General features: G+C 50.3%; 109 protein-coding genes, 1 pseudogene and 1 other annotated feature (1 of these 111 running past the window's edge). Of the genes and pseudogenes, 17 read left to right on the top strand and 93 right to left on the bottom strand.

What is annotated here, in order from left to right; all coding sequences use genetic code 11:
• Positions 1 to 113: 113 nt before the first annotated feature.
• The 15 genes from ABEA66_RS17695 to ABEA66_RS17765 all read right to left on the bottom strand — a co-directional run bounded on the left by ABEA66_RS17695 (position 114) and on the right by ABEA66_RS17765 (position 14,708).
• Positions 114 to 680, bottom strand: a complete 567-nt coding sequence (locus ABEA66_RS17695; RefSeq protein WP_345589428.1) for a hypothetical protein — start codon at positions 678 to 680, stop codon at positions 114 to 116.
• Positions 681 to 797: 117 nt separating this feature from the next.
• On the bottom strand, positions 798 to 1,616 hold the full coding sequence (locus ABEA66_RS17700) for an inositol monophosphatase family protein (protein WP_345589430.1): 819 nt from the start codon (positions 1,614 to 1,616) through the stop codon (positions 798 to 800).
• A 39-nt stretch (positions 1,617 to 1,655) separates the two neighbouring features.
• Complete coding sequence (gene murA, locus ABEA66_RS17705; RefSeq protein WP_345589432.1) at positions 1,656 to 2,951, bottom strand: UDP-N-acetylglucosamine 1-carboxyvinyltransferase; 1,296 nt, start codon at positions 2,949 to 2,951, stop codon at positions 1,656 to 1,658.
• Positions 2,952 to 3,007: 56 nt separating this feature from the next.
• Positions 3,008 to 3,715: an FHA domain-containing protein gene (locus ABEA66_RS17710; RefSeq protein WP_225948177.1), complete on the bottom strand. Its 708-nt coding sequence runs from the start codon at positions 3,713 to 3,715 to the stop codon at positions 3,008 to 3,010.
• Positions 3,716 to 4,136: 421 nt separating this feature from the next.
• Positions 4,137 to 5,015 (bottom strand): aldo/keto reductase, encoded by an 879-nt coding sequence (locus ABEA66_RS17715; protein WP_345589435.1) that lies wholly within the window; start codon positions 5,013 to 5,015, stop codon positions 4,137 to 4,139.
• Between the two features lie 52 nt (positions 5,016 to 5,067).
• Positions 5,068 to 7,083 (bottom strand): GTP-binding protein, encoded by a 2,016-nt coding sequence (locus ABEA66_RS17720; RefSeq protein WP_345589437.1) that lies wholly within the window; start codon positions 7,081 to 7,083, stop codon positions 5,068 to 5,070.
• A 26-nt stretch (positions 7,084 to 7,109) separates the two neighbouring features.
• Positions 7,110 to 8,078, bottom strand: a complete 969-nt coding sequence (locus ABEA66_RS17725) for an aldo/keto reductase (protein WP_345589439.1) — start codon at positions 8,076 to 8,078, stop codon at positions 7,110 to 7,112.
• A gap of 24 nt (positions 8,079 to 8,102) precedes the next feature.
• The gene (locus tag ABEA66_RS17730) at positions 8,103 to 8,534 is read right to left on the bottom strand and encodes a VOC family protein (RefSeq protein WP_345589441.1); all 432 of its coding nucleotides are present in this window, start codon (positions 8,532 to 8,534) and stop codon (positions 8,103 to 8,105) included.
• A 213-nt stretch (positions 8,535 to 8,747) separates the two neighbouring features.
• Positions 8,748 to 9,242, bottom strand: coding sequence for a hypothetical protein (locus ABEA66_RS17735; protein WP_345589442.1), 495 nt, complete (start codon positions 9,240 to 9,242; stop codon positions 8,748 to 8,750).
• Positions 9,243 to 9,587: 345 nt separating this feature from the next.
• Positions 9,588 to 9,770: a hypothetical protein gene (locus ABEA66_RS17740; RefSeq protein ID WP_345589443.1), complete on the bottom strand. Its 183-nt coding sequence runs from the start codon at positions 9,768 to 9,770 to the stop codon at positions 9,588 to 9,590.
• 196 nt (positions 9,771 to 9,966) lie between these two features.
• Positions 9,967 to 10,896: a DUF4367 domain-containing protein gene (locus ABEA66_RS17745; protein WP_345589444.1), complete on the bottom strand. Its 930-nt coding sequence runs from the start codon at positions 10,894 to 10,896 to the stop codon at positions 9,967 to 9,969.
• Between the two features lie 16 nt (positions 10,897 to 10,912).
• Entirely contained in the window at positions 10,913 to 11,698 is a 786-nt protein-coding gene (locus ABEA66_RS17750; RefSeq protein ID WP_192702787.1) for a hypothetical protein, read from the bottom strand.
• Complete coding sequence (locus ABEA66_RS17755; RefSeq protein ID WP_345589446.1) at positions 11,695 to 12,276, bottom strand: RNA polymerase sigma factor; 582 nt, start codon at positions 12,274 to 12,276, stop codon at positions 11,695 to 11,697. Before ABEA66_RS17755 ends, ABEA66_RS17750 begins: the two co-directional genes overlap by 4 nt.
• 328 nt (positions 12,277 to 12,604) lie before the next feature.
• Complete coding sequence (msrA, locus tag ABEA66_RS17760) at positions 12,605 to 13,594, bottom strand: peptide-methionine (S)-S-oxide reductase MsrA (RefSeq protein ID WP_345589448.1); 990 nt, start codon at positions 13,592 to 13,594, stop codon at positions 12,605 to 12,607.
• Positions 13,595 to 13,685: 91 nt separating this feature from the next.
• A complete protein-coding gene (locus ABEA66_RS17765) occupies positions 13,686 to 14,708 on the bottom strand; it encodes a ketoacyl-ACP synthase III (protein WP_345589450.1) in 1,023 nt (340 codons plus the stop codon).
• Between the two features lie 168 nt (positions 14,709 to 14,876).
• Between ABEA66_RS17765 and ABEA66_RS17770 the strand changes: the two genes are divergently transcribed.
• Entirely contained in the window at positions 14,877 to 16,148 is a 1,272-nt protein-coding gene (locus tag ABEA66_RS17770; protein WP_345589452.1) for a translocation protein TolB, read from the top strand.
• 11 nt (positions 16,149 to 16,159) lie between these two features.
• Here ABEA66_RS17770 and ABEA66_RS17775 read toward each other — a convergent pair whose 3' ends face one another.
• Complete coding sequence (locus ABEA66_RS17775; RefSeq protein WP_345589454.1) at positions 16,160 to 16,735, bottom strand: helix-turn-helix domain-containing protein; 576 nt, start codon at positions 16,733 to 16,735, stop codon at positions 16,160 to 16,162.
• Between the two features lie 151 nt (positions 16,736 to 16,886).
• Between ABEA66_RS17775 and ABEA66_RS17780 the strand changes: the two genes are divergently transcribed.
• The gene (locus ABEA66_RS17780) at positions 16,887 to 18,122 is read left to right on the top strand and encodes a CynX/NimT family MFS transporter (protein ID WP_345589456.1); all 1,236 of its coding nucleotides are present in this window, start codon (positions 16,887 to 16,889) and stop codon (positions 18,120 to 18,122) included.
• Between the two features lie 63 nt (positions 18,123 to 18,185).
• Here the strand turns inward: ABEA66_RS17780 and thrC are convergent, their stop codons facing one another.
• Positions 18,186 to 19,577 carry a threonine synthase gene (thrC, locus tag ABEA66_RS17785; RefSeq protein ID WP_345589458.1) on the bottom strand — a complete coding sequence of 464 codons (1,392 nt, stop codon included), beginning with the start codon at positions 19,575 to 19,577 and terminating at the stop codon, positions 18,186 to 18,188.
• 192 nt (positions 19,578 to 19,769) lie between these two features.
• On the opposite strand from thrC, the gene ABEA66_RS17790 reads away from it, so the two are divergent.
• Positions 19,770 to 20,522: a 3'-5' exonuclease gene (locus ABEA66_RS17790; RefSeq protein WP_179135969.1), complete on the top strand. Its 753-nt coding sequence runs from the start codon at positions 19,770 to 19,772 to the stop codon at positions 20,520 to 20,522.
• A gap of 65 nt (positions 20,523 to 20,587) precedes the next feature.
• Here ABEA66_RS17790 and ABEA66_RS17795 read toward each other — a convergent pair whose 3' ends face one another.
• The 4 genes from ABEA66_RS17795 to ABEA66_RS17810 form a co-directional block, all read right to left on the bottom strand.
• Entirely contained in the window at positions 20,588 to 21,310 is a 723-nt protein-coding gene (locus ABEA66_RS17795) for a DsbA family oxidoreductase (RefSeq protein WP_345589461.1), read from the bottom strand.
• Between the two features lie 63 nt (positions 21,311 to 21,373).
• Positions 21,374 to 22,738, bottom strand: coding sequence for a multi antimicrobial extrusion protein MatE (locus tag ABEA66_RS17800; RefSeq protein ID WP_345589463.1), 1,365 nt, complete (start codon positions 22,736 to 22,738; stop codon positions 21,374 to 21,376).
• 166 nt (positions 22,739 to 22,904) lie between these two features.
• Complete coding sequence (gene uxaC / locus ABEA66_RS17805) at positions 22,905 to 24,314, bottom strand: glucuronate isomerase (RefSeq protein WP_079910116.1); 1,410 nt, start codon at positions 24,312 to 24,314, stop codon at positions 22,905 to 22,907.
• An 83-nt stretch (positions 24,315 to 24,397) separates the two neighbouring features.
• Complete coding sequence (locus ABEA66_RS17810) at positions 24,398 to 25,894, bottom strand: tagaturonate epimerase family protein (protein ID WP_079910115.1); 1,497 nt, start codon at positions 25,892 to 25,894, stop codon at positions 24,398 to 24,400.
• A 289-nt stretch (positions 25,895 to 26,183) separates the two neighbouring features.
• On the opposite strand from ABEA66_RS17810, the gene ABEA66_RS17815 reads away from it, so the two are divergent.
• Positions 26,184 to 27,032: a helix-turn-helix domain-containing protein gene (locus tag ABEA66_RS17815; RefSeq protein WP_079910114.1), complete on the top strand. Its 849-nt coding sequence runs from the start codon at positions 26,184 to 26,186 to the stop codon at positions 27,030 to 27,032.
• Here the strand turns inward: ABEA66_RS17815 and ABEA66_RS17820 are convergent.
• From ABEA66_RS17820 to ABEA66_RS17835, 4 genes are all read right to left on the bottom strand, one after another.
• The gene (locus tag ABEA66_RS17820; RefSeq protein ID WP_345589469.1) at positions 27,029 to 28,147 is read right to left on the bottom strand and encodes an AbrB family transcriptional regulator; all 1,119 of its coding nucleotides are present in this window, start codon (positions 28,145 to 28,147) and stop codon (positions 27,029 to 27,031) included. The two genes, ABEA66_RS17815 and ABEA66_RS17820, sit on opposite strands and share 4 nt — an antisense overlap.
• A 287-nt stretch (positions 28,148 to 28,434) precedes the next feature.
• Complete coding sequence (locus tag ABEA66_RS17825) at positions 28,435 to 28,656, bottom strand: hypothetical protein (RefSeq protein WP_079910179.1); 222 nt, start codon at positions 28,654 to 28,656, stop codon at positions 28,435 to 28,437.
• Between the two features lie 26 nt (positions 28,657 to 28,682).
• Positions 28,683 to 29,384, bottom strand: a complete 702-nt coding sequence (locus tag ABEA66_RS17830) for a peptidylprolyl isomerase (RefSeq protein ID WP_079910112.1) — start codon at positions 29,382 to 29,384, stop codon at positions 28,683 to 28,685.
• A 125-nt stretch (positions 29,385 to 29,509) separates the two neighbouring features.
• Positions 29,510 to 30,796: a Gfo/Idh/MocA family oxidoreductase gene (locus ABEA66_RS17835; protein WP_192702799.1), complete on the bottom strand. Its 1,287-nt coding sequence runs from the start codon at positions 30,794 to 30,796 to the stop codon at positions 29,510 to 29,512.
• A gap of 139 nt (positions 30,797 to 30,935) precedes the next feature.
• Here ABEA66_RS17835 and ABEA66_RS17840 point away from each other — a divergent pair, with 139 nt between their 5' ends.
• Positions 30,936 to 31,823 carry an AraC family transcriptional regulator gene (locus ABEA66_RS17840; protein ID WP_079910110.1) on the top strand — a complete coding sequence of 296 codons (888 nt, stop codon included), beginning with the start codon at positions 30,936 to 30,938 and terminating at the stop codon, positions 31,821 to 31,823.
• 264 nt (positions 31,824 to 32,087) lie between these two features.
• Here the strand turns inward: ABEA66_RS17840 and ABEA66_RS17845 are convergent, their stop codons facing one another.
• The 4 genes from ABEA66_RS17845 to ABEA66_RS17860 form a co-directional block, all read right to left on the bottom strand.
• Positions 32,088 to 33,203, bottom strand: coding sequence for an aminopeptidase (locus ABEA66_RS17845; RefSeq protein ID WP_079910108.1), 1,116 nt, complete (start codon positions 33,201 to 33,203; stop codon positions 32,088 to 32,090).
• 228 nt (positions 33,204 to 33,431) lie between these two features.
• On the bottom strand, positions 33,432 to 33,875 hold the full coding sequence (gene ndk / locus ABEA66_RS17850) for a nucleoside-diphosphate kinase (RefSeq protein ID WP_079910107.1): 444 nt from the start codon (positions 33,873 to 33,875) through the stop codon (positions 33,432 to 33,434).
• A gap of 94 nt (positions 33,876 to 33,969) precedes the next feature.
• The gene (gene ppdK / locus ABEA66_RS17855; protein ID WP_345589480.1) at positions 33,970 to 36,663 is read right to left on the bottom strand and encodes a pyruvate, phosphate dikinase; all 2,694 of its coding nucleotides are present in this window, start codon (positions 36,661 to 36,663) and stop codon (positions 33,970 to 33,972) included.
• A 337-nt stretch (positions 36,664 to 37,000) separates the two neighbouring features.
• A complete protein-coding gene (locus ABEA66_RS17860) occupies positions 37,001 to 38,815 on the bottom strand; it encodes an ABC transporter substrate-binding protein (RefSeq protein ID WP_079910105.1) in 1,815 nt (604 codons plus the stop codon).
• A gap of 103 nt (positions 38,816 to 38,918) precedes the next feature.
• Here ABEA66_RS17860 and ABEA66_RS17865 point away from each other — a divergent pair, with 103 nt between their 5' ends.
• On the top strand, positions 38,919 to 39,074 hold the full coding sequence (locus ABEA66_RS17865) for a hypothetical protein (protein ID WP_179135968.1): 156 nt from the start codon (positions 38,919 to 38,921) through the stop codon (positions 39,072 to 39,074).
• A 77-nt stretch (positions 39,075 to 39,151) separates the two neighbouring features.
• Here the strand turns inward: ABEA66_RS17865 and ABEA66_RS17870 are convergent, their stop codons facing one another.
• Complete coding sequence (locus tag ABEA66_RS17870) at positions 39,152 to 39,706, bottom strand: DJ-1/PfpI family protein (protein ID WP_079910104.1); 555 nt, start codon at positions 39,704 to 39,706, stop codon at positions 39,152 to 39,154.
• 274 nt (positions 39,707 to 39,980) lie between these two features.
• Here ABEA66_RS17870 and ABEA66_RS17875 point away from each other — a divergent pair, with 274 nt between their 5' ends.
• A complete protein-coding gene (locus tag ABEA66_RS17875) occupies positions 39,981 to 40,181 on the top strand; it encodes a hypothetical protein (protein ID WP_144027821.1) in 201 nt (66 codons plus the stop codon).
• 56 nt (positions 40,182 to 40,237) lie between these two features.
• Here the strand turns inward: ABEA66_RS17875 and ABEA66_RS17880 are convergent, their stop codons facing one another.
• From ABEA66_RS17880 to ytaF, 7 genes are all read right to left on the bottom strand, one after another.
• A complete protein-coding gene (locus ABEA66_RS17880) occupies positions 40,238 to 41,494 on the bottom strand; it encodes an ATP-binding protein (protein WP_079910102.1) in 1,257 nt (418 codons plus the stop codon).
• 88 nt (positions 41,495 to 41,582) lie between these two features.
• Positions 41,583 to 41,975, bottom strand: coding sequence for an MmcQ/YjbR family DNA-binding protein (locus ABEA66_RS17885; RefSeq protein WP_079910101.1), 393 nt, complete (start codon positions 41,973 to 41,975; stop codon positions 41,583 to 41,585).
• Entirely contained in the window at positions 41,972 to 42,460 is a 489-nt protein-coding gene (locus tag ABEA66_RS17890) for a DinB family protein (RefSeq protein WP_345589485.1), read from the bottom strand. The genes ABEA66_RS17885 and ABEA66_RS17890 overlap by 4 nt, the downstream gene beginning before the upstream one ends.
• A 42-nt stretch (positions 42,461 to 42,502) precedes the next feature.
• Positions 42,503 to 42,976 (bottom strand): NUDIX domain-containing protein, encoded by a 474-nt coding sequence (locus tag ABEA66_RS17895; protein WP_345589487.1) that lies wholly within the window; start codon positions 42,974 to 42,976, stop codon positions 42,503 to 42,505.
• A 78-nt stretch (positions 42,977 to 43,054) separates the two neighbouring features.
• Positions 43,055 to 43,822 carry a DUF3891 family protein gene (locus ABEA66_RS17900; RefSeq protein ID WP_345589489.1) on the bottom strand — a complete coding sequence of 256 codons (768 nt, stop codon included), beginning with the start codon at positions 43,820 to 43,822 and terminating at the stop codon, positions 43,055 to 43,057.
• Positions 43,819 to 44,286: an NUDIX hydrolase gene (locus ABEA66_RS17905; protein ID WP_345589491.1), complete on the bottom strand. Its 468-nt coding sequence runs from the start codon at positions 44,284 to 44,286 to the stop codon at positions 43,819 to 43,821. The genes ABEA66_RS17900 and ABEA66_RS17905 overlap by 4 nt, the downstream gene beginning before the upstream one ends.
• Before the next feature lie 295 nt (positions 44,287 to 44,581).
• On the bottom strand, positions 44,582 to 45,217 hold the full coding sequence (gene ytaF, locus ABEA66_RS17910; protein ID WP_377740766.1) for a sporulation membrane protein YtaF: 636 nt from the start codon (positions 45,215 to 45,217) through the stop codon (positions 44,582 to 44,584).
• Positions 45,218 to 45,349: 132 nt separating this feature from the next.
• Between ytaF and ABEA66_RS17915 the strand changes: the two genes are divergently transcribed.
• Positions 45,350 to 46,006, top strand: coding sequence for a DUF1232 domain-containing protein (locus ABEA66_RS17915; protein ID WP_345589495.1), 657 nt, complete (start codon positions 45,350 to 45,352; stop codon positions 46,004 to 46,006).
• Between the two features lie 44 nt (positions 46,007 to 46,050).
• On the opposite strand, the gene modB is transcribed toward ABEA66_RS17915, so the two are convergent.
• Both modB and modA read right to left on the bottom strand, forming a co-directional pair.
• Positions 46,051 to 46,710, bottom strand: coding sequence for a molybdate ABC transporter permease subunit (gene modB, locus ABEA66_RS17920; protein WP_345589497.1), 660 nt, complete (start codon positions 46,708 to 46,710; stop codon positions 46,051 to 46,053).
• Entirely contained in the window at positions 46,710 to 47,561 is an 852-nt protein-coding gene (gene modA / locus ABEA66_RS17925; RefSeq protein WP_345589499.1) for a molybdate ABC transporter substrate-binding protein, read from the bottom strand. The genes modB and modA overlap by 1 nt, the downstream gene beginning before the upstream one ends.
• Positions 47,562 to 47,679: 118 nt before the next feature.
• Here modA and ABEA66_RS17930 point away from each other — a divergent pair, with 118 nt between their 5' ends.
• Positions 47,680 to 48,630, top strand: a complete 951-nt coding sequence (locus ABEA66_RS17930; protein ID WP_345589501.1) for a substrate-binding domain-containing protein — start codon at positions 47,680 to 47,682, stop codon at positions 48,628 to 48,630.
• A gap of 85 nt (positions 48,631 to 48,715) precedes the next feature.
• On the opposite strand, the gene ABEA66_RS17935 is transcribed toward ABEA66_RS17930, so the two are convergent.
• From ABEA66_RS17935 to ABEA66_RS17995, 13 genes are all read right to left on the bottom strand, one after another.
• Complete coding sequence (locus ABEA66_RS17935; protein ID WP_345589503.1) at positions 48,716 to 49,261, bottom strand: ribonuclease FAU-1 family protein; 546 nt, start codon at positions 49,259 to 49,261, stop codon at positions 48,716 to 48,718.
• The gene (locus tag ABEA66_RS17940) at positions 49,258 to 50,052 is read right to left on the bottom strand and encodes a phosphotransferase family protein (protein ID WP_345589506.1); all 795 of its coding nucleotides are present in this window, start codon (positions 50,050 to 50,052) and stop codon (positions 49,258 to 49,260) included. Before ABEA66_RS17940 ends, ABEA66_RS17935 begins: the two co-directional genes overlap by 4 nt.
• Positions 50,053 to 50,080: 28 nt before the next feature.
• Positions 50,081 to 50,539: an NUDIX domain-containing protein gene (locus tag ABEA66_RS17945; protein WP_345589508.1), complete on the bottom strand. Its 459-nt coding sequence runs from the start codon at positions 50,537 to 50,539 to the stop codon at positions 50,081 to 50,083.
• A 34-nt stretch (positions 50,540 to 50,573) separates the two neighbouring features.
• Positions 50,574 to 51,134: a CDP-diacylglycerol--glycerol-3-phosphate 3-phosphatidyltransferase gene (gene pgsA / locus ABEA66_RS17950; protein WP_345589510.1), complete on the bottom strand. Its 561-nt coding sequence runs from the start codon at positions 51,132 to 51,134 to the stop codon at positions 50,574 to 50,576.
• A 37-nt stretch (positions 51,135 to 51,171) separates the two neighbouring features.
• Complete coding sequence (coaD, locus tag ABEA66_RS17955) at positions 51,172 to 51,660, bottom strand: pantetheine-phosphate adenylyltransferase (protein ID WP_179135967.1); 489 nt, start codon at positions 51,658 to 51,660, stop codon at positions 51,172 to 51,174.
• Positions 51,661 to 51,967: 307 nt separating this feature from the next.
• Positions 51,968 to 52,447: a GNAT family N-acetyltransferase gene (locus tag ABEA66_RS17960; protein WP_079910086.1), complete on the bottom strand. Its 480-nt coding sequence runs from the start codon at positions 52,445 to 52,447 to the stop codon at positions 51,968 to 51,970.
• 66 nt (positions 52,448 to 52,513) lie between these two features.
• Positions 52,514 to 52,693 (bottom strand): hypothetical protein, encoded by a 180-nt coding sequence (locus ABEA66_RS17965; protein WP_192702820.1) that lies wholly within the window; start codon positions 52,691 to 52,693, stop codon positions 52,514 to 52,516.
• A gap of 104 nt (positions 52,694 to 52,797) precedes the next feature.
• Positions 52,798 to 53,556: a hypothetical protein gene (locus tag ABEA66_RS17970; protein WP_345589515.1), complete on the bottom strand. Its 759-nt coding sequence runs from the start codon at positions 53,554 to 53,556 to the stop codon at positions 52,798 to 52,800.
• Between the two features lie 112 nt (positions 53,557 to 53,668).
• A complete protein-coding gene (locus ABEA66_RS17975) occupies positions 53,669 to 53,989 on the bottom strand; it encodes a GNAT family N-acetyltransferase (RefSeq protein WP_345589517.1) in 321 nt (106 codons plus the stop codon).
• A gap of 54 nt (positions 53,990 to 54,043) precedes the next feature.
• Positions 54,044 to 55,498, bottom strand: a complete 1,455-nt coding sequence (locus tag ABEA66_RS17980) for an amidase (protein ID WP_345589519.1) — start codon at positions 55,496 to 55,498, stop codon at positions 54,044 to 54,046.
• Between the two features lie 185 nt (positions 55,499 to 55,683).
• A complete protein-coding gene (locus ABEA66_RS17985; protein WP_192702824.1) occupies positions 55,684 to 56,442 on the bottom strand; it encodes a DeoR/GlpR family DNA-binding transcription regulator in 759 nt (252 codons plus the stop codon).
• Between the two features lie 361 nt (positions 56,443 to 56,803).
• Positions 56,804 to 57,703: a pectinesterase family protein gene (locus ABEA66_RS17990; RefSeq protein WP_345589522.1), complete on the bottom strand. Its 900-nt coding sequence runs from the start codon at positions 57,701 to 57,703 to the stop codon at positions 56,804 to 56,806.
• Positions 57,704 to 57,983: 280 nt separating this feature from the next.
• Positions 57,984 to 59,990 carry a heparinase II/III domain-containing protein gene (locus ABEA66_RS17995; RefSeq protein WP_345589524.1) on the bottom strand — a complete coding sequence of 669 codons (2,007 nt, stop codon included), beginning with the start codon at positions 59,988 to 59,990 and terminating at the stop codon, positions 57,984 to 57,986.
• A 329-nt stretch (positions 59,991 to 60,319) separates the two neighbouring features.
• Between ABEA66_RS17995 and ABEA66_RS18000 the strand changes: the two genes are divergently transcribed.
• Complete coding sequence (locus ABEA66_RS18000; RefSeq protein ID WP_192702827.1) at positions 60,320 to 60,844, top strand: MmyB family transcriptional regulator; 525 nt, start codon at positions 60,320 to 60,322, stop codon at positions 60,842 to 60,844.
• Positions 60,845 to 60,847: 3 nt separating this feature from the next.
• Here the strand turns inward: ABEA66_RS18000 and ABEA66_RS18005 are convergent, their stop codons facing one another.
• The 3 genes from ABEA66_RS18005 to ABEA66_RS18015 form a co-directional block, all read right to left on the bottom strand.
• Positions 60,848 to 61,912 (bottom strand): Gfo/Idh/MocA family protein, encoded by a 1,065-nt coding sequence (locus ABEA66_RS18005; protein WP_345589527.1) that lies wholly within the window; start codon positions 61,910 to 61,912, stop codon positions 60,848 to 60,850.
• A gap of 354 nt (positions 61,913 to 62,266) precedes the next feature.
• Positions 62,267 to 64,051 carry an ABC transporter ATP-binding protein gene (locus ABEA66_RS18010; protein ID WP_345589529.1) on the bottom strand — a complete coding sequence of 595 codons (1,785 nt, stop codon included), beginning with the start codon at positions 64,049 to 64,051 and terminating at the stop codon, positions 62,267 to 62,269.
• Positions 64,048 to 65,814 carry an ABC transporter ATP-binding protein gene (locus ABEA66_RS18015; protein WP_345589531.1) on the bottom strand — a complete coding sequence of 589 codons (1,767 nt, stop codon included), beginning with the start codon at positions 65,812 to 65,814 and terminating at the stop codon, positions 64,048 to 64,050. The genes ABEA66_RS18010 and ABEA66_RS18015 overlap by 4 nt, the downstream gene beginning before the upstream one ends.
• Positions 65,815 to 66,162: 348 nt before the next feature.
• Between ABEA66_RS18015 and ABEA66_RS18020 the strand changes: the two genes are divergently transcribed.
• Positions 66,163 to 67,746 (top strand): LTA synthase family protein, encoded by a 1,584-nt coding sequence (locus ABEA66_RS18020; protein WP_345589533.1) that lies wholly within the window; start codon positions 66,163 to 66,165, stop codon positions 67,744 to 67,746.
• Positions 67,747 to 67,906: 160 nt separating this feature from the next.
• Here ABEA66_RS18020 and ABEA66_RS18025 read toward each other — a convergent pair whose 3' ends face one another.
• Positions 67,907 to 68,794 (bottom strand): AraC family transcriptional regulator, encoded by an 888-nt coding sequence (locus ABEA66_RS18025; RefSeq protein ID WP_179135965.1) that lies wholly within the window; start codon positions 68,792 to 68,794, stop codon positions 67,907 to 67,909.
• Between the two features lie 177 nt (positions 68,795 to 68,971).
• Here ABEA66_RS18025 and ABEA66_RS18030 point away from each other — a divergent pair, with 177 nt between their 5' ends.
• Both ABEA66_RS18030 and ABEA66_RS18035 read left to right on the top strand, forming a co-directional pair.
• Positions 68,972 to 70,045, top strand: a complete 1,074-nt coding sequence (locus ABEA66_RS18030) for a Gfo/Idh/MocA family protein (RefSeq protein WP_345589536.1) — start codon at positions 68,972 to 68,974, stop codon at positions 70,043 to 70,045.
• Between the two features lie 26 nt (positions 70,046 to 70,071).
• A complete protein-coding gene (locus tag ABEA66_RS18035) occupies positions 70,072 to 70,920 on the top strand; it encodes a sugar phosphate isomerase/epimerase family protein (RefSeq protein ID WP_345589538.1) in 849 nt (282 codons plus the stop codon).
• A 72-nt stretch (positions 70,921 to 70,992) separates the two neighbouring features.
• Here the strand turns inward: ABEA66_RS18035 and ABEA66_RS18040 are convergent, their stop codons facing one another.
• The 5 genes from ABEA66_RS18040 to ABEA66_RS18060 all read right to left on the bottom strand — a co-directional run bounded on the left by ABEA66_RS18040 (position 70,993) and on the right by ABEA66_RS18060 (position 77,584).
• A complete protein-coding gene (locus ABEA66_RS18040; RefSeq protein WP_345589540.1) occupies positions 70,993 to 71,622 on the bottom strand; it encodes an SGNH/GDSL hydrolase family protein in 630 nt (209 codons plus the stop codon).
• Between the two features lie 68 nt (positions 71,623 to 71,690).
• Positions 71,691 to 73,793 carry a glycoside hydrolase family 31 protein gene (locus tag ABEA66_RS18045; RefSeq protein WP_345589542.1) on the bottom strand — a complete coding sequence of 701 codons (2,103 nt, stop codon included), beginning with the start codon at positions 73,791 to 73,793 and terminating at the stop codon, positions 71,691 to 71,693.
• A gap of 123 nt (positions 73,794 to 73,916) precedes the next feature.
• Complete coding sequence (locus tag ABEA66_RS18050; RefSeq protein ID WP_345589544.1) at positions 73,917 to 74,939, bottom strand: response regulator transcription factor; 1,023 nt, start codon at positions 74,937 to 74,939, stop codon at positions 73,917 to 73,919.
• 280 nt (positions 74,940 to 75,219) lie between these two features.
• Positions 75,220 to 76,473, bottom strand: coding sequence for a DUF445 domain-containing protein (locus ABEA66_RS18055; protein WP_345589546.1), 1,254 nt, complete (start codon positions 76,471 to 76,473; stop codon positions 75,220 to 75,222).
• Between the two features lie 148 nt (positions 76,474 to 76,621).
• Entirely contained in the window at positions 76,622 to 77,584 is a 963-nt protein-coding gene (locus tag ABEA66_RS18060; protein WP_345589548.1) for a bile acid:sodium symporter family protein, read from the bottom strand.
• A gap of 310 nt (positions 77,585 to 77,894) precedes the next feature.
• Between ABEA66_RS18060 and mraY the strand changes: the two genes are divergently transcribed.
• Positions 77,895 to 78,848 (top strand): phospho-N-acetylmuramoyl-pentapeptide-transferase, encoded by a 954-nt coding sequence (gene mraY / locus ABEA66_RS18065; RefSeq protein ID WP_345589550.1) that lies wholly within the window; start codon positions 77,895 to 77,897, stop codon positions 78,846 to 78,848.
• 119 nt (positions 78,849 to 78,967) lie between these two features.
• Here mraY and ABEA66_RS18070 read toward each other — a convergent pair whose 3' ends face one another.
• The 6 genes from ABEA66_RS18070 to ABEA66_RS18095 all read right to left on the bottom strand — a co-directional run bounded on the left by ABEA66_RS18070 (position 78,968) and on the right by ABEA66_RS18095 (position 85,778).
• Positions 78,968 to 79,480 (bottom strand): adenine phosphoribosyltransferase, encoded by a 513-nt coding sequence (locus ABEA66_RS18070; RefSeq protein WP_345589552.1) that lies wholly within the window; start codon positions 79,478 to 79,480, stop codon positions 78,968 to 78,970.
• Entirely contained in the window at positions 79,477 to 81,921 is a 2,445-nt protein-coding gene (gene recJ, locus ABEA66_RS18075; RefSeq protein ID WP_345589554.1) for a single-stranded-DNA-specific exonuclease RecJ, read from the bottom strand. The genes ABEA66_RS18070 and recJ overlap by 4 nt, the downstream gene beginning before the upstream one ends.
• A gap of 165 nt (positions 81,922 to 82,086) precedes the next feature.
• Positions 82,087 to 83,034 carry a cation diffusion facilitator family transporter gene (locus ABEA66_RS18080; RefSeq protein WP_345589556.1) on the bottom strand — a complete coding sequence of 316 codons (948 nt, stop codon included), beginning with the start codon at positions 83,032 to 83,034 and terminating at the stop codon, positions 82,087 to 82,089.
• A 65-nt stretch (positions 83,035 to 83,099) separates the two neighbouring features.
• The gene (secF, locus tag ABEA66_RS18085; RefSeq protein ID WP_079910060.1) at positions 83,100 to 84,014 is read right to left on the bottom strand and encodes a protein translocase subunit SecF; all 915 of its coding nucleotides are present in this window, start codon (positions 84,012 to 84,014) and stop codon (positions 83,100 to 83,102) included.
• The gene (gene secD, locus ABEA66_RS18090) at positions 84,004 to 85,230 is read right to left on the bottom strand and encodes a protein translocase subunit SecD (protein WP_192702842.1); all 1,227 of its coding nucleotides are present in this window, start codon (positions 85,228 to 85,230) and stop codon (positions 84,004 to 84,006) included. The genes secF and secD overlap by 11 nt, the downstream gene beginning before the upstream one ends.
• Positions 85,231 to 85,346: 116 nt before the next feature.
• Positions 85,347 to 85,778, bottom strand: a complete 432-nt coding sequence (locus tag ABEA66_RS18095) for a post-transcriptional regulator (protein ID WP_345589560.1) — start codon at positions 85,776 to 85,778, stop codon at positions 85,347 to 85,349.
• A gap of 201 nt (positions 85,779 to 85,979) precedes the next feature.
• On the opposite strand from ABEA66_RS18095, the gene spoVB reads away from it, so the two are divergent.
• On the top strand, positions 85,980 to 87,545 hold the full coding sequence (spoVB, locus tag ABEA66_RS18100) for a stage V sporulation protein B (protein ID WP_345589563.1): 1,566 nt from the start codon (positions 85,980 to 85,982) through the stop codon (positions 87,543 to 87,545).
• A gap of 1 nt (position 87,546) precedes the next feature.
• Here spoVB and ABEA66_RS18105 read toward each other — a convergent pair whose 3' ends face one another.
• Together ABEA66_RS18105 and ABEA66_RS18110 are read right to left on the bottom strand one after the other, a co-directional pair.
• Positions 87,547 to 88,224, bottom strand: coding sequence for a DUF421 domain-containing protein (locus tag ABEA66_RS18105; protein WP_079910058.1), 678 nt, complete (start codon positions 88,222 to 88,224; stop codon positions 87,547 to 87,549).
• Positions 88,225 to 88,361: 137 nt separating this feature from the next.
• A complete protein-coding gene (locus tag ABEA66_RS18110; protein WP_345589565.1) occupies positions 88,362 to 89,684 on the bottom strand; it encodes an ArsB/NhaD family transporter in 1,323 nt (440 codons plus the stop codon).
• Between the two features lie 180 nt (positions 89,685 to 89,864).
• On the opposite strand from ABEA66_RS18110, the gene ABEA66_RS18115 reads away from it, so the two are divergent.
• Positions 89,865 to 90,224: a TIGR04086 family membrane protein gene (locus ABEA66_RS18115; RefSeq protein WP_079910056.1), complete on the top strand. Its 360-nt coding sequence runs from the start codon at positions 89,865 to 89,867 to the stop codon at positions 90,222 to 90,224.
• Positions 90,225 to 90,296: 72 nt separating this feature from the next.
• Here the strand turns inward: ABEA66_RS18115 and yajC are convergent, their stop codons facing one another.
• From yajC to ABEA66_RS18180, 14 genes and pseudogenes are all read right to left on the bottom strand, one after another.
• The gene (gene yajC, locus ABEA66_RS18120; protein ID WP_079910055.1) at positions 90,297 to 90,617 is read right to left on the bottom strand and encodes a preprotein translocase subunit YajC; all 321 of its coding nucleotides are present in this window, start codon (positions 90,615 to 90,617) and stop codon (positions 90,297 to 90,299) included.
• Between the two features lie 31 nt (positions 90,618 to 90,648).
• Positions 90,649 to 91,785, bottom strand: coding sequence for a tRNA guanosine(34) transglycosylase Tgt (tgt, locus tag ABEA66_RS18125; RefSeq protein WP_425571481.1), 1,137 nt, complete (start codon positions 91,783 to 91,785; stop codon positions 90,649 to 90,651).
• A 29-nt stretch (positions 91,786 to 91,814) separates the two neighbouring features.
• Positions 91,815 to 92,885, bottom strand: a complete 1,071-nt coding sequence (gene queA, locus ABEA66_RS18130; protein ID WP_345589571.1) for a tRNA preQ1(34) S-adenosylmethionine ribosyltransferase-isomerase QueA — start codon at positions 92,883 to 92,885, stop codon at positions 91,815 to 91,817.
• 6 nt (positions 92,886 to 92,891) lie between these two features.
• Entirely contained in the window at positions 92,892 to 94,253 is a 1,362-nt protein-coding gene (locus tag ABEA66_RS36360; protein WP_425571482.1) for a SpoIID/LytB domain-containing protein, read from the bottom strand.
• A 285-nt stretch (positions 94,254 to 94,538) separates the two neighbouring features.
• Positions 94,539 to 94,994, bottom strand: a pseudogene (locus tag ABEA66_RS36365) (SPOR domain-containing protein); the annotation flags it as partial.
• Between the two features lie 111 nt (positions 94,995 to 95,105).
• On the bottom strand, positions 95,106 to 96,110 hold the full coding sequence (gene ruvB / locus ABEA66_RS18140; protein ID WP_079910052.1) for a Holliday junction branch migration DNA helicase RuvB: 1,005 nt from the start codon (positions 96,108 to 96,110) through the stop codon (positions 95,106 to 95,108).
• Positions 96,111 to 96,260: 150 nt separating this feature from the next.
• Positions 96,261 to 96,893 carry a Holliday junction branch migration protein RuvA gene (gene ruvA, locus ABEA66_RS18145; protein WP_079910051.1) on the bottom strand — a complete coding sequence of 211 codons (633 nt, stop codon included), beginning with the start codon at positions 96,891 to 96,893 and terminating at the stop codon, positions 96,261 to 96,263.
• Positions 96,890 to 97,393: a crossover junction endodeoxyribonuclease RuvC gene (gene ruvC, locus ABEA66_RS18150; RefSeq protein WP_079910050.1), complete on the bottom strand. Its 504-nt coding sequence runs from the start codon at positions 97,391 to 97,393 to the stop codon at positions 96,890 to 96,892. The genes ruvA and ruvC overlap by 4 nt, the downstream gene beginning before the upstream one ends.
• Before the next feature lie 258 nt (positions 97,394 to 97,651).
• On the bottom strand, positions 97,652 to 98,326 hold the full coding sequence (locus ABEA66_RS18155) for a BofC C-terminal domain-containing protein (RefSeq protein WP_079910049.1): 675 nt from the start codon (positions 98,324 to 98,326) through the stop codon (positions 97,652 to 97,654).
• A gap of 135 nt (positions 98,327 to 98,461) precedes the next feature.
• Positions 98,462 to 100,273, bottom strand: coding sequence for a LysM peptidoglycan-binding domain-containing protein (locus tag ABEA66_RS18160; protein WP_345589578.1), 1,812 nt, complete (start codon positions 100,271 to 100,273; stop codon positions 98,462 to 98,464).
• Between the two features lie 367 nt (positions 100,274 to 100,640).
• Positions 100,641 to 101,519, bottom strand: a complete 879-nt coding sequence (gene pheA, locus ABEA66_RS18165) for a prephenate dehydratase (protein WP_079910047.1) — start codon at positions 101,517 to 101,519, stop codon at positions 100,641 to 100,643.
• On the bottom strand, positions 101,516 to 102,490 hold the full coding sequence (gene thrB, locus ABEA66_RS18170) for a homoserine kinase (protein ID WP_345589581.1): 975 nt from the start codon (positions 102,488 to 102,490) through the stop codon (positions 101,516 to 101,518). Before thrB ends, pheA begins: the two co-directional genes overlap by 4 nt.
• 70 nt (positions 102,491 to 102,560) lie before the next feature.
• The gene (locus ABEA66_RS18175; RefSeq protein ID WP_079910045.1) at positions 102,561 to 103,847 is read right to left on the bottom strand and encodes a homoserine dehydrogenase; all 1,287 of its coding nucleotides are present in this window, start codon (positions 103,845 to 103,847) and stop codon (positions 102,561 to 102,563) included.
• Between the two features lie 77 nt (positions 103,848 to 103,924).
• Complete coding sequence (locus tag ABEA66_RS18180; protein WP_079910044.1) at positions 103,925 to 104,398, bottom strand: ACT domain-containing protein; 474 nt, start codon at positions 104,396 to 104,398, stop codon at positions 103,925 to 103,927.
• A gap of 230 nt (positions 104,399 to 104,628) precedes the next feature.
• Here ABEA66_RS18180 and ABEA66_RS18185 point away from each other — a divergent pair, with 230 nt between their 5' ends.
• Positions 104,629 to 105,132, top strand: coding sequence for an NUDIX domain-containing protein (locus tag ABEA66_RS18185; RefSeq protein WP_345589585.1), 504 nt, complete (start codon positions 104,629 to 104,631; stop codon positions 105,130 to 105,132).
• Positions 105,133 to 105,256: 124 nt separating this feature from the next.
• Here ABEA66_RS18185 and ABEA66_RS18190 read toward each other — a convergent pair whose 3' ends face one another.
• The 10 genes from ABEA66_RS18190 to ABEA66_RS18235 form a co-directional block, all read right to left on the bottom strand.
• Positions 105,257 to 106,306, bottom strand: coding sequence for an anthranilate phosphoribosyltransferase (locus ABEA66_RS18190; RefSeq protein WP_345589587.1), 1,050 nt, complete (start codon positions 106,304 to 106,306; stop codon positions 105,257 to 105,259).
• A 107-nt stretch (positions 106,307 to 106,413) separates the two neighbouring features.
• Positions 106,414 to 108,549, bottom strand: coding sequence for an assimilatory nitrate reductase catalytic subunit NasC (nasC, locus tag ABEA66_RS18195; protein ID WP_345589589.1), 2,136 nt, complete (start codon positions 108,547 to 108,549; stop codon positions 106,414 to 106,416).
• Positions 108,550 to 108,567: 18 nt separating this feature from the next.
• Entirely contained in the window at positions 108,568 to 109,800 is a 1,233-nt protein-coding gene (locus ABEA66_RS18200) for an MFS transporter (RefSeq protein WP_345589591.1), read from the bottom strand.
• A 318-nt stretch (positions 109,801 to 110,118) separates the two neighbouring features.
• Positions 110,119 to 111,423, bottom strand: coding sequence for a GTPase ObgE (gene obgE / locus ABEA66_RS18205; protein WP_345589593.1), 1,305 nt, complete (start codon positions 111,421 to 111,423; stop codon positions 110,119 to 110,121).
• 12 nt (positions 111,424 to 111,435) lie between these two features.
• Positions 111,436 to 112,080: a Spo0B domain-containing protein gene (locus ABEA66_RS18210; protein ID WP_345589595.1), complete on the bottom strand. Its 645-nt coding sequence runs from the start codon at positions 112,078 to 112,080 to the stop codon at positions 111,436 to 111,438.
• Between the two features lie 136 nt (positions 112,081 to 112,216).
• Positions 112,217 to 112,528: a 50S ribosomal protein L27 gene (rpmA, locus tag ABEA66_RS18215; RefSeq protein ID WP_028547689.1), complete on the bottom strand. Its 312-nt coding sequence runs from the start codon at positions 112,526 to 112,528 to the stop codon at positions 112,217 to 112,219.
• 22 nt (positions 112,529 to 112,550) lie between these two features.
• Entirely contained in the window at positions 112,551 to 112,880 is a 330-nt protein-coding gene (locus ABEA66_RS18220; RefSeq protein WP_345589600.1) for a ribosomal-processing cysteine protease Prp, read from the bottom strand.
• A gap of 14 nt (positions 112,881 to 112,894) precedes the next feature.
• Complete coding sequence (gene rplU / locus ABEA66_RS18225; protein ID WP_079910036.1) at positions 112,895 to 113,206, bottom strand: 50S ribosomal protein L21; 312 nt, start codon at positions 113,204 to 113,206, stop codon at positions 112,895 to 112,897.
• Positions 113,207 to 113,220: 14 nt separating this feature from the next.
• Positions 113,221 to 113,305: a sequence feature (ribosomal protein L21 leader region), on the bottom strand.
• An 85-nt stretch (positions 113,306 to 113,390) separates the two neighbouring features.
• Positions 113,391 to 114,632: an Rne/Rng family ribonuclease gene (locus ABEA66_RS18230; protein ID WP_079910035.1), complete on the bottom strand. Its 1,242-nt coding sequence runs from the start codon at positions 114,630 to 114,632 to the stop codon at positions 113,391 to 113,393.
• 23 nt (positions 114,633 to 114,655) lie between these two features.
• A protein-coding gene (locus ABEA66_RS18235) for a M50 family metallopeptidase (RefSeq protein ID WP_256865314.1) crosses the window boundary here: on the bottom strand, positions 114,656 to 115,343 show its 3' portion. It continues 197 nt past the right edge of the window; the window shows 688 of its 885 coding nt (coding positions 198-885); its start codon lies beyond the right edge, outside the window — the gene reads right to left on this strand; the stop codon is at positions 114,656 to 114,658.

The following is a 115,343-nucleotide window of genomic DNA, read 5'->3' on the forward strand; positions in this document are numbered from 1 at the left end:
ACATTAACGCGGTGTCGTGATAAAAAAATGAGCATAAAGAATGGCTGTCGAGACTTTTTCGACAGCCTGACGGCAGAGCTAGGCTCTGCCGTTCCTTTATGTATACCCGCCGATTATTGCACCGACGCTTTTTTCTTCTTGTCGGCATGCTTTTGCGCCGCCAATTCCTTGTGCTTCGCTTTGATGGCTTGTCCAAGCTCCTTTGCCGTCTTACCGGCAGGGTCGATTCCAAGCTTTCCTGCTTCATGCTGCAGCTTCTCTAGCAGCGCTTGACGCTTTTGCTCCCTGTTTTGCTTTTGTTTCTCGTGGATTTCCGCCGACAGCTCCTTGGCCGATTTTTGCCCCGGCTCAATTCCAAGCTTGGCCGCTTCCTCCTGGAGCTTCTTTAACCGCTCCTCCTGCTTCTGCTTTGCCAGCTCGGCAGCTTTTTGCTTGATTAGCTCCTGTACTTCCTTGTCCGTCTTGCCCTCCGTGCTGATACCAAGCTTCTCCGCCTTGGCTGCAATCAGCTGCTTCCACTCTTCTGCCGAAAGCTTTTTCTTCGTATGAGCGCTCTTTTGGACACTGTCTGCTGAAGGCTGTACAGCCTGTGTCTCCGCCGATTCAGCCGCACTCGCCAATCCGCAGCTCAGCAGTAAGCTCCCTGCAATACTGATCGCCGCTATTTTTCTCATGAACATTGTTATTCCCTCCGCCTGCTTCTAATTGGATGAAATCCAGGTGACGGGACCATTGTAACGAGAAATTATGACATATTTATGAAGAAGAGCGGATCATTCAGCCGGCATACGGCAAAATTAACGTATGCTCCCCGCAGCCGAGACCATTCCTTCTCTAACCAGCTGCAGCATCGCCTCTTTTCTATCCGGAGGGCAGGCTATGATACAAGGCTCCGGCTTCATGCCATGGAACGGTTGACCGTCAAAGTCCATGACAAGCCCGCCTGCTTCGCGAACCAGCAGCAGCCCGGAATACAAATCGTCCCCCTCCGATTGATACAGGACAACGCCGTCGATTTGACCGCGTGCCAGCATCGCCCACTGCAGGGTAGGCGCCCAGAGCCGCAGCATTCGTTTCGTATGGGACTCTATATGTCCCCTTAAACGGAGGGCAGGCTCATCCCGCTGCACCTGATGGCCTTGAATCCAGCCGACGGTCAGCCGTTTGGGCTCCGGCTTCCATGGCATTCGAAGCTCTTCTGCATTGCAGGTCGCTCCCGATCCCTGCTTGGCAATGTAGACCTTATCCTGCATCGTGTCATATATAACTCCAAGCACCGGTACGGATCGATGAATCAATGTAATAGACACGCCAAACAAAGGCAGTCCTATGGCGAAATTATTCGTACCGTCCAGCGGATCGACCATCCAGAGCCAATCTCCTTCGCTCCCGGACAAACCCGCTTCTTCGCTATGTATTTGATGATCCGGGAATACGGTTCTAATGCTGTGCAAAATAATTTGTTCCGCCAATAAGTCGGCTTCCGTCAGCAAATCCCCGTTATCGTCCTTCTCCTCGACCGTAAAGCCCTGCTGGAAAAGGTTTCTTGCGACCGCTCCCGCCGCTTTCGCGGCTTGAACCGCAATCTCCTCCGCTAGTGTAATAACAGACTCCATTCACAACCGTCCTCCCTCCGGATTAGCATGCTTTCTTGTCTAGACTCGTCCCCACTCGGCATGGGAATCTCTGGGATCCGACATCTCCTTCAGCGAAATACGCGCACCGAGCGAGCTAAATAACCCGATGGCGTCCTCATAGCCTCGTTCAATGTGCTCGATGCCGGTAATGTTCGTGCTTCCTTCCGCAGCCAATCCCGCTAAGATGAGGCAGGTTCCGGCACGTACATCCGTGGCATGCACCCAATCCCCCTTCAATGGGACGCCGCCTCGAATATAGGCGCTTTCCTTACGGATCGACACGTCCGCGCCCATTCGTTTCAGCTGCATAATATGATTAAATCGTTGAGTGAACACTCTTTCCGTAATGATGCTTTTTCCTGGCGCCTGCGTCAGCAAAGCGGTCAATGGCTGCTGAAGATCGGTTGCAAACGCTGGATACATGCCGGTCCTCACGCGCGTGGCGCGCAGCCGCCCGTAGGAATGGGCCGTTACGCTTTGGTCCCTGATCTCAAGCTCCATTCCGATTTCCTTCAGCTTGGAAAGACAAGCCCCCATATGCTCGGGGATTACATTGTTCACGGTTATGCTTCCGCCCCGCATCCCTGCCGCCATCAGAAACGAGCCTGCAATGAGACGATCCGGGATAACCGAATATTTTCCTCCGCCCAAATAAGGCACACCTTCGATGCGGATCTGATCTGTGCCTGCTCCGACAATTCTCGCTCCCAGCTGGTTCAGGAAATTGGCGGTATCGACGACCTCCGGATCCATTGCCGCATTGAACAGACGGGTGCGGCCTTCGGCGCGAACCGCCGCCAGCATGCAATTAATCGTAGCCCCGGAGGTGATCATATCGAAATAAATGTCGGCCCCATGAAGCTTCTTCGCTTCCACGACATAATGATCATCATAAGTCGTAATATGCGCCCCCATGGCTCTCAGTCCCTTGAGATGCTGATCGATCGGCCTGGAGACAAAATCATCGCCGCCAGGGAAGCCTACCGTCACCTTGCCGAACTTGGCCAGGAGCGACCCTACAAAATAATACGATGCCCGATATGCGGATGATTTGCCGGGATCGATAAAGGCGCTGTGAATAAAACGGGGATCGATATGCATCTCTCCGTTGGACTGACGCTCAATCTTGAGGCCGATATCCTTGCCGATTTGGCGAATGGTCTTAAAGTCATTGTTATTGGGTATCCCCTCAAGCACGACTGCGGCATCCGCCAAGCAGGTTGCGGCGAGTAAAGCCTGAGAGCTGTTCTTGGAGCCTTGAATCGTTACCGAGCCATGAAGCGGTCCCGACGTTTGCACTTGAATATATCTCACAGTCGTTCCTTCTTTCCTTATACGATGCTCGCGGATAGCAGGCAGAGGATTGCGGATCAATCCTTCTCCAGAACATAGCCGCTTCCGCGGACGGCACTGATGGTAAAAGTGTCTTTTCCGTATTTTTTGCGAATCCGGTAGATCAAAGCATTCAATTCATCCATGCTGACATCCGGAACGCCGTCGGCGCCGGACGTCCTCTCCGGCCATACCGTCTTCTTGATTTCGTCGAACGGGACGAGCTGATTGGCCCGGTCATAGAGCAGCTTGATTAGGCCGTATTCTTTCTCCGACATGACGATGCGCTGTCCTTCCACCGTACATTCCCGCTTCTCCCAGTTGATCGAAAAGCCCAGCTCCTGAAAGTTAAATTGCTGAGTATAGCTAATGGGCTCGAACTCTAACGTTTGATCGGCGAACAAGTAGGAGAAGTGAATGACAACCATCCCTTTGGCAAGCTTGATAATATCGAAGGATTGCAGGGGATGCGGGGTATGGGGCTCAATACGCACTCCGTTGACTTCTGTGCCGTGCCTGCTGCCCATATCGTACAGAACCGCTTTCTCCCCTTCCTTACGAATCATCAAATGCTTACGTGAAATAAAGGCAGTAGAAAAAGAGAGGTCCGGAACCTCATCATTGGACGCACGGCCGACAACCCATTCATCCGCGCTTAAGTTGATGCAGGTTCCTGCCCGGTGGGGCTCCCCCCGGATAATATAAAGACAAGCGTAAGTGTCCAGCTTGATTCCCTCCGATGCCATGCTGTCAATCTAGCAATACTTGATAATGTCTATTATTATTCGATGATACCCATTATAGTAGGGAGCTTCATAGGGAACCATCGAAGTACCCGCAATGATGCGTACTATGTCATTGTACCTTATTTTCAATTCTTATGGTAATCCTCGCATACTGACAAATCCCTTATGTTTTGCTGATATGTTAGATTTACCAGAAAGCAAACAGAAAGATGGGTCCCTCCTCAAAGTCGGGCGATTCTGTTTTGTAGACTCCGGTTTTTGCGGGGGGACACGAAATTTATGAAGCACTATAAGGGTTCTAAAAAAGCCCCATAACTCCCGCTGATAACGGAAGCCTGGGGCTACATTGACTGTTTGCTTAAATAGAACACTCTATTAGGAAATAACTGTTAATCCGATTAGATCCCAAACCGGCTTCAGCTTATGCTATGGATGTGGGTGCCCCAAAGGGCGATTGGTATCCGCTGATTGCGCTCAGAATGCGGACCGTCTCTTCATCGCTCATGGAACCGTAACGCTCGACCGCATCGACAATTTTAGGGAATAAGTGGATGTCTCCGGCGCTGGCGAAGCCGGCAACCCCTTGGAACGACAATACAAAATGGACACAGGCATCGATAATTTCCTGGCGGTCGAACGGCTCGTACCACGTTGCATAATTGCGCTCCTGCTGTTCGCCCCAAGGCCCCTTCGCAATAGCCTTGATCACCCTCACCGCTGTGTTCTGCCTTCCGGCCTCCTCCAGCAGTGCATCAAACGCCGTGCGGTACTCCGGAAGGGAATACAGATAATAATTTAACGGCAGCAGCACCGTATCGAATGGAAATCGGTTAAGCGCCTCCAGATGGGTTGACGGAGCCAAATGCCCATGGCCTGTAATGCCGATAGCCCTCACGACACCTTCCTCCTTGGCCTCAAGCAGCGCTTCCAGCGCACCACCCTTCGCTGTGCACTTATTCAGCTCCTCGATCGTTCCAACCGCATGCAGCTGCAGCAAATCGAGATGATCGGTTTGGAGCCGTTCCAGGGAACGATAAATTTGTGCTTTCGCTTGTTCTTTCTTTCGTTCCCCGGTTTTGGTCGCCAGAAAAATATCGCTGCGGATTTTGGGCATCCACGGCCCCATTCTAAGCTCCGCATCACCGTAGCTGGCAGCGGTATCAAAATGGTTGATACTGTGCTGCAAAGCGAACGAGATCGATTCATCTGCTTCACCCTGCGTCACATTGCCCAAGCTTGCTGCCCCAAACATCACGACGGAGCTCTGGTGTCCCAATCGGCCGACTTGACGAGTCAACATATCTTTAAGCCTCCTCTTCATTAATTTTATTTCCTTGATCACTAACCTTTATCTAGGATCGCTGAGCGCCTAATGCATTTCGCATACTAAGAATATATTTCGCCGTATCGAGCGGATTGACTCCCCGGCGCGGTCTTGTGATCTCCGTACCCGCCGGACATTCTCTATAGCCGTCAAAGCGTGTCGTGAAGGTTCCCCTGCCGCCTGTTAACGTACTTAGCTTAACAGGAAAATCAAGCGATGTAGCTGCCGGAATCGTGCCTTCTACCGTAAACCGCTCGCCATGAATGACCGGATAGTCGAATACGGCACGCATCAGTACGAGCTCGTGCATAATTTTGCCGTTCGCTTCCTCCGGTGCGGTAATTCGAAAATGCAGATACGGCTCCATCAGGGTTGTCCCCGTGTTAGCCAAACCATCCATGATCCCCATCGGGGCCGCTAGTACGAAATCAAGCGGATGCGTATGCCAGACGTGATGTTCTCCATCGACCAGCGTCACTTTCAGATCGGTTACCTCCCACCCCCGAAGTCCCTGCTGCAGCGCTTCCGGAACTCTCCGGGCCACCTCGTTCTGGTAGCCGGGCAGCAGCCTCTCCGGCTTCACCATCGACCGGTACGCAAGCCCGCTTCCTCTCGGTCCAGGCTCGATGTGAAACTTCAATATAGCCCAGCAAGGCTTAGGCATGGTATAAGCGACGAAGCCGAAGCCGGAGCGCGACGGCGTTTCCTTGTATATGATGGTCGGCTGTCCGAAAGCCGCCTGCAAACCGAATCGGGTCTGCAAGGCATGAGTCAGCACCTCCAGCTGGATCGGGCCCATAATTTTGATATGCAGCTCCCGTTCCTCCTGATGCCATTGCAGGTCCAGCAGCGGGTCCTCGTCGGAAAGCTCCTGCAAAGCAGCTACAAGCTGAGGATAGTCCGATAATTGAACAGGACTTACCTGCACCGTCAGCAGCGGCGTAGTGAGCCTGTGGGCCGGAGGAACAGCGCCGGGATCCCCAATGACATCCCCGATCCGGACACGGCTTAGCCCGCATACGCCCGCAATGTCCCCGGCTTCGAGAATCCCTACATCCTCATGATGCCCTGCATGAACTTTGCGGATTTGGGTTACCTTCTCGTCCATCTCTTGGGTCGTATTGCGAACAACGTCCCGATTTTGAATACGTCCCCCGTACAAACGGACCATCGCAATTTTTCCCATCGCCTTATCCCGTTCCAGACGGAATACGACTCCCGAGAGCGGATTCTCCGGTTTCCCCGCAGGCGGGGGCAAGTAGTCGACAATGGCATTCATCAGCTCCCGTATGCCTAACCCTTTGCTGGCCGCACCGAACAGAACCGGATAAACAACCGCTTGGCGGGTAAGACCGGTTAATCGCTCGAATAATACCGATTCCGGCACCGCTTCTCCGCTAATATAGGAATGCAGCAGCGACTCGTCGTGTTCGGCCAATCGCTCCAGCACGCCTTCAAAAAGCTCCTGCATCGCCTTCCTTCGATGAGGCTCTTCGGTTTCTAGACCTTCCTTCAGTCCCCGTACGCCATGAAAGGACTCCTCGACTCCATCGTACAGCTGTACGGGAATAAGATCCGGCGATAAATATTGGTTCATTTCTTTCAAGACGCGTTGTGCGTCGGCGCCAATTCGATCCATTTTATTGATCAGGATTATCGTCGGGATTCGCAGCGTGCGAAGCGCATTCCACAGCGTTTCCGTATGGGCTTGAACGCCCTCGACCGCCGAAACGATAAGAATGGCACCGTCCAGCACCCGCAGCGACCGCTCCACCTCCGATGAAAAATCGACGTGTCCCGGAGTATCGATCAAATTCACCGTGCATCCGTTCCATTGAAATACGGTGGTCGCTGCACGAACGGATATGCCCCGTTCCCGTTCCACATCCAGCCAGTCGGTTTGAGCCGTTCCGGCGTCTACCCTGCCAAGGGAACGAATCCGTCCGCTCTCGAACAGCATATGTTCGGTCGTTGTTGTCTTCCCGGCGTCGACGTGAGCAACAATGCCGATATTTCTAATGCCAATTGAATTAGGTAAGCTCATGCTGCCGCTTCTTTAAGCGGTTCACCTCATCTTTCTTCGCTTCGGTCTGTAGCCGGAGGAGGAGCCACGGACAACGCTGATATCTCCTCCCGCCATTCCTGTGTCATCGGGATATTCAGTGCTGCCAGCGACGGCTCCAGCTGCTCCACATTCCGCGCTCCGATGATGGGAGCCGTAACGGCGGGATGGCTCATAACCCATGCTACAGCCAACGACGCCGGATGCACGTCATGCTCCAGCGCATAATCCGTAAACTTATCGGCAATAGCATAATAAACTTCATCCCGGTAACGCTCGGTATAATTTTTCTGATCGACCAAGCGCCCTTGGGCGGGCTTCCTGTCCTTCCCGTATTTTCCTGTCAGCAATCCCCCGCCAAGAGGGCTGTATGAAATGACGCCGATTTGCTCCGAAGCGGCCAATGGCAGAATTTCAACCTCCGCCTGGCGCTTGGCCAGGTTATACATCGGCTGGATGCATTCGAACCGGGCAAGCCCCTCTTTCGCTGAAATCCCCTGTGCCTTCGCTATCTGCCAGGCCGCCCAGTTGCTGACAGCGGGATATAGGATTTTCCCCTGCCTTTGAAGGTCGTCCAGCGCCCGCAGCGTCTCCTCCATCGGGGTCTTGGGATCAAAGTGATGAACAAAATATAAATCGAGCCGGTCCGTACCAAGCCGCTTCAAGCTTTGCTCCACCGCAAGCATAATATGACGGCGAGACAGTCCTTTGGCATTCACATCCTGTCCCATCGCGAAGTTCACTTTGGACGTCAGCACAATCTCATCACGGCAATCTGCGATGCATCTTCCCAATATTTCTTCCGATAGCCCCCGGTTATACACGTTGGCCGTATCGAAGAAATTAATGCCTGCTTCTCTGCAGCGGCGAAACATGGCCCTGGACTCTTCTTCATCCGCCGGACCCCCGAATGACATCGTACCGAAGCAAAGGCTGGATACTTGAATTCCTGTTTTTCCTAATGTCCGATATTCCATTCTTCCTACCTCCTGGTTATTTGATCATTGCTCAATCTCACTCTGATGCCCTCTCATTTGCGGCGAGCCAGGCATCAGCTGCATAAATTCGATCCGGTTTCCGTCCGGGTCTCTTGCCCAGCATTGGTAGTTCGTATCCTTCCCTTGCTTGGGCTCAACGTCCAAAGGGATCCCGTGCTTTTTTAAATGACCGGCAATCACATCAATATTCTCTACTTCCAAACAAAGATGATTAAATCCAATAGGCCGATGAACGGGCTCCGGCTTGTTCAAGCCGCCGTAAAACAGCTCAAGAAACTGCCCCTCACACACCCGCAAGTAAACGATCCAAGGCTTGTCCTCTGCATCATGCAGCTCAAAGGCTTTGGCAAAGCCAAGCACATCGCAATAAAAATGAAGCGATTTCACCATATCCTCCACCGTAAGCGCCAAATGTCCGATCCGTTTGATTAGCATCCTTACTACCTCCCGTTATCTGAATCCGTCTCCTGCAGGTGTTGTATGAAACTATGGCTGCCTCTTATCATCATATAAAATATTTCGAAGAAATATAAGGACTGACGATGACTTCATTTAGTTACTTCAAGGTAAGGATGCCTGGCGCTATCTGCTTGCTTCCTCCGCAGCAGGTTAAAACAAAAAACCCGGTCATTGACCGGGCTGCTTCACTTATCGTTTCCCTTTTATCGGGTATGCCGTTTTTCGGCCTCTTCTCGGCCTGACGCTTGCTGTTGAAGCCTTCGCGCCGCCGAATGAGCTGATCAATTTAAAAATCGGGCCCATTTGTTGAAACAGCTTGAACATTTGCTGCGCCTTGGTCATCATCGATATGATGCCGTCAATGCCTCCAAAGCCGCTCAAAAAAGATCCTAAGCCTCTTGTATTTCCGGCTTCTGCGGCAGCCGTTTCCTGGGCTGCAGGCAGGGCGCCGGCAGCTCCGCCTCCTCCATCAAAAAAGCCGTTGATGCCTGCTGATCTTGAAGACATAATGTCACTGTCGGTAAACGTATCTCTAGATATGCTGTTTCTTGCTGGTCTGGTCCTCGATGATGGTGCTTTGCGAGGGCTCGCCGTTCTCTTCGGTCCGCGGGCCGACGTCCTTGCCGAAGGTTTGGAGGCATGCATAGATGGCCTCGTCGTTCTGGACACCATGGTCTTTTTCATACGAATCCCTTTCCTTTGCAGTATCCTCATTTTGTACGGGAGTGGAATGCCGCCTGATACTCTCCCACTTGGTTCTGTACTGTACACTATGCGGTAATGGCCGCGATAGCTTGGGTACATGAACCGCCTGCCGATAATTGTGTGTCTGTCCATCGAATGAGGAAGGAGCAATAACTGTTCTGCATCTCCTTGTCAAAGCCTTAACGCTTGAGCAAGGGCGGGGAACTGGATATGGAAGGATTCGCTTGAAATACCTCTTGTTCAAAGGTACATGCTCCCTGAGGTCAAAAAAAGATAACCGGAATTCCGGCGATCTCTCAATGTCTCTCCAGAGGATAGAAGCCGCTAGCTCTGCGAAGGAACGGTAACCCAGCCCTGGTAGATAGAATAATAGAACATGAATGTGGAGATGGCTCCCAAAACCAGCATAAGGAAGCCGAGCTTTGTTCTTTTCTGGAAAAACAACACGACCGCACCGCTAAAAAAGGACCCCATAATTAAAATAAACAAGATGAACAATACTATCATTCCTGCGAATCTCCTTTTTCGAACCGTTTCTCATTTCTTGCATCAACCCTACTTTACCATTTTTTTCGCTAAAAGCCAAAAAAGCCAGGATACATAAGCTTTCCCTGCATCCTAGACTCGGTTATCCTGAATAAGCTTAAACAGTCCGGAACGCTGCTCCGAACGGTTCTCCTCCACATGCAGGCCCCACAGCTGGTTATTGAAGACTCTCAGCCATGCTTACCAGCTGCTTGTCGTCAATATCTCTTCCCGAGATACTGGTATAGGTATCTCCTTCCAGCCAATCGAGCCGGGAATAATTGTCCTTCGTTTTGACGAGAAGCGCCTTGCTGCCTCTTAAAAAGATCTCCTCCATGCTCTCGGGCAGCGTAACGCCTGTAGACAGCGCACTGCGGGGAGCCAGCTTATTGTACAAAACCCTCAGCAAATAGTTCTCTTCATTGGTATATACCAAAACAATGTTCCTGGATTTGGTTTCCTGCCCGCTCAAGAATACCAAAGCCTCTTCAAAACGGTAGCCATCCGGCAATATCTGCGGAATCCCCAGCTGAAAATCCGCATACTGCCGCGCCTCCTCAGCTGTCACCTTCAAAGGCTGTAGAATGCCGCTAACGGGCTGCGTTAGCTCCGATCCATCCGATTCTTTATTCGGCGGTGCAGCGACTTTGGCTGATTTTTGCGCCGGAGTCGTCGTACCAAACGCAAAGCCGCCAATGATCAAAATGACCGCAAACGAGCATACGGACAGCATCAGCCTGAAACGTCTGCGGCGCAGCACCTTCCTTTGGAGAACAGGTGCTATATCGTTCCATGCCTCCATCAGCTGTTCCGCTTGAACTCCGGCATCAGACTTACAGCCAGCAGCCGTTTGATGCTTCAAGACCGCTCCTTCAATCATTCGCATTAAATGCTCTTTGATCTGAATTTCATTCTTGTCTGCAAACCGTCTTGACGCCGCCTGCAGAAAGACCGCCTTGACGACAAGCCTCGCGTTCGTCTCGTTCAGCCCCAAGAGCAGACCCGATGCAGCAGCCAGTCGGACATACTCCTCGAACAAAGCGTACTGGACGGAAGACTTGAGAGCAGTGATATCCTCCTTAAATAACAGCAGCCATCCCGTATTCATAAGACCTCCCCAAAGCTTATTCGCTCAAATTCATGCCATCGATAATCCGGTTCAGCACGCCTGCCTCGAGCGCGCCCTTAACAATGACATTGATTTCCCCAACATTAAGCTCCAGCTCATTGACAGCTGCAGCGGGTTTTGTTAATTCCCGTTTGCCGTCCGGCAAATCCGCATGATCACTATAGGAGCGTTTACGGACCAGGATCGAGAGCTGCTCAGGCACGTTCTCCTTAACATAGACCAGCTTGGCAGCGCTGGCCTTGGGCTGGCCGATGGTTATATGGATCGTGACCTCTTGTAATGTATAGCCATCGGGAATATATTTCGGCTCAGGCAGCGCGAACTGCGTCCTGGCGGCCGCTTCCTCCATCGTCACCTTTTCCCGCCGAAAGGCGTTTTCTTCCGGCAAATCCCGATTATCCTTCACTGGTTGAACAGGAAGCTCGTCATCTGGCGGCGGAGGAGCCGTCTTGGCTCCGGCTGTTGATTGGTCCGTACTAGCCACGTTCAGGCTCACCGAGCCGCCTTTTACTTTATAGACCATCTCAAACATCGGACGAAATGCTTCCGTAGGCTGCAGGGATTGAAATAAAAAGGTGCCCAAACCTAAAGATGCAGCGGCAAGCCCGCTCCATTTGGCTGCGCGAAGAAATCGGACCCTCTGCCGTTCCTTGCGAAGCTTGGAGCGAATTCGCTGCCACGAGGAATCGGCGTCAGGCACAGCAATCTCGTCAAGCTCACTCCTGCGGACAGCTTCTTCAAACATACGATCAAATTCAGCCTCAAAATCGGATCTGTTCAAGGCTCGTTCACCTTCCAATCACGCTGCAGTTTTTTCTTGATAGCTTCCCTGGAGCGGTGCAGCGTTTGACGGATCTTCTCCTCCGTGACGCCTAACCGATCCGCCATTTCCTTGTAGGATAAACATTCGGTCCAACGCATTTGGATCACCTGACGATAAATCGGCTTTAGCTGATGAATATAATAAATGATAGCCTCCTCGAGCAGCTTGGCCTCCACTTCGGATTCGGTAGAGAAAGCCGGATGATGCGGCAGAGGAACGGCATTTTCAATATAGACGTCATCAGAAAGAAGTTCGTCACGCCTTTTTTTATTTTTTCTTAAATAACTTATGGTTGCGTTGCGGGCAACAGCCCGAATCCAGGCGTGAAGCCGGACTTCTTCAATATCATGGGGGCTTTTTCGAATAATGGTCAAAAAGGTATCCTGAATAATATCTTCCGTAGTCGGATGATCCTTCACAATATAGAGGATTAACGGGTAGACGAGCCTGTAAAACTCTTTATATACTTGCTCCTGCAGCATCGGGTCAATAGACCTGATATCGCCGGTCAATAGCAACAATATCGATTTTGACATGATTCCTCCGAAATAAGTACGGTTTACAATTCTGCTCCATCATATAATGCATCGATGGTGAATTGCAGTACTTTTTCAAACTTTTTCCATATCCGAAATCGATCCGTTCACAATTCGGACAAAATTTTCCATATTACCAACTCAATGAAAATTCCACTTTTATGTATAATCATGCACGACTCCCTGCAAAAAAGGCTGCCGAGATGATCTCAACAGCCTGATACAGCAGGAACAACACACTTCCTAACATGGAGCTATGCTTGAACGGCTTGCCGCAAAGAGATTTTGCCTTAGGAGAACAAAGACGCCTCCGCGTGCACCTTTCATTTTATTCCCCTGTTTCATCAAACCATTTGGCGTAAGCGCCGTAGCCTTCCTTCTCCAGCTGATCCTTCGGTATAAACCGAAGCGCGGCGGAATTGATGCAGTAGCGCAGTCCCCCCGCTTCCTTCGGCCCATCCGTAAATACGTGGCCCAAATGGGAGTCGGCCTCCCGGCTCCGAACTTCGGTACGAATCATAAAATGGCTGTAGTCCTGCTTTTCCTTAACGTTAGCTGATATCAGCGGTTTGGTAAAGCTCGGCCAGCCGCAGCCGGAATCGAACTTATCCCTGGAGCTGAACAGAGGCTCTCCCGATACGATATCTACATAAATTCCTTCTTCGTGATGGTCCCAGAACTCGTTTTGAAACGGGGGCTCGGTGGCGTTGTTTTGTGTGACCTCGTATTGCAGCGGGGTCAATTGGCCTTTGCGCTCCTCTTTATCCCGGGTCGTGTTCCAATGCTGTTCGATAAAAGCATCCCGCCCCGAGCCTTTTCTGTACATTTTGTAGCGAAGCGGATTTTTCACATAGTAATCCTGATGATATTCCTCCGCCTCGTAAAATTCAGTGGCAGGCACAATCTCCGTCACAACCGGACGATCAAACCGGCCGCTCTGTTCGAGTGCAGCCTTCGATGCTTCCGCCTTCTGCCGCTGCTCCTCGGTATGGTAGAAAATGGCTGTACGGTAAGACGGCCCTCTATCATGGAACTGGCCGCCGGTATCGGTCGGATCGATCTGGCGCCAGAACGTATCCAGCAGCTTTTCATATGGAAATATTCGCGGGTCAAACGTAATTTGAACCGCTTCAGCATGCCCTGTCGTCTCGGAGCATACCTCCTGGTAGGTCGGGTTCGGTTTATGTCCCCCCGTATACCCTGACACAACCTTCACGATGCCCGGCAGCTGGTCGAAAGGGGTGACCATGCACCAGAAGCATCCTCCCGCAAATGTAGCCAATTCCAGCCCGCTTTCCTGATTTGTATTGGTTTCCACAGCTACTCACTCCTCTGTCTTAGGTACTTATCCATATACATACCATCATACCAAGAATTCGGCAAGCAACCAAATAAAATGCCGGCGCCTTTTACAAAGGTGCAGGATCAGCTTCCTGACGGTCCAAATGAAGACGGATCAGCATTCCTGCTTGGACAAGTCCGGCCCCAAACCCGTATAAAAGGGCGTTGTCCCCATTATGCACCCTGCCTTCTCTGAGTCCCAAATCCAGCGCAAGCGGGATAGTAGCTGCCGATGTATTGCCGAAATGCACCAGACTGTACAACGCTTTCTCCATAGGAATACCGCTCCGTTCGCAGAGAGGCTCTATCATTCTCAGGTTCGCGCTGTGAGGGATGAACCAATCGACCTGTTCCAAATCCATATGCGCCTTCCGGAGCACTTCCTTCATTCCATCCGGCACCGTCCTTACAACCCATTTGAATACTTCCCTGCCGTTCTGAACTAGCAGCTGCTTATCGATTAATTCAATCCCGTTCCACTGGTTAGCAATCCGGGTTTGATAAATATGTGTGCCGCCGCTGCCGTCCGTAGACAAATGGGCAGACAGGAAGCTGGACGGAAGGTCTCCATCCTCCCGTTCCACGAGCACGGCACCTGCACCGTCCCCGAACAATACGCATGTCGTCCGGTCTGTGTAATCCGTAATTTTAGTCAGCGTCTCCGCTCCTATGACCAATATTTTGCGATGCAATCCCGATGCGATCAGTCCGTTCGCCATATGTAGACCGTAGACGAATCCGGCGCAGGCGGCACTAACATCGATAGCCCCAGTGGAAGCCGAAATGCCAAGACGGTCCTGCAAAATCGAAGCGGTGCTCGGAAAAGGAAAATCGGGAGTGCTGGTAGCCACGATAATAAAATCGACGTCGGATACGGACTTTCCGTACCGGTGCATCATATCTTTTACGGCAGCCTCGCACAAATCGCTTGTATATTGTTTGGGTTCACTGATTCTTCGCTCACGGATGCCTGTACGCTGAACGATCCATTCATCGCTGGTCTCCACCATGCCCTCCAAATCGTGATTCGTCAATCGTTTTTCAGGCACGTAGGTGCCAATTGCGGTTATTCTGGCTTTTTGGATTTCCACAGCCCATCATCCTTTTTATTATCAAGTATTAGTACCTAGTACTAATTTAAATATAACCTCCGCCACCTAATGTGTCAATGGACAATAACTTATGGAATGAAGCGGTAACCCGAGGAGCAAATTAAGGAAGATTCAAGTTCAATTGATTTTATAAGGAGGGGACATCTATTGAGATGGTTGGGTCTGATTGCCATCGTGTGGTTCGGAATATCCGGTCTCCTGCCTGCAGCGGATGCGTCACCGGAAACTCCCGTAAAAGCGGCGTTTATTCGAGGCGGCAATCTATGGGTAAAGGAAGGGGATACCGAGAAGCAGCTGACAAGAGACGGCGGGGCCTCCCATCCGAGATGGTCTTATAACGGGCAATGGATCGCCTATATGAAGGCATCCGGAGAACAAAACAACGAAATATGGCTCTATCACATCAACACCGGTCGTCATGAGCAAGCTTATGGAGGCCGCGGAAGCAACCTCCAGTGGTCGCCAACTTCTAATATTCTGGCCTTTCAGGATGAACTGATTTTGAATATTACCGACGCCGAGAAGGTAACCGGCAATCGCTTCGACAATGTTGCACTTGGGGTCAATAATTACTCTTGGCTGCCGGATGGAACAGGCTTCCTGGCTTCTTCTACCGCGGCTCGTCTGCCGGACGGCTGGACCCGGCCTATTCTGTACAAAATACCGGTCGACGCCAAGCTCGACGAAAAGAAGATCAAGCCCTTTTTCACCATCCCTTCTCAACTGACCCAAGGGAACGTCACGGTGCTCTCTATCGGCACAACCCTCTTCAAGTGGTCCTACGATCGGAAATGGATTGCTTTCGTCGTTCATCCTACGGCTTCGTGGTCGGCGGACAGCGACATGCTCTGCCTGCTTTCTTCCAATGGCAAAATATTTCTTCCCCTCGATGAAATGCTGGCGAATACCGGCTGGTTTCAGTGGGCTCCCGTCAAAACACGGCTGGCCTATATTCAAGGCGGAGGAAGAATGGCATTGGAGAATAAGCATTTGAAAATCAAGGTGCTCCCTGCCTTGCACTCTCCGACGTTAACACCTGAAGGCTTTGCCGACGGCAATTTTGCATGGCTGAATGAGGATACGATAGTGGTATCCCGTGCTACAGAGAGCAAATGGTCGACCGATCCTGCGGCACGTCCGGTCCCCGTCCTGGTTCGTTTAATGCTTCAGAGCGCCGTGCAGCGTCCTATTACCGCGCCTCCTGCCGGGTTCGGAGACTATTCGCCTGCCTATATTCCTGCAGCGAACAAGCTCGGATGGGTCCGTTCTGACCGTAACCTGGCATCCGTCATGCTGGGACAGCCGGACGGGTCTGGGGCAATTACATGGATCAGCTCCATTGATCTAGGCTCCAACTATTACGAGCAATGGGACTGGAGTGAGGTTCTAAGCTGGTACATAGCCGGTTTTCAAAACTAATTAGGTGACTGCTACCCCTGCCTTTCAAGTGAAATATGGATGACGGCCGTGGAATCTGAGGTATTGATGTAGGAATGGCTGTAATCGCCGCGAAAGCGAATGGAGTCGTACAGCCCCATCTCATAAGACGTATCGCATACATTGATCCGGACCGAGCCCGACATGACGGTCGCTGTCTCAATGAGACCGGCCGGATGGTACTCGGAGGAATAGGAGCTGTCAGGCTGCAAAAATACACGGTAGCTGTCGGCTAATCCATTCGAGGAACGAGTAAAAATCGGCTCCACCCGAAAAGGGCCGTCTGTAAAATGAATGCCTTCCCCCGAGCGTGACAGTTGAACGAATGTCTCATTCTCGAATAAAGAGGACATGGGAATGGATAATCCGTCGGCAATACGCCAAATGACAGCCAAGCTCGGATTCGTCTCCCCCCGCTCTATCTTCCCCAGTGTCAGTTTGCTGACGCCGGTGAGATCCGCAAGATCATCGAGGCTCAGCTTCCGCTCCTTGCGCATGTGCCTAAGCTGATGTCCAATTCTCCGCACCATCTCCATCATGTCCTGCTCCGTATCTTTCGGTAAATCCAATCCAGTCCACCTCACAAAAAATAAATTATAGTTTACTTTTCTGTAATATAAGTATATTATAGTTTACTGTCAGAAGCAATCGTGATGCAGACCTAGGAGACCATTTTTCTTTCGCTGCAGACTTATATTTTCTTAAGAAGGAGTCTTAATCATGAGCAATAATGCATCGTCCTCTTCCTTACAAGCCCAGGCAACTGGAACAGCTCGCAGCGGCAGCCTGCTGCTTATGCTCGGCGTCGTGCTGATAGCTTCGAATTTACGCGCATCCATCACGGTCGTAGGCCCTCTCACTTCGACCATTCGAGCGGAGACCGGCTTATCGAATGTGCTGGCCAGCTTACTGACGGCATTCCCGCTGCTCGCATTTGCCCTGCTGTCGCCATTGGCACCCGGAATAGCCAGGAGGATCGGAACGGAGAAAACTTTATTCGCAAGCCTTATCGCACTGACCTTAGGGATCCTGCTGCGCTCCGTTCCGGGCGTCGCCCCACTATTTATCGGCACAGCCGTCATGGGCGCGGGTATCGCAGTAGGCAATGTTCTGCTTCCCAGCCTCATTAAACGTGATTTTCCAGGCAAAGTCGGACTGCTGACCGGACTCTACTCCATGTCCATGAGCACTTGGGCCGCCCTGGCTTCGGGTATCAGCGTTCCTATTTCCAGCGGGCTCGGTCTTGGCTGGCGAGGGTCGCTCGGCTGCTGGGCGGTACTTTCCATAGCGGGACTTATCGTTTGGCTGCCGCAGCTTCGTTCCGCGCAGTCCAAGAGCACGGTGGCAGCCGCACAGACTGCTTCCATCAGCTTGTGGCGTTCTCGCCTCGCTTGGCAGGTAACTCTGTTCATGGGGCTGCAGTCTCTGGCATTTTATGTAACGATCGCTTGGCTGCCTGCCATCCTGCATGACAGAGGGATGAGCCCGACCACGGCTGGCTGGATGTTATCCCTGATGCAAGCTGTGAGCTTGCCGTTCTCCTTTATCATGCCGACGTTAGCCGGCAGAAGGGCCAGTCAACGCGGATTGGTAGCCTTCAGCGCCTGCTCCGCTTTACTGGGCTATGCCGGACTGCTGCTCACAAGCTCTCCATCCATTGCTCCTCTCTGGATCGTTCTGATCGGAATCGGGCAGGGAGGCAGCATCAGCTTGGCGCTTGCCTTCTTCGCGCTCAGGTCGGCAACTCCTGCTCAAGCTGCCGTGCTCTCGGGGATGGCCCAATCTTTGGGTTATCTGCTGGCCGCAGTAGGGCCGATCTTGATCGGTTGGCTGCATGACTTGACCGGCGCTTGGTCCGCTCCGCTGCTCGTGCTTATCATCGCAACCGCACTGTACTTGATGTTCGGGATTGGGGCCGGCCGCAATATCCAGATTGGCTCCTCCGCTAAACGATAATTTTATGGAATGAAAAAAGACATCGCCCTCAAACTCCAAAGCGATGTCTTTTTTACATTCCATTTATGCGAAGAAGGTTTCCAATTGCTTCACCAGCTGCTGCTTTTCGTTATCAACAACGGTCTGGTACTGTGTTTTATCGAACAGCCCTTGGATTTCCAGTGGGAACGTCTGTTCGATATGAACCAGCTCGATGGACTCGTTGAATTTGGCCGGATGAGCGGTAGCGAATACGACACACACTTCGTCGTCGCCGCTGCAAGCTTCGTATGCGGAGACACCGCAGGCCGTATGCGGATCGAACAAGTAGCTGTATTGCTTGTAATACTTTTCGATAACCTGAAGACAATCTTTGCCTTGAACCCCTTTGGATTCAAAATCAGCTTGAACCTTTAGAAGCTCCTCGCCGGCTATCTCAATTTTGCCTTCGGAACGGAACTGGTTCATAAGAGAAGCTACCTTTTCCGAATTTTTCCCGGTCAAGTAGTACAAATACCGTTCGAAATTGCTGGCAATTTGAATATCCATGGAAGGGCTGTAGGTGCTGTGGAATTCTCCAGGCATATACACGCCTTCTTTAACGAAACGCTCCAGGATATTATTCTCATTGGTAGCCAAGATTAGCTTGCCAACCGGAAGACCCATTTGCTTCGCCAAGTAACCCGAGAAAATATTCCCGAAGTTGCCTGTAGGCACGCTGAAGTTGACCTTGCCTACCGGTTTGGTTTTGGAAATCTGGAAATAAGCATAGAAGTAGTACACGGTTTGCGCCAATATCCGCACAAAGTTGATGGAATTGATGGCACGCAAATGATATTTATGCTTGAAATCCACATCGGCGAACAGCTCTTTAATGAACTGCTGACAATCGTCGAAGTTGCCTTTGACCGATAAGTTCAGCACATTTTCATCCTGTACCGTCGTCATCTGAAGCTCTTGAACCTTGCTTACCTTTTGATGAGGGTGGAGAATGCAAATCCGGATTCCTTCTTTGCCCCGAACGCCCTGAATGGCTGCCGCTCCGGTATCCCCTGAGGTTGCACCGAGAATATTAATGATTTCATTTCTTTTGGTCGCTACATAAGAATACAGATTGCCCATGAACTGAAGCGCGACGTCTTTGAATGCAAAGGTCGGCCCATGGAACAGCTCCAGCACATACAGCGAATCATTGATTGGTTTCAGAGGCGTTACGTTCTCATCCCTGAAGGTAGAGTAGCTGTCATAGATCAGCTTTCTCAGATCCTCATAAGGAATTTCGTCATTTGTAAAATAAGAGAATATTTCAAGCATCAGATCCTGGTAGGACAGGCTTTCCCATTCCTTCAGCTTCTGCTCCGAGATCACCGGAATTTCACTGGGAATGACCAGACCGCCGTCGTTGGCAAGCCCCATCAGGAAGGCGTCGATGAATCCACATTTCTCTACTTTTCCTCGCGTGCTAATATAGTCCATACTAATCCCCTTCGCGTACGAAAATTCACTTCATTATACCAAAAAGTCGGCTTATTATGAACAAGAAAAGCGTTAAAGTGCGAAATGTTTACAAATTCGGCTGTTTATCGACTTTTTTCGTCAACTCTGGTAACGAAAAACATTACAAAAATAGGCCCTAATCGTGGTATGCTTGTACCAGGGGGTGAAAGAATGAATTATATCGTGATAGACCTCGAATTTAACGGAAGAAAGCATTACGATATTTATCCCATGGAAATCATCGAGATTGGAGCCGTCAAGCTGAATGAGCGGCTGGAGGTCATCGATACATTTCAAAGCTATATTAATCCTAATTTCTATATTAATAGATTTGCCCTGCAATTTTGCGGAATTTCCAAAGAAACGCTGCACCGGAGCAAACGCTTTGCCGAAGTGGTACAAGCCTTCCGGAAATTCTGCGGCGAGGAGTATACGATGCTGGCTTGGGGCGGAGGCGACTTTTTCCACCTGTTCCTGGATTGCAAGGTGAATCAGCTGAGTGATGAATGGCTCGTCAACCTGCTGGATGTGACCGCCTATTTCGAAGGCGGCCTGCAGCAAGCGCTGGCAGACCATCATCTCGAACCAATCGGGCAGCATCACTCGGCATTGGATGATGCGTTAAATACGGCCCAGCTGCTTCAATTGAAGCCTGAGGTGGTTGCTTCTACCGATTATTTTGTCCCTAATCAATTTAAGCTATGTACCGGGGGCATTAAAAAATGGATCACTCTATCGTTGGATAATGCGTTGGAAAAAGAGCAGACGTTAACCTGGAATCAGTTCATCAAGGATGAAAAGACCCGCAAATATGTGGAAGTGATGAAGCTGAGCGCTGAGGAAATCGAGATGGTGAAAGAGCTGTTCACCAAATTTTTCCACGCCAAATACGGCAGAAAAGCCAGAAAGCAGCAGCTCGCCTAAGCTCAAACAGGCTCTTTACGACAAAAACCGTCCTTATCAAGGACGGTTTTGCCGTTTATGGACACTTATTTACGATCCTGATCCGGATCGCCGGGGCTGCACACCCCATCGCTGCAAGCCTGGCCAGATTCACCTTGAATCATTTGAAGCGGCTGCTCTTCTTCCCATACCTGCTGCAGTACTTGAAGGAACGTCTCGCTTGGCTGAGCGCCCGACACGCCGTATTTGCGGTTAATGACGTAGAACGGCACCCCGTTCACTCCCAATCGGCGAGCCTCCTCTTCGTCCGCCCGCACTTCGTCGGAATATTGGTTGCTAGCCAGCATGGCTGCCGCTTCTTCCCGGGAAAGTCCGGCCTGACCCGCAATTTCAATTAATGTCTCATGCTCGCCTACATGAAGCGAATCGGTGAAGTATGCTTTAAATAGCAGCTCTGCTGCCTCTTTACCTTTGCCGTGCTCCGCGGCGAATTGGATTAGACGATGGGCGTCAAACGTATTCGTCAAGATCATGGTGTCGAATGCAAAGTCGAGACCCACTGCCTTGGCTTGTTTTCCTACATCCGCATTCATTCCCTTGGCCTGTTCCACGCTCATTCCGTATTTGGAAGCCAGCATCTCATGGACGTTCTGGCTGGAATGCCTTGGCGAGCTCGGATCAAGCTCGAAGCTGCGATAGACGATCTCCACTTCCTCTTTATGGGCAAACTGCTCCAGCCCGGCTTCAAACCGTCTTTTACCGATATAACAGAACGGACACATGATGTCCGACCAAACTTCCACTTTCATCCCGATTACCTCCCCAATTTGCTTTAACGAGTCACAGCTTATTATATAGCTTTCCTCCCCCGTCTACAATGAACGGGCAAAAGCAGGTCCGAGCCGGGTACGGTTCGTCATTCGTAAAATACATAGCACAATCAAAATTTCTCCGGTTAGTCCAAGCGATTGCGCCAAAGCCCCGATAGATCCGCTCCAGCCCGGAACAAGCTTAACTAGAACGTATAGGGTGACCAGCGTCACGATAACGTTAAACGCCTGCGACCATACCATGATTCGGGTCTGCCCCCTAAGCATCACGATGCCATGACAGTAGTCCAGCCACGGAAATACCAGATTCATAATCATAAAAAAACGGAGAGCTCTCAAGCTTTCGTTCATTAACGGGCTTCCCGCCTGCAGCCCCAGTCCATGCTCCATGAACCAGGGGCCGATTGACGTATACGCAAGCATGGATAACAGCCCAGCGGGCAGCAGACTCATCAGCAGGGCGAAGCGGAATACCTGCCTGGCGCTCACATGGTAAAAGTTCAGAACGATCTGATGCATATACGAAAAGAAGCTCTGCATCAAATGCGCCAGATTCAACGCGATGGCAAAGGAAGCAATAGCGAGCTCCATATTCCACGTCTGGCCAAGAAACGCATTGATAGACGGATCAATGATCACCGCCAGGAAGGAGGAATACATTAAGGGCCGATAAAACCGGAATATAGGGCGCTTGCTTGTGATCGGATGTCCCTCGAGCTTTTCCGGAATCGAATGCTTCAGCAGAGACCGGCCTTCGATAACGCTAATAATACATTCTATCGCCATCCCGATGAGAAAAATAAGCGCACCTACGGCTCCGCTCGTCACCCTGTCAAAGGCTACAAAATAAGCCGCCACAAGGAACATCCCTGCCAACCGGATAGCCATCCCGATCGTGAGCCATTTGGTCCGCAGGTTGTATATAATGATGCCATGGTACAAGCATCGGATACCGGAAAATAGAATGACGAAAATGAGCAGCTTGAATACGCTCATAATTTCGGGAAGCTGTTCGCTGCTTGCCCCGAAACCATGCAGAAAGACCCAATCTCCAAGCGGAGTATAACTGATGGCCAAACCGATCACGAAGCTGCACAGCAATAGATACATCGCGATATGCGACATTGCTCGAAACGATACCCGGTCACGCACCAAAGCGGAACAAGTCTGTCTCAGCAAAACCGCAGGCCTTTCAATGACGTCCATCAGGCTCATGGCTATGCTGTAGCTGGCAATCATAAGCTCCGGATGATCGGCTCTGGCCAAGGTTCCGTTAATAATGATATGGGAGATCATGACCAGACTGGCCGAGGCACCCAGCGGAATGAAGAAGGCCAGCAGCTTTCTATAGGATAATCGTTGTTCTTCTAATTCATCCGGATGCGTCGTTGCATTGCGGCTGTCCATGTATCGAGGTCCTCCATCGTTTAGTCGCTTCCTGTGCCTCTCCATCATACGTATTCCATGCCGTCTAACCATATCCTTCCTTTTATCCAATGAATAAGCTCCGCAATGCAAAAAAAGCCCGGCATATCGCGTGGATATACCGGACTTGTCGAGATTCGCCTGCCGCTTAGGAGAAATTGAAATACTCTTTGGCGTTGTTATAACAAATATTTTGAACGATGGTGCCGAGCAGCTCAAGGTCGTTAGGAGCCTCTCCGTTCTCGACCCATTCGCCGATCAAATTACATACGATTCTTCTGAAGTACTCATGTCTTGTGTAGGACAGGAAGCTTCTGGAATCCGTCAGCATACCAACAAAGCGGCTGAACAAGCCCAGGTTCGATAGAGCTTTCATTTGCTCGATCATGCCGTCCTTAGTATCAAGGAACCACCAAGCGGAGCCCAACTGAATTTTGCCTGGAACGCCTCCACCCTGGAAGCTGCCCATAATCGTGCCCAGCACGTAATGGTCTTTAGGGTTCAAGGAGTACAGAATCGTCTTAGGCAATGCATCTTCGGTATCCAATGCGTCAAGCAGCTTGGCAAGAGGATATGCAAGAGAGCTGTCGTTGATGGAGTCGTAACCGGTATCCGGACCGAGATTGCCGAACATACGGCTGTTGTTGTTGCGTGCAGCGTTAATATGGAACTGCATAGCCCAGCCCAATTCCGCGTACAGCTTGCCCATAAAGACAAGAGTATACGTTTTGTACTGCTTTTCTTCCTCAAGGCTTACCGCTTCGCCCTTCAAAGCTTTGGCAAAAATCGCAGCCGCCTGCTCTTTCGTTGTTTCAGCGTAAGCAACATAATCCAACGCATGGTCAGACACGCGGCCGCCGACTGAATGGAAGAAACGAATTCTTGATTCCAGCGCCGCCAGCAATTGATCGTAGTTGTCGATTGCTTGACCGGCAACTTGCCCCAGCTTCTCTACCCATGGCAGGAAGGTTGCGCGGTTGATTTCAAGTCCTTTATCCGGACGGAATGAAGGAAGCACCAAGACGTCGAAATCTTTGATGTCTTTGATTTTAATGTGGTATTCCAAGGAATCCGTAGGATCGTCTGTCGTACATACGACTTTGACGTTCGATTTCTTGATGAAATCTCTAGCGCCGAAGCCTTCGCCGGTCAGTTGAGCGTTTACTTTTTCCCAAATGGCAGGGGCATTCTTCTCGTTAAGCAGATCATAAATGCCAAAATAGCGCTGCAGCTCCAAGTGGGACCAGTGATAAAGCGGGTTGCCGATCGTTTGCGGAACGGTTTTGGCCCATGCAAGGAAACGGTCATAATCGGAAGCGCCTTCGCCGCCGGTAACGAATTTCTCTTCCACTCCATTGGATCTCATTGCTCTCCATTTGTAATGGTCTCCGTACAGCCAAGCTTCCGTAATGTTTTTGAATGTTTTGTTCTCGTAAATTTCTTGCGGGCTCAAATGGCAGTGGTAGTCGATAATCGGCATATCCTTAGCGAAATCATGATATAAACGTACTGCCGTTTCGTTAGACAACAAAAAGTTCTCGTCGAGAAATTGCTTCATACAGGAATCATCCCTTCTCCCATGATTGTTAATTATGACCAAGCCGAAACGTGCTGTAAGCACCTTTCGGCCCGGATGATATATTACTTGCCCAACAGATCCAAATGCTTGCCGATATGAGAAATCAGCGATTGCTCGAATGCTTCCTCTTGGTCGCTCAACGTGCTGTAGAACTCGTCTTTAAACAACGATTTGCCTTCCGCATCCTTCGCTTGAAGCAGAATACCATAAGTGATATGGATCACTTGACGGGCATTGTTCTCGTTCATGTACGTATCGGCCAGATCCGCGTCAGCCACTTGGTCCAATGGAACGATTTTGCTCAGATCGGTCGTTACATGGTAATAAGCTGTCGCTTCTTCAAAGTGCTCCAAGGCATATTGATGCATTCTGCGGTACAAGCCTGGGTTAACTTTCGCTACCGTTCTAACAGCCTCCAGCCAGTTGGTTCCCGCTGTTTTCACATGGAAACGACCTTTGGTGTATTTTCCGATAATCGGGAATACGCTGAACTTGTCACTGCCGGAGTGGATACTGAGCTTGTACCCAAAATCGTCAGCAATACCTGCATGGATGATCAGTTCTTTCTCGAATTGCGCGATGTCGCCGATGTAGTCGATCCCTTTTTGGAACTCACCGATGAAACGAGGCGCCATGCTGTAGATCGTCAAGCCGCGGGCATACAATTCTTTGGCTACCAGGAAGTGAGACTCGGGAGCCGTAGGAGTTGCCGTTTCGTCGATCGAGATTTCGAAGTCGATTTCGCGGGCAGCTGTTTTGATATATTTGTTGAAAATATGCTCCATGAAGTCGATAGCAGGTCCGTAGATGAGCACGTTTTTGATCAATGTTTCTTTGTCAAACGTGATGGAAGTTCCAGCTACTTCGAAGGTTTGGTTCAGGTAGCGGGACTCGTAATGCTTGCGGATTTCTTCGGACAAAGCATTGTATTTAGCTGCTTGATCTGCCGCGGAGGAACCTTCGATAGAGTTATCGATGTACTCGGAGCAGTCCAGAGTCAGCATAGTGAAGCCAAGGCCAAGCGCCAATTCAATGTCGGCCTCTACCTTCAAGTGGTCGCCGTCGGCGCCGAAGCCGTCTTTGTAGCCTTCCTGGAATGCAGCGAAGCAAGCAGCATCAACAACTTGCTTATAATCGCGGCCCGTCAGGTTCAGCTCACGGATACTTTGCTGCGCCAAGATAGGGCGAACATTTCTGCCGCGTACGGTTTTGATATGACCAGGAGAAGCGATGCCAAGACGGTCGCCAAGACCGATCGTCGCCACTTGCGTACCGAATGCGCGAGGCACGGTATAATCAAAATATTTATTAATAACCAGACGGTTTTCATGTGTTAACGGGCAGGCTTTAATACCGCCTTCTACAGTTCCTTGAAGCTCGTCGAACAATGGACCCTCGCCGACAGCCAAAATCAATTTGGTCTGACCATCCTTCACCATAACCAGCTTCACGTTTCCGGACTCAGACAATGAATGCGGATACACTTTGATGCCATTAGCGTCGATTTGGTTCACGTTACCCTCTTTTACTGCTTGGGCGATCGCCTGAAACTTGCTCATGAATAAAGCCTCCTTGAATAATAAGATAATTCGATCATAGCGCAAAATCATACCACTTTCTTCGCCTATTTTGTCTAATTTAGATAAACCTATGCGCATCTTGCTATGAAAAAGTATCATTCTCTGCTACAATGAAAAAAATCCCCTGCAATGTGGGTGAGACTGTCCCCGCAAATTGGGGTCTTGGCTTCGAAGCTGCTTCAGCATCTTTGCTTGGAGCCCATTAAATCTATATTAAATCAAATTCCCGTTAGCGGGATAAACCTAGCATGGAAGTGATGTGAACCCTATGAGCGAAACGGTATCCTTCACCTATGGTGCGGAAGAAGGCGATTTCTATATTCAGCATATCAAGCGTACGGAACCTTTCGAGCGGACCAACCATTTTCACGGTACCTACGAAATCTATTACTTGTTATCCGGGCAGCGGACCTACTTTATTAAAGACCGCTCTTATTTGATTTCTCCGGGTGACCTCGTGTTTATCAACAAGCATGATGTCCATAAAACGTCGGATGTCGGACAGCCCGGGCATGAAAGAATTGTTATCAATTTCAGCGACGATTTTATCGGTACGGACCATCCTTTCTACCATCCGTCGTTATTGGGCGTCTATCAGCAGTCGGCTCATGTGCTGAGTCTCAATCTGCAGGATCAAATCTTTGTACAGACAATTATGAACAAGCTCACCAAGGAGCTTAAGGAGAAGCAGACCGGCTATGAAACCTACATCAAGCTTCTGCTGGTAGAACTGCTGCTGTTCTCCAGCCGTTATGCGGAGCGTCACGAAGCCGTACCCTTCGAGCATGCGAGCCCGCTGCACAAAAAAATATCCGAAATCGTCCAGCACATTAACGCCCATTATCAGGAGCCCATGACCCTATCCGGTATCTCGGAGCTGTTCTATATGAGCCCCTATTATATGAGCCGGGCCTTCAAAGAGATTACAGGCTTCACCTTCATCGAATATGTCAATATGACACGAATACGGGAGGCGCAAAAGCTGCTTAGGGAATCGAACCGCAAAATCATAGATATTGCCGACAGCGTCGGATTCGAGAACATCGCTCACTTTGGCCGCATGTTTAAAAAGCTGACGAAGCTTACTCCGCACGAATACCGCAAGCAGCAGCGCTAACCGCGGCCTTCTGCTGATTTGGAGCCGTTGAAACGGCGGAAGCCCCAACGAAGGGCATAAGGCACGATGAATAATATAAACAAAATGCGGAACATTTGATAAGCAACGACCATGGATACATCAGCCCCGATCAGGGAGGCCGTGACCCCCATCTCGGTCATCCCGCCTGGCGAAGTACTGAGAAACCCGGTTATCACGGATATCGGGTGAACAAGGCTTAGCGCATACGATAGGCCTAGCGAAAATGCTACAACCGCTATGCTGCCTGCTATTGAGTATGGAAGCAGCTTCCTCCAATTGGACAGGCTGCTTAATTTGATCCCGAGGCCCATATAAATGCCAAGGCTCCATTGCGCCAACAGCGTGAATAAGGACGGCAAATGAGGCAGATCATACCCTGTTACGGTTAGGATCCCTGCTGCTATAATTGGCCCCAGAAAAAAAGGGGTCGGAAATTTCAGCTTAAGAGCAAGCCAAGCCGAAGCAGCCACGACGGCGACAACGAGAACAAACCACATCGGTCTTGCAGCGGCATCTTGCATCCAATGCAGGAGCGAGTCGATAATACCGCTGTTCCCGCCCCCTTGCCTGCTCAATCCTGACGCAGCGTCTGATTGAATTCCGTCAGCCAGTCCGTGTACTGCGAGAAATGGAACGGTAAAAATCACCGTCAACAGCCGTATCGTCTGCATAAACGCTACGGCCGTCGTCTCTGCCCCATCAATCTCTTCGCTTAACACAACCATTTGCGACAAGCCTCCCGGGATACTGCCGATCGCGCTGCTTGCCATACTGATCCCGGTATGCCTCGACGTAATATAGGCAGCGGCCAGGCTAAAAGCAATGGTTAATGCGGTTGCCATCAGCATCGTAGGCAGCTGCGACGAAATTTGTTTGGCACTCTCTAACGTGAAGGTAAGTCCCATGCCGTACCCTAGCACCGCCAGGCCCGCATTTCGGAGTCCGGCAGGCCACGTCATCCTGCGGCGGGTGAATGCCGTCCACAGAAGAACAGCTGTCAGCGGGCCAAGCATCCAGCTTAGCGGGACGTGAAGCAGTGTAAACAGCAGTCCCCCGATAAATGTGACAAGGAGTGTTTCCACTATCCGATTCATGATGATGTCCTCTTTTCCTAGTGTGGCAAAGAAAAACGACCTGTTGAGGTCGTGAGTCTGCTGAAAAACCTATAAAGCTTGAACTATTACCAATATACTCCGATGGGATATGCCCCTCCAGCCGCTATTGAAACCCGTGAAATGTCATTATATTTAGCGGTATTTTCACGGGTTTCAAAGGCGGACGTAAACTCCTCCGAGGCATACCCCACCTCCATATGTAACATAGTTCACGCAACCCTAGGTTCCTCAACAGCCTGACGAGCTGTTAGGTCGTGTTTCCTTTCTTAATCTTTAATACCGGGCATTCGTTCCTCCAAGCGCTGTATCAATTCACCGTATACATCGCGAAGCTCAGCAAGAGTAAGAAGCTCCGGTGTATTTGAACGCTCTTCCTCGGAATGCTGGTTCAAGACACTGTCCATCCCGTTATAATTAAATTTCAAGTCCTTATACGTCTGCTCCAGCTTCTCCAAAATGACGCCAATTAACGTTGAGTACTGTTCCATATCCTTCACCAGCTCTACCTGTTATTTTACTCGGCATCCCGCTCGATAATGTCCACCTTTTGAATCTTGACGGACTTAATAGGATGGCTTCTTTCGCCATAGCCCGATGCCTCCACAGGAGTTCCAGCTATGGTCCGCACGGTCTCCATCCCATCCGTAATTTTTCCGAAAATCGTATAGTTCGGGTACCGATTCAAGCTTTTGCTGTCTTCTCCCGTACAAATAAAGAACTGGCTGCCGTTCGTGTTAGGGCCTGCGTTGGCCATAGCAACGATGCCTGGCTCGTACTTGTACGGAGTGTTCAGCTCGTCGGCAAACTTGTAGCCTGGACCGCCCGTTCCAGTGCCCGTAGGGTCACCTGTTTGAATCATGAACGATTCAATAACACGGTGAAACTCAACATCCTCATAAAAGCCGTCTCTCGCCAAAAATACGAAGTTATTGACCGTCAAAGGCGCCGTTTTCGGAAACAGCTCCATCGTAAAATCGCCTTTGCTCGTATGGATGACAGCCTCATAGGTTTTGTTCACATCGATGGACATTTCCGGAGCTTTATCGTATGTCTTGTGATTTTCCTGTTCATCTGCTTTAGTTTCGTTAGGTACAGCGTTTTGCTCAACGGCCTTGGTCTCTTCAGGCACAGCTGTTACAATACCCGCATCACCAACACTTACAAAATGAACAATGCCGGCAATGATCATGAAAATTGCTAAAAAGCCTTGACCCATTCTCGCATTCTCCTTACTAGAATAAATTTCATAGATATACAAAGTATATACGATTTATTTTCACAAAAAAAGCGCAGGGCCGCTTATTCAAGCAGATCCCCGCACTCTTTTGAAAAAGGAAACAATTAGAACTGAACCAAGTTAGCTACTTGAACCGGAAGTCCGGTTTTGATGGAATGATTGCCGGCAATACCGGTCAGGATGGACATCGCGCCATCTACGTGCGAAGCCGCACGGTTGAAACGGTCTGGTGCTTTTTCACCGAACAAGTCGTTCAACAGCACAGGGTCTCCGCCGCCATGTCCGCCTTTCGTTTCTTCCACTTTCACTTCGTAAGGAGCGTCAAACATCGGGAATACCGTAATTTTCTTCCCTTTAACCGCACCTTCCAACGCCTGCTCGCCGCCGGAATTGACATACGATGCTTCAACCACGTTCATTTCGATACGGCCTTTGCTGCCGTTGAAGCACACGCGGAAGCCTTCCCATGGAGCATAAGCATACAAGGAATAAGTCAGAATCGCGTTGTTGCGGTATTTCACCATAACGCCCATAGTATCCTCAATGTTGATTCCGTCTCCAAACACGCTTTGATCGCGGTAGTAGCCGTCTTCCTTCTCGGCATCCAGGTACATGGCTTTCAAATTCTCATTTTGCTCCAGGTGCAGCGCGAACGGATCGTTCTTGGCGTATTCGCTGCCGTGTGCACGGGAATAAAACTCGGTTACGCCGCGTTTCTCGGCATTTTCACGTCCGTAGAACATGAGGTCGCCCAACGCAAAGACAGTCTTAGGCTGTGTGCCCAGCCAGAAGTTAACCAGATCGAAGTGATGCGTCGATTTGTGAACGAGCAAGCCGCCGCTGTTGCGTTTATCACGGTGCCAACGACGGAAATAATCGGCGCCATGCTTCGTATTAAGCAGCCATTCAAAGTGTACGGAGTGAACATCACCGATCGTGCCGTCCATAATGAGCTCACGGATTTTTGTGTTGTGCGGAGAATAACGGTAATTAAATGTTACACGCAGGTTACGGCCGGTTCTTTTCACCGCATCCAGGATCTCCTGGCATTTCACTTCATCCACTGTCATCGGCTTTTCAGTAATCACATCACAGCCGAGCTCCATGGCGCGGATAATATAAGTATGGTGCGTCCGGTCAACCGTGGTAACGATGACAATATCCGGTTTGGTCTCTTCGATCATGCGGTCGAAATCTTGCGATTTATAAGTAGGAATCGGACCTACGCCGAACGGCTCCAATTTTTGGTTGGCAACATTCATCCGGGTCTGGTTGATGTCGCAGAAAGCAACGAGCTCTGATGTTTCTTTAAAATCGCGGGCAATGGATGTGTAGAAAAATCCTGCTCTACCTCCGGTTCCCACGAGTGCATAACGTTTACGACTTGACATCTATATTTCCTCCCTTGTCTGTGTTATTGTGAGTATAGCGCAATAAATATTCGAAAACAGCACAAAAATTGCTTACATTAAATATTTTTCAACTTATATTGCACAATCTCCAAAACATCGCGGCAGGGAGGCCTTTTCTATGAAACATCCCTTACTTCCGAACACGCCGAAGCCGGCGCCCAAGCCGTTTTCCTTCGTAGCCGAGAAGGACGGCTTTCATCTGGATCATTCCATTCGTACGGATACGTTCAACATGCATCAGAACCATTCCCATGATTCATACGAAATCTATTATATGCGGGCGGGCGAACGGTATTATTTCATCAAAGACCGGTCTTATCATGTGAAAAAGGGGGATCTGGTCCTTATTCAGCCCAATGTGCTCCATAAAACGATGGTAGCCAATTCCCCCCATCATGAGCGGATCTTGATCAATTTCAAATCCTATTTTATGGAGCCGATGTACCGTTCGGTTCTGGAGGATTTGTTCGACGTGTTCGGAGAGGGGCCGGTTCTACACCCCGATGCAAGAGAGCTCATTATGATCGAATCCATCATGGAAAAATTGCTGAGGGAGCGAAGACAAACCGATTACGGCACGGAAGGCTACGTCCGGCTCTTGTTAAGCGAGCTGCTGCTGTTGATCTACCGGCATATCCAGCATTCGGACAGCAAAGCCAGAACCTCGGAGCATCCGACCACGCTTCATCGTAAGGTATCTGATATCGTGAAATATATCAATGAGCATTTCCGGGAGCCGATGTCATTGAAGGCGTTGTCCGGCCATTTTCACATCAGCCCTTATTATTTGTGCCGCATCTATAAAGAAGTAACCGGATTCGGCGTCATCGAATACGTTAACAGCCTGCGCGTTCAGGAAGCCCAGAAGCTGCTCAAATCGACCAGGCTGTCCGTTACGGACATTACCGAGCAGGTCGGCTTTGACAGCAGCACGCATTTCGGGCGGATCTTCAAATCGGCCTGCGGCATGTCGCCTTTGCAGTACCGCAAGTGGGCGGGGAAGTAAGAGGACCAGCCCTTGGGATATGATTTTTGAGAAACAAGTGAGCTTGAAATATTGCCAAGAGGTTACAGTGGGGTATGCCCCTCCAGCCGCTGTTGAAACCCATGAAATTTCGATTCTATTTTTTTGTATTTTCACGGGTTTCAAAGGCGGACGTAAACTCCTCCGAGTCATACCCCACTTCCCTTTTAGCCTATTTCTTAAAAACAAGTTTCTCAAAAATCAAAGGACGCAGCTGCGTGGGGCTGCGTCCTCTTATGGAGTAGATTAAATAAGATGCTCCGGATTTAAAGCTTCCAGCTCCGGAATAACGAATTTGCCGTCCTTGCGGATCAGCACGTCGTCGAAATAAATGTCCCCGCCGCCGAATTCCGGCCGCTGGATCAGCACCATGTCCCAATGAACGGAGGAGCGGTTGCCGTTATCCGCCTCCTCGTAAGCGTTCCCCGGCGTGAAGTGAATGCTTCCGTCGATTTTTTCATCGAACAAAATATCCTTCATCGGATGCTTAATGTACGGATTGACTCCAATGGCGAATTCGCCTATGTACCTTGCCCCTTCATCGGTATCCAAAATTTCGTTCAGCTTCTTCGTATTGTTGCTTGTCGCTTCCACGATTTTACCGTTCTCGAAGCGAAGCACCACATTTTCGAAGGAGGTTCCCTGATAAATCGTCGGGGTGTTGTAAGACAACGTGCCGTTCACAGAATCTTTCACAGGCGCAGTGAACACCTCGCCGTCCGGAATATTGTTTTTGCCTGCGCAGGGAATAGCCGGTATGTCCTTGATAGAGAAGGTCAGGTCCGTCCCTTGAGCAACCAGTCTTACTTTGTCCGTCCGGTTCATCAGACTCACCAGAGACTCCATCGCTTTCCCCATTTTGCTGTAATCCAAATTACATACCTCAAAATAAAAATCCTCGAACGCCTCGGTGCTCGTGTTCGCCAGCTGAGCCATAGACGGATTAGGGTAGCGCATGACTGTCCATTTGGTATGATTCACGCGCTGATCCGTTACCGGGCGCTGGTATTCCGTCACGTACAGCTTCATTTGCGCATCCGGCACGTCGGAGGTTTCCGTAATATTGTCTCCGCTGCGGACGCCAATGTAAGCCTGCATCTGCTTCATTCGGTTCAGCTCCAGCTCCTTCAGCGTTTCAAACTGCGCCTTTGTGCCGTGAAGCATCAGGCTGCGAGTAACCGCCGGGTCGCGAAGCTCTATAAACGGATGCCCGCCGACAGCATGGACTTCCTCAATCAAGCATTTGGTCAATTCCTGATCCTTGATTCCTATCATCTCAATCAAAATATTTTCACCCGGCTGAAGGTTCACGGAATATCGAATTAAGTTGCTTGCCAGCACTTTTAATCTAGGGTCTCTCATTGCTTATTCTCTCTCCTTATCGGTTCATCGGACAATGGGGCAAACCATGCGGAAAACGTACAGCTCTTACTGATTTTATGGCAGCCCTCCCTTATCAATGTAACCAATTTTGATTGAAACATCAAACGATTATCGGACATCACGGTAATATAAAAAAAAGCCCACTCCCGATGACCACATCGGAAAGTGAGCTTGGAACCAAGACACTGCATCCATGTCCTTGTGAGATTAGATCCAATGCTGAATTGCGTGCTCATAGCTCAGCAGCTCTTCAGGCTTAAAGAACACGGCGATTTCCCGCTCCGCGCTTTCCGGCGAATCGGAGCCATGAATAACATTGCTTTCCGTGCGGACCGCATAATCTCCACGGATGGTTCCAGGGGCCGCCTCCATCGGTCTAGTCTTACCCATCATGGCTCTGGACAGAGCAACGATCTGCTCTCCCTGCCACACCATAGCGAACACAGGGCCTGATGTAATGAAGTCTACCAGCTCTCCATAAAAAGGCTTACTGGCATGCTCCTCATAATGAACCTGAGCCTGCTCCTTGCTTATATGCATCAGCTTGGCTCCAATTAGCTGGAACCCTTTGTCCTCAAAGCGTTGAACAATTGCACCGATCAAGCCGCGCTGTACCCCATCGGGTTTGACCATTAAAAATGTTTTTTCCAACTGGCTGCACCTCATCCCGCCGTCATCGTTACTAAGTGGATTATCCATTATTACCCATTTACCCCTTTATTATAATGACGATCTCTTAAAAAGGTTATGATGCGGTTTGATCAAGCTGTGAGGAGGTTCTATCCGAAGGGTTCCCCAAGGCAATAGCCGCCTGCGCGGCCGCAATACGGGCAAGCGGTACCCGATATGGAGAACAGCTGACGTAATCAAGCCCCTCCGCATGGCAGAAGAAGATCGATTCCTTGTCGCCCCCATGCTCGCCGCAAATGCCGGTTTTCATCTGTGATTTAACGGATTTGCCCTGGGTAACAGCCCAGCGGATCAGCGTTCCGACGCCTTCCTGATCGAGTACCTGGAACGGGTTGTTAGGCAAAAGCTTGCTTTCCACATAATGCGTAAGGAACTTGCCTTCCGCATCGTCCCTGCTGTATCCAAGCGTCATCTGGGTCAGATCGTTCGTACCGAAGGAGAAGAAGTCTGCATGCCTGGCAATCGACCCGGCAGTAATGGCCGCCCGCGGCACCTCGATCATCGTGCCTACTCTATACTTTATCGCGCTCCATCTGGTGCCCAGTACCTCGGCCGCCTTGCGATCCACCAGCTCGCGCATGATTTTCAGCTCACTGTCATGCCCTACCAGCGGAATCATAATGTCAGGCTGAACATCGACGTTATCGTCCAGACACTGGATGGCTGCACGAAAAATCGCTTCGGCCTGCATCTCGTAGATTTCGGGATAAAGGAGCCCCAGCCGGCAGCCGCGGGTTCCCAGCATCGGGTTCATTTCATGCAGGCTCCTGACCTTCCTCAGCATTCGTTCCACCCGCTTCAGCTCCTCACCATCACCGGTTGGCTGCTGTGATAATAGAGAATGCCGGATGGCGAGCTCCTCCAAATTAGGTAAAAATTCGTGCAGCGGCGGATCCAGCAGGCGAATCGTGACCGGCAATCCGTCCATCGCGCGGAAAATGCCTTCGAAATCGCTTTGCTGCATAGGCAGCAGCTCACGAAGGGCGGCAGCCCGTTCCTCCGGCTGCTCAGCCAGGATCATGCCGCGGACCACAGGTATCCGCTCCGGCGACATGAACATATGCTCCGTGCGGCATAGGCCGATGCCCTCCGCACCGAAGCCGCGAGCCTTGCCGGCATCCTCCGGCGTGTCCGCGTTCGTGTAGACCCGCAGGCGACGGATCTCATCCGCCCACACCAGCAGCTCTTCAAGCTCCGCGGTCAGCTCCGGCTCGCGCAGCTGCACCACCCCGCGAATGACGCGCCCTGTGGCGCCGTCAATCGAGATCCACTCGCCTTCGGCTATCGTCGCCGTCACCTTGTCGGCGGCGGCAACATCGAAGGCGCGATCGCGCAGCCGGATGGGCTCGCAGCCGCATACGCACGGCTTGCCCATCCCGCGGGCTACGACCGCCGCGTGACTGGTCATCCCGCCGCGGCTCGTAAGCACGCCCTCGGCAGCGAGCACGCCGTGGATATCCTCGGGCGTCGTCTCCGAACGCACGAGGATCACTCTCTTCCCGGCGCGCGACCAGGCTTCCGCCGTATCGGCGTCGAAGACGGCTTGCCCTGCAGCCGCTCCGGGGGATGCCGGAAGGCCTGAAGCCAGCACCTCCATGGGCGATGAGGAATCAATAGCGCGGTGCAGCAATTGATCCAGATGGAACGGTTCGATCCGTTGCAGGGCTTCTTCTTTGGAAATGGTGCCTTCCTTCACAAACCCGACCGCGAGCTTTACGGCCGCCTGGGCGGTTCGTTTGCCGTTCCGGGTTTGCAGGAAAAACAGCTTGCCTTTTTCTACCGTAAATTCAATGTCCTGCATGTCACGGTAATGCTGCTCCAGCTTCCTTGCCGCCGATACAAGCTGTTCGTAAGCCTGCGGCAGCTCCTCCTCCAGCTTGCTGATCGGCATCGGTGTCCGGACTCCAGCCACAACGTCCTCTCCCTGGGCATTCATCAGGAACTCCCCATACAGCTCATGCCCGCCTGTAGAAGGATTGCGTGTAAATACAACCCCTGTACCGCAGTCCGTTCCCCTATTGCCAAATACCATGGATTGCACATTGACCGCTGTTCCCTGCTCATCGGGAATTTGGTGAAGACGGCGGTAGATTTGCGCGCGCTGATTGTTCCACGAACGAAATACCGCTTCTACAGCCAACTGGAGCTGCTCCTTCACTTGCTGGGGAAAGGAGCGTCCCGCATGCTTCACCATAACGGATTTATATTCATCGATCAGCGCTTTCCAGCCATCAGCCGTCACTTGGTGATCTTGTTCGAAGCCTTGCTGCTGCTTCATGCGCTCCAGAAGAAAATCGAAATGATAGCCTTCCATGTCGAATACCACATTACCGAACATCTGAATCAGCCGTCGATAGCAATCATAGGCGAATCGCGCATCACCGGTAGAGCGGGCAAGTCCTTCCACCGTATCGTCGTTCAAGCCGAGATTCAAAATGGTGTCCATCATCCCCGGCATGGAGGTGACGGAGCCCGAACGGACGGATACTAGCAGCGGCCGCGATGGATCACCGAAGCGCTCTCCCTTGGCATCCTCCAGCTCCTTCATAGCCGAAAGCACTTCCTCAAACAGACCTTCCGGAAGTCTGAGGCCGGCTGCATAATAAGCCCGGCAAACATCGGTCGTGATTGTAAAGCCTGGAGGCACTGGCAATCCGACCCGCGTCATCTCGGCCAGATTAGCTCCTTTACCGCCTAATAAATGCTTCATACTTGCATCCCCTTGCCCAAAAGACATCACTCTTGCCATTGGCAGTTCCCCCTGTCCTAATATGTAAAGCCGAATGTGGAATGAAGTGGAATAATTCCAATGAGATTACGATATCATACACACTATTCAAAAACAATAGTGCGTTATAATTCGATTTTTTGCCCGATTTAAAAGGCAATTTATTGACCATTAGTTCATTCTACTTCGTTTTTATCCACCAATAGCAAACTTTGAGCAATTCTTTCCGATGAGGATGAGTTGAATCAACGTTTTGAACAGGAACAAAAAAAGGACCCCCATGGACTCCCATAAGTCCATCAAGATCCCTTGCCCTTTGCGCTCATTACCAGCAGCGCAGCAAGCTCGTCCCTGCCCATTATTTCCCGGCTACCGGTTCAAACCATACATCGCGAAACGATACCCAGCCAAGTGCATTCAAAGCTACGCCTCTTAAAGAGGGATGATAATAAGTTCTTTGCCGCCAATGGTACATGAAATAAACGGCGGCGTTTTTTTTCACCAATTGCTCCAGCTGGTTAATCCACTCCATATGCCCCTCGGACCCGCACTCCGATTCATGGCTGTATAGCTGATGGATGATCTGCTTCAGCTCTCCGAACAGCTCATCGCTAAGATGTCTTCGGACAAAGCTGTTTTCGGCAAGAAACAGCTCCAGTATGGAGAGGACTAAATCGTCATCGAGAATAATGACATAGAAGCATAAATGACTTTTCTCTACGGCCTCTATTCGCTGTCGGTAATTATCGCCGAAGATGTTCAGCTCCACGCGGATGCCCATTGTTCCCAGCATCCTTTGAATTGCCTCCGCCTCACCAAGGTTCGCCTTTGAGACGGCCAGACGGATCATTTCCCCTTGATAACCGCTTTCCTGGAGAAGCCGCTTTGCAAGCTCCGGGTTGTACAGCGTATCCTGCCGAGATACATGCTCCCGAGGAACAAACCAGTCCGCCAAATAAGCGTCTTCAGGTGAGGGTAACAGCTCACTCCTGCTGCGGTCTATTCCATGCATAACGGCTTGGCGGAAGCTGAGTTGCTGCTGGGGTCCCTTCAGCTTCAGATTAAAGGTCAGCATTTTACTGCAGCCATCGGATCTTATCTCCACATTGGTCTTCTGCTCTTGCGATTCCTCTCCGGACTGGGTGCGGATGCGATACATTGTCCGTTCTATCCAGTTCGCCTTGCACTCCACTTCCGGCGTGTACCATATTTCAATCCGGTCGAGATGGGCTCTTTTATCAAAATAACGCGCGAAGGCTTCACACACCAGCATATTGTTATCATGCTGCACCACCTGGAACGGACCCGTACCGACAGGTGTGCGTTGAAATGCATCCCCCAGGGAGAGGACCAAATCTTCCGGAACGACGGAAGCCCTATCAAAGCTTAGGCAGTGCAGGAACAGCGCATTTGGCCGCGACAAACGGATTCTGACGGCATATCGGGCACACACTTCAATCTTGTCAACGCACTCAAACATCCAACGATAAGGACTGTCAATCTCTTCACAGCGGATTCGGTCCAATGTGAATTTCACGTCATGCGCCGTCATTTCCCTTCCATGGTGGAACAGCACGCCTTTGCGCAGGTAGAACATCCAATCCGTTCCCGTCTCATTGCGGGTCCAATAATGCGCCAGATGCGGCTCAATGGTTTTCGTCTGCCGGTTATAACGAACCAGGTTATCAAAAATTTGTTTGGCCATATGCGATTCTACAACGAAGGTGATAAACGGCGGATCCAGACATTGAATCGGTTTATTATAAGGAATGCGAAGCGTATCCGTCCTATCCTCATCATTCCCCTCCGGACGATAACCGAAGTGGCTGTCCAGCCAGAATACGAACTGATCTCTCAGTGTCGGCAAGTAGCCGTGCTCGTCAATACAAGCGAAAGCCTTCTGCAAATCGCCTTTTCTTACATGATCCTGTGCCATCTGCAGAACTAGCGACTCACAGGTCATCCGGAATACGATTCTCGACCGATGCCCTCTCCCTCTCCCCGGAAGCCACTGTATCCAGTTATGCTCTTCCATTTTTTTCAATATTAAATTCACATTCCGGCTCGAGCAATGCAGCCATTCTGTCAATTGGGGCAGCGTGATCTCGATTTCTTCCTTATCCTGCGCACTCGGGAGATGCTTTCGAAGAGTCAGGTAGTAGTACTCCAGCATAGAACATCCTCCTGAAATAAAAGATGAAGAATACAATCGACATTCTACACTTTTTATTCATCTTTATCCAGCTATAATCATTAACAAAAGGAGTGAAGAAAACATGATGAATGTATTCGAGCTTGAATGGCAGATGAAAGAACGTCAGGGAGAAATGGAAAGAACCAGCCGGACCCGCTATCGTTGGCGGGCGCAGGTTTCCATGATGGAGTGGCTGATAAGCACAGCTGTTATAAGTTTGGCGGCAGGATTGCTATAAGGAGGGAAAACGATGAACATGGAAAACGCCGGTATTCGAGGCATATCCCGGTTTACCGGCGCATGGTTTATCATCGTTTAAGACAGCAGCTTCAAAAACTCCCGCATAAATCCCGGCAAATCAGGCCATGCGTGACCAGAGACCAGATTCCTGTCCACATGCAGCGTCTCGGAAGCATAGGTCGCTCCCAGCTGCTCCACATCGAAGCGGCATGCTGTATAGGCCGTCATTGTGCGTCCTTCGAATACAGATTTGTCCTTTAACGCCCCGAACACCAATGCCGCATGGCATATCGCTCCGACAGGCTTATTCGTCTCCAGGAAATGAGTCAGAATGCGAGGTACATGCTCGTCCAGACGAATATATTCGGGCGCTCTTCCGCCAGGAATAATTAAGCCGTCAAACTGGGATGGGTCCACTTCCGAGAAGGAGATGTGGGAATCAAGCTGATAGCCCGGCTTCTCCGTATACGTATCCCAGCCTTCAAAATCATGCACAACGGTACGCAGCGTCTTCTTCGTCGGAGAGGCGATGACGGCTTCATAGCCAGCCTCCACCACGCGATAATACGGATAATACACTTCAAGCGCTTCTACGGCATCGCCGGTGATGATAAGAATTTTTTTGGACAACGGAATCCCTCCCGTATTGGTTTGTACTCCATTTCATTGTGAAGCATGTCCCAACAATTGTAAACGGGTGGAAAATAGCGAAAGATGTAGAAACCTTGTCACAACGTATCAAGAAATTGTTTTATACCCTACCCATACCGATCTCTTGAAATCCCCTCCACTTTATTATCATGAATTTCGCAATCTGTGATATTTGAAACAGAATCTTTCTAAAGGACATGCTAGAATTATGTGTATACAAATGATGTATACATTATTAAAAAAGGAAGATATAATGATGCCGAAGAAAGTCCTAAGAAGTCAATCAGCACATTATCCGTTTCAAGTTTTGTTGAACAAAACCAAGGTGTTAACAAGAGAAGGCAGAGGGACGGTCGTGGACAAGCAGACCGAGTGGATTTACGTAAAACTCGATAAAAATGGAACGGTTATTAAAACAAGCATTTATTTAACCGAGCTTATAGAAACCGCCTAACCGGTTCGGATTGGACAGAAACCCTGTGGACACAGGGTTTCTGTCTTTAATGAGGTCTAAACCCGGGGAAAGACGACCGTATATACCGTCCCCTTCCCCAGCTCGCTTCTCAATTCGATTTTTCCGTTCATCTTTCTAATAATCCCGAAGGAAACCATCGTCCCGAGCCCCGTTCCCTTCTCCTTCGTCGAAAAGTACGGTGTTCCCAGCCGGCGCACCTGCTCCTCCGTCATCCCTACTCCGGAATCACTGACGATTATGGAGACGTGATTCTCCTGGCTTTTTACCGTAAATGCCAAGAGTCCTCCATTCGCCATGGCTTCGATTGCATTTTTCCCGATATTGATAAACGCCTGTCTGAATTTATACTTGTCCCCCAATATGTAGAGAGCTTCGTCCTGGTCCACGTTTCCGTCAATCTGAATGTTGTAGTAGTTGGCATAAGTAAGAAGTACGTTCGATAAATAACGCACTTCCTCATTGACATTGATCTTTTCAATTACTTCCGGGTCAGGCTTAGCCAAGGACAAATAATCGGTAATGATGACTTGGGCCCGGTCCAATTCCTCCAGACACAGCTTTTGATAGTACTGCTTCTTCTCTTGGTCCAGGCTTGCCGAGCCCAGCAGTTGAATAAATCCCCTCACGGTGGTTAACGGGTTCCGTATTTCGTGAGCTACGGAAGCCGCCATATCGCTTACAATTTTCACCTTTTCACTATTAACGACTTCTTCCTGCATATAAAAATAGTTGTTCAAAAACTCGATTAAGTACACGCACAAGCCGGCAATAAGCCCCTGCAGCAGATACGTTTCCAGCTTCGTTATCGGCTCAATCCACAGCAGCTCTAAATGATCAGTCAAAGCAAGATATAGCGTAAAGGTCGTCAGCTTAATGAAACTGCACAGCCATACAGCACTCCACACCTTCTGATGGAGCTTATAAGTAGGGTACTTTTTGATGTAGTACAAAAGAATCAGAAAGCTTGGCGCCAGCGAGATCGCATAGACAAAGTTGTTGGGGTAACCCATAATCAGGCGATATCCCATCAGTGTGATATATAAGAAGGCCGACACCGCGTTCCCGCCATAAAACGACCCCAAGGTTAAAGGTATCGAACGAAAATCAAATAGCAGCCCATCCAGATGAGTAGGGAAAGACATGGTCACGATCAGTGCGCAGGCAAATAGGGTGTAGATCAAGAAGCGGTACAGCAAAGGCCTTTTTTTGGTTTTGTAGATATAGGGGTAAAGCACGAATGGAGAAAAGATAAAAAATAAATTTAGCAAATAATCTTTAAAATAGATCAACATACATTCTCCCGATTCTTCGTTTGGCCTAGTTCATCAAATTCCATTACGACCCCAAAATAGAACCCTTCTTCTTGCTATTAGAAGGATTCTATCTGTTCTCTGTCTGCTGGAGCCATTTTGCGTATTTTTTGGGAGCAGTCCGGACATAGGCTTCGGCTATCAGCTCTTCGATCTCTTTCCAATCCGCTCTGGCAAGGTCAATAATCGTGACCCACCCGTGATGCCCGATATATCGGGTTTTCGCGTAGTTTGTATCCTCTTGCTGAAGAAGAAACTCCTGGGTATCTCTATCCGCCTTGATCGACATGGAGACGGCTTCCCCTTCACCCAGCATGACAAACGGTTTATCGCTGACGCGAAACGAGGTATGACCGAATTGATCGATCTTCTCCGTCACCTCGGGGAAAGCCTGGCAGAACCTCCTGATTCGCTCAACCAGCTTCAAGCCTTCTTTTGACGCTATAGGTTTGTGGAAGGTCATACCGTGCTCCTCCTTGCAGCCTCCAAGCATTGTTCAATCTGTTGCATGTGATGGTTGTCATGAGGAACGAAACCTATAAGGTACTCATATACAGTGAACCCATTGCCATCCCGGTCGACGTATGGAACATGATAGTCTTCTTCCGTCAACTGGCCTATACGATCCACAATTCGCTGCCGATATTCCATTGCAAGTCTGACTATGTCCTCTTTGCCATGTTGGTGGCTGAAGACTACAGCCTGCTTATTGAACTCGTCGAAATCCAGATGCTTAAGAGGCAAGGAAGCTCCTGTACCCAGATACCGAATAGCCTGCTCGTAAAAATATTGATCCCATAGCAGGATATGGGCGATAATTTGTTGGACCGTCCATTTGCCTTCTTGCAGCGGCCTGTCCCACAACTCATTTCCGTAACGGGCTAGCGCTTCTACATAGGGAATGAACTCTGCAAATTGCTTCAATAATTGGACGGGGCTCGGCTTCATTAGTACCTCCTGACATCGTTTTCTGGGAGCATCCCAATGGGTTTAATAGCATTCCAGGCTATGGTCTTCTATAAGCTCGATATTTTTGCGCCTGCTCACATATTCCCGGATATGACTTTTGATATTGGGATACAACACAATAGAATCCAGACTCGGTATAGGAACCCACTTCACAGCAGTTTGATGCAGGTCCGGCCGGTCCGGTAATCTCGGGATCTCATCCTCCTTTAAAAAGCATTCAAAAATGACAGACAAGGTGTGCGGTGCGTTCGGATAATCGCCGGATTGCTTATGCGGAGCCATTTCATATACGAAGGCTATCGGGCCAACCTCTACAGCAGCGCAGGTTTCTTCCTGCACTTCTCTCGCTGCACCCTCCACCAAAGTCTCTCCCGGCTCGGCCCCTCCTCCCGGCAAATTGTAATGAACGCCGTCACTGTCTTTATATTCGACCATTAAAATACAGTTGGACTGTATGATTAATGCACTGGGTCTTACGCGAATATGGTAGGTCATCTAATCATCTCCTCGCTGATGACAAAATGAATGCACGGCGTTAAGGAAGGAGGGCTCATCCTTCAGCCCCCATTCCGTTTAGCTTACAATCGATACCTCCTGTTCCTGCGCAATCGCCTGAGTATACGCTGTGTTTAAGCCCTTTGACCGGATCATGTCCTTGGAGACATGCTTGACAGGAATGCTCGTCTGAAACTCTTTCTTGAATAGGAACGGTGTCATCTTGATTTCCTTCTCATTCACCCACTCTGCAAGCAGCCGGGGGCTGCCTTCTGGAAGCAGGGGCTCGGAACGCTTGAAGCCGTCACGGTACCAGGGATGCTCCTGCTCCTTCGGCGAGCCCGGACGATTCAAGCAAATATATAACGATAAGTCGTCGCACAGCTGCAGAAGCTGGAAATGCCTGCTTACGACCTCTTGTGAAAGCTTAAGCTTCCTATGCAAGCGCTCCTGCCTGTCGGCCTCTCTGCTGCAAAAAGCAATGCAATCCGGATGCGAAGAGCTCCGTATGTGCTGGAATGAAGCATAATGCAGGCTGCAAAGCAAAGCAGCGTACTCGTTTCTTTGTTCCACTTCATCGATTCCTAACGTATACAGAACAAGCTTGGGCAGCATCGGGTAGTCGTTAAAGGAGAACGGCACCTGGTCCCGGTCGTTCCAGATTGGCGTATGATCCAGACGGATCCATCCACGGTCATGCTCTTGAATAGCCAGCAATACATCCGGAATACAGCCGGCCTCTAGAAACAAATCGTCACATAATTGAGCAGCAAGGTGCCCGGACAAGCAAGCATGGTCATGCTGCGTGATCATCACAAATTCCCGATCCGTTTCACGAATGATCATATGATTCCTCCTTGTTCCTGTTCGCAGGCAAGAAACGGCTCCAAGTGCTGTTCCGCCATTGCAATTAGGTCCATCCGTAAGCCAGGCCCTTCTATTGCGTTAATCATTTGAGCCGCGGTGCGAAAGCTCATAATGACATAGCCTGTTTTTTCAAAGCCTTCCGGCATTCGGTGAAAGCTTCCGACTCTGGTTAGAAAAAATACGGTATAAGTATCCGTCTCCTTCCAATACCAGCAGGCGAAGGGATACCGCTCACCGGCTAACACGATCCCTGCTTCCTCCATTGCCTCTCTATGTAAACCCTCTTCTATTGTTTCGTTACCCTCGAGTCTTCCGCCGATAGTCGTTAACGTCTGTTCCTCTTGATCCCATACCATGACCATGTCGCCGTTAGCCAGCACCGGTATGCAGTGAACCCCGGCGATCCGTTTGTCAGTGGGAAGCTCCGTAATCCGTGTAAGCAAGGGGATGCCTCCTTTGCTGTTGGCTAGAAATTCCAACCCCCTATATGCTACCACAAAATGACATATTGTTGCAGTAAATTCTTTCCTTTCCATCCAATAGGCCTATACTCATGAAAAAACCCCACAAAGTGGGGCTAAGGCTTCAAAGCGGCTTCCACTACTTGGCCATGAAACTCGAAATCCATAAAGTATAGTAAAAAAGGCCTGTATCCAATGGACATCCAACTTCTGTCATATTAGCCTCTTGCGAACCGTAAAATAAATAGACAAGTTTGGTACCATGGCATTCCTGACCTTATCCGAACAAAGCATTGCAAGCAATCACGAGCAGAACTACACCGCTTATCAGCGTACCCATTTGACCCAAATGGAAAGAACCGATTCGAATCGTTGAAGCTTTCCGCCCGACGGCGGTCCCTGCCCATACGGTAATAAAGCTGCCGATGGCTGCCGTTACGGCTATAGCGAGCGGCGACAAACCGAGGAGCCCCGCCCCCAAACCGTTCGTAACCGCGTTAGCCGATAACGCCAAACCGAGTACAATCGCTTCCAGATACCCGATCTCACCCGATCGATCAAGATCCGCTTTCTCCGGATTTTTTAGCAGCTCCTTTAAAGAATCGCCATTTGACAAGGGCTCGGCCGGAGATTCCGATAATTGCTTCTTGCGCGGTAACGCCAGCAGTACAATGCGAATGCCGATAATGATCAGTACAAAGGCTCCGACAAGTGTAGGGAAGATGCCGGGCAAAATCCTGGATATCCACTGGCCGCCCACAATCCCCGCTTCGCTCAATATAAAGCAAATGGCAGCCATGATGAGGTTAGAGACAAGACCGATTCGAATCCCGCGAATTCCGTAAGAGATCCCGACTCCCAAATTATCCAGACTTGATGATACAGCAAATCCGAGAATAAATAACCATGCCATACGATTCCACTCCTCTTCTCTGTTTACTTCATCGTATTGAGATTGTTGAGGAAAAGTGCCTGTCCTTCGCAACATTTGTTGAGAAAAATCAACACTGGAGTCGAAATGGCTTTGCCGGAAAGGAGAAACCTAATGAACGCAAATCAACAGGGCCCGTATGTAGGTGAAATATTAAAAGCGCTGCTGAAAGAAAGATCCATGTCCATGCGGAAATTGAGTGCTCTTACCGGAATTGATACCGCCATTATTTCACGCATCATTAACGGCAAGCAAAAAGCGAAGATGGACCACCTCCATCTGTTTGCCGTACATCTGGGCATCCCTTCCGAACGGCTTTTTCAAGCCGCAGGACTCGAAACGGTCTCCCCATCCGCTGCGGATAATTCGGAACTTCATGCCTCCGTCGATAGTATTAAAGAGGTGCTGTTAAGCTACAATTTGTTTGATTCCAAGTTCACCACCGAGCAGGTACGCAAGGAGCTTACCAAGTATGAGCAATATGCGTTGACGGAGGAAGGACGGCGCATCATCATTGAGGATTTTCAGGCGAAGGTCGACAGCGTGAACAGCGCCGGTCCTTTTATCGATGAGCTTAGGCAAATGTACGATCTCTTTGGCAAGGACGACCTGTCAACAGAAAAAAGAGCGATCCTGGGGAGCGCTCTGCTTTACTTTATCTTATCTACGGATATAATCCCTGATTACGTGTTCCCTATCGGCTATCTGGATGATGCCATTGCCGTTCAGATTGTATTGGAACGGTTGTCCCAACAGGATACCAAGACCTGACCTGACCCGATCCGTTCAGCATTCCTGCAACTATAAAAGGACGGCTAGCTTCTCTTCCTTCCAGTAAGCAGCAGCATAACGAAGGAAATAAGGATCATCATCCCGGTCCAGGCCCAAGCCAGATGCATATTCCCGGAATCCACGGCTACATAGATGGCGGTCGGAATCGTTTGGGTTTTACCGGGAATATTGCCTGCTATCATCAGCGTTGCTCCGAACTCCCCCAATGCGCGCGCGAAGCCAAGTATAAAAGCAGTGATGAGCGAATGAGCAGCCAGGGGTAGCGTAACATACCGGAACAGCTGCCACTCATTCGCCCCCATGGATCGGCCGGCATCCTCCAAGCTTTGATCTATCGATGCAAAACCGACCTTCATCGTCTGATATACCAGAGGAAACGCAACGACGACCGAGGCAATAACGGCGGCCCACCATGTAAATATGATCGGCGCCGTAAAGATCCACTCGATCAGGCGCCCCAGCCCGCTTTTTCTTCCAAGCAGCACAAGCAGCAGGAAGCCGACCACCGTCGGGGGCAGCACGAGCGGAAGCATGAAGGCCGTCTCCACGAGAATTTTCCCCCTGAACGATCTCCTTGACATCCACCATGCCAACCCTACCCCAACGATAGTTACCGCCACACTGGACAATAGCGCTACTTGCAGCGATAATTGGACTGGTGACCAGAACGATATTCCGTTCATCAGGAGCCTTTAGGCGCGGAGAAGCCGTATTTGACGAACACATCCAGCGCTTCCTTCGACTGCAAATAATCGTATACTTTCGCCGCTTCCTTGCCGTGCTTTGTCGCCTTCACGATCCCGATGGGGTATTCCACAGGCGTATACCAGGACGGATTAACGGAGAAGGCCACCCGGACTTTCTTCGATGTCAGGGCATCCGTTTTATAAACGAAGCCTGCATCGGAATTCCCGGTCTCTACATACTGAAGCACCTGACGGACATCCTTGCCTTGTACGGTTTTGGGCTGGAGGCTCTCCCACAGCTTCGCATGGGTCAGCGCTTCCTTGGCATAGTTTCCTGCCGGAACGCTTTCCGGGATGCCGATAGCAATGCTCTTCACGGTCGAAAGTGTCAAATCCTCTTCCTTGCCGATCGATGCATTGGCATCAGCCGGAACGACTACGACAAGCTCGTTCGTCAGCAGGTTCTTTTGGTTATCTTTATCGACCAGCTGCCTATCGACTAGCGCCTGCATGTTTTTGGTCGCGGCCGAGAGAAACAAGTCCGCCGGCGCTCCTTGTTCTATCTGCTGCTGCAGCGAGCCGGAGGCTCCGAAGTTAAAGTTCAGCTTCACATTGCTGTGCTTGGCTTCGTAAGATGCTTGAATCTCCTTCAATGCATCCGTTAAGCTGGCGGCGGCTGAAATGGTCAGCTCTACCTTGGCGGCCGGGGCCGGGCTTGAGGCTGCTAGTGATGGGTTTGAGTCGCTGGAGCCTGCACCCGCTTGCGGCTGTGTGCCGCATCCGGAGAATAGGACGGCCAGCCCTACAAGCAGGGACATGGCCAAGCTTTTTTTACAGTATGTAAACATTTCATTCTCCTTAGTTATAATTAGATATAATTAGTTATAATTAAATATAATTAGATCTATTATAGCGACACCACCATACAAAAGTAAATCCTAATTTATATCGTCCGGGAGGATTGTCATGACCAGCGAGATGTCCTACACGACAGAAGAAATCGCCAAGCTGTTAAAAATATCCAAGCTCACAGTCTATGATCTTATTAAAAAAGGGGAGCTCCCCTCCTATAGGGTAGGCAAGCAAATGCGGGTAGACGCCGAGGATTTGAACCGTTACAAGCAAAGGGCCAAGCAAGTCCAGGCCATTGAGCATACTGTTGCCATCAATCAGCCCGCTGCGTCAGCTCCTGTGCGTTCCGGCTTGGAAGCTCGTTCCGTTGTGATCACGGGCCAGGATATCAGCCTCGATTTGCTGGCGAAGCATATGGAGAAGCAGCTTCCCGGCATCCGCCCCCTACGTTCCTATGTCGGCAGCCTTGACAGCCTGATCGCTATGTACCGCGGAGAATCCGACATCGTGAGCACCCACCTGCTGGACGGAGACACGGGAGAATACAACCTCCCCTACATCCGCAAGCTGCTCGTAGGATTTTCCTACACGGTGGTCAACATGCTGTCCCGAAAGGCCGGTCTTTATGTGCAGAAGGGGAATCCGCTAAAGATCAAGAGCTGGCCCGATTTGAGCCGGCCGGGCTTGCGTTTGGTCAACCGGGAAATAGGCTCGGGAGCCCGCGTGCTGCTGGATGAGCAGCTGCGTCTTCACGGGATTCTCCCCGAGCAGCTCGATGGGTACGAGAGAGAAGAGACGAACCATATGGCGGTTGCGGGTAAAGTCGCCTCCGGCGAAGCCGATGTGGGCGTCGGTATTGAGAAGGCTGCGGCTATCGTCGGTCAAGTCGATTTTATCCCTTTGATAGAGGAACGCTACGATCTTGTCATGCTTCGTAAGCCGGAAAATCAGATATGGATAGACACGGTCATTCGTATATTGCAATCGGAATCCTTCCAAAATGAGCTTCGAGCGATCCAAGGCTACGATTTATCGCTGACCGGCCAACGGTTATACGAAAGCTAGCGCTTCGTAAATAGCAAAAAGCCGTATTTTCCTCTCCATTAGCGGGAAAGAAACACGGCTTTTTTTAAACAAAAGGATAAAAGCTTTATATGGAACGGCACTCTCGCAGCAGCTCCACATATTTCTGTACATGAAGAACGTAGGGGTTGTTCCCGTTTTCGATGCTTTGCCGGACGGACTCCAGTTCTTGCACCGCCATTTCATAGTCTTCCGTCCCAATGGTGCCGTTATCAAGAGCTGCTTGCAGCTCTTCTTCATCCAGGATATGATAGCTTCCTCTAGGCAGCAAAACCAAATCCAAATAAAGATCATGAATGACAGGTACTCCTTCGTCGTTCAGCTCCATGTGCTTGATGATATCGAAATACCATTGAAGCACTTGATCTTGAGTATCCAGCATGACGGTGATGCTATGATGACGGTTCGCCGGAAACAGCATCAGCCAGGTATAGCCATCAGCAGCGATACAGATTCTTTCCTCAGCATACTGGACAAAAAGAGGCTCCCGTACTTTATCCAAGCACAGAAAGCTTACATATCCCTCGAACACATCGTCGTTCACATTCCGCTGATAATATCTTTTTTGCACAATTCTGCTCCAGTGCGGACGGTTCGCAATCTTTTGCTTCATAGGCGGCTTAAGGACCTCCGAATGATTTTGAGCAAACGGTAGTGCTCCGACCCAATTCCTTGCTCCAGCCGGAAGATCGCCGCAAGCGGGATCCACGGAATAACCTCCTCCTTAGAGAGGGGCAGCTCTTTTAGGTAGGATTGGGTATAGGATTTGTACAGCGATGCTCTTGCCAGATGGAACTGCCCGGCATTCGGAATATGATCGGGAAGCTCGGCTATTTTCAGCATGAGGGCGCTTAAGACGAAATCTGCGGCCCGATGTCCACTTTTGGCATTAATCCAATCAATAACGTAGGCTCCTTGCGCCGTAAGCAGCACATTATCCGGATGAAAGTCCCCGTGGCATACCTCCTGAGAGTCGGGCAGCTGCTCCAGCAGCCGAAGCGCCTTATCTTTCAAGCCGGAATCCAGCTTCACGGCCCTTATTTTCTTCTCATAAGCTTCTTTCTGTGAAGGAAGATGTTCCTTGCGGCATCGGTGAACCCTCGCGTGCAGCCGGGCACTTATCTCCCCTATCCATGCGGCTTTGGAGTGGTCCTCCAAGAGCACGTGCAGCAATGTCGGTCCTTCAAGCAGCTCATATACTATCCCGCCTCTGCCATTCACTTGTACGGTTGCATATGCCTTAGCCATCGGCAATTCAGAATCCTGAATCGTGGACGCCATTTTAAATTCATGTTCAATAACATTGAGCGGCGTATGAGCAAAAAACAGCTTCACAACCTGACCTTCCCCGTACCTGTATACCTCTGCTTCCCTACCTTGGCCGAGCTTCGCTCCCAGCTCCATTCAAGCTCCCCCTTTTTACCAGTTGGCCTTACGTCCGAAGCAGCTTACGTTCCCCGTTCTTCAAGTCCTCAAATAACGGCCGCTGTACAGTGCGTATCTCCTCTAGCTCCACTTCCGACAAATGCTTAAATTCCAGCACTAAAGATTCGTGATGACAATCTCGAAACAGGAGCGTGGTTCCGTCGGCTGCAAGCTTCTTCTCCCAGTCTGCTCCCGCTTCAAATATAAACATGACGAAGACGACTTCGTTGCCGTCCGGATACCGGTACTGCATTCTCGGACCGCTATAGACTGCGTAGAGCTCGCAATCATCAACGATAAGTCCCGTTTCTTCATAAACTTCTCTTCTCATCGTCTCTTCGACGGATTCCCCGGCCTCCATCCCGCCTCCGGGAAGCCCCCAATGGCCGTAGTCCGATCTTTTTTGCATCAGGATTCTGCCATCCCGATCCTTAATGACAGCTCCGCCAGTTACGATAATGCGCATTGCTCTTCCTCTCCCTTAGAAACCTAGGCTGAAGCTACCCATGGAGTTCCAACCGCTTCCTGTTGTTTTTCCAATAATGATACCCAGAGTAAACTGTCAGCACTGCCGCCGCATACATCAGGATCTGATCGAATTCTATTCCGCCGAACCAGAAGGCCAGCTCTTGATTCAGGATGACAGCCGTAACGGCTGCAACCTGCGCAGCGAGCTTGATTTTGCCCCAATGATCCGCTGCTAGCGCTATCTTTTTGCGAGCAGCGACGATCCGTATCGCTGTTATCAGCATCTCGCGAGCGATCACAATAGCGGCTATCCAGGAAGGAAGCTTATGGCTCTCGACCAAAACAATCAAGGCTGCGCTAATCAGCAGCTTATCCGCCAGCGGGTCAAGCAGCATGCCCAGTCGAGTAACCTGATTGCAGGTTCTTGCTACGTATCCGTCCAATCGATCAGTCGCCGCTGCAAGCAGGAATATTCCTGCTGCAACGATTTCCCCATAAGGCTCCATAGCCTTATTCGGGTAGGGATATAGAAACAGTACTACTAATGGAATCATGCAAATCCGGACTAACGTAATTTTGTTGGCCAGATTCATGACAGGCCTCCCTATGGATTGGATTTCACCAGTTCTGCTAGCTGCGGCGCCCCAGGACGTCTTGAATATATCTCATCGCGTTCTCGGTCAAATACTCGTGAGCTAGCTCGATTCTTTGAGTCTGTAAAAACATTTTGACCAAAGTGCTGCTCGTATTCAAATGCTGGGTCGTCGGCGTCAAATAGACCGTTTCGGCAAAGCACGCTTTTTGATTGTACTGCTCCAGCTTGATTTCATAGTCCAGATCTGTAGAACCTCTAATCCCTCTGATGATGACATCCATGTGGTTCTCTTTAATGTAATCGGCAATAATGCCGGCATAATGGACGACACGAACCGCCTGATCGAGATGAAGCGTGGATAACCTAGCAATCTGGTATCGTTCCTCCGGTGAAAACATCGCCGTCTTGGATTTGTTGATGGCTATGACCACATCGATTTGATCGAACAGCCTTGTAGCCCGCTCCAAAATATTCAAGTGCCCCAGCGTAAACGGGTCGAACGACCCAGGGTAAATGGCTTTCATACATTTTCCTCTCTTTCCGGAAACATAGAACAATAGGTTTGTTATGCCCACCCAATTTGGAAGTAATCCCCATTCCTCTATACTAGCCGAACAGATCCCTGTTTGTAAAATGGACGATGCCTTGCCGCCAATGGACCCCTGTGAACTTATTAGAGCTTGTCCCTTTCTGGTTCTAACTCGCCGGAATACAAAATCCCCCACAAAGCGGATATCCAGAGACTTTGCAGGGAGTACCATTACAAAATCTATAAAATATCAAGAAAACCGGTACGAGACTGCTGTTCGTACCGGCTTCATTCATCTGTTCTTATGTAGATAATAGCAGCTTCAGCTTTTCTCCGCCCGTTACCGCGAAGCCCTCCCTTTGATAAAAGGCAAGACTTCTCACGAATGCAGGCAAAGGAGGCGTGCTTACTTCCAATCTTGTCCATTCCATAGCATTGGCATAAGCAACGGCTGCAGCCATCAACTGCCTGCCCACTCCTTGAGATCGATATTCACTGCAAATATACAGCTCCTGAATGATGCCGAAGGAACCGTTGGCGTACAGGGAGCTGCTTGGGGACATAGACAAAAATCCGACAAGCTCCCCCTTATCCTGATGTTCCGCCTTAATAACGATATAGGTGCCGGAGGAAAGAAGCCTTTTGCAGCATTCCGGCGCATCACTCGGATCAAAGGCCGTAAGGTCTCCGCCCGAAGAACCGATAATTTCTTTCATCAGCTCTATGTATAAATCGGTTATCCTTCGATAGTCCTGGACATCGCATTGGCTAATCTGAATCATACACCTCCGCCCCTTTCCCCTTTCTAATCCCCCGAAATAGCCAACTGCATGTTCAGGCGTCCACCGTTATTCTTGAGTTATCTCGTCGAATTTCCCCTGCTCCAGCTGTTCCTTGATTAATTCCAGGGTTTTCAGGCTGCCTAACAAATAGTGCTGCTTTTCCTTCGTATCTACAACGCTGACCGGCGTATCCTTGATCTGTTGAATTTTTTCTTCCAGCCATAAAATCATTATCTCTTTTTTCATGCCTTTTCCTCCGCTTACTGTTCATTAACTCGTTAACTACCCTACCTATTTTAACATGAAATCACTAGTTTGCGCTTCAAGCCAATCATCCGGGCAAAAGGACATTATTTCCGCAGGGACGAATGTAGATTTAACGCTTTGAGTACGATCTCCGGACTCATACCGGTCCGCTCATGAATTCTTGCAGCCCACTCTTCGTTGGTATCCAGCTGCGGCTCCTTGGTTAAGCCCTCGCTGCTGCTTATGAAGCTGCTCCAGCTATCAAATTCCCAGTGAATGACTTCGCGGGATGCTGGCAGTCTCATCTCGACTAACGGATGTCTTAACAAAGACTGGGAATAGCACGCTGCCGCCATCCATTCATCGCTCCCGATCGGGGTTAAATCAAACGATTGATAGCTTACTTTTCCATTTGGCCGAATATAGGAGAATCTGACCCCGGGGCTCGTTGCTTCTACCTTTACTTTCCCCCCAGTAACGAAGCCCGCGAGCTCTGCTTGGCTAAAATCCTCATTATCCGGGTCAATCAACACAGGTTCGATCCATTGATCTCCCAGATCACAAAAATATCGATATCCTTGATGATTTACGGCCACCACCGCAACATGAGCCTTCGGCGTACACAGGCCATGGCCCACTCCATAGGCTTCCATTCCCTCGGCCTTGTATTTATGAATAAGCCACGCAGCAAGATCAAAGCAATTACCCGATAATCCATACTGCTGGCGATGCTCCTCCATGACCTCTACGGTTCTCTGCCTGCCGCTGCCTGAAACCGAAGCAATCCAAGCTTTCGATAATGTTTCCATAGGAAACGTATCGAATTGCTTCCATATATCCAGCACGTCTTGAGTAGCTCTCATAGCATCCTCCTGAGAGAGACGAATTTTCCACATTGTACCATACTTTACATAGTGGTGTGTGTGCAGTGGGAATATGCATAGAAAAAAACAGATGCCCGCGGCACCTGTTTACCTATAAAGTATCGAATTCAACAGGCATGGAACCAATGCCTTGCTGCCGAAAGTCGGGATGCACCGCCAATGGAGCCAGGATCACGGCCTGAAGCACACAATCTTTCACCATAATAGATTGAGGGGTGAATAATACATGCCCCACCACACGTCCCCTGCTTTCTGCAACGATCGATAACTCCGGGTCATATGTTCTGCGTTTTCGGAGCAGGCTAGTCAAGGTGCTTTCCCCGATACCGAATCCATGGGTGAAGCTATGGGCATGCAGTTCGGCAATGGACCCATAATCGTCCGGTGTTTCCGTCCGCAGCATGATCTCCATGGGTTGATTCCCCCCCTTATTAACATTGGACACTACTGCACAACCATAGGAGTCTTATTCTGCATCGAGCCTGGGCGGCTTCCTGGAATTGCTCAGCTGCTCGAACGCATAAGCCAGCTTGATAAGAACAGGTTCGGTAAAAGCTGTTCCGACGAACATAATGCCGTAGGGTCTCCCGTCCTTCAAATATCCTGCCGGTACGGCAAGGGAAGGATATCCGGCTTTGGCGGCAATCGTATCCCCTAACGTCTCGGGAAATAAAAGAGCGTCAAGATGATGCTCCCGCATCGTTCGGTCTATGCCTTCCGTTCGAGATAACCGGATATCGTTCAGCCGATCTCTAATATATTGGGGCTCCTTCAGAGAACCGGAAGTTTTCTCCGAGGCAATGAGAATTTTTTGACCATATTTCAAGGCTTGCTCCGCATGGGCTTCATTAAAGGCTATAAGCTCTTTCAGTGAATGCACGGGAAGATGCGGGGGGAGCTTGCTCAAATAAGCGTTAATGTCCGCTTTGAAATCATGCAGGAACACGCTGGATCGAAACTGGGAAAGCTCCTCCGCCGAGTGAATATTGGCCGGGTCAATCAATTGCGCGCCTGCTTCCTCTAATTGAAGAAGGATTTGGGTAAAAAGCTGCCTTTCCTCTTCCGTCATATCCTCATGAAACCCTTGACGCGGTACACCGATACGGGCTCCTTTCAGCCCGTTTTTATCGAGGAATAAGGTATAGTCAGTGACTCTGACTCCCAGTGAACAACGTGTTACCGGATCCTGCGGATCCAATCCGCACAGCACGCCGAGAAGAATGGCCGCATCCTCAACGGTACGGGCAAGCGGACCTGCCGTATCCTGGCTGTGGGATAGCGGAATAATCCCGCTGCGGCTAACCAGCCCCAACGTAGGCTTGATGCCGACGACGGAGTTCTGCACTGCCGGACTGATGATGGATCCTGATGTTTCCGTACCTACAGCTGCGGTCGTCAAGTTGGCGGCCACGGCTGCGGCAGAGCCGGTACTTGAGCCCCCGGCAAATAAGTTCCTCCCATAAGGATTTAGAACTTGCCCTCCTCTGGAGCTATAACCGGCAATCATCCCTTCGGTCATGAAGTTGGCCCACTCCGTCATATTCGCTTTGCCCAGAATAATAGCCCCCGCTTCCCTGAGGCGGGAAACGATAAACGCATCTTCGTTGGCATAATGATCCGCGAGCGCTATAGAACCGGCGCTAGTATGCATTTTATCCCCCGTCTGGATATTATCTTTCACTAGCACTGGAACCCCATGCAGCGGCCCGCGGACTTGACCTGCACGCCTCTCGGCATCAGCTGCTTCCGCCGCATGCAGCGCATCCGGATTCAGCTCTAATACGGCGTTGATACACGGGCCTTGCTGGTCATAGGCGGCTATCCGTTCCATGTACTGCTGTACGAGGTCGAAGGACGAGCATTCCCCCCGCTCCATTGCCTTCTGAAGCCTGGCTATTGTCGCTTCTTCTATATTTAACACAGGAAGACCTCCTTTTTCTTAACACCCTTCATTATTTCTAAATGGTACCATACACCTTCTAATTTCACTTGGGAAAGAATGACTCTAATGGAATAAATCCTGTCTCCTACAAAAAGAAAAAAGCTTGATTGCTCAAGCTTGCTTGATTGCTCAAGCTTTTCAATTCCGCATCGTAATAAGCCAGCCTATATCTGTATTACGTGGATAGACCGTTCCTTCAGCTGCTCAAGCATCGTCGGGTCTGTTTTCCCGTCCGTTATGACATAGTGGATATCATCCCAAGCAGCGACTTGAGCCAGCGACTGCTGCCCGAATTTGCTGTAATCAGCCAATACGAAGGTCCTATCGGCGATACCGATCATTTTCTGCTTAATCAGTGCCTGAAGCTCGTTAAATTCACTAAGTCCCCGTTGAAGATGGAGACCTTTGCAGGAAATGAACGCTTTATCCACATAGTACGTGCTTAACGAACGTTCTGCGAGCGGACCGACATAAGAGAGCGATCTGGAAGAAAGCAGACCGCCGGTAGATATGACCTTGATTCGTTCCTTCGCGCTTAATTCCATTGCGACTTTGATTGAATTGGTCAATACGGTTAAAGTGACGTCCGGCAGCAGCTGTGCCATATACCAGGCCGTTGAGCTGGCGTCCAGAATAATCCGGTCATGCTCGTTGACATGACGAACCGCCTCCTGGGCGATTCGACGCTTTTCCTCCGCATTCGTTGTCTCCCGCTCCATATATGGAGTCTCCGATTGTGAGGAAGGAATGCTGATCGCCCCGCCATGACTGCGCAGCAGCTTGCCCTCGCTTTCGAGCTTATCCAAATCCCGGCGGATCGTTTCTTCCGTCACTTCACAAATTGCACTGAGCTCCGATACACGGATACTTCCTCTTTCGTTGACGAGCTGTACGATTTTTTGCCATCTTTGGGCAACCAACATCCTAATCCCTCATTCGTTTCTATAATTAGTCAAACCACAATAACGCTTGCTGCTTCCAAGCTTCGAATTCCTGACTTTGGCAGGCAGCGCTATTCTGGATTGTATCTATAGCTTGTAGATATGGTGCAACTGATCCCAGCGCCATATATTGTACAACAAGATGGACGATTGCACTAGCATTCCGCTCCAACTCAGCCGATAACATAGGTCTTTGTCTTACTCATACCCGCCCTCTGCAACAAATCAAAAAATCCATGCAACCACAACTCGTTGTGACATGCATGGATTTTAGAAACATTCGGAATATTTGTTCTAGTAATAAATTGTTATGAATTGTTATGATTAGCAGCATAGCGGATATTTACCGGCGTTCCGGGTTCCAACCGTCTGCTCCGCCCAAAATATTACTTACCGTATAAACTGCCGCCTCTTCAGGAGCCAGCTGTCTTGACCAGGGCACTCTCGCCTCCGGATTCGCCCCGTCCCCGCGGCTTGCGTATTCGTAATACCGGCTTGTTGCTTCCCGCTCAGGGTCGTTCCAGTTGTGCCAGCCTTCCGGTTTGACCGACGCATCCATCTCCGTACGGATCCAGGCCACATGGGCAAAGGGTCTCCAAGGCCTGCCTAGGTACACATCCGTCATCCCTTCATCCGCGGTTACCTTGCAATCCAAAAATACATAGCCGTACAGCTGCTGCTCCGGAGTAGACGCCGCTGTCAAATAGCCGCCTTTTCGCTTGCTATGGATCTCGCATCGTTGGAACACCGCACAGGCCGGACCGAAAATAAAGTCAACGTCCCCTTCAATACGGCATTCGTCATAATACTGCCTGCTTTCCCCGGTGTATAGCGTATCCTGAAAGCCGAGCATCGTGACATGGCGAAACACAGCCCGGTCACCGGTTACAAACACCGCAACCGCCTGCCCTGTTCCTTGGCCCGACGCATTGCGGATCGTTAACTGCTCCGCCGTGAAATCGTCTCCATGAAAATATGTGCTGGAGCTTCGGAACGTTCCGAGCGGCTCTCCATCTTCACCTAACGTTTTGGCATTATCGGAATAAGTCAAAATAACGCCTTCGCGTGATTCCCCGATCAAATGCAAATTGCGTTTTTCCTTCGGGACGATAAGCTTCTCCTCATACACTCCGTTTTTTATGTAAATGGTGATTGTTTGGTCGCTTCCATCCGGGGAAGCATCCACAGCCGCCTGTACAGTACGGAAATCACCGCCGCCTTGCTGATCTACTATCCATTTCATAGCCCGCATGCTCCCTTGTATAATAGATTTAAGATCCTTGCGCTAATTGCACTGCATCAATGGCTGAACCTTGTACTTCCCGGTCCGCCCCGACGCATTCACGCTTCACAACGCATCCATGTTATCACAAGCAGTCCTGCGTTTCTTTACTGATTTATGCTTCATTTGGAAGCAATTTCAGTTTTTTTGTCATTCGTGGCAGTATTTCCGGTTCACTTAAATAAGCCGGCAATTCGCCCTAAAGCGACTTGCCGGCTCAGCCTTACCATTTGTTATTCTCTCAATCGATTCGGGTTGAAAGTGTCACCGGGAGCCGGCCGGGAATATGGACAACAACTTCATCCGAACCCTCATCATATTCAGCAAATGCCGATGGCTCTCCGCCGTTTCCGGAGGCATGAAATACAGCTACGAATACGGTATCCTTCACGAGCTTCCTTCTCCGTATCAAAGTGCTTCTCCTGCCGACGGACGGCATCGCGATGGATTCCGCCAAATACAGCTCCTCCCCTGGCTGCGCACCCAGCGCTATCAGGGACAATCGTTCATCCGGAGACTCCTTATTCCACTTCCACGTCATCGTCCATTGGCTCTTATTCCAACATCCTGTTCTAGGATTGCTAAAATATTGATATCCGTCCTCCGAACCAAGGACATCTCCGGCAGTCTCTTTCCAGCGCAGGTCCATTAGGGCATCCTGGTCTATGACAGGCAACCCTTGGGTATGAATAATCCAATCGATATCCTTCTCTTCCTTGCACTGAACCCGGAAAACATCCAGCAGAATATCATCCTTCATCATGATTTTACGTTTCAACACGGTATCGGGATAGGCGCCGCTAACTTCCATGACTGCCTCCATGACTCCATCGTCATGGGTTCTCATCACCCGTATGCATCCTTCCGCCTCTGCCTGGGACCGGCCGCCGACGACTACGGTATTGTGGGCTGCCGTCTGTTTGAAATAATCGAAGTGGATCGGGTTGCCGTACGGCAGCATGCCAGCATCGGTCAACCATGGATGTCCGCCTGCAAAGTAAAGCAAATTCAGCTTGTCCTGATGACCATGCCAGCCGCCATGCTCTCCATAATCAATCATCGCGAGGCGCCCTTTCTTCAGGGAGTCCCCCTGCTGTTTAAGAAACAGCATCCCCGCTTTCTTAAGATGCACGAATCCGTCGTGATGAATCGTAGTGCTATTATGGCCGACAGGCTGGGATGGCGTCTCCTCCTCAAAGCCGAAGAGAAGACTGTAGAGTGAATCTCTGTCCCCGCTTCTTCGAACAACCTCATGGCCTATGCCGATATAACGCGCCGCGAACTCGAATAGATGCGCATACTTCCTTATATTCACCTCTGCCGAGTCATGAATCGGGGGCAGCGTCCCGTCAGGAAACATACATTCCAACGGAGCACGATACATGGACTGAAAGCGCGGATCCTGATAGAGATGCAAATCAAAGCTTTCCGCCGCAAGGACGATCAAGGTCTGGGCCTCTAAGGTATAGAAATGATATCCCCAAGCGCCTTCATACCAGAAGCCGTCTTCTCCCAGGCTGTTAGCCATTTGAAAATAAAATCCGTTGGACGGATCATCGAGAACCTGCTGCATCATCTCGCGACGATTTAAGGCTGCAGCGACCAAAGCCTTGGACGCATTATGATAGGTCTGCCAGTTCGATATGCCTGCCGGGTTATTCGCAATGACATCCAGGGCAGGAAGCAGCAGGCCGCGGGTGATATGGTTGATTTCGTCCAAGGTGAACACATCCTGCAGCTTCAGTATGTGAAAGCCCTGCGCAAGCAGACAAAGCCAGCTCGCCTCAGATAAGGTCTGGCACATCACCTTGCCGGATGTATGGCTGGCCCCGCCATACCGGTCATGCAGCGGATATTGCTGATAATGATCAGCATAAAACAGCAGCACCCGCTTAGCCCAATCGGCCCAGCGAATATCTCTATCTATTCCGAACAGTACAGCCGCATTGCGGCATGTCTTACTGTAATTCCAATGCTCGTTCGCCGTCGCTACCTCGTCCCAGGGCGAACCGCTCCATACGCTTCCGCAGGTCGGGCAGCGATGGTGATGCCGGTCGATCAGAATCAATCGGTCTCCGTCGGCAGGACAGTTATAGTCATGGCTCCAGCCGCCACCAAGCAGCGGAATGTCGAAGGGTTGAGCCAGCATCTCCTCCGGCTGGCGGCGAAACTGCTCATAAATGCGCTGAACCTCTGGATAACGCTTACATTTCTCTCGAATCTGTTCAAAATAACCCTTGCTCCACATACAAATTCCCCCTGTCCTATCGTTATGCCTAAGATTGCTTCCTGTTCAGGTTACCAAAATTCAGTGCGGGAAAGTTACGGTCTGTTGGGCAAAAATGTCGTTATTTTACGCATCCTATCGAATGCCGTAACCGGGAGTTAAAATTTACAAAAAAATTCGTCGAATTCAACATATTGTTTTTTACATTCGTATATTTTATAATCACTTGTACGTCTTATTACGGAGTGACGAAAGTGACATTAATAGAAGATTATCAACTAGTAGAACAACCCTTACATAGATTACCGGATGATCCGTTTCCATATCCCGATTTTACCGGAGACCAGCCTATGATGAGCCCCACGTTACAGCGCATTCTAGACTACTTGTGCCCTTGCCCCGCCTTCATTGCTGACCGGCGATGCAACATTATCGGCTGGAACAAAGCGGCCAGCGCAGTGACTAGCAGTATAGGTCCGATCGGCAGCGAAGAAAGAAACATTGTCTGGCTTTCATTCATGAGGCAGGAGATGCGCGAGCTTGTCGTAAATTGGGAGGATTTCGCCAAGGACTTCCTGACCATCTTCCGCAATTATTATGGGCAATATTCAGGTGATCCATGGTATGCCGACTTTACCGAGCTATGCGGACGTGTCAGTCCACAATTCAGCCAGCTTTGGCAGCATGGCGATTTACCTACAACTGCTCCTGTTACCGTACGAGAGCTGAACCATCCGGAAGCCGGCAATATGAGATTTGAGATCACTTCTTTTCAAGTATACGCCCATGCTGATTTGCGCTGCTGCGTGTATACCCCGCTTCCGGAATCAGAAACCGAATCCAAGATGAGATGGCTGATGAAAGACATCTCCTAGATATCAGCATACAATACCTTGATCCCGGGCAAACCTTTTGATCTGTACGGGAACCCCCTGTTTACTGCTTTCAATAGAAGCGAACAACAATATCATAGAGTGGAGATTCGATTCGATATCGGTCTCCATTTTTTGTCCGCCTCGAACCCAGTGAAGGAAGGCATCCAGCAAATAATCATTCCCCCACTTGGGGTTCATCTTCAGCTCTGCCGCCGTTCCGATAGGGCTAGCCTTCAGACGATTGTCCTCTTCCCTGAATATTTCGATTTGCCCTCGATTTAGCACGATGGTAGCCTTTTCGAATTCAGCGCGAATGTACTCCTTTTCCCAGCTGTTCTGTGGTGAAGCATTGCACCAGGCCGTTTCATAGGAGGCACGGACGGAGTTTTCAAATCGCATCGTCAGCAAGGCCTGAGCGCTTCCCGTATAGTTCCCCCATCGGGGTGTCCAAGAATCCATATAAACGCTTTCACAATGAGCTCCAGCCAAGTTTTCCAGCAAATCCAATTGGTGAATTGCACCCTCGATGAGCATCGTATCCTGCATCTTGGCTTGTCTCTCTTTCAAGCCGTCCCTCCTGTGCCAGTTAAAATTCATGACGATGTAGTCCAGTGCACCATAGTCTCCGGAACGAACCAGCTCGCGAAACGTCCATATCGGCTGGCGGAATCGATGGGTCATGGTTACTCCCATTTTTCGATTCAGCCTGCGGGCGGCTTCCACCATTCGCATGCAAGAATCTAACGTATCCGATATCGGCTTCTCGCTCAATACGTCACAACCCGCTTCCATGGCCGATATCGCTATCTGTTCGTGGGTATGCGGCGGGGAAGCTATGATGCAGATTTGCGGCTGCGTCTCTTCCAAGGCTAGCTTCACATCCGTAAAGCACTGGCTTTCGTTTAACCCAAGCTGCTGCCCGGCCGTCTTTAAGCTATCCGGATTCACATCGACTGCAGCCACAACCTCAACCAGACCTTCCTGAATGGCCTTGGGGAGCGTTTGTGTACACCAGGTTTTGCCCCAGCCTCCGGTTCCGACTATCATCGTTCTAATTGGCAAGCTCATCCTTCTCATCCCTTTTTAGTATTAATAGATCGGCACATCAAGTTATCCCCGGCCCCTACATCTGCTCGCCGGACTTGACAGCTTCCCTCTATTATCTGGGGCTCCCAAGCTCAAAGCCATGTCTTCAGGTTTTGAATACATGGAATAATGTCGGAACTTCCGAAGGATTGCTCAGCCTTCCGTGGGTTCCAACAAGCGGCCGCTATCACTTTTCCACCCATTTGAACCATTCGGGGTACATTCTGTTCCACCTCGGAACGCTCAAAAAAAGACCGCCCTTGCTGCCGATAAATCGGTGCAGCCACAAGGCGGTCTTCATTCATCATAAAAAGCATTGTACAACAGCAATCGTCATCAGCCGGCGCTTTCCTTGCCTTCCTCCCGGTTCCACAAGTGACGAAGCTCCTCGCTCGTCTGAAGCAGCTCCTCAAGCGATCCTTCCGCCTCGATGCGGCCCTCCTTGAGAACTATGATATGATCGGCATGCGACAATGCCGTCTTGCGATGGGAGATGACAAGGCAAGTAGCTTGCCCTTGTCGCTGCTCGTAAATACGCTCCCAGAGCTTCCGCTCCGTCTCGACGTCCAGGGCGCTCGACAAATCGTCGAACACAAGCAGCTCCGCGTCGCGAACGAACATCCTGGCCGCCGCCGTCCGCTGAGCCTGCCCGCCTGACAGCTTAACTCCACGAGGCCCTATGACCGTCTCCAGCCCATGCTGAAGGTGCTCGATATCAGGGTCGAGAACGGCAGAATGGATCGCCTCCTGCAGCTGCCGTTCGTTCCGCTTTGTTCCAAGCAAAATATTATTTCTCAGCGTGTCGCTGTATAACCGCGGAACCTGAGGCGTATACGCGCTGTGCGGCGGCACGAAAAATTCCCCCAAATGATCGACAGGCTTCTGATTCCACCTCACCGTCCCCTCCTCCTTAGGCAGCAGCCCAAGCAGCGTTCGGACCAAGGTGGTCTTACCCGAACCGATTCTGCCGGTAATAACGGTGAACGAACCCCGGGGGATTCGGAACGAGATATCCTCGATGCCTCTGCCGGTTTCCGGGTACCGGTAGGTCAGTCCCCGAACCTCCAGCTCCGCAAGCCCGTCTTCACCAGACAAGGCCTGCTGCTCCCCGGCAGGCTCCTTCAGCTCGGATCGCAGATAGAGCGGATGATGTTCTGCTGCTGCGCTAATATCGGAGCTTTGAAGCAGGTGCTCCAACCGCTGCTTCGCTACCGTACTTTGTTTGAAATAGGTCAGGAACTTCCCGAAATTTTGAATAAACTGGGTGACGAACGTCAAGTAATAGACGAACAAGGCAAAATCCCCGACCGTAAAGCTCCCCTCACGCATCGACTGAGCGGCCAACAGCAAAATGAAGCCCGTTCCGATATTGACCGTATTGGAGAATACGGAGTCCAGCACCTGGTTCAGCAGCTTATCCTTCAGCATAGCTTGCCGCCGGTGATCGTTCAGCTGGCGGAACCGCTGAATCACCCTCTCCTCCGCACCTGCAACTTGAATGGATTGGACAGTGCTGAACATTTCGCTGATGGCGCCTGTAACCTGGCTTGTCGCTTCGCGGCTCGCGGCCCTGTACTTTTGCAGCAGGGTAGTCGAAAGCTGAGCGATGGTAACCACGATAACCAGAGGGAGAAACACCCATAAGGTCATCCCCGGATTAATTCCATACAAGATATAGAAGGAAACGACCGCAAAGCAGGTCATTCCGAAAGCATCGACCGACCAGCTAATGGTCTCCTCTATTTGATCCACATCATCCCGGAAGCTGCTGATGGCTTCCCCCGGGGAGCAGGGAATCGCTTTGGCCCCGGGCTCCATCAGAATACGCTTCAACATATTTCGGCGCAGCAGGGCGCCGATGCGGAACCTGAACTGTACGTCCGTAATAAAGCCCAAGAGGATCAGAACCCCTTTACCGACTGCAGAAGCTATCAGCAGGACAATCAGCGTTCCAATGCTGAAGCCGTATACTGCTCCTCCTGATAACGTATCGAAGAACTGCTTCGTAATCCAGCCCGGAACGATAGGAGCCAAATAGATCAAAGACCAGGCTACAGCGTTAATCGTGTATAAGAACGGGCGGTATTTCATCAACCGCCATAGGAAAGTAAATGTGGTCATGCCAGCATCTCCTCCATTCCGACCTGCAGCATTTGATTGTATCGGGAACGATGGTCAGCCGCAAGACGTACTCTGTCCCCGAACTCTATTACCCTTCCTTGCTCAAGAATGAGGATTTGATCTGCCCTTTGGATCGTCGCCAACCGATGAGCTATGATAATGCAAGTCCGGTGGACCAGCAGCCGGCTGATCGCCTGCTCGATTTTTTGCTCTGTTGCCGGATCCAGCCGGGACGAGGCTTCGTCTAGAATAATAAGCCCCGGATCGGTCAGAAATACCCGGGCAAAGGAGAGAAGCTGCGCCTCTCCCGCAGACAATCCGCCTCCTCCTGATTCCAGCTGGCTGTCAAGGCCGGATGGCAGCGAAGCAAACCATTCCTTCAAGCCCAGTTCCTCCAGCACCTCGATAATACGCCGATCTTCTATGTCCTCACGAAAGAAGGTAAGATTATCGCGAACCGTCCCTTGAAATATTTCAATGTTCTGCGTAACCATGCCGACCTTGCTCCGAAGATCGCGCAGGGTGGCGTCCCGGATGTCCACTTGCTCGAGAGAGATTCCCCCTTCACGAACGTCATAAAAGCGCAGCAGCAGTCTTGCCAGCGTCGTTTTGCCGCTTCCTGTGCGGCCGAGCACCCCGAGCACTTTGCCGCGCCCCAGCTGAAAGTCGATTTGATGCAGCGTTGTCGTATGGTCTTCATAACCGAATACGACGCGGTCAAACTTCACGGACAACGGACCTGACGGCAGAGGCAGACCGATTCCGTCCCGAATGGCGGGTACGGTAGCCAACAGCTCGCGTATGCGAATAATGCTTGCGTCGGCTTTTTGCAAATCCTCCATTTGGGTTCTGATCTTCTCAATCGGCTTGCTCATCAATTCCGTATAATAGAAGATCATGTATACCGTTCCGAGCGTGATGGCTCCCTGCTTCCAAAAATAAGCGCTAAGAGCGAAGGCAATCGCATTGCCGATCGTGAAGATAACCAGCGTCGTTATCCACATACTGGCCCAGCCCAGGAAAGCCCGAATCCGAATCGGAAGCCACTCACGAATGAGTGTATGAAACCGATACATGACATACCCCGTAGCTCCGTTCGCTCTCGTATCTTCCGTCCCCTCCAAATGCTCCCCAAGAAAGCCGTAAAAGCGGGAGCTCATTTGACGCAAGGCTCCCCAATGCGGTACAGCGAACTTTCGTATGTATTGAATGGCGTAAATAGCCAAGATGACAAACAGCGTCATTCCTGTGCCGATAACCCAGCCCTCCCGGAACAACAGCACCAGCATGCCGACGACAAGCAGCAGATTGCTCAGCAGCGTCACGACAAAATTGGAAAAGAAGTTGGCCAGATTGTTGATATCTCCGTCCACCCTCTCAATGATGGCTCCCGAAGTATGCGACTTATGAAACGACATATCCAGCTTCATGCAGTGCTCGGCAACATCTCCGCGAAGCTTGTTGGTCGCAATCCAGCCAATATTTTCGCCGATATACGTTGCTATGACGGTAATGACCTGCTGCAGCAGCGAAACCCCGATAAAGAGCCCTGCAGCATATAAAAGCGGGGCAGTGCTTTCCTGCGTTTTGGCCGTATCGATAAAATAACGGATAATTTGCGGGTTCACCAGCTGCATGATAATACTGCCGATCAGCAGCACGGACAGCCATACGATACTCCCGCCCTGCTCGCGCAAATAGCTCGATAATAAAAGAGCATACTCCTTAATAGGTATTTTTTGTTTGGTTATTTTTTGTTTCATCCCTATGCCTCCTAGAATTGCGACTACCTTAACAGTCAGTCGGAATCGTTCCTAAAACCGGCCATCTGTATTTCAAATTCGCACCCGCGTAAAAGTGGATTGGTTCACCTGTCGAATACGCATGTCGGTGTTGTTGAGATGCGATCTAGCCTATCACAAATTGGAAAAAAAGCGTATGGATGTAACTTTAGTAGATCGAGTGCGGAACGTCAACGGATTTTTCAAATAAAATCAAGAAATCTGCCCACGGAATGACAAAATGTTTTGGTACCGCTTTCTAAAAATGGTTTTACCCTCCTGAACCCCATGCTATAATAGGAGCAGTTAAGTTGAATAGGAGCCGTGCCCATGTCGTTACAACCATTTCGCCGCTTCCCTGCCTGGATGCGCCTTGCCGCATTCGTCCTTGCAGCAGGGTTACTCGCACTACTCCGCACTTCCTCCACGGAAGAGGCTCCCGCACCCAGAAAACCGCTTCAGCTGGATATATCGACAGAGGACTGGAGTAAGGAGGAGCTGGAACGAAGTCCCAACGTGATCGTCGTTCTAAGTGAAGCCTTCTGGGATCCGACCTTGATCGAGGGCTTAACCTTCAGCAAGGACCCTATACCTACCTATCACGCTCTGAAAGAGAAATATACGAGCGGCTGGATGCTGTCCCCGCAATTCGGAGGCGGCACGGCCAATGTAGAGCTGGAGGTGCTGACAGGCAACTCGATGCGTTTTTTGCCTGAAGGCTCCATCGCTTATGAGGAGTTTATTAAAAGGGACGTCGATTCCCTGGCAGCGATTATGGCCAGACAAGGCTATACGGCTACCGCTATCAGCCCTTTTTACAATTGGTATTTCGACAGCCGCAACGTGTACAGGCATCTCGGATTCTCCCGCTTCATCAGCTTTGAATATTTCAACCCTAACGAATATGTCGGGCCTTATATCGGCGACCATGCCGTAGCCAAACGAATTATTGAGGAAAGCGAGCGAAGTGAAGGACCGGACTTTATCTTTGCCAATACAATGGAAAATCATTATCATTACTGGTCCAACAAGTTCAAACGCAATACGATTGAAATCAAGGACACCAGAGGAACAATGTCCGGTGAAGCATTGAGCATTTTGGAAACGTATGCACAAGGGGCCAGCGGTGCCGATAACATGCTTCATGAGCTCGTGGATCATTACAGCAAAGTAAAGGAGCCTACGATAATCGTTTTTTTCGGCGATCATCTGCCCTTCCTTGAAGACGACTATTTCGTATACCGAGAGAGCGGTTACATCGAAGGCGAGAACGACCCGAACTTTCTGGAGAAAATGTACAGCGTCCCCGTGGTCGTCTGGAACAATTATAAACCGGATGTCAAAGATACGCTGCATTTCAGCCCTTCGTTCCTAGGTCCTTATGTGCTTCAGCTGGCCAAGCTGCAAGGAAGCGGATATACCGAGTATTTATCCCGGTTATCGAAGCAAATCCCTATTATTCCGCCGAAGTCCTATTATAAGGAAATGAACATCAACGAAGAGGATTTGGCCGAATACAAGGCCAGGCAGGATCAAATCCTGTTTGGCGATCTCGGAGAGGAGCAGCCCGGCACATCCGCTTCCACCTACATTGTTGGGTACGGCGACCCCGTTATTACTTCGGTGACACCAGACAAAATAACACTGGGTGACGGCATTGTCAACGAGCTGAAGAAATCTGCGACCGTTACCGTCAAGGGAGGACGCTTCGGAATCGCTTCTACTATTTATGCTAACGGTATCGCGCTTCCTACCACATGGCTCTCCGAAGAAGTCATCACGGCCGCCATTCCTAAAGAGCTCGTGGAGAACTCATCGGCTGTCGAGCTGCAAGTGAGGGTCGTCGATGAGAAAGAAACCGTGTTAGGTCAATCACAACCTTATCCCCTTCCCATCGTTAGTAAAAAGCCCTGAGCGACGCTTCCAGTCTCTCGGGGCTTCCCTATGTATGGCTTACTGGGCACCAAAGAATACAGATGAGGGACTCGGCTTGCCGCCCTCTTTCCGCTTCATCTCATCAATGGCTTGCAACTCCGCCTCAGCATGAAATCTTTGGCCCCGAAGTCAGTTCATGTCATTGGGGCTGCATGGCTTTCAGCTTCCGGTATGCTGCCGGCGTCATTCCTTTCGTTTCCCTAAATATCCGCGAAAATGTATTGTAGGAGCCGTACCCGGTTTCGAGCGCAATGTCGGATACGTTCATTTCAGTAGAGACCAGCAGGGCGCACGCCTGTCTAATCCGGACCTCATGTACGAAGGCGAGGAAATTTTGCCCAACAGCTTTTTTAAACAGCTCGCTCAAATACGGCACACTAAATCCGAAACTATCCGCAATGCCCGATAAGGTCAGATCATCCTGATAATGGGTGTGGATATAATGCAGCACCTGCCAAATGCTCCCCTTAGGCTGTACCTTATCCTTCTCGCACAGGGTACCGCCCACCGCTCCCGGCGATTCGGCGCTTCTTCGAAACCGGTCAAAGCGGACCAACACTTCCGTAAGCTTGGCTTTGAGAAGCGCATGCTTCCACAAATTCTCCTCCATGTACTCCCTGCGCATTTCTTCCAAGGCCGACACAAAATAAGCATGCTCGGATTCCTCGATTTGGGCAAAAGGCGGCAGCGACTCTTCCGCTTGGAGCCAGTCGATCCCCGGAATCTGTTCCCCTTGCGCATACAGATGCAGCCCGAAATTACAGTTATATAAAATAAGCGGCTGACCCGGCTCGGAGATGATCTCGTGATACTGGTAAGGCATAACGAGAGTGAAGGTCCCCGGCATCATCCGATGCTCCACGCCGTTAATAATCTCCGATCCATACCCCGCAATGACGTATGAAAATTCCATAAAATCATGCCGATGCGATTCGAAGCCGTTTTCCAGCCTATGAATCTTTATATGGAAAGGAAAGGACGAATCCATATTCGGATAATGGGTTACATACCGCGGAATGACAGCCATATCCAAATTCACCCCTGCTGAAATATTGGGATATCTCCCGTAAAAATTGGGACGCTTTTTATTGCGTTCCATCTTACTATAAGAAAGAAATCGTTTTCTGACAACATGCGGTTTGTCCAAAAATTGATGCACTTCTTCGAAACCGTTTTTCTTCGAAAATTATAAGGAGGGTCTCCATTGAAATCACAACCTATTCGCATTGGCATCCTGGGAGCCGGCAACATAGGCCGGGTCCATATTCAAACGTTTCAACAGCTCCCGCAGGATGCAATCGTTACTGCGGTCACCGATTCCTACTACCCGCTGGCACAGCAGAGGGCTGCGGAATACAGCATCCCCCGCTGCTGCGAAACCGCGGAGGAGCTGCTGTCCGACCCCGATATCGATGCTGTTGTCATAGGAGTCCCCAACAAATGGCATGCTCCGCTGGCAATTCAGGCTCTTAAAGCAGGCAAGCATGTGCTGTTGGAGAAGCCCATGGCTATCGATGTTCCTTCGGCCCGCGACATCGTCAATGCCCAGCGCGAGAGCGGCAAGGTGCTCATGATCCCGCATCAGATGCGCTGGGAATGGCTGCCTCTGCAGCTAAAGCAGCAGGCTGATAAAGGCGCCTTCGGACGAATCTATCACGCCAAGGCAGGGTGGCTTCGCCGCAAAGGCATACCGGGCTGGGGAACATGGTTTACCCGGAGCGAGGAATCCGGAGGCGGTCCGCTGATCGATATCGGAGTTCATATGCTGGATCTGGCCTTTTTCTTGATGGGCAATCCGAAGCCTGTTTCTGTCTACGGATCCACTTATGCGGAATTCGGGCCGAAAAAGCGCGGTATCGGGACTTGGGGAACTCCCGACTGGAACGGCAGGTTCGATGTAGAGGACCTGGCGGCCGCACTAATCAAGATGGAGGACGGCAGCACCCTGTCCTTGGATGTCAGCTGGGCTGTTCATATGGACACGGACAGCCAGCATTTTATTCACCTGATGGGCTCCGAAGGCGGCGCTTCCATTCGCGGCAACCAAGGGAAGCTCTTGACCGAGTCGTTTGACCGCGCCGTGGAAGTCAGTCTAACCCCTCCTTCGAACGATGAAGGCGGACGGATTCGCTTAAGCCGGCATTTTATCGAATGCATCCGTGAGGGTAAGCAGCCTGATACTTCGGTCATGACTGGGTTTACCAACAACCTGATTCTCGATGCCATCTATGAATCCTCCAGAACCGGTCACGAGGTTGTTTTGGATTGGACGCTATAGCAATCATTCTTAGAGGAGGCTGCACTATGTTGAAAGGCTTGACACGAGCTGGGATTGGCGACGTAGGCTCGATTGAGGAATTTGTTCATGCGGCGGCGGCATACGGCTTCGAAGCCATAGCCGCCGACGGAGCGGAATTGGAAAGATGGATACAAGAGAAAGGATTGGGCGGCGTTCGGGCCATTCTCAAAGAGGCCAAAATTCAGATAGCAACGATCGGGCTGCCCGTTCAATGGAGAACAACAGAGCAAGAATTTATGTCAGGACTGCCCTCGCTCGTCCGGTATGCGGAAGCAGCTTCTGCTCTGGGATGCACCGCCTGCTGCACTTACATCCTTCCATCGACGGATCATGCCTCCGCTCCTTTCATGGCAGCAGCGACACGGCGTTTAAGAGTTTGTGCACAGATGCTAGCCCCCTACGGCATTCGTCTCGGATTGGAATTTGTCGGTCCCCACCATCTAAGAACTCGCTGGAAAAACCCTTTTATTTGGGGTCTGCAGGATACCTTGGATTGGATCGAGACGATAGGAGAACGCAATGTCGGCTTGCTGTTCGACAGCTATCACTGGTACACGAACGAGCTTGATGCGGACGCTATCCTTCAGCTGGATGCTTCGAACATTGTGCTCGTTCACATCAATGACGCGGCGAACCTTCCCGTCTCGGAGGTTCTGGACAACGACAGGCTGTTTCCCGGTGAAGGAGTCATCGATCTTCCCGGGTTTCTACAGGCTCTGCATCGGATCGGATACCGCGGAGTCATCGCCCAGGAAATTTTGACTCCGGAGCCCTTGAAGCAATCCAGTGAGCAGCTCCTGCAGAGATCACAAGAAGCATTTCGTCAAGTATACCGTGCGGCAGGACTTGAATAGACCCAAACAGCCCCACCAGGTGGAGGCGCTGAGATTCCGGCGCAACCAGCCAGTGGGGCTGTTTTTCTAAGCTTAAATGGCTCCTACAGCTTGCAGCCATGCCTTGGCAATCAGAGCGTGACCTGCGGGTGATGGATGTACGCCATCCGGCGCCCAATAAGCAGAATCGGCCCGTGTCGACGCTTGTGCGAATAAGCCGTCTAGAGGCACCAGCCGTGCTCCAAATTCGCGTGCCAGCTCACGGACAACCTGGATCTTGGGGTCCAGGTCCTCTCTCCACTGCTTGCGGTCTTCCGGCACCGGCAGTACAAAAGGCTCAACCAGCACCAGCCTTGCACCTAGCTTGGCGGTCTGTTCCAGCAAGCTTCTATAGCCAGACTCATATTGCTCCGCTGAGGTGGGGTCGTTGCGGTCATAGCGTCTCCAGGTATCATTAATTCCTATGTAAATAGAAACGACATCGGGCTTCAAATCAAGACAATCCGCCTGCCAACGGGCCTGAAGGTCTTTGACCCTGTTGCCGCTTATTCCCCGGTTCACGAACCTTACCTGCTGCTCGGGATATAACGAGCCGTATTGAGCAGCCGCCATTAGAGCATAGCCTTTACCCAGATCATTTCCGTCATCTCTTACCCGCTTGGCATCGGTAATGCTATCGCCTTGAAATAATACCGTATCCCCCTGCTGAATCCATGGTGACATCTCCTAATCCTCCTAACTTAAGATAAGAATGTATTGATTCCATATGAAACTCGTCCTGCAGCTTGCTCTCATTCGCCACGATGATGGAAAATCCAGGTAAATGTACGGTAAGACGATGACCATTCTTCATCGACGGCGGAGACATTTCCACTTAACGTGCCGTCTGCTTGAGCTCGCGCCTCCAGCGTTCTCCATCGATATGCCCCTGTTTCATAGGCGAAGCTGACTCCATCATCATCGAAAAGCTGAAACCTCCCGGGGGCATCGCCATAATGATGCAGCTCCAGATCGACGGATTCTCCTGCTGCCGGGGCATGCTGCATGACGGGCATCATTGGAAGGATCGCGCCGTTCTTTACAAAGACCGGAATTCGGTCCAAGCCTGTGCTAACCCGGATGGTACGGCCGCCTTCCCATCGCTCCCCGGTTTCAAAGTCGTACCATACGCCGGCAGGCAAATAGACGTCCCGCTCGCTCTCCCCCTCAAACAACGGGGCGACAAGCAGAGAATCCCCTACCATAAATTGATCATCCACATCCGTATCGATGACTCCGCCGTACGCAAAGTCAGTGGAGTCCAGCACATGCTCTCCGCCCGCCAAGCTAGAATCAGTACCGCTTTCCAGCTGCATGGCTCGAATCGGAGGAATCCCTTCGAAGCAGTACCGGGCAAACGCAGAATACAAGTACGGCATGAGCCTCATCCGCAATGTGATGTATTTTTTTACAATCGCTTCGACTTCAGGAAATGACCATGGCTTCGTTCCATCCGCCCAGGCATTTACCATAGCGAGCGGCGAGAAGCATACGACCTGCATACGTCGTACCCAGTCCTCAGCATTGCGCGCTTTACGAACCTCCGGAGTCCACAGCAGACCGCTAAAGCTGGAGCTGCACATCCCCCTTACGAATTGACGATGATCGTACAAATCCGAGTATAGAACATACGGCAGCGAGGATGCAGCTGCAGATGAGGCTCTGGCAAGCCCGTAGGTACGGCGGTTTTTGCTGCGGTACACGTCATCGGTCATCTTCTGGATCATCAAGCCGTACAGTTGTCGCATCTGCTCACCGTCCGCTCCGGAAGGAAATGTGGCATGGGCCGGATAAATCCACGAATTGCGAGTCAGTTCGCTTCCGTCGCATTCGTCGAGCTTGTAGCCGGATACGCCGATATCTACATGCTCCGTCTCGTGCTGCTTCATATAAATTTCTCTGGCTGACTCGAGCGTGTAATCGGGCACGAGACCATGCCATACAGTGTGTGAACCGGACAAAGGCTTCAATGGTTCATAGATGGATGCATCTGGAGATACATAGGGATGCTCCCACAAGTTAATTTGAAATCCCTCTTCGGCCATTCGCCTAACAAAGCCCTCAGGATCGGGGAATCTTTCCTGATTCCATTCATAGGTGACGGGATAGCTTTTGCTGTGCCAGCCGGGCTCCAGGCCGATAACGTCGCAGGGGAATTCCCTTTCCCGGAACGACATCGCTTCTGCCACGACCTGCTCATCCGTATAAGCTTTTGGCACCCGGTGCCAGAACCCGAGTCCCCATTTCGGCGGAAGGACTCCTCCCCCATGGAACAGATTGTACCGTCTCACCGCGTCCAGCGGCATCGGGCCGCCGAAAATAAAGAGCTCGGCTCCCGGTTCTTGAATAACTATCTCCACGGTGTCCGACACCGGAGTGGCCTTCCAGGATTTGTCCGCATTGCGGTCCTTGGCTTCCCCGCTTAAGCCGCTGTCCAGGCTGACGGCCGAGCCGCAGTAGATCGATACGATCCGCGATGTGTTCACCATAACGCCGTAACCTTTGCTTGAGACGTAGAAAGGTACCGGAGCATGGGTTTCTCCGGTGTCCTGTTTCGGATCGCTGTTTACTCTAAGATACCGGGTCCGTCCGCGATGATTAAGCTTCAGCAGCTGCAAGCCGAGGCCATACAGCTTTTCCTCCGGCTCGAGAGGCAGTGTAATGATCGTTTGCCTGGCTGTAGCTTCAATACGGATTTTGTCCGCATCCAAGGGGAAAACGGCTTCCTTCATGGCCGTCAATGCCTCGGTCTTCGGCGTTCTATCCATGACGGACATGGCGGATAATGAGAATGGCTCCCCTTCTTTCGCAGACCAAATGCCGGGTGCAGTTTGTTTCCATTTACTATGCGTCATAAGTACATCTCCTCATCCTAAATACTATTTCTATGTGTGCCATAATAGCTGATGATACATGAAAGCGATTTCTGGATGATTGATGAAGCTCGGTAGCATGACTTTCTCCCTGATCCGGTTCCTTTATTTTATTCCTAGCATTTGCCGATACTCGGAAGGGGAGGTTCCCGTCATCTTCTTGAATATTTTGGTAAAATGGGGATAGTTTTGATAACCTATCTCCATCCCTATGTCTGCGATCTTATAATGCGGCAGCTCGAGCAGTCTTTTGGCTAATTCGATTCGTTTCTTCATCCGGTACTGGACGAACGTTTCATTCGTCATTTTTTTAAAGAAATAGCTGAAATAGGTGGGAGCAAGACCGACCTTTTCCGCCACTGCTTCCAAGCTGATTTCTTCGGCTATATGCTCATCTATGTAGGCTTTGGCCTCTTCAAAAACGCTTTTCTGATTGCCGCCCCGCCACCGGACCAGCTGGTCGCTTAATTGAGTCAGCTCGGATTCAAATAGCTCGAGCACAGCCTCATGGCTTAACCTCGTTGTAAAAGGGGACCGGATGACGAACGGAAGCAGCTCTCGCCTGTTTAATTTTTTTATTAAAGAATGTAACGCGTTCTCTGCTGTTTGCTGCAGCTGCTCTGTCGTCAGCCTTCCTGCCAGGTCATCCCCCCTCCATCGTCTGAGCAGCCGGTCCAATCCATCGAAATCAGCGGTCCATACAGCCGCCTCAGCTTGCTCAAGCCAATCTTCATATGCGGATATCGATAGGGAGGCGCTCTTCTCTTCATGAAGGAAACGATCAAGCACAGGGTAAAGCTCCGCTTTCGTAACCGGCTTTAACATATATTCCTTCACCCCGAAGGTCATGCATTTCTGCGCATACGTAAAGTCGCCATAGCCGGAAATAACGACCATTCGAACTTGCGAATTCATTTGTGAGATGTTTCTGCACAGCTCCAAACCGTCCATCTTGGGCATTCGAATATCCGTAAATACCAAATCCGGGTACTGCTTGTGAATCAGCTCCATCGCCTCGATCCCGTTTGGAACTGCATGTACTTGAATCGATTGGCTGTACTGCTTGATCAGCTTCATTAATCCGGCGCGGATCACAGGCTCGTCGTCGACGATAAGGATATGCTTCATCCACTCATCCCTTCCATCGGCTTCCAAGATGCTTCATGACATCGTTGGCTGCTTGATAAGGCTTGTCAAAGACTACGAAACCATTGCAAACGTTAAACATGCAATAACAGCGCTTACATTCCATGCAAAATTTGGTGCCTGACCATTATTTTACTACAATATGAAACATTAGGACACCCCCTATTCACCATTATCAAAAAAGCCGACCCGTGAATATTTCCGGATCGACTTATGAACTGTCCCGAAGCTAGTAGCCCCTTCCAATCTGTTATATTCAGCTTTACCCGATAACTGCCTTTACCGCCGCGAGTCCAATACCGATCAGAAAACCGCAAATGGCACCGTTGACCCGTATCCACTGCAGATCTTTTCCGACCTTGTCCTCCATCAGCTGAATCAGCGTCTCATCGTCAAACCGATCTATATTTTCTTTAATGAGTGCGCCTATCTTGTGATGGTTTCCTTCAATCCAACGGGCAATCTGCTCGCGAAGCCCAAGCTCCAGCCGGTTAAGAAGCTCCGTATCAGATTCGATCCGTTGGATAAGCTTCGATGCGAACGGAATCACATAAACCTCGGCGAACGACTCCTCACGAACCCACTCCAGCGCTCTATGCTGAAGCTTTTGCAGCAGCTCCAGTAGCTTCTGCCCCAGATTCCATTGGGCGACAAGCTGATCCTTCAAATTCACCATTTCTGCAGCCATCTGATCCCGGTGAACCGGATTGTCCAGCCAATAGCGCAGGGCATGGATGACCGCTTTGCGGTTGGCGTTGTCCTTCATGCGCAAGCCTTCAATGCCGGTCAGGATAAATTGTTGAATCAAGCCTCCCAGCTTTTCTTCATTAAAATACCCGACAAATGCATTCAATGCGAACTGCATGAACCCGTTGGTCTTGAGATGCGTCAGTGCCTGCACCGCCATCATTCCCATCCTGTCGCGAATCTCCTCTTTCATAACGAGCTGTTCGGACAAATCGAGGACGAAGTCAAACACTTTTTCATCATATTGCCTGTCATAGACTTGCTCTAATAATGCATCAAGTAAAGCCCTCATATCTAGAGCTTCCAGCAGCTTGTGAATTTCTTTTTCTCCATAGGCCGCTATCGTTTCCAATGGAAGCTGTGTTATCAAATATTCGCTGATAGCAGCGATGCCGGTTCTCGCCCCCGGAGATGCCAGCTGCTCCTCTGCTCCCCGAAGCAGACGAACGACCAATGGAACTTGAGACAGCTTGTCCATAATGCTTTGCTTGCTCAGTAGATCGTCCTGGATCGTAGTGATGAAGGCTTTGGCCACTTTATCCCGATTTTTGGGCAGCAAAGCCGTATGCGGAATAGGAATGCCTAACGGATGACGAAATAGCGCAGTCACCGCGAACCAATCCGCCAGCCCGCCTACCAGACCTGCCTCAAACCCGCTTTGGGCGAATCGAACCCAGGAACTGGTCCCGTCCAAAAATAATGTGCCTACGAAGCCAGCAGCCATGACCCCGAGCGATAATGTTGCCGTATGCTTGGAATTTCCACTCACTTGAATTTCTCCCTCTTGTGTGCAGCCGGTCTATACCGGCGTATGTTCTGTTTCCTCTATTATAGAACATGTTAAGGAAAAAAAATCAATGCCGTATCAATTATTTCCTTTTCCGACAGGAAAAAATGGCTTTTTTGCTTGCTTACCTTTACGCTGCCTGGGACGGCTCATTTTTCAAGCCATACCGTTTATTCAAATTATGCCCGTACATGGCGGCCAACAGCTGCTGAAAAAGCATCCCCGCGATAACCGGAAGTACGACCGGCGGAGGGAAAAAGTTAATTGCCAATACAGCTCCCGCGCTCAGATTGCGCATTCCCGAATTGAAGGTCAGGGCTACGGTCACGTCCTGATCCCATTTCATGCCCCGGGAGACGAGCCATCCGGCCAAATAGCCTATAGTGGCACAGACGAAAGCTACTGCAATGATCACAATCAGCTTGGCGTTCATCTCCTTTAAATGAGGAGCCACGACCGAGCTGTTAATAGCTACGACGATAAACAACCCGATCTTTGTAAAAGGAGCGAGCCGCGGACCCCAGACCTTCTTGATCTGTCCTTTGGTCAGATGATTCAATATCATTCCGACAACGGAAGGGACCACAACCATCCACAGCAGACCGTTCATCATAGCCATACCGTCCAAATGGACCTTGGCTCCGACAATCAGCGATAAGCTGAGCGGAACGATAAACGGGGAAAGCAGCGTATCCAGCAGGATCAACGCCAAGGTTAATGCAATATTGCCGCCGTATATGGTTACCCATACCAGGCTTACCACTCCTGTCGGAATGACAAACAATAGCACAAATCCGGTCTGAGTCAAATCATCCCCTGGAAACGCCAGGGACCCTGCGGCCCACCCCAGCAGCGGCATAGCGATATGCAGAATCAAGAACGTTGCAATAATGGGCAGCGGGTGCTTCATGACTTTGCCCAAATCACGGAAATTGGAGCCAATGCTCCCCGCAAAGGTCATCACAGCGAAGATCCACGATACAAGAAAACTCAATGAGTGCAGCCAAGCCGAGCACAGCAAGCCTACTACCACAGCTGTTGGTGTAAGAAGCGGCATGACCTTTTCCAAAGCCTTGTTCAATTTGTTTAGCATACCCAGACCTCTTTTGTCGTCAACTTTTTGTGTATTAACGTTCATCCTTCAACGATACTCCAATTAACTCATTCTATTCTAGCACAGATTTGCTGCCCGTTGGCTTGTTTTTTACAAAAGTAGGCTAATGATTATGCTTCATTAGAGCGATGTTCTGAAGCGCTTTCCAATGCTCAAACCTTCAGGCTTGTAAACCGGAAAAAATACTGCTCCATTTTTCGCTTTTAAATTGACGCCGCTTCCATAACAATAAGATAAGACTTGCCTCCCGATCTCCATCCCTTACCCTTCAAAAGGAAGTGAATTCTCCATGCTTCTCCATAGCGTTATCTTGTTCAGCCTGACCTTTGTGCTAGTGGCCGTGTTGTGCCCTGTTTTGATTATGGGTCTGCGTACGTTCCGCTTGACCCAGCCGATCCGCTCCCAGCTCCCATCCAACCATCAGGCCAAACGGGGAACACCGCTTATGGCAGGCATCATCCTTATCATTGGCACCGTCGTGCTTCTTCTGCTGAATCCCGGGCCTATCGCCTACTTTCTCACTATTGTGTTCCTGCTGTTCAGTGTCATCGGCTGTATTGACGACATGAACAAGGCTGTCCTTCAGAATCCGGAGGGGATTCGCGGAACGACCAAGCTGGCTCTGCAATTTGCTGCGACGGCTGCCATGCTTTATTATTACTTTCACCTCGCCCCCCTGGACTCGAGTATAAAGCTCCCGGGTGGTACGGTGCTGGATATTCATCCTATGCTGTACATAGCGGCTGCGCTGTTATTTATTATCGGCACGGCCAACGCGGTGAATTTCACCGACGGTCTGGATGGACTTCTTATTATCACGTCCATTCCTACCTACCTGTTCTTTTTCGCAATATCCGGCTCCTGGGAAGTTCAGCTGTTCTGTCTCGCTATGATTGCGGCGCTGCTCGGTCTCCTGATGTATAATATGTTCCCTGCCAAGGCTTTCATGGGCGATACCGGGTCGCTTGCTATTGGCGGATCGCTGGCGTTTTTGTCGGTAATGGAAAAGGTAGAAGTGCTCATTCCCCTTCTCTTCTTCATCTATTTCGCCGAGCAGTTGTCGGTCATTTTACAGGTCATTTATTATAAGAAAACCAGGCTGCGGCTGTTCAAAATGACCCCGATCCACTTTCATTACAGCTTAAAATACGGCTGGAGCGAAACCAAGGTCGTCTGGTCCTTCGGCGCTGTATCCGCGCTTTGTGCTTTCGTTAGCTGGATGCTGTGGAGATACGCTATGTAGTGATCTACTGTCCTGGAAGATGAGCCCCTTGAAGCAAGCGAGCCTTGTCTTCGATGCCGGTTAAGGTACTGCAATATCAAAAAACTCCTGATACCCTAGCGTATCAGGAGCTTGCCGTCTTAATATTTTACCAAAGAAATAATATCGATGTTACCCAGCTTGTCACGGCCGTTTAACTCTTCAAGCTCAATCAGGAACGATGCTCCTACAACCTCGCCGCCAAGCTGCTTAACCAGGTTGATGGAGGTTGCGATGGTGCCGCCCGTAGCGAGCAAATCGTCCGCAATGAGCACTTTTTGCCCCGGCTTGATGGCATCATAATGCATCGCGAGCTTGTCTTTGCCGTATTCCAGCGCGTAGTCTGCTTCAATAGTTTTTCCGGGAAGCTTGCCGCTCTTACGTATAGGAACGAATCCGACTCCTAACTCTACCGCCAACGGAGCACCGATGACAAAGCCTCTTGCTTCCGGACCGGCAATCAAATCAATTTGCTTGCCTCTTAATTGTCTAGCCAGCTCTTGAATCACTTCTCTATATACCGGGCCATTGTTCAACAGCGTCGTAATGTCTTTAAAGCTGATCCCCGGCTGCGGAAAATCCTCGATGACTCGAATATACTCTTTGAAATTCATATAATTTCCTCCAATGATGGTTTCGTTTGATTGTGAAGCTGATGCAGCCACTCCACAAGCTGTTGTGCCGTAGAGTATAGAAGAGCTTGCTCCACATCCAGGCTTTGCTGCCTCTGCTGATACAATTTGGATGTGGTCAAATCTTTTTTGGCCGGATTCGGCACAGGCACATAGCCTTCTGCTGAGCGTCTGATGAAGCCTAATTCAATAAATACGTCCAGTATGAACAGAATAACCTCCTTTGAATACCCTGAACGCCTGGTTAAAGCTTCCACAAAATAATTCGCCTTTTGTATTGGCTCCCCTTGCTTTTGAACCGCCGCATACACGGTTTTGAACATATCCCTGCCTGGCAGCGTTCCTTGCTGCTGCAAAGAACCCGAGAACACGGCATACCAGCGCTCTACATGCGCCGCCGATGTGATCGCCCTCTCCAACGTTCGGAGCGAATCCGGCAAATCATACAAAATCATATCCGTGATGCCTGACTTCTTTTGCTGGCGGGCAAGCTCGTTGTACGGCACAAAAGGCTCCGATCCCGACATATCGACTCCCCATATCGGGTAAAGCTTGGAGTACTTCATTCTCAGCTGTTTATCCTCGGTGGCAAATGTCAATATCGAAGGGAGCTTTCTGTCTTCTTGAGCAGAATTCAATTCAGCCAATCGATCGGTCAAGTCCATCAGCTTGCTTTCCAGCCGAGCAACACCACGCCAATCGAACAGCTGTATGTATGGGATACGTACATCCTGAATCATTAATTGCGGCTTGCGCACGCCGTTCCATTCATTGATCGAGAGCTCCCCAAGTACATCCATGGACGCCGTAGGGGAGATCCACGGAAGGACTGATGCTTTATTAAAGCCTACGGCATCCAATGCTGCCGAAGCTTCCTCTGTACCTTTCATTAAGGTCATCTTGATGTGCTGCTGGTCTTTTCCGATCGTCCGCATCTCCTGGCAGCCAACGTTCGTAAATACGAATTTGGGCATCGGATTACCCATGCCGAATGGGCCTAGCTGCTCAAGCTGCTGTATCGTCTCTACTCCTACATCATCAAGTGAGCCTTCTATGTCCGCATGGATAAGCGGAATAAAGTCCTCGGGACCTAACCATTCCTCCGCCAAGACGTTGAGTCTGCGTTCCAGCTCGGGTAAATGATCCTTAGAAAGGGTCATCCCCGCGGCAGCCTGATGCCCGCCAAAGTGCTCCATCAGATCGTGACAGTGCGTCAATGCCTGATACAAATCAAATCCGGCTATAGATCGGGCCGAGCCTTTCGCCATCCCCGTCTCTTTATCTATACCAAGTATGATGGTGGGACGATAAAATTTATCCATCAGCTTGGAAGCAACGATTCCAATCACACCGACATTCCATTGTTCATGGGCCAATACAATCACTTTTTTCAGGCCGTCTGCTTTCTGCTCTTCAACCATGCTCATGGCATGCTTCGTCATTTCATCGACGATCCGCTGCCGCTCTTTATTCAATGCATCCAGCTCGTAAGCGAGCGTCTCCGCTTCCTGCTGATCCTCTGTAATCAGCAGCTTTACCGCATCGTCCGCGTTGTTGAGCCTTCCGCTCGCGTTGATCCGCGGCGCCAGGGCAAACCCGATGTGGGTGGAATTAACATCCTTCATCTGAATCCCCGCTACATCCAGCAGCGCGCGAATCCCCCAGTTGGTCGAGCTCCTCATCCGTTTAATGCCCTGCTTTACTATAACACGATTCTCCCCTAACAGCTGCATTAAATCAGCTACCGTCCCAATGGCGGCATATTCCAGCAATTCTTCCGGCCAACGGCCCAGAAGAGCTTGAGCGAGCTTTAGTGCTACGCCGACCCCGGCGAGATGTTTGAAGGGATAAGGGCAGCCCGGTTTCTTGGGATTAATAATGGCATACGCCTCGGGTAAAAGCTCCGGCGGCTCGTGATGGTCCGTGACTATGACATCGACTCCGAGCTCTGCTGCATAGGCAATTTCCTCTACCGCGCTAATTCCTGTATCCACCGTTATAATAAGCTTAACCCCTTGCTGATGGGCTGACTCTATTGCCGCTTTATTCAATCCATAGCCTTCCAATACACGGTGAGGAATATAATAATCAAATGAAGCATGAAGCTGCCGCAGCAAATGAACCATTAAGGTAGTACTGCTAACTCCGTCCGCATCGTAGTCTCCATAAACCCAGATGTATTCGCCCCGCTCCAATGCTTGACGAATCCGCAGTACAGCACTCTCCATACCATCTAAAAGGAACGGATCGTGGATGTGATCCGTTCCTCCATTTAAAAAAGCGGCAGCATGTTCTTTATCGGTCATTCCACGGCCTACAAGCAGACGGGCCACCAAAGGGGATATCCCCAGTTCTTTGGCAAGAGCTTCGGCCTGCCTTTCGTCCGTCTCGCTTATGTTCCATCTTGCTCGTGCTTGAAGCATGCTGTCCCTCCTTAGAGCTTTCCTTTAGGAAAGCTTTCTTCGTAAGCGCTACTGAGCTTTCCGTAAGGAAAGCTATCTTCATAAGCGTTGCTGAGCTTTCCGTAAGGAAAGCTCTTCTTAAGCGTTACTGAGCTTTCCGTCGGAAAGCTGTATCAACAATAATGATCAATGAACCACGCTGGTAAAATGTTCCTGGTCAAGATCGGCATTTTTATAAGGATATTCCGAATCATAAGGGTTCACCTGAATATGAACCTCGGAAATATGGATAAATCGTTTCATAAGTGTGTACTTCACTTTTTTGGCAATATCATGTCCCTCAAATACGGAAATTCTAGGATTCACACATATTTTCACTTCTACGATCACATAATGACCACGTTCCGTAGCCCGAAGATCATCTACGGCAATAACACCCTTAACGGCCTGTACAGCGCTGATGAGCTCTGCGGCATCTTCTTCAAGCAGCATCCGTTCCGCTACGCTTTCAGTAATGCTCATGACGAGCCGGCTGCCCATTTTGAAGATCATCCCGGCAATGAACAAGCTTGCTATTGGATCTAAATAGTACAAATAAATATTTCCCAGGTAATGACCCCAAATCGCACCGCCTGCGCCGGCAAAAGCGATCAGTGTTGATAATAGATCGGACCTGAGTCCCCTTGCGTGAAACAATGTGTTGGTGGACGAAGCTTCTTTACTCCAACGATGCTTATATTGAAGCACTGCTTCCTTGATTACGATAGATGCCGCGATCGCTATCAATGCAAGGGTTCCGGGAGGTGACTCGACACCATAATATATTGCTTTGACCGACGAGATGGCGAGCTCCAATCCAACCAGCAGCAGCATTACGGAAACAATAACAGCTGCAGCCATTTCCGCTTTGCCTTGTCTCTTCCTATATTCCTTCTCCGATAGGCCGTGTCTGGAGCGCCCTTTGGATAGAGCAAGAGAACCAGCGGCCTCGGACGCCGTATGTACCGCATCAGCGAGAAGTGCTTTACTTCCGGATATGTAGCCGAAAACACCCTTCATGACTGCCAAAGTAATTTGACCGACAAAGCCAGGCCATTCGCCGTAATGCGCTTTTTGTAACCGCTCATTAGACATGAAGCCACTCCTCAAGTGAATTGTATAGAAAGGCCGCGGAAATATTCATTTCGCGCGGCCAGCTATTATTCTTTTACTGCGGCAGCCCGCGTTTTAGAACCAAGTGATTTGTTTTTCAACAAGTACCACAATGGAGTAGCAATACAGATGGATGAGTATGCGCCGGACGCCAAGCCTACAATTTTTGCGAGAGCAAATAGCTTGATAGCTTCACTTCCGAAGATGAACAAACATAGCGCGGCGATCAAAACCGTAATAACGGTGTTAATATTCCGTGCCATTGTCTGCCATATACTTGCATTAAGCATATTGGACAGATCTTCGCTTGTCTTGATTTTTGTAAAGCGCTGATTTTCACGTACACGGTCAAAAATAACGATTTTATCGTTAATGGAATAACCGATCGTCGTCAAGATAGCCGCTAGGAACGGCAGGTTAACCTCAAGACGGAAAATAGAGAACACCGCGATAACGATAAATGCATCGTGTAGAATTGCGATAATGGCGGCAACCGCAAACCGCCACTCGAAACGAATGCTGACATAGATACAAATGGCCAAGCTCGCGATACCGACAGCGATCATCGCTTTAAAGCCTAATTCTCTGGCAATGTCAGGTGATACCGTATTGACCTCTTGGGAAACCTTGTCCCCGAAAGTAGACACCATAGTGGAATTGATCTTTTTTATCTCGTCATCGGAAAGAATGGTATCGAAACGAGCGGAAACATGATCATTGTTCGTACCGCTAATGGTGGTTACTGCGGGTTTAATGCCCGTGCTATCAAAGGCTTGGTCAACCTTCTCCTTCGTTACGGCTTGGCCCATATTAATGTCCAGCGAGGTTCCTGCTTTAAAGTCGACGCCGTAGTTCAGATTCATCACGACTAATACAATCAACCCAATCAGCAGGATCGCAATAGAGGTCATAAAAAACTTATTGCGGTTTTTCATGAAGTCAAAGTGATTTTTATAGTCCACGAATGTCCGACTCCTTTACACCGTAATAAGCAGGTTTTTGGAACAGCTTGCTCTTAATAACCATGTGAATATACCAACGGGACAGGAAGACGTTGGTCAAAATACTGAGAATAATACTCATGATCGTCGTCAATGCAAAGCCTCGAATCGCACCGTTACCTACATAATAAAGCACGATGGCGGAGATAAGGTTCGTGATGTTCGCGTCCATGATAGTACGGAACGAATGCTTGGAACCGGATTTCAGAGAGGACAGCAAGCTCTTGCCGCTCCGAATCTCTTCCTTGATCCGTTCATACATAATGATATTAGCATCGACAGCCATCCCGATCCCGAGAACGAAAGCCGCAATACCCGGGAGCGTCAGGGTCGCTTTCATCAAGTAGAAGGCCCCCAGCAGCAGGAACGTATAAGTGATCAACGTAATGGCTGCAATAATACCAGGCAAACGATAGAACACAAGCATGAACACAAGAATCAGGATCGCGCCGATCAAACCGGCTTCAACTGTTTGGTGCAAGGACAGCTGACCTAGAGATGCCCCTACCACCTGGGTATATTTTTCTGTGAGCTTCAATGGAAGAGCGCCCAAGTTGATCGTGTTAGCTAATTCGGTTGCTTGCTCAAACGTGTAATTCCCCGAAATCGTAGCATTGCCGTCGGTAATGACTGCGCTGACGATAGGTGCAGACAACTGATTTTCATCCAAATAAATGGCCAGCGGCTGATTTAACAATTTTTCTGTAACCGCCTTGAACTTATCCGGTTCTTTGACTTTAATACTGATCATCGGGCGGTTCGATTGGTCGAAGCCCACTTTGGCGGCACCTTCCACGAAGTCACTGCCGAGCATTTCCTTCGTACCGTCCGGACCGCGGAAGGTCAGCTCCGCCGGCTTCTTGATAACTTTCCGAACTTCTTCTTCGTTCTTCACATCGGCGAGACGCACACGAATACGGTCTTTACCCTCGGTCGTAATTTCTGGTTCTGCGATACCGAGGCTATCGGCCCTTTTCATCAGGCTGTTCGCCGTTTGCTTCAATGACTCCATAGTGACCGGTTTTCCAGCCTCTATAGGTTCAGCTACATAAAGTATTTCAAAACCACCCTTTAAGTCTAAGCCGAGCTTAATGTTTTTTACTAGTCCCGGAGTTAGCCATGCAAACAGGCCAAACGAAAGGACTACCACTAGCAAAAAAGCCACGATCCGTTTCATCTAATAACGATCTCCTTCCATACTCAATATGCCTATTATACCTACCTGCGAAAAACGAGTCAATTTGACGATTAATGGCATCTCGAAACCTTATCACAACAAATAACCCTTTCCGGCTATTTGAAAGGGTTGGTTTTATAAATGCTCATTGTCATCCAGTTCATAAACTGCGTCACTTTTAACGATAAAATATCGTTGACCACTTTATGCAGCGGGGGGGTGCCGGTCTTTTTATACTTGTCGCTGACACACTCCCAAATTTCCATCCCGGTAACATGCTCATACCCAATCATCCTGAATTCCTCGGCCTTGCTGTTGCAAATGTCTTCTATTACTTCGTTCAGCTCCAGATCCGACAGGGCTTCCGATTCTTCTTCAGGCTCCGGTTCCGCCATACATTCCAGCGTCTCGCCTTCATCGTCCGGTAACGGCTCTATCGGCGGCTCTCCAGGCTCCGGCATCTCTTCCTTAGGCCCCGCATCAGCAGATCCTTCATTATCACCTGCCGTTGCCTCCAGCTGCTGTGTATTCAGTTCCTCATGTTCCACGACCATCACCCTCCTGCACTACAGCTTCGCTGTTACACTTATTCGCTGTTCCCCGTCCATTTCCTTCCTTTCTTGTCCAAGAAGTTGTACAAAAAATGTCATGCGGTAGGACAGGTCCAGCATATTCATGAAGTATAGCTAATGGTGCATAATGCGAGAATTGATCCCCATCCAAACCAAAGGGAGGAAGAAGGCGTTCAAGTGACCAAACAATCATTTATCAAAGGCACGCTCATTCTGCTTGCCGCAGGCATTATCAATCGCATCCTTGGCTTTATCCCCAGAATTACGCTGCCAAGAGTTATCGGCGCCGAAGGTATCGGCTTATATCAAATGGGCTACCCGTTTCTTATCGTTATTCTTACATTAATTACCGGCGGTATTCCCATCGCCATTGCCAAGCTCGTTGCAGAGGCGGAAGCAGAAGGCGATGAAGGCCGGATTAAAAGAATATTTCGAGTTTCATTTCTTTTTACTCTTTCAATCAGCTTGCTGTTTGCTGTTGCCAGTTTTTTTGCCGCCAAATGGATATCGACGCATTTATTAACCGATTCCCGTGTTTATTATACCTTCCTGACGATGACCCCGATCATCTTGATCGTCGGCATCGGTTCCGTCTACCGCGGATATTTCCAGGGCAGACAAAATATGATACCAACAGCACTCTCACAGGTTGTTGAAACGATCGTTCGCATCTTTACCGTATTGGCGTTCGCTTATGTCTTGCTGCCTTACGGAATTGAATATGCGGCGGCAGGCGCTATGGCCGGGGTTCTTGCAGGCGAGATTGCGGCGCTGCTTGTCTTATACCATCAGTTTCGAGCGAATCGGAGATTGTCCAGGTCTGCTCCAGCAGCTAATATCGGCACATCAGCCATGCTTGGACGATGGTCGAATCTGAAAACGCTCCTCAAGCTCGCCATACCGATTACCGGAAGCAAGCTGGTCGGCTCGTGCTCTTATTTTTTTGAATCCATTATCATGGTTCGCAGTCTGGCCATCGCCGGTGTAGCTACGAAGGTTGCCACTGCGCAATATGGCGCTCTTCAAGGCATGGTAATGCCCATCCTGATGCTGCCCAGCGCCTTGACATATTCCTTGTCGGTATCTTTGGTTCCTTCCTTATCGGAAGCAGCGGCGCAAAACGATATGAAAACGATCCATTCCCGTCTTCATCAGTCGTTAAAGCTTGCATTGGTGACAGGTGCCCCGTTCGCCATGATTATGTTCGTGCTTGCCGAGCCGCTGTGCCGCTTTCTGTACGGCCAAGCCCAGGTAGCCTCCATGCTGAAAATGATGGCTCCCGTTGCACTGTTCATCTACTTTCAAGCGCCGCTTCAGGCGACGCTTCAAGCCTTGGAAAAGCCGGGCAGCGCGCTGGTCAATACACTCATCGGCTCAATTGCGAAGCTAACCTTAATTTATGTGCTGGCAAGCAATCCCAAGTTCGGCATTCTGGGCGCTCTGATGGCCATTAATTTGAACATCGCGCTCGTTACTCTTCTTCATTGGCGAAGTGTGGCCAGGCTCTTGAACTTCCGGATGGATATGACTGATTTTGCCAAAGTCGGCGCAGCAATGGCGCTTTCCGGTTGGGCCAGTCATGTGATTATGTACACAAACTGGCTGGAGCACGAGCTGATTCGGTTTTTGGCCGCTTCTGCTGCAGGTATTCTGATCTATCTCGTCTGCTCGGTATTGTTTAAGCTTATCGATCGCAATGACCTGCTAAGAATCATCTGGCTCGGGCGGAAATTTGTAAAATAAGCTAGCGTTTTTTATCGATGAACCATTTGCCCCGATGATCAATTGTACAGAAAAACACATCCTTGAAATCTTGTATCCCCTTCGCCTGGAGCTCACTCTTTAGCCAAAACCTCGTCTTCCCGAGCTTTTCCAGGCTGTCATCCTGCACCTTACCGTCCATAATGAGCGGCAGCGGCAGGCCTTCATACCGGATTTTAAACTCCTGCTTGGCGGCGGGCTGACTGCGCTCAGAATCCTTTTCGACCACAGTCAGCTTGCCCGATGGCTCCAGGATGGCAAACTCCACGTCGGCCACATCCACAATCTTATTCTGCCTGAGCTGAAGTAGCAAGTCGTCGAGATTGTAGCGGTGACGCTTCATGACTTCCCGGTTCAGCTTGCCGTTTTGAATGACCATCGCCGGCCGCCCTTCAAATACTCGGCGCAGCTTCTCATTTTTCAAAGACACATAGGCAATCAACATTTGAATCAAAACCAATGTGACCATAGGCACGATACCTTCTGCCAAAGGCTTCCCCATATCCTCCAATACAAACACAGCAATTTCTGCAATCATAATGGAAATAACCAAATCAAAAAGCGAAAGCTTACCGATCTCCCGCTTCCCCATAATGCGCAAAGTCAGGAGAACGATAAAATACACGAGTACGGTGCGAAAAAAAAGGGCCAACATCTCCATGGTTTCACTATCCTCCTACAAGCATTGGCTTTAGCAAAGACAGGACGGTTCCCATGGGTATTTTGACCTTAAGACAATGGAGTCATACGGTAAGGAAAGTAACGAATTGTTGGCAAACGCCTTCTGTAATCCTAAATTTAGAAGTACATCCACATGATATAACCAGTTGATAAGACCAGAAGCAATAGGGTTAGCGGCAATGCGGTTTTCATATAGCCCATGAACGAAATTTCATGCCCCTCCTTCATCGCCAAACCGGCAGCAACCAGATTGGCGTGCGATCCGATTATCGTAGCGCCTCCGCCAATACTCGCACCTATCGCTAACGACCACCAGACCGGATTAAGCTCCCAGTCATTAGCCAGGTGCATATGAGCACCGATATTTTTAATCAATGGCAGCATCGCCGCCACAAGCGGAGCTTGATCAACACCCGCCGAGATGAATCCTGCAACCCACAGGACGAGAATGGAGACGAACATTTCATTTCCCGAGGTAAGCTCCATGCCCTTGACCGCAATGGCCTCGATGACCCCGGTATTCACGAGCCCGCCTGCAAGTACGAATAATCCGATCAGAAAAAATAACGTCCCCCACTCAACCGTATGAAACACATCCTCCAACTCTTCTTTCTTTCGGATGGTTAGCAGAATCAGGACAAGGGCGGCCGCTATGGCTATTATAGCAACGGATATGTGCATTTGTTTATGAAAGAGGAAGCCTAGTATGGCCAATCCCCAAACCGCCGTCGTTTTGACGACTAAAGAACGATCTTTAATAGATGCTGCAGCATCCAGCTCCCTCCATTCCTCCGAAGCTGTTTCAATCTTCCGCCACTCCTTCGTATACATTCTATGAAGCACAAATAACGAGACGGCAAAGAGAATTACGGATAAAGGAGCAACGTGAAGTAAAAACCCGTTAAATGTTAGCCCGGTAAGCTTGGACGAGCCCATCATCATATTCGGGAGAGAACCTATTAAGGTTGCGCTTCCGCCAATGTTGCCGCATAGCATTTCCGTCATGATCAAAGGAATCGGACTTACCCCTATTGCCGCAGCAATACGAACCGTAACAGGGACCAGCACTATGAGGACGGTAACAGGATCCAGAACTGCCGAGCCCGCCGCCGCTATAACTGCGAGGAGCACAAGCAGCTTTGACGGATTGCCGTTTCCTTTTTGTACGAATTTTACGGCAAGATATTGAACTATGCCCGTTCTGCCTGTTATTCCCGAGAGAAGCATCATCCCGAAAAGTAGTAAGACCGTTTCCCAAGCAATGTGAGTCTGATAAGCGCTTTTCCAATCAACAAGCCCCAAAATAAGTACCAGAACCGCTCCCCCCCACGCGATATATGCGCGACGGATCAAACCGGTTTGGATTAGCCCATAAGCGATCATGAAAATAAGTGCAGATGCAACCATTTGCCATAATGAAGCCGACTGTATCGTGTTCAACTTTATCCCCGCCTTTCTATATTCATTCGTACGGTTGGTTCCATTTGGCGGCATCCGGTAATGGATTTAACCGATATTTTACCTAATTTCGCCAAGCTGCGTCCAGAACAACCTGTACTAATTTTATGTACGTGCCCATACAATGATGATAAATGGTTTGGATTGGGGGAAAAGTCGGCGATGAGGCGCTCACCTTTATTATCCGGTTTGGTCTACTCCATGATCTTCATGATATTTGGAACGCTCATGATCTCTTTGATCATGCTAGCTACGAATGTGCAGGAAACATCCTTATTCGGTTATACCATGTCCATTCACGGCGTCTCAATGTTTATCGGGGGCATTGTGTCCGGCAAACGGAGCGGAACAAGAGGCTGGTATCACGGCGGCATGTTAGGCGTCTTTTACTGCCTGATTGTGGCTATTGTAGGGTTTCTCGCTTATGACACAGGAATAACGGAACAAACCTTGTACTTGCTCGGATTAACCTTCGGTACCGGAGCGCTAGGCGGAATGCTCGGCGTTAATTTGAAAAAGTAACGGGTAAAGCCACAAAAAGTAAAAATGCGAGTCCCCCTTCTCAGGAGGCTCGCATTTTTCGTGTGCTGCCGCTTACTTCTTATCCTCGCTTGAACTGCTCTGTACCGAATTAATTGCAGAACGTTCGAATGTAAGCTTCGTTACATCATTGACCCGGAGAATCACCGTATCGTCTCCCAGCTCCAGAATGGTGCCGTGAAGTCCGCCGATGGTTACTACCTTATCGCCCTTTTTCAGGTTGCCCAGCATCATATTCCGTGTCTTTTGACGTTTTTGCTGGGGACGAATCAATAAGAAATACAAAACAACAAACATTAACACTAATGGACCGTATGTATACAAATACCCTTGAAGCCCGCCTTGCGCCGCTGTATCAGCCGCTGCTAACAACATACCTTATCCCCCCTTTCCCTATACTATACGTTTAAAATCCTTTTCCGTTTTCACTCATTCCGTATTTTTCGAAAAAATGATCGCGGAAATCCAGCAGCCGATCCTCTCGAATCGCTTGTCTTACTTGACGCATCAATTCCAGCAGAAAATGCAAATTATGGTACGTTGTGAGACGTATACCGAACGTTTCATCCGCCTTGATCAAATGCCGGATATACGCGCGGGAGTAATTCCTGCACGTGTAGCAAGAGCATTCCGGATCGAGCGGACCGAAATCTTCAGCATACTTGGCATTGCGGACGACTAGCCTTCCCTCGCTGGTCATCGTGGTGCCGTTCCTTGCAATACGCGTCGGAAGGACGCAATCAAACATGTCGATACCCCGAATCGATCCCTCGACCAAAGCATCCGGTGACCCCACTCCCATTAAATAACGGGGTTTATTAGCCGGCAGCATAGGCACCGTGTAATCAAGAACTTCATACATCAGATGCTTCGGCTCGCCGACGCTCAATCCACCAATAGCATACCCCGGGAAATCCATGGAAGTCAACTCAGCAGCGCTTTGTTTGCGCAAATCCTCGTACATGCCTCCCTGAACGATTGCAAACAAAGCCTGATCTTCAGAGCGGGCATGGGACTTCAAGCAGCGCTCTGCCCAACGGGTCGTACGTTCGAGGGACTGCTTCGCATAGCTGTGCTCTGCCGGATAGGGAGGGCACTCGTCAAAGGCCATCATGATATCGGAACCAAGCGCATTCTGTATTTCCATCGCTTTTTCCGGCGAGATGAACAGCTTGTCCCCGTTCAGGTGGGATCTAAACGTGACCCCCTCTTCAGTAATCTTTCTCATTTCACTTAGACTGAACACTTGGAAACCGCCGCTGTCCGTCAAAATAGGACGGTCCCAATTCATAAACTTATGAAGGCCGCCGGCCTTCTTGACAAGGTCATGTCCCGGACGAAGAAACAAATGGTATGTGTTGCTCAGAATAATCTGGGCATCCATCTGCTTCAATTCTTCAGGGCTCATCGTTTTCACTGTTGCTTGAGTGCCCACCGGCATAAATGTCGGAGTTTCGATTACCCCGTGGGGTGTATGTACCCGGCCTAGTCTGGCGCCGGACTGCTTGCATGTTTTAATATGTTCATACCACACTGCTGCCAATGACATTCACTTCTTTCTTTTCCTGCTGATTAATATATAAACATCGCATCGCCAAAGCTGAAAAAGCGGTATTCCCGTTCGACGGCTTGACGATACGCCTCCATAATCTTTTCCCGGTCCGCCAGAGCACTGATCAGCATGAGCAGTGTAGATTTGGGCAAGTGAAAATTCGTCAATAGAGCGTCTACGATCTGGAATTCAAACCCCGGATAGATGAAAATGTCAGTCCATCCGCTGCAGGCTTGAAGTCTGCCGGGTTCACTGTTCACCCTCGAAGCCGTCTCCAGCGTTCTTGCCGAGGTCGTTCCAACCGCAATGACTCGCTTACCGGATGCTTTGGCCTCATTGATCATTGCCGCCGCTTCCGGGCTGACCTCGTAATACTCCTCATGCATCCGATGTGACTCTACATCGTCAACAGACACCGGCCGAAAGGTACCGAGTCCAACATGAAGCGTAATATACGCTAATTGTACTCCTTTTTGTTCCAGCCTATTCAGATACTCCTTCGTGAAATGAAGCCCAGCCGTCGGGGCGGCTGCGCTGCCTTCATGCTTTGCGTAGACGGTCTGGTAACGCTCCCTCTCAGGAAGCTGCTCCTTTATGTAAGGAGGAAGCGGCATCTGTCCCAACCGATCCAGCAATTCCGGGAAAATTCCCTTATAAGCAAAGCGAAGCACACGTCCGCCCATCTCGCTCTCCTCTTCGATCGTAGCCGTTAGAAGAGCAGACCTGTTCCCTTCCTCCGATTTCTCGGAATCGTCCTCTCCGAAGAGAATAACGGCCCCCTTCTTCAACCGTTTGCCGGGCTTGACCAGCGCTTCCCAACGGTCGTTCTCCAGCTGCTTCAATAGCAGCACTTCCGCCTTCGCTCCGGTATCCGCCTTGACACCAAAAAGCCGGGCTGGTATAACCCGCGTATCATTCAACACGAGAACATCCCCGGCTTCCACATAGTCGATTAATGCTTCAAATGTTTGGTGCTGGATCGCTCCGGTTGCTTTGTTCAATGTCAATAATCTGGACGAGGTCCGGTCCTTTAAAGGAGTTTGCGCAATTAGCGACTCCGGTAATTCATAATCAAACTCTTCTACCTGCATAGTTCGTCATTCCTTGGTTATCGAGACTCCTACATAGTAGGTCTGCAATATTTTTTTATAATCATAGCCTAATTCGGCGTAGCCTCTCGCACCCCATTGGGACATTCCCAGTCCGTGACCGTACCCTGTCCCTCTAAAAATATACTGGTTTTTTTTGTCAACAAGCTTCGCCTTGTTGTCTCCATTCAATATAAACAGCTGGGAGGCTGAAACCGCTTGAGGCTCCGACCCGCCCGCCGCGACATAGACTGCCGGAGAGGCTGCGGATTGGCTGCGAACCGTATTGTCGGCTCCCAATATAGTATACCTTCCTGTTTCTTCAATATCAAACCGGGTGCTTGGCAACCCGTTGAACAATGTGCGGAGCGCATCCGGATTGGCCGGCTTCATAACCTGTCCATTGGCTTTCATTTCTGTAACCCTGCCCGATTGCCCTCTTTGGGATATTTCGAGCTTATCCAATGCGCCGGCAATAGGCTGGCTGAGTACGGTGTTCACTTTGTCCTTCAGCTTGTCCGCATCGTAGGGGCCGCGTATCCAGGAAAATGCATTGGATTCGATCGCTTGGTCGAATACAATGAATCGGTCCCCGATATCCACTTTAAAGGTGGCCGGATTGGAAGCATTGTCCACGAATGGAGCGGGCCTTACACTAACCCCCGTTCCTGTGGAAACGTAATACGGGAGACCTGCAGCGTTCTTCTCCCCTGTATCGCGGGCATAGGAGGAGTGGATGTAGCCTGTTTGCCCGTTCGGAAGCACGATGCGGTACCACGGAGCCTTTCCTTTCTCCGCACCTTCATCCGGACTCGGAACGCTCTGCAAATAAGCGACCTTATTCCCCCATACTTCAGTTGACTCTGCAGTCATTCCGCCTGCATTCGAGTAAAACAAGGGTGAAATCAAACCGTTCTTGTCCTTTAATACCTCGCCTTGCGTGGCTTGAACTGCGGTCAATGCGGCAGGGAATTCCGCCCCCGCCCCATGATAGGCCTGATCCACGGTAGAATCGGATACATCAGCAATCTGGTACTTTACTCCCTGCTTCAGTACATATGTACGCGCCGCTACCGCTTGAGCCTTCAATGCCTCAACGGGCCAGTCTTTATTGAGCTCCGAGCTGATGACGGAAGCCAGGTACTGGTCCATTGGAAGTTCATTGATGACTGCCAGCTTGGAGTTGAATCGGGAGATTTCGAGGCTCCCTTTATAAGATCGTTCAAAGCGTTCCCGTACCGATACTGTATCCGACAGTTGGGGAGTGACCAGAAGCTTCGAGGAGGAATTCCCCTCCGTTCCGCCTCCCAGCATGAAGTAAGGAACAGCAGCCAGCGTTTCCGATTCCATATCAATCTGTGAACGTTTCATTATGTATGCCGCCGCAGAATCGACGGGCTGTAACACGAGACCCGGTATTGCGGCATTGATCTTTTGCTTGGCGGTACTCAGCTCAGCCGAAGTCGTTGCTGCGGAGACGAATACGGCATAGGCGGGAGCTCCGGCCGCCGTATTCAGGTAGGCTACGGCAGCGTCAAAACCGGCGGCACCGATGACTGCTGCCTGTGCAGCCGCCTCCGCCTCGGTGGCGTAGCTGCCTGCGTTCCAATGCAGCGGACCGGTAACGCTTGGCGTGTATCCCTTGATGAAGCCGCTGACGCCGGACAGGCCCGAGGCTTTCGTTAATGCGGCTTGAGCGGCATCACGGGAAGCGTATGGCCCGAGTTCGATCTGATAGGATGCCGCTCCTGATTTGTTGCCCGTTACAAGCACGGCATCCTGATTGGCTGCCGTCAATTTATCCATGATCGTCTTGGCTTGGGCTTTGTCGGCGCCTTCCCATAGTAAGGCGTGATATCCATCCAAGGCTACCCCTGCCGTAGTTTTATCTACAACAGTGAATGCCGGCTTGGAGCCGTCAGCACCTCGCAACGCAACATCCATCCCTTTGGCAGACGATAGAGTTACGTAAGATGTATTCACAGAATATTTCCCGGTATCGATAAATAAGGCGACCCGCATCATATCCGTCTTAGCCGAATCCGCGTAGACTTTAGGCGCAAAGCCGTTAATTCCATGGAACGCACTGAATCCTGCGGCAGCAATGCACATGCTTATATAGAGCTTTCCAATCGAACCAAGTGAAGGCTTAAGCTTCCTCAATTTCAGCGTTCCCCTCTCTGACGATGATGAGTGCACTCTTCTCCTGCACCTGTAATATTGCTAGCGGTTGTCCGGCATAGGCAGCCCCAAATGGCTGTAGGCCAAATGAGTAGCCATCCGTCCGCGGGGCGTCCGCTGCAAAAATCCGATTTGCAGCAAATACGGCTCATATACATCTTCTATCGTTTGGCTTTCTTCTCCGATCGTAGCGGCAATGGTATCCAGCCCGACTGGGCCGCCCTGGAAGGTGAGTATAATCGCCCGCAGCATCTTATGATCGATCTCGTCCAGCCCCAAATGATCGATTTGAATCCCAAGCAGCGCTCTCTGCGCAATATCCAGCGTAATGATGCCGTCGCCCTTCACTTGGGCATAATCGCGTACCCGTTTTAACAGCCGATTGGCGATACGCGGCGTTCCGCGGGATCGTTTCCCGATCTCCTCCGAAGCCTCTCCGACAATTTGCACCTGCAAAATGTCAGCCGTGCGGCTGACAATGTACGCAAGCTCCTCAACGGTGTAGTACTCCAGCCGGCTGACCACCCCGAACCTGTCACGGAGAGGAGCGGATAACAGCCCGACACGGGTGGTTGCCCCCACCAGTGTAAAGGCTGGCAAATCAAGTCTGACCGAACGCGCACTCGGCCCCTTGCCGATAATAATGTCGAGCGCAAAATCCTCCATTGCTGGGTACAGCACTTCTTCAACCGTACGATGAAGGCGATGAATTTCGTCGATAAACAAGACGTCGCCTTCCTGCAAATTGGTCAAAATGGCTGCCAGATCGCCGGGACGCTCAATCGCAGGTCCGGAGGTGGTACGCACGTTCACTCCCAGCTCATTTGCGATAATGTTGGATAAAGTGGTCTTCCCGAGACCGGGAGGGCCATATAAAAGGACGTGATCCAGCGCTTCCTTCCGCATCTTGGCTGCCTCTATATAAATCTTCAAATTTTCCTTCGCTTGAGCTTGTCCGATATACTCGGCCAAATATCTCGGACGCAGGCTTAATTCCATCCCCTGATCTTCCATCATCAGGTTGGCAGAAATGATCCTGTCTTCCATGGTTGTGGTCCTCCTTAGAGTTTCGCGATAGCGAAACTGACTTCGTAAGCATTCGCTTAGAGTTTCGCGATAGCGAAACTAACTTCGTAAGCATCCGCTTTGAGTTTCGCGGTCATTTGAAGCTGAAACGAATGCTCCTCACGCTGCAGCTTATCTCGTCGCTTGCTGGTACAAGGCTTGCAGAGCAAGCTTCATTAACGCATCTACCGTCTCGCCGCCCTGCAGCTTCGGTTTAATCGCTTGACCGGCCCGGTCTGCTTCCGCCTCCGTATACCCGAGAGCAAGCAGAGCCGCCTTGGCCTCGCTCCAGGCTGTGCCGCCTTGCGGTGCATCCGATACTTCTGCTCCGCCTGCATATACGAGCGAGTTCCCGATCGATTGCATCCCGCCGAGCTTGTCCTTCAAATCCAGTATCATTCGCTGCGCCGTCTTCCGGCCGATCCCCGGCAGCTTCGTCAGGAAGCTGATATTCTCCTGCTGAATAGCTGCCGCAATCACTTCCGGTCGTCCCCCTGCAAGGACGCCGATCGCAACCTTTGGCCCAATCCCGTTCACATCCAGCAGCGTGCGGAACAAGGCCTGCTCTTCCCGGCTTGTAAAGCCGAACAACAGATGAGCATCTTCACGCACATGATAGTGGATGTACATCGTGATTTCCTCGCTATTGCTCAGCTGTACCGAGAAAGGATTGGCGCAAAAAACACGATAGCCTACACCGCGTACATCCAGGACGACATATTCAGTTTCTCTATGTACAACGTTACCTCTTAAGTAATCGATCATCTTTTGTTTACCTCGTTTATTTTTTGATGGAGTGTCGAGGAATGGGCATGGCAAATCGCCACTGCCAAAGCATCAGCGACATCGTCCGGCTTTGGAACGGCGGACAAATTCAAGAACATGCGAACCATTTCCTGCACCTGCTTTTTCTCTGCCTTCCCATAACCTACGACCGCCTGCTTCACTTGCAACGGCGTGTATTCTCCTATAGGAATTCCTTGCTGCACCGCCGCCAGCATCATGACCCCTCTTGCCTGGCCAACCGTGAACGCCGTAGTCACATTCCGGTTAAAAAACAGCTTCTCGATCGCAACCGCATCCGGCTTATATTTGTCTATCAGCTGCACCGTTGCGTCATAGACCATTTTCAATCTCAATGCCCCGTCCGTATGGGCTTCCGTCTGAATACATCCGTATTGAACCGGCACCAGCCGGGACCCTTGCTTATCAATAAACCCGAAGCCTACAATCGCAATCCCCGGATCAATCCCCATAATGCGCAAAATGCAGCACTCTCCCATCCTACAAAACCGAACATATGTGTTCACATGCCATTATAGCAGATATTACCGCGCATGAACACGCCCTAAAGGACACAAATTCCCCCTGCAAAGCCATCCACGGCTGCAGTGTTTTCATTAACAACCCGCGCCCTGACATTGCCTTGGCGGGAAGCCCGGGAATCTATAAGCTCCACAATAAAAAAAAGAAAGACGACTCGTCGTTCTTCCAACGAAATCGTCTCTCTTTTGTTTTTTCGTTCAGTGCAGCGCTTTGGCCTGGTCCTCCACTGCAAAATCGGCAAAGGTCGATAGCACGCTGTTATACTCATCCAAATTGCTTACCGGAATTCCGCGGTAGAGCTGCTTCACTGTCTCTCTCGGCAAGCTGCTTTCCAAGAATTCAATGTTTAGCTGGAAAAAGGTTCTAAGCACCTGGTTGCTTTCGGGCACACCCTCGAATAAGGAAAGATTTCCCTTACTATCGAGACCGAAGTAGGCATTGGACTTGCATTGCGGTGACAAATCATCGATTTGCTCGGTAAAATAAACATCCCCGCCCTCTCCTATCGATACGGTTAGCGTAGGGTGCTCTTTATGATACTGTAATATTTGCGCAGATGTCATTCTTCCCAGCATTTGGACTTCTTCACCGCAGACATACAGCTTCCTGGCATAAGCTCCACGCTGCCCCTCGATTTGCTTCACCATAGCCTGCACTTCATCCTCCCTTTGCAGTGTTGGACGGATTTGTGTTCCGAACACCGGCTGATCCCCTGGAGACCATTCCAGCTTATCGGTGCCTGTGCCGCCTTTTAGCATAATAAAAGCAAGTGAGGACATGCCGGCTACGAATACAATGGCCGCCAAAGTGAGCCAGCGCCGTTTCCAACGAAGCTTTTTCTTAATTCTGTTCAGCAAGCTTAGAAGAATCATCCGAATCCCCTTCTAACATAAAGTATGTTTTACCATTTTTCCCAGTGTTCAAGGGGATTATACGGAGCCTTTTCGGAAGATGAAAACACAAAAAAACCGGAGGCATTCGCTCCCGGCTGTACTTATTCCATGCAATTAAACGTTAATCCATGGACTTTTATTGGATTTGGAAGAGCTTGCGCGTCTTCTGCGCGGGGTGTGGGAAATACGGCTTATCACAGCCTGATTGCCGCGTTTTTTCTTGTTTGTGCTTTTGGGTTCGGACTTTTGATTATTTCTGGAAACCGTGGCGGCTTCCTCCTCTGCCGCTTGCACCGGCTGCTCCCTGCCTATCGACGTGTCATCGCACCCGCAGTCATCATAACCGCCGCCGTAAGAGGATATCGAAGGCATTTGATACCCGTACATGGGATATGCAGGCCCTGTAAAAGCTCCGGCCGTCTGCGGAAAAAAACCTCCTTGATAGTAAGGAGCTTCGCTTTCAGGGCTGACGGAGGTCGGATAGGTCATACCCGGAAACGGAGCATTCGGATAAGAAGGCATCTCCGGCTGGAACATGTATGGACTTTCCATTGGCGAAACATTAGGGAACGGTTTACCTTTCTCGTAAGCCGGAGAGACCTGTTCGCCTCCGCAACCGCAGCCGCCGCCGGCTTGCGGGATAAATCCGTACATTTCCGGCATCGGTGCCGCAAAAGGCTGATATGGCATTTGCTCGGCCCCAGGCATTTGCTGCATAGGCGGATACGGCTGCTCCTGCTGTGGCCACATCATGGGCATTTCTTGCTGAGGCCAGTAATTCGGACTCATCTGCCCATAGCTCATAGCTTCGGTTGCAGGAACCTGGAATTGTTCAAACAAGTTGGACGAAGGCTGGTGGAACGGCGCATTCGGCGTTGCTTCCGCACCCATCACATTGGCATTATCGGAAAAAGGAGATATGGCGCTGTTTACTCCAGGCTGCTCATAAGATGGCATTACCGAGGGATAGGGCTGCGGCGCGTTCGGCATGAAGGAAGGAGCGGGTTGTGTAGCACTCGGCATTATCGGCATTTCCGGAATATAAGGCTGTTGGTTCACACTAGGCTGAATGGCGCTGGGCGATACAGGCATTTCCGGAAAAAAGGGCTGCTGATTCACATTAGGCTGAACCGCGCTAGGCGATACAGGCATTTCTGGGAAAAAGGGCTGTTGATTCACGTTAGGCTGAATCTCGCTAGGCGATACTTGCATTTCCGGGAAAAAGGGCTGTTGATTCACATTGGGCTGAACCGCACTCGGCGATACTTGCATTTCCGGAACAAAGGGCTGCTGATTCACATTGGGCTGAACCGCACTCGGCGATACTTGCATTTCCGGAATAAAGGGCTGCTGGTTCACATTAGGCATGACCGCTTCCGGAGATATCTGCTCGTTCACATTAGGCGCCATCGGCATGATGGGCATGATAGGCATAATCGGCATTTCTACATTAGGCTTCGGCGCTTCAATATGTTCAGGCGGTTTTGGAGCAGGAGCCGTCTGTATTGGCGATACCGGAGTTGGTGCAGGCTGAATAGGAGCTGTGTTTTTCTTGTGATGATGGTGCGGGTAATGGTGGTCTCCCTGCTGATGCTTTGCTTTAGGAATATTTACGATGTCTCCGGTCATTAGCACATTCGGATTTTTCAATTGCGGATTGGCCTCAATCAGCTGGTTCAGCGGGATGTTCCAAGCCTTGGATAGCTTCCACAGCGTATCCCCTTGAACTACCGTATGCTTGTAAAGAAAATCGTCCGCTGGTTCTACGGGCGTCGGGCCGTTCGGAATTTTGACTTTCATTCCGACATCAATAACGTTGGGATCCGTGATCTGCGGGTTCATCTCAATTAACTTATCCAAATCAACATGATACTTTTGAGCGATGAGGTAGAGCGATTCGCCTTTCTTGACCATATGGATTTTCACTGCATAAACCTCCTTAACATTTTCTTTGAGAAACTTCCCATGCTGCGGCGTTCCATGTACTGTCGGAGGGGGTCCGTTTCTCGCTTTCGCATAGCACGTTAACTGCCTTAGATGCTTCAAGCCGCCTTCACAAGGGGTAAAAGCCTAAACATTACGCGTGCCAAAACAAAATGACAATACAGTTTATGCAGGTTGGTAGGCATTTGACCATGAACCTTGGAAAAAAATCCACATATCACTATTTACAAACAAAAAAAGCGGGGAAATGCCTATCGTTCCATGGGATGGTAACGATGGTTTTCCCTGCTCATTGTATGATGAAGCTTTGCTGGTTATTCATTGCCGTGGCATTTCGTTTCGGATCATCCTATTCCGAATGTACCGGCTGATACGTATAGGTCGGATAGCATCCGAGAACCCGTACCTGACAGCCGATAGCCTCAATTTCTTGAAGGGCCGCCGGCAGCAGAACGGAATCCATGGAAGCTTCGATATCAATATAGAAATAATAAGTGCCGAGCTTCTTCTTCGTCGGTCTCGATTCGATCTTCGATAAGTTGATGCGGCGCCACGCAAAGGCAGACAGCAGCTGATGCAGGCCTCCCGGATAATCGTCCGGAAGCGTTACGGTAATGGTCGTCTTCGTCATCGCAACCGATTGTTCCGGAAGACTTACAGGCTCTGGCCCTACGAGCACAAACCGGGTAAAGTTGTTCTGATGGTCTTGAACCCCCTGCGCCCATGTATGTAGTCCGTACAGGGAGCCCGCACCGGATGGAGCCAGTGCGGCTACCTCGCGATGTCCAAGCTCCTTGACAAGCCTTGCCGCCTCTCCGTTGCTCCCCACCTGCTCCAGCTCCACGTGGGGCAGATAGGTTTTCAGAAATTGCCGGCATTGCGACAAAGTCACCCCATGGGAGACCACTTTTTTAATAACGGAGCAGCGGTCCGCAAGTGAATCTCCCAAGGCTTCGTTGCACAACAGATTGATGGAGATCGGGTACACGTACTCCGCTTGGATGGGCAGATCCACTTCATGGACAAGCCAATCCAAATGAAGGCTGACCGAGCCTTCGAACGTATTTTCAATAGGAATGACGCTGTAATCGGTTTGCCCGTTAACGGTCGATCTGAACACATCGTCGATCAGCTTGCAGTTCACATAATGAAAAGCATTCGTCCCCATATAATGATGAGCCGATTCTTCGGTGAATGTACCGGGACCCAGGAGCGCTACACGCTTCATAGACGGACATCTCCTTTGATGTTTTCGAATAATGTACACTGTTCATCAAAGTGTGTCAACAATTGAACTCCGTGGCGGTCCGGCTTCAGCCACATTAGCGTTGCCTCGATCTGCTCTTCCTTCAACGTTCCGAGCAGGAATTGCTCCAGCTCCTCCTTGCGGGAGCTGTTCCGGTCCACTAGCGCGAGCATGGTAGGCCCCGCTCCGCTCAATGCTACGCCGAGGGCGCCGTGGTCCGTCGCCTCGGCCAAGATCTTGGCCAGCCCCGGCACCAGGGCGGCCCGGTAAGGCTGATGCAGCGCGTCCTTCATGGCGCGCGCAATCATATCCAGCCGCCCGGTGCAGAAGGCGGCTACAAGCACGGACGAATGCCCGACGTTGAACACGGCATTCGCCAAGCTCTGCTCGCGCGGCAGCACATGCCGCGCCTTCTCCGTCGACAGCTGGAAGTGTGGAATCGCCACCAGCACTTCCAGCCGGTCGTCGGGCTCGATGCGGATATGCTCCGCACGCTCGCCGTCCCAGAAGGCGACGACGAGTCCACCGAAGAGCGCCGCCCCTACGTTATCGGGGTGGTGCTCCAGCTCCGTCGCCATCTGAAAGAGCGTATCGTCGCTGAGCGGGCTGCCGATGAGCGCATTGGCGGCTGCCAGGCCGCCTACGATCGCAGATGCGCTGCTGCCTAACCCTCTTGTCAGCGGAATATCGCTGTACATAGAGATTTCAAGCTCAGGATGCTTCACTCCCGCTTTGTCGAACACCATTTGAGCCACTTCATATATCAGATTGGACTTGTCGGTTGGAATGCCGCTCATCTGATCTCCGATCAAATGTATCTTCGTTTCCTCCGCAATGCCCATTTCTATCCATGCATAGAGATCCAGCGCCATGCCCAGCGTATCGAAGCCGGGTCCCAGGTTGGCTGTGCTCGCCGGTACCTTGACGCGTACTTTTGTATGACTTGTGTCCATGAAATCGGTCCCTTACCCTTCGAACTTAGTAATCACTGCTGTCTAAAACTCCTGCTATATCCGCGTATCCTTATCCTTCTACGCGATAGACGCTCTTGATCGCATGAACCACATCCATGGATTCGAACTGCTGCAGCACTTTTTTCATTGCCGCCTGATTCGCGTCATGGGTAATGATAATGATTTCCGCTTTCGGGTTATGCTTATTCGGATGCTGAAGAACAGATTCCAGACTTACTTCGTGCTCGGCGAATACCTGGGTAATCTGAGCCAGAACGCCCGCTTTATCCTCCACATGAAGCAGGATAAAGTTTTTCGAGGCAATTTGCTCGTCGGTTTTCAGCTTCTTCTCCTTGTATGGAATAAAGCCGCGCTGTCCGTTGATGCCAAGCTTCAGGTTGCGAACTACAGCAACCAGATCGGCCACGACAGAGGTTGCGGTAGGCATTTCGCCTGCACCCGGTCCGTAGAACATCGTCTCGCCTACGGCTTCGCCATAGACATATACGGCGTTGAACACTCCGTTGACGGAGGCCAGAGGATGGGATTGCTTGACCATCGTCGGCTGCACGCTGATGCTGATATAATCATCCTGGCGCTCTGCAATGCCAAGGAGCTTCACTTCGTAGCCAAGACGCTTGCCGTAGGCGATATCCTCTTTGGCGACCTGACTGATCCCGCGAACCTGCACATCGCCTAGAGCCACATTGGCATGGAAGCCCAGCGTTCCAAGAATGGTCATCTTGCGAGCCGCATCGAAGCCCTCGACGTCCGAAGTCGGGTCCGCTTCCGCATAGCCGAGCTGCTGCGCTTCCTTCAACACGTCTTCATAGGCTGCGCCCTCTTGGCTCATTTTCGTGAGAATGTAGTTCGTCGTTCCGTTGACGATCCCCATAATTTTCGTGATCCGGTCCGATGAGAAGCCTTCGATCAAGGTGCGAATGATTGGAATCCCTCCGGCAACACTGGCTTCGTAGAATACGTCGCAGCCCTTCTCCGAAGCTTTGGCGATAATTTCCGGACCGTGCAGCGCCATCAAATCCTTATTCGCCGTTACGATGTGCTTGCCGTTGTCCAATGCCTGCAGCATATATTTCTTTGCAAGCTCAATGCCGCCCATGACCTCGATGACGATATCAATCTCGGGATTATCGATTACATCCCAAGGATTTTCCGTTAGCACATCTGCGTTCACAGCGATGCTGCGCGCTTTGCTTTTGTCCTGGACCAAAATTTTGGCAATTTCGATCGGGGCGCCTGTCTGGCTCAGCAGATCCTGCTGATGTCCTTCCACAATGCGTACGACGCCTGTTCCTACCGTCCCGAGCCCTAACAAACCTACCTTTATCGGTTTCATATGCTGTTCCTCCTCATGATCATGTTGCAGCTATTACTGACACGCTCTTCCCGTGTTCTGGTTATTGGTTTCATCCGTCAGCCTTGGCCTACGAGTACAGCCCTGCTTACGCCTTCCTGTTCACGAAGCCGCTCAAGAAGCACGGCAACCGTCTCCCCCATCACCGATGTTTCGACGGAAATGACGACATTAGCGACACCCTGCAGCGGGATCGTCTGGTGGATCGTAAGAACATTGCCGTCCAATCCGGCTATCATGGCGAGCACTCTGGATAATATCCCTGATCGATGCTCCAAATCCATCGATATTGTGACGATGCGTTCCCGCTCCAGCTTGCTAAGCTCAAAGATGCCGTCTTTATACTTGTAAAAAGCGCTGCGGCTCAGCTCAACCTGCTCCACCGCTTCATGAATCGTCTTAACTTCGCCTCGTGCCAGCAGCTCCTTGGCCTGTACCGTTTTGACCAAGGCTTCGGGCAAAATATCTTCTCTGACTAAATAGTAACGTTCGTTACCGCTAGATCTGGTCTCCGCGTCATGTTTCTCCTGCACAGCCACAGTCCTCTCTACAAAGACGAATGTTTCTCCTTAGTGGACATTATATCGAATATGGATGTATCCGGCAATAGGCTATTTCGGAATCCGGCAGCTTTCATAAAGTTTCCACATCTGTCCGCTAGGAACACCCTCCGATTCATGTTAAGGTTTGAGTTGAGCTTGTCTTTTATTCTTTTATACTTTCATTGTGCTTTATATTACTAGTAGGAAGAGGTGGTTTTTTCGTGATTCGTACAAGAATGATGGCTACGGCGATGCTGTTTAACAATAACGATTTGCTAATGATGAAACGATCCCCGACCCGCACCTTAAATCCGGGGATGTGGGCCGTGGTCGGAGGTCACATGGAACCGGAAGAAATCAACGATCCCTACAAGGCATGCCTGCGGGAGATTGAGGAAGAAACCGGTCTGAAAGAAACCGAGCTGCTCCGTATGAAGCTGCAATATATATTAATTCGTCTCAACCAGCAGGAGATCCGCCAGCAGTTTATTTATACCGCCGAGACGACACGCAGAAACATTGTCCAAACGAATGAAGGGATCCTGCACTGGATTCCGCGCGATCAGGTTCTGAACCGGGAAATTCCGTTTATTTTCCACACCCTGCTCGCCCACTATTTCGATCATGGGCCTTCCGGGCATATATGGGTCGGTACAGCGGGCTATCAAGAAGATGCTGTCCCTACGGTCCATTGGACAGCTCTGGTCGATCCCCGGATGAACTAAGCTGAACCGGCAATTCTTCGAACCATCAGGACAATAAAAAAAAGACTGTCCTGCCGCTGAATGAAACATTCATCCGGTCACGGACAGCCTCAGTCTGAATAGTTTGCACTGCTTAAGAACACCATTACTTCGCCTGCCTCGTCCGGAAGGAGCTCTTGCTGCTAAGCTCCCGCCATTTTTCCAATACCTTGAACGCCTCCTTGCGTGACAGAAGCGAACGGGCCAGCTGAAAGCCTTCCTCATAGCTGCCCACCTTATCAAACCAGTACAGGCGAAGTCCTGCATTGAATATGACATGCTCCCTCTCATTACGGATATCCTCCGAGTCGTCTCCCCGGATGACTCTGGTGAGCCGCTTCAGATGCTCATCCTTTCCGCATTTTTCCAGCGGTTCTCCCCGAAATCCGAATGTGGCGGGATCTACGCTGTTGGACTCGTCACCCCATGGCGTCACCTTGCGTATGGAGCTCGTCTTATTGAGGGGAATGTCCTCCGATCCTTCCATTCCTTGAATGATACAAGCTGTTTCGAATCCGGATTTGGGCAGCAGCTGAAGCAAGTGTGCCATGGCCGTTTTATGATTGACACCGATAATAATGTTCTTGGAATGAATCGGATTGATGACTTTTTCTACGGTGTTCAAAAACGTCCTTAAGCCGATCTGCTCCCGCACATTCCTGATGCGGCCAAACGGCGGGCATATCAGATCCGTCCATATAAACCCGATGTGGATAGACATGAAGATGCTCTCCCATTCTTTGGCCTCAAGCTCCACCTGTATGCCTAACCCTTCCAAGAGCTCCTTTAACGAAAACCCCTGTTTCGGGGGCAAAGAATCGCTTCCGTGTAGCACTTGCGGGTATCCGACGGAAGCGAGCAGCAGGCTTACCGGAATGGTAATCGGAAAATACAGCCTGCCGTCATAAGGTCCTGCGCAGTTCAACGAATCCGAAAAGGAGCGGAAAGGAAGCGAATATTTCCGGAACACATCGATGAAGCCCATCATTTCCTCATCCGCTTCCCCCTTCATTCTCATCGCCATCAAGAAAGCCGCCGTCTGGGCGTCTGTGGACTCTCCCCGGGCAATAGAATGAGCAGCCGCAACCGCTTCATCATAGGTGAGATGGCGTGAGCCCAATTTTCCTGTTCCGACCGTCTTGATCCATTCCTTCATGCTGTCACCTCGTTTTCTATCAATGGAACCCTATCTGGTGCGAACACCATGGAGGGAAGGCTGCCACAGACTAGCCAACCCGGCCTGAAGCCCCATGCCCTGCCGCCTTATGCCCTCATGGGCTCAACTCGTACGGCGCAGGCTTTAAACTCCGGCATTCGGCACGCGGGGTCGAGCGCCGGATTGGTTAGACGATTGATGCATTGCTCCTCTCCCCAATGAAAGGGAACGAACACGGTATCCCTACGAATTTTGGCAGAAAATTTCACTTTCAGCCGGATGGAGCCCCGCTTGGATGAAACCCGCGCATATCCGCCGTTGACCAGCCCGTTTTCGATGGCGGTATCCGGATGAATCTCCAGCAGCGGCTCCGGATATTTGGAATTCAGCTCCGGTGTGCTGCGGGTTTGAACTCCCGACAAATAATGCTGCAGCACACGTCCGGTCGTTAAAGTCAACGGGTATCTCCTGGATGGGACCTCCTTCGGATTCTGATGTTCAATCGCGGCCAGTCGGGCTCTGCCATCAGGATGAGCGAAGCTGTGCTCAAACATGCGCGGCGTCCCCGGATGCCCCTCCTCCGGGCAGGGCCAGAATATGCCCTTCCTCTTCTCCAGCTCGTCGTAAGTGATTCCGTAATAATCGGCCAATCCGCCCTTGGATGCCAGCCGGAGCTCATTAAAAATATCCTCAGCCGAGCCATATTGAAAATATCGTCCTCTTCCCAGCGCAGAGGCTATATCGCATAGAATCCTCCAGTCCAGCCTCGCTTGCCCGGGCAGCGGCTTCAATGCTCTTCTGACCATCACGCGCCCTTCAAGCTGAGTCATCGTCCCCTCATCCTCCAAATAGGCGGAGCCAGGAAGGAGTACATGGGCAAAGCGGGACGTTTCCGATGGCAGCAAATCAATGACAACCAGAAACTTCAGCTTCTTCAACGCTCTCTCCACCAATTGACTGTTGGGATTGGACACGACCGGATTGGAGGAAAGGATAATCAGCGCCTTGATCTCCTCCCGGTCAATAGCCTCCATCATTTCATAAGCAGATACCCCTTTGTGAGGGAGCTCCTCCTCTGGAACTCCCCATACGCTGGCGATGTGAGCCCTATGGGCGGGATCTTCAATCAAACGGTAGCCCGGAAGCTGATCAGCCTTCTGCCCGTGCTCTCTGCCGCCCTGACCGTTGGCTTGGCCCGTGATGGCCCCATAGCCGCATCCGGGGCGGCCGATTTTACCGGTGAGCAGTACCAGGTTGAGAAAATTGCGGACGTTGGCCACTCCGCTTGCATGCTGCTCTACCCCCCGGGCCGTAAACACCATTCCCGTTTCCGCTTGGCCGTACATCCTTGCTGCCTCGATTATAAGCATGGGATCAACACCGGATAGCGCCGCCGCTTCGGACAATGAAACCTTCTTCACATGCTCAGCCAAATCGGCATAGCCGTTTGTTTTTTGCTCGATAAACGCCTGATCCGTATACCCTTCCTCCACGATGACCTTCAGCATCCCGTTGACCAATGCCGCATCGTACCCCGGCTTCACCTTCAGATGGATATCCGCAATCGCACACGTTGCCGTTTCCCGCGGATCTATGACAATGATCTTGCATCCGTCTTGCTTCGCCTTACGGAAATACTGCATGATGGTCGGCTGACATTCGGCAATATTGGTGCCCGCAAGAATAATGCATTTGGCTAAGGGCACTTCTGAAAGCGGGTTCGTCAAGCCTCGGTCGACCCCAAAGGTCAGATTGGAAGCCCCTGCTGCAGCCGACATGCAGAACCTGCCGTTGTAATCGATATATTTGGTCTGAAGCGCTACTCTCGCAAATTTTCCCAGGAGATAGCTTTCCTCATTCGTTAAGGAGCCTCCTCCGTACACGCCTACCGAATCCTTGCCGTATTTGAGCTGGATATGCTGGATTTGAATCCGAATATGCTCGAGCACGGCTTCCCAGGACACATTACGAAGTCTTCCGTAGTCCCTTATCATCGGGCTTTTCAATCTTCTATCGTCCATGGTATGTGTGTGGGCATTCAGCCCCTTGACACATAGCCTTCCGTCCGTTACCGGGTCCTCTTTGTTAGGAGTTACGGAATAGAGAGCCCCGCCGCTTGTAGCTACCTCCTGAAGCTTCATCGTACATTGCACGCTGCAGTAGGGACACTCAGTCAAGTCCGCATTCACTTGAGGCAGGACGGCAACCTGCCGCTTCTGAACAAGCTCAACATAATCGTTCATTTCTGCTCTCACCCGCCTCTAGTAATTAACCCCCGAACCCGATGTCGCCCAAGCTTTCCTCCAGCTTCGAGTCACTGCGTAAAAGACCAGGGTTACCACCAGCACGATAGAGGCAACAACAACAAATCCCGTCGTATGAGTCCCCGTAGCTTGCTTTAAAGGTCCTAATATATTATTCGGCAGCAGAAATCCGCCAAGACCGCCGAAGGCCCCCACAATGCCTGTTACAACCCCTATCTCTTTGGAAAAGCGCTGCGGAACCAGCTGGAAGATCGAACCGTTCCCCATTCCCAGGCACGCCATCATTACGCTTGTTATAGCCAGCATCACAAGAAAGGAGCTCGGCAGCGTCGAAACAGCAAAAGCGCATAGAGTGATAACGGAGAAGAGCAGCATCATAAAACGCATGCCTCCGATTTTGTCGGCAATATATCCCCCAACCGGTCTGAAAAAGCTCCCGGCAATAACTGTGATCGTGACCAAATAACCGATTTGAACCTTGCTCAGACCTCCATCCATTGCTTTGTCGCCATATACATCATAGAAGAAGATATTGAAATAATTGGAAAACCCGACAAAGCCGCCGAACGTAACCGCATAGAATAGGCTGAACCACCAGGTATCGATATTTTTGAAGGCTGACAAATAATCTACAAGCTTCTTGGGCTCCGGCTGATTGGGGCTATCCTTAGCCATGATAGTATAAGCCAGAAGGACAAGCAGCAGTGGAAGCATGGCCAGACCGAATACGTTGTGCCAGCCCATAGAGGCGGCCAATTGCGGGCCGAAGAAGGTCGCCAGAGCCGTACCGCTGTTGCCGGCCCCGGCTATCCCCATCGCCAAGCCTTGGTACTGCGGCGGATACCATCGGCTGGCAAGCGAAAGCGAAACTGCAAAGCTCGCCCCGGCTATGCCGAGCAGAAATCCTAGTGCTTGAACCTGATTCAAGCTGTGGCCGCCTAGCCACCCCCATAGCAAGGGAATCAGCGTCAGGATCATACCGATAATTCCCGTCTTCCTGGAGCCGATGCGGTCAGCCAGAATGCCCATCGGAATTCTGAATATGGAGCCGCCTAACGTCGGAATCGCAACCATCGTTGCCTTCTGCGCATCAGTCAAACCAAAATCTTTGGTGATGTACAAGGATAGAGCTCCGCAAAGGACCCATATCATAAAACTAACATCAAAATAGAGAAACGCTGACAACAAACTCGGAAAATGCCCTGCTTTTCGGAAATTTTGTACATCCACTCCTAGATTCCTCCTTGTTTTTTCTCTTTTCCCTACATTCATGTATTGTTTGTGTTAGTATTCATTACACATATATACTATACAATTCAAATCCGTATAGTTCAACGCTTTTTTGAAAAAAAGTTCATGTTTTGGCACATCTTTTTTTGTATATTTTCTATTCACCCTAGTAATCAACGTGAATAACGAACATTTTTATTATTGTTTTGTTTTATTGTTCGCTTTTACAACGTTTTCAACAAAAAATAAAACACCAAGCTCATCAAACCACATGAGACCTGGTGTTTATCATTCCGATTCCCCAATACCGTTTGCCGGCTATTCCTTCTCAACAAATTCGAATTCAAAATCACCGATCCGAACCGTCTGCCCATCCTTGGCACCGCGGCTCCTAAGCGCTTCATCAATCCCTTTTTTGCGCAAAATCCGGGCAAATCGCATGACGGATTCCTCTGTACTAAAATTCGTCCGTTTAATCAGCTTTTCAATACTTGGACTCTCTACAACGAAAGTATCATTCTCCCGGTGAATGGTGAAATCCTCATCATCATCCTTTGCTTCCAGGCGATATACTTTGCGCTCTGACAGATCGACGAGATCCTCGACGAGAGGCATCTCGGGGATGGTTTCCAGCAAGTCCGCGATCTTATAAAGCAGCTCCTGAACACCACTTTTGGTAAGCGCCGAAATCGCTATAATTTGCGTCTCCGGACTAACTCCCGCCAGCTGTTGTTTGAATTGCGCCAAAAATTCCTCTGCATCGGGCATGTCCATTTTATTGGCAACCACAATTTGCGGACGTTCTTCAAGCTTGGAGTTGTACAGCTTTAATTCCTCGTTGATCTTCTGCCAGTCCTCAAATGGATCCCGGCCTTCTGTTGCAGCCATATCGATAATATGGACGATAACCCTGGTTCGTTCAATGTGGCGCAAGAACTCATGACCCAGTCCGACACCCTGATGCGCTCCTTCAATCAAGCCTGGCAAATCCGCCATGACGAAGCTGCGTCCGTCTCCGACGTCAACCACACCAAGATTCGGTGTAAGTGTCGTAAAATGGTACGCCCCAATCTTCGGCTGGGCCGCCGAAACTATCGAGAGCAAGGTCGATTTGCCTACACTCGGGAAGCCTACCAAGCCCACATCCGCCATCACCTTAAGCTCCAGGACAACCCAGCGCTCTTGACCTTCTTCCCCGTTTTCGGCAATTTCGGGCGCAGGATTGTTCGGTGTCGCAAAGCGAGTGTTCCCGCGTCCTCCGCGTCCTCCCTTGGCGATAACGACCTCCTGCCCATGACGGGTCAAATCTGCAATAATCTCCTGACTGTCATCGTCGATTACTACGGTTCCCGGCGGCACTTTAACGATCATATCATCGGCATTGGCTCCATGCTGGCTTTTATTGCGCCCTTTTTCCCCTCGCTCCGCTTTAAAATGCTTCTGGTAACGAAAGTCCATCAACGTACGCAGTCCCTCATCGACACGGAAAATAACATCGCCGCCATCTCCGCCGTCGCCTCCTGCAGGTCCGCCCTCGGGAACATATTTTTCCCTCCGGAACGCCACCAGACCGTCTCCGCCGTCACCACCCTTAACATAAATCTTCGCTTTATCTACAAACATGAATCCACCTCATTATGTATTCAATAACAGCAAAATTGAAACTGCTGCCTCATTTTCTTTCACCTGAACAGCTTCCCAAGCTTCACCCGGCACCGATGCCTGACGTATCCTTTGCAAGGATTGCATAAGTGATGCTTCCTTCACATCCCCTTGATAAACAAACCGCACAAGCAGCGCATCCTTCTCTTGAAGCAAATGAAGCTCCAGCGCATGCTCCCCTTCCGCAGCGAGGCGCGCATTGTGCTTAAAGGTCTCCATGACTTCACGAACCATGACATAAATCCGATGAGGATCTACCGGCAGCTCATCTAGATGTATCTCCTGCTTCATTATGATGGATAGCGTAATTTCCCTAACCTCGGTCTGATAAGCAAGCAAATAGACGATCAGGTCCGGAATTCCCAGTTTAGCCACGTAGCTCTCAATCTGAACCTTATGTTTTATTTTCTCCATAAGACTCTCTAATTTATCATACTTTTTTAATTTCACATAACCGAACAGCACCTGAATCTCATTCATCCAGTCATGCCGGTAGTGATTTAACAATCGGATGAAACGAAGATTTTGCTCCGAATCCCCATCCTCCGCGGCAGCCGCCGCAGGAGATTGTGCGTAATCCAACACCAACTGCTCGCAATCAGGCCTTTTCGACATCATGGCGTACCCTCTCCGATCCGCGCTTGATCCTAACTCTACCAGTATAGCATGTTGTTCCAAAAAGCACACGCCACTTTCCCAACTACGCAAAAAACCCCAGCGATACTGGATCGCCGGGGTTATCGTTGATGACGTATTATACTTCCACAGCCGCAGCCACAGGAGCAGCGTCCACAGGGTAGACGCTAACTTTCTTGCGATCACGACCCAGACGTTCGAATTTCACAACGCCTTCAACCTTTGCAAACAGCGTATCATCGGAACCGATGCCTACGTTATTGCCCGGATGAATTTTCGTTCCGCGTTGGCGAACCAAAATGCTTCCTGCAGTTACTTGTTGACCGTCAGCACGCTTAACGCCAAGACGTTTAGCAATACTGTCACGTCCGTTTTTGGTGGAACCTACACCTTTTTTGGAAGCGAACAACTGAAGATTTAATTGTAGCATGGATGTCTACCTCCTTCTTCACTTATTTTTTGTCTTGCAATGTTATATATGCACCATACGATTGTTCGATCGATTTCAGCATGACGACCATCGATTCCAGAAGCAGCTGTACCTTATCCGACTCTGTATCATCCAGATCAACGGGAACCTGTACATCCAGCAAACCATGCTTCATGTTCGCCTTCATAACAACCCCTAGCACCGTTTCAACAGAGTTGACGGTACCGACCGTAACGGCTGATACACCCGCGCAAACGATATCTTTGCCCGGATCACCGTATAGTGCGTGCCCTTTAACCCGGAACGACTCGATCCGATCGTCTGGTCTCCGCTTGATCGTTACCCGAATCATAGCCTTATCCCTGCTTAAGCCTGGATTTTTTCAATCACAACTTTGGTGTAAGGCTGACGGTGACCTTGCTTACGACGGTAGTTCTTCTTGGCTTTATATTTGTAAACGATGACTTTCTCACCTTTACCGTGCTTCTCTACTTTTGCAGATACAGCAGCGCCAGCTACCAATGGAGCTCCAAGCACCAAACCGCCTTCTTTGGATACAGCCAATACTTTGTCAAAAGTAACAGCTTCACCTTCACCTGCGTTCAATTTTTCGATGTAAAGAACATCGCCCTCTTGAACTTTGTATTGTTTACCGCCTGTTTCGATAATTGCGTACATTTCGTTGCACCTCCCTCATGTCTCAGACTCGCCTTAGCCAGGTGACCCGTTCTGAAAGGAACGCGTGCTTCAACCCGCTTCGTGCGGTTACAGCATGTTTTGCAACATACCTGATTATATTACCACAGCCTATGAATGATTGCAATGCCTATTCCAATAGATTCTTCCGTACACCTTGGAACGGTCATTTGGTCCATAACCATCCGGTCCCCTCGCACTCCGTGCAGCGGCGAATAGTCACTTTGTCCTTCCCGTCACGAACCTTTTTTCGGGTCATCTCTACCAAGCCGAGCCGTGTCCACCCTTCAACTACCGTTTTGGTGCGATCCCGTTTGACCTCCTGCTCGAGCGTGTCCAGAACCAGCTGCCGGTGAGCAACCAAATCCATATCAATAAAATCGATAATAATAAGTCCGCCAATATCTCTTAATCTTAACAGCCGGGCAATTTCTTTGGCCGCCAGAACATTCGTGTCCTTCACCGTCTGCTCCAAATCTACGCTCCCGGTATACCGCCCCGTATTTACATCGAACACGGTCAGAGCCTCGGTATGGTCGACGACTACATAGCCCCCGTTATCCAGCCAAATTTTGCGTTTAAAGCTGTTCTCAAGCTGCTCGTCCGCCTGAAAAGTGCCGAACAACGTCCCCCTCGTTCTCTCAAACCTCCGGACCCTCTCGCAAAGACCCGGCGAAACGGCGCGAACGAGAGTCATGATGGTGTCATAGGCATCCTTATCATTAACCCAGAGCTCCTGCACATCATCGCGAAATACATCCCGAATCCAGCGTGGCAGCAGCCCAAAGTCGGTATACACCTTGCGCGGTACGGGACCTTGCAGCGAGGATAGCTCCTCCACCGCCTGCCATCGCTTCCGCAAGTCTATAAGATCGGTGGTGATCAGCTCTTCCGCGACGCCCTCGGCCGCCGTTCTGACTATAAAGCCCTCTCCCTGCTTCAGATGCTTCTCCGCCGCATGCTTTAACCGTTCACGTTCGGTTTCAATTTCAATTTTGCGGGACACGCCTACGTAATCGGCGCGCGGCATATAAACGCCCCATCTGCCGGGAATCGAGTAGTGAGTTGTCACCCGTGCCCCCTTATTGCCCACCGGCTCTTTGACAACCTGTACAAGCAGGGCTTGCCCTACCTGCACCAGCTCCGTAATTAACGGCTTTTGTTTGGGGTGCTTTTCCAAATGCGCCGGTAAAATATCATCGATATATAAAAAGGCGTTTTTTTCCAATCCGATATCCAAAAACGCCGCCTGCATCCCTTGCAAAACGTTAACGACTCGACCTATGTACATATTGCCAGCCAAGTGCTCCGCCCCGCGAAGTTCGTTGTCGTACTCTACCAATCGGTCATCTTCCATTACCGCTACTTCGATTTGGTCCTGTCCACATTGTACGAGAATACGCTTCATGATTTTCCACCTCGGACTTCATTTTACATGAAAAGCTCGGAAATCGCACTTCCCCGTTTGGTTTCATTGAAATAAGTTTGCAAAAGCGGTTGTTCGGGGAGTACGATACGTATGGCACCGCGCTCATCCATTACATACACGAGATGGTATTTCTCCCGCATAAACAAGCGAACAATCTCTGTCACCTTACGCCTCCCGTCCACAACAATCGGCTGTGCTAAGGTTCCCTGACGGACAAGCCGATGATATGTGTCCCCTCTATGGATCAGAAAGCGCATAAAATGATAGGACATGCCCTTGTAAGCATACCAGTTGGAATAAAACAGAAACAAGCCTATCATAAACAAATTCAGCTGAAAGCCCCCATACCACGTATGGAATGCCGCCGCGAGGAGCAGCAGAATACTAAGAATCAGGCTGGCCACGCAGCTGAATACAATCACCTTCTGGTACGGAAGCCAAAAGCTCAAGACGCACTGCATGATCTTGCCCCCATCCAAAGGAAGAATGGGAAGCAGGTTGAATAAAGCCACGTACATATTCGCTTGGATGAAATAGGCGCTCCATTCTCCGGAAATCACGCCTGTCGATTGCAGAACCAACGCCGCTACCATCATCATACCATTTTGAAGCGGTCCTGACAGCGTTACAATGATTTCCTGCCATGCCGGAACACTGGCCATCTCATCCACCACAGCGACTCCGCCGAAA

The organism is Paenibacillus vulneris (assembly GCF_039543185.1).
In the GTDB taxonomy this organism is placed as follows: domain Bacteria; phylum Bacillota; class Bacilli; order Paenibacillales; family NBRC-103111; genus Paenibacillus_S; species Paenibacillus_S vulneris.

Excerpts from the sequence above, each read along its gene's own strand:
- recJ (WP_345589554.1), bottom strand. The coding sequence starts at position 81,921 with ATGCTTCAAGCACGAGCAAGATGGAACATAAGCGAGACGGACGAAAGG.
- ABEA66_RS17900 (WP_345589489.1), bottom strand. The coding sequence starts at position 43,822 with ATGATCATTCGTGAAACGGATCGGGAATTTGTGATGATCACGCAGCAT.
- ABEA66_RS17835 (WP_192702799.1), bottom strand. The coding sequence starts at position 30,796 with ATGTCAAGTCGTAAACGTTATGCACTCGTGGGAACCGGAGGTAGAGCA.
- yajC (WP_079910055.1), bottom strand. The coding sequence starts at position 90,617 with ATGTTGTTAGCAGCGGCTGATACAGCGGCGCAAGGCGGGCTTCAAGGG.
- ABEA66_RS18175 (WP_079910045.1), bottom strand. The coding sequence starts at position 103,847 with ATGAAACCGATAAAGGTAGGTTTGTTAGGGCTCGGGACGGTAGGAACA.
- thrC (WP_345589458.1), bottom strand. The coding sequence starts at position 19,577 with ATGGACTATATTAGCACGCGAGGAAAAGTAGAGAAATGTGGATTCATC.
- ABEA66_RS18220 (WP_345589600.1), bottom strand. The coding sequence starts at position 112,880 with ATGATTCGGGTAACGATCAAGCGGAGACCAGACGATCGGATCGAGTCG.
- mraY (WP_345589550.1), top strand. The coding sequence starts at position 77,895 with ATGCTTCTCCATAGCGTTATCTTGTTCAGCCTGACCTTTGTGCTAGTG.
- ABEA66_RS17865 (WP_179135968.1), top strand. The coding sequence starts at position 38,919 with ATGATGAATGTATTCGAGCTTGAATGGCAGATGAAAGAACGTCAGGGA.
- ABEA66_RS18035 (WP_345589538.1), top strand. The coding sequence starts at position 70,072 with ATGTTGAAAGGCTTGACACGAGCTGGGATTGGCGACGTAGGCTCGATT.
- ABEA66_RS17755 (WP_345589446.1), bottom strand. The coding sequence starts at position 12,276 with ATGTCAAAATCGATATTGTTGCTATTGACCGGCGATATCAGGTCTATT.
- ABEA66_RS17740 (WP_345589443.1), bottom strand. The coding sequence starts at position 9,770 with ATGATAGTATTGTTCATCTTGTTTATTTTAATTATGGGGTCCTTTTTT.
- ABEA66_RS17735 (WP_345589442.1), bottom strand. The coding sequence starts at position 9,242 with ATGAAAAAGACCATGGTGTCCAGAACGACGAGGCCATCTATGCATGCC.
- ABEA66_RS17840 (WP_079910110.1), top strand. The coding sequence starts at position 30,936 with ATGAAACATCCCTTACTTCCGAACACGCCGAAGCCGGCGCCCAAGCCG.
- ABEA66_RS18230 (WP_079910035.1), bottom strand. The coding sequence starts at position 114,632 with ATGAAGCGTATTCTCGTACAATGTGGACAGGACCAAATCGAAGTAGCG.
- ABEA66_RS17780 (WP_345589456.1), top strand. The coding sequence starts at position 16,887 with ATGAGCAATAATGCATCGTCCTCTTCCTTACAAGCCCAGGCAACTGGA.
- ABEA66_RS18080 (WP_345589556.1), bottom strand. The coding sequence starts at position 83,034 with ATGTCTAATGAGCGGTTACAAAAAGCGCATTACGGCGAATGGCCTGGC.
- ABEA66_RS18105 (WP_079910058.1), bottom strand. The coding sequence starts at position 88,224 with ATGGAGATGTTGGCCCTTTTTTTTCGCACCGTACTCGTGTATTTTATC.
- pheA (WP_079910047.1), bottom strand. The coding sequence starts at position 101,519 with ATGAAGCGTGTAGCGCTCCTGGGTCCCGGTACATTCACCGAAGAATCG.
- ABEA66_RS18015 (WP_345589531.1), bottom strand. The coding sequence starts at position 65,814 with ATGAAACAAAAAATAACCAAACAAAAAATACCTATTAAGGAGTATGCT.
- ABEA66_RS17715 (WP_345589435.1), bottom strand. The coding sequence starts at position 5,015 with ATGTTGACTCGTCAAGTCGGCCGATTGGGACACCAGAGCTCCGTCGTG.
- ABEA66_RS18115 (WP_079910056.1), top strand. The coding sequence starts at position 89,865 with ATGAGGCGCTCACCTTTATTATCCGGTTTGGTCTACTCCATGATCTTC.
- ABEA66_RS17915 (WP_345589495.1), top strand. The coding sequence starts at position 45,350 with ATGAACGCAAATCAACAGGGCCCGTATGTAGGTGAAATATTAAAAGCG.
- ABEA66_RS17985 (WP_192702824.1), bottom strand. The coding sequence starts at position 56,442 with ATGTTGGTTGCCCAAAGATGGCAAAAAATCGTACAGCTCGTCAACGAA.
- queA (WP_345589571.1), bottom strand. The coding sequence starts at position 92,885 with ATGCAGGTAGAAGAGTTTGATTATGAATTACCGGAGTCGCTAATTGCG.
- ABEA66_RS17930 (WP_345589501.1), top strand. The coding sequence starts at position 47,680 with ATGACCAGCGAGATGTCCTACACGACAGAAGAAATCGCCAAGCTGTTA.
- uxaC (WP_079910116.1), bottom strand. The coding sequence starts at position 24,314 with ATGAAGCAATTTCTCGACGAGAACTTTTTGTTGTCTAACGAAACGGCA.
- ABEA66_RS17815 (WP_079910114.1), top strand. The coding sequence starts at position 26,184 with ATGAGCGAAACGGTATCCTTCACCTATGGTGCGGAAGAAGGCGATTTC.
- rpmA (WP_028547689.1), bottom strand. The coding sequence starts at position 112,528 with ATGCTACAATTAAATCTTCAGTTGTTCGCTTCCAAAAAAGGTGTAGGT.
- ABEA66_RS17730 (WP_345589441.1), bottom strand. The coding sequence starts at position 8,534 with ATGCTAATCAAACGGATCGGACATTTGGCGCTTACGGTGGAGGATATG.
- ABEA66_RS17795 (WP_345589461.1), bottom strand. The coding sequence starts at position 21,310 with ATGAAAGTGGAAGTTTGGTCGGACATCATGTGTCCGTTCTGTTATATC.
- ABEA66_RS17720 (WP_345589437.1), bottom strand. The coding sequence starts at position 7,083 with ATGAGCTTACCTAATTCAATTGGCATTAGAAATATCGGCATTGTTGCT.
- ABEA66_RS17875 (WP_144027821.1), top strand. The coding sequence starts at position 39,981 with ATGATGCCGAAGAAAGTCCTAAGAAGTCAATCAGCACATTATCCGTTT.
- ABEA66_RS17695 (WP_345589428.1), bottom strand. The coding sequence starts at position 680 with ATGTTCATGAGAAAAATAGCGGCGATCAGTATTGCAGGGAGCTTACTG.
- secD (WP_192702842.1), bottom strand. The coding sequence starts at position 85,230 with ATGAAACGGATCGTGGCTTTTTTGCTAGTGGTAGTCCTTTCGTTTGGC.
- ABEA66_RS17725 (WP_345589439.1), bottom strand. The coding sequence starts at position 8,078 with ATGGAATATCGGACATTAGGAAAAACAGGAATTCAAGTATCCAGCCTT.
- ABEA66_RS18155 (WP_079910049.1), bottom strand. The coding sequence starts at position 98,326 with ATGATTCTTCTAAGCTTGCTGAACAGAATTAAGAAAAAGCTTCGTTGG.
- thrB (WP_345589581.1), bottom strand. The coding sequence starts at position 102,490 with ATGGACACAAGTCATACAAAAGTACGCGTCAAGGTACCGGCGAGCACA.
- ABEA66_RS17700 (WP_345589430.1), bottom strand. The coding sequence starts at position 1,616 with ATGGAGTCTGTTATTACACTAGCGGAGGAGATTGCGGTTCAAGCCGCG.
- ABEA66_RS17970 (WP_345589515.1), bottom strand. The coding sequence starts at position 53,556 with ATGAGAGCTACTCAAGACGTGCTGGATATATGGAAGCAATTCGATACG.
- ABEA66_RS17990 (WP_345589522.1), bottom strand. The coding sequence starts at position 57,703 with ATGAAATGGATAGTAGATCAGCAAGGCGGCGGTGATTTCCGTACTGTA.
- ABEA66_RS17935 (WP_345589503.1), bottom strand. The coding sequence starts at position 49,261 with ATGAAGCAAAAGATTGCGAACCGTCCGCACTGGAGCAGAATTGTGCAA.
- ABEA66_RS18060 (WP_345589548.1), bottom strand. The coding sequence starts at position 77,584 with ATGCTAAACAAATTGAACAAGGCTTTGGAAAAGGTCATGCCGCTTCTT.
- ABEA66_RS18040 (WP_345589540.1), bottom strand. The coding sequence starts at position 71,622 with ATGTCACCATGGATTCAGCAGGGGGATACGGTATTATTTCAAGGCGAT.
- ytaF (WP_377740766.1), bottom strand. The coding sequence starts at position 45,217 with ATGGCATGGTTATTTATTCTCGGATTTGCTGTATCATCAAGTCTGGAT.
- ppdK (WP_345589480.1), bottom strand. The coding sequence starts at position 36,663 with ATGGCAAGAGTGATGTCTTTTGGGCAAGGGGATGCAAGTATGAAGCAT.
- ABEA66_RS18010 (WP_345589529.1), bottom strand. The coding sequence starts at position 64,051 with ATGACCACATTTACTTTCCTATGGCGGTTGATGAAATACCGCCCGTTC.
- ABEA66_RS17790 (WP_179135969.1), top strand. The coding sequence starts at position 19,770 with ATGAATTATATCGTGATAGACCTCGAATTTAACGGAAGAAAGCATTAC.
- ABEA66_RS18045 (WP_345589542.1), bottom strand. The coding sequence starts at position 73,793 with ATGACGCATAGTAAATGGAAACAAACTGCACCCGGCATTTGGTCTGCG.
- ABEA66_RS17710 (WP_225948177.1), bottom strand. The coding sequence starts at position 3,715 with ATGGCATCGGAGGGAATCAAGCTGGACACTTACGCTTGTCTTTATATT.
- modA (WP_345589499.1), bottom strand. The coding sequence starts at position 47,561 with ATGTTTACATACTGTAAAAAAAGCTTGGCCATGTCCCTGCTTGTAGGG.
- ABEA66_RS18000 (WP_192702827.1), top strand. The coding sequence starts at position 60,320 with ATGATGAGCCCCACGTTACAGCGCATTCTAGACTACTTGTGCCCTTGC.
- ABEA66_RS17960 (WP_079910086.1), bottom strand. The coding sequence starts at position 52,447 with ATGATTCAGATTAGCCAATGCGATGTCCAGGACTATCGAAGGATAACC.
- ABEA66_RS17860 (WP_079910105.1), bottom strand. The coding sequence starts at position 38,815 with ATGCTGGAGTACTACTACCTGACTCTTCGAAAGCATCTCCCGAGTGCG.
- ABEA66_RS17845 (WP_079910108.1), bottom strand. The coding sequence starts at position 33,203 with ATGAGAGACCCTAGATTAAAAGTGCTGGCAAGCAACTTAATTCGATAT.
- ABEA66_RS18020 (WP_345589533.1), top strand. The coding sequence starts at position 66,163 with ATGTCGTTACAACCATTTCGCCGCTTCCCTGCCTGGATGCGCCTTGCC.
- ABEA66_RS17800 (WP_345589463.1), bottom strand. The coding sequence starts at position 22,738 with ATGGACAGCCGCAATGCAACGACGCATCCGGATGAATTAGAAGAACAA.
- ABEA66_RS17820 (WP_345589469.1), bottom strand. The coding sequence starts at position 28,147 with ATGAATCGGATAGTGGAAACACTCCTTGTCACATTTATCGGGGGACTG.
- modB (WP_345589497.1), bottom strand. The coding sequence starts at position 46,710 with ATGAACGGAATATCGTTCTGGTCACCAGTCCAATTATCGCTGCAAGTA.
- ABEA66_RS17995 (WP_345589524.1), bottom strand. The coding sequence starts at position 59,990 with ATGTGGAGCAAGGGTTATTTTGAACAGATTCGAGAGAAATGTAAGCGT.
- ABEA66_RS17965 (WP_192702820.1), bottom strand. The coding sequence starts at position 52,693 with ATGAAAAAAGAGATAATGATTTTATGGCTGGAAGAAAAAATTCAACAG.
- ABEA66_RS18005 (WP_345589527.1), bottom strand. The coding sequence starts at position 61,912 with ATGAGCTTGCCAATTAGAACGATGATAGTCGGAACCGGAGGCTGGGGC.
- ABEA66_RS36360 (WP_425571482.1), bottom strand. The coding sequence starts at position 94,253 with ATGAAACGTTCACAGATTGATATGGAATCGGAAACGCTGGCTGCTGTT.
- rplU (WP_079910036.1), bottom strand. The coding sequence starts at position 113,206 with ATGTACGCAATTATCGAAACAGGCGGTAAACAATACAAAGTTCAAGAG.
- ruvB (WP_079910052.1), bottom strand. The coding sequence starts at position 96,110 with ATGGAAGACAGGATCATTTCTGCCAACCTGATGATGGAAGATCAGGGG.
- ABEA66_RS18190 (WP_345589587.1), bottom strand. The coding sequence starts at position 106,306 with ATGAAGGAATGGATCAAGACGGTCGGAACAGGAAAATTGGGCTCACGC.
- ABEA66_RS17940 (WP_345589506.1), bottom strand. The coding sequence starts at position 50,052 with ATGGAGCTGGGAGCGAAGCTCGGCCAAGGTAGGGAAGCAGAGGTATAC.
- ABEA66_RS18070 (WP_345589552.1), bottom strand. The coding sequence starts at position 79,480 with ATGAATTTCAAAGAGTATATTCGAGTCATCGAGGATTTTCCGCAGCCG.
- coaD (WP_179135967.1), bottom strand. The coding sequence starts at position 51,660 with ATGAAAGCCATTTACCCTGGGTCGTTCGACCCGTTTACGCTGGGGCAC.
- ABEA66_RS17830 (WP_079910112.1), bottom strand. The coding sequence starts at position 29,384 with ATGGGTCAAGGCTTTTTAGCAATTTTCATGATCATTGCCGGCATTGTT.
- ABEA66_RS17745 (WP_345589444.1), bottom strand. The coding sequence starts at position 10,896 with ATGAATACGGGATGGCTGCTGTTATTTAAGGAGGATATCACTGCTCTC.
- ABEA66_RS17975 (WP_345589517.1), bottom strand. The coding sequence starts at position 53,989 with ATGGAGATCATGCTGCGGACGGAAACACCGGACGATTATGGGTCCATT.
- ABEA66_RS17810 (WP_079910115.1), bottom strand. The coding sequence starts at position 25,894 with ATGAGCAAGTTTCAGGCGATCGCCCAAGCAGTAAAAGAGGGTAACGTG.
- nasC (WP_345589589.1), bottom strand. The coding sequence starts at position 108,549 with ATGAACGATTATGTTGAGCTTGTTCAGAAGCGGCAGGTTGCCGTCCTG.
- obgE (WP_345589593.1), bottom strand. The coding sequence starts at position 111,423 with ATGTTTGTAGATAAAGCGAAGATTTATGTTAAGGGTGGTGACGGCGGA.
- ABEA66_RS18050 (WP_345589544.1), bottom strand. The coding sequence starts at position 74,939 with ATGAAGCATATCCTTATCGTCGACGACGAGCCTGTGATCCGCGCCGGA.
- pgsA (WP_345589510.1), bottom strand. The coding sequence starts at position 51,134 with ATGAATCTGGCCAACAAAATTACGTTAGTCCGGATTTGCATGATTCCA.
- ABEA66_RS18210 (WP_345589595.1), bottom strand. The coding sequence starts at position 112,080 with ATGATGTCGAAAAGGCCTGATTGCGAGCAGTTGGTGTTGGATTACGCA.
- ABEA66_RS18025 (WP_179135965.1), bottom strand. The coding sequence starts at position 68,794 with ATGGCTGTCATTCCGCGGTATGTAACCCATTATCCGAATATGGATTCG.
- ABEA66_RS17945 (WP_345589508.1), bottom strand. The coding sequence starts at position 50,539 with ATGCGCATTATCGTAACTGGCGGAGCTGTCATTAAGGATCGGGATGGC.
- ABEA66_RS17885 (WP_079910101.1), bottom strand. The coding sequence starts at position 41,975 with ATGACCTTCCACAAACCTATAGCGTCAAAAGAAGGCTTGAAGCTGGTT.
- ABEA66_RS17880 (WP_079910102.1), bottom strand. The coding sequence starts at position 41,494 with ATGTTGATCTATTTTAAAGATTATTTGCTAAATTTATTTTTTATCTTT.
- ABEA66_RS17890 (WP_345589485.1), bottom strand. The coding sequence starts at position 42,460 with ATGAAGCCGAGCCCCGTCCAATTATTGAAGCAATTTGCAGAGTTCATT.
- ruvA (WP_079910051.1), bottom strand. The coding sequence starts at position 96,893 with ATGATCGATTACTTAAGAGGTAACGTTGTACATAGAGAAACTGAATAT.
- ABEA66_RS17895 (WP_345589487.1), bottom strand. The coding sequence starts at position 42,976 with ATGACCTACCATATTCGCGTAAGACCCAGTGCATTAATCATACAGTCC.
- ABEA66_RS17825 (WP_079910179.1), bottom strand. The coding sequence starts at position 28,656 with ATGGAACAGTACTCAACGTTAATTGGCGTCATTTTGGAGAAGCTGGAG.